We start from the raw sequence: 114712 nt of genomic DNA on the forward strand, positions 1-114712 counted from the left end.
TCATCCAGACTGACGCGGCGATCAACAAGGGCAACTCGGGCGGTCCATTGTTCAATATGGACGGTGAAGTAATCGGCGTGAATTCAGCCATCTACTCGCCCACCGGAGGGTCCGTTGGTCTGGGGTTTGCTGTGACGTCTAACATCGTCGAACATATCGCTGCCGACCTGCGCGATGATGGTCAGGTCAGCCGTGGCTGGCTGGGCGTATCGATCCAAAATGTCAGCCCCGAACTGGCCGCCGCACTGGGTATCGACAATTCGACTGGTGCGCTGGTCTCGGACGTTGTCACTGGCAGCCCGGCCGAGGGTGTTCTGCAACAAGGTGATGTCATCCTGACGTTCAATGATGAGGTCGTGGACTCTAGCAGCGATCTGCCAATCCTTGTTGGCACGACCAAAGTGGGTACGGACAGCGTCCTGACAGTTTTGCGTGATGGAACTGAGCAACAGCTTGAGCTGACAATTGGCCAACATCAAAGCGCGTCGGCCCAAATCGACAAGTCGGTGGACGAAACCATTTCCGGCACCAGTTTGGGTGTGACTGTTGCGCCGCTGACCGATACGAAACGCGCCGAAATGGGCGTGGGTCAGAATATCGACGGTGTGATCGTTACCGACCTGAAGCCTGACAGCCCGGCAGCCAAAGCCGGTCTGCAGCGGGGCGATGTGATCGTGAAGCTGGGCGGTCAAGAGACCGCGACGCCGGATGCGCTGATAGCTGCGCTGGACAGCGAAAAGACTGACCCTGCGCTTGTTTTGATCAACCGCGGTGGAAACCAGATCTTTGTTGCAGTGGAAATCGCCTAACCTAACTCACGCGCGCGCCACGTGATGGGGAAATCTGGCGGGCGCCTCCTCGGCGGTTTGAATTGTCCGCAAACCGCTGGGACTGCCGGGTGCACAGCTCTGCACCCGGCAGATTATTTAGCCAAACCATGTGCTTTACCCCAATTTTGTGGTTAAATCCCGGTAGAAAGGAACTCGGATCATGAGCCGTCGCCTGCTGATCGTCGAAGATGACGAAGACACCCGGGACTTCATCGCCAAAGGGTTTGGCGAAGAGGGCTATGTCGTAGAAGCGGCCGAGGATGGCCGTGAGGGCCTTTACCACGCCACCGATGGCGGATTTGACGCAGTGGTTCTGGATCGGATGCTACCGGAGTTGGATGGGCTATCCCTCATCAAATCAATGCGCGCAGCGGGTGTGAAGACGCCAGTTCTGATGTTAACCGCGATGAGCGCCGTCGACGAGCGCGTCAAAGGCCTGCGTGCCGGGGCGGACGATTACCTGGTCAAGCCGTTTTCCTTTCAGGAACTACACGCCCGGATCGAGGCTCTGCTACGCCGACCGCAAGAGGCCGAGGAAGGCAAGTCTTTGACTTGCCGCGATCTTGAGATGGATCTGCTGACCCGTAAGGTTACACGCAACGGACGCGAGATCACCCTTACCCCGCGCGAGTTCCAAATTCTTGAGTTTTTCCTGCGCCGGAAAAACCGTGTGGTGTCCCGCACGATGTTATTGGAAGGTGTCTGGGATTATCATTTCGACCCGCACACCAATGTGGTCGATGTCCATATCTCCAAGCTGCGCCGTCAACTGGACGAAGGTGATGAGCCACCGCTGATTGAAACCGTCCGGGGCGCCGGCTACATGATATCTGATGGATAACATAAGGCTTTCCTTCAACAATTCCCGAACACGTCTTGTGCTGGCCAGCATGGTTCTCAGCACGTTGCTGACGGCTGCTGTGCTGGCATTGGTATACGTGACAGCAAACCGCAGTATCGAGGGTGAGACCCGCTCGGTTGTTTCCGCTGAGCTGACCGGTCTTGCGGATGAGTACGAACGCCGGGGATTGATCGGGTTGATAGGGGCAATAGAACGCCGCATTCCAACAGCTTCTGATCGGGATGCATTGTATCTGCTGACCGACCGGTTCGGTGTCACTCTGGCTGGAAACCTCAAGCAATGGCCAGAAAATATCACCGCCGGCAGTGGTTGGGTGAACCTTGAACTACGCCGGGCCGACAATGATCAACTTGTGCCCATCTCAGCGGCTTCAATCCGCCTGCCCCGCGGCGAGCGACTTCTGGTGGGCCGTGACGCGTTGGCACGGCAACAGTTTGATCGTGTTTTGTTGCGGTCGGTCGGAATGGCACTTGGGATAGCCCTGGTGCTGAGCGTTCTGACCGGCTGGCTGTTCACCCGCCTGGTCTTTTCCCGACTGTCTGATATCGCCAGCACGGCTGAGAATATCGTCTCGGGCGATCTATCCCGGCGAATGTCCTTGCGGGGCACCGGCGATGAGTTCGATCAGGTCGCCGGGACGCTCAACACCATGCTGGACCGGATCGAGGAACTGGTCAGCAATCTGCGCACCACATCGAATTCTATCGCGCACGATCTTCGATCACCCCTGTCGCGCTTGAAACAACGGGTGGAAACCCTGTCTGATCCTTCCAAAACGGATCATGAGCGCGAGATTGATATCGCGCGGGCTAGTAACGAGATCGACCATGTGCTGCGCGTACTAGGCCAATTGACCGAAATCTCTCGGGCAGAGGCCGGTGTGGGCCGCGAGCAATTCGAACAGGTAAACCTGCAGCAATTGGTGGCGGATGTGGTTGAGCTTTATGATCCCGTCGCTGCGGATCAGTGTATCAAGCTTGAGGTAACAGGCTCGGCGGCACCCATTCCCGGGCACCGTCCGCTGCTGTCCCAAGCGCTATCGAACCTGTTGGAGAACGCACTGCGCTATGCGCCGCAGGGCACGACAGTAACGATCAACCTGTCAGAGGACGCCCCCTACACCACCCTCAGCGTCCGCGACCAAGGTCCAGGTGTCCCGCAAGAGGATCTGTCGCGCCTGCAAATGCCGTTTGTCACGCTGGACCCAGCACGATCCGAGCGAAATGCGGGGCTGGGACTGGCGCTGGTCGCCGCAATCTCGCACATGCACGGCGGTGTCTTTGAGGCCCACAACTGTGATCCGGGGCTTGAGGCATCAATTAAACTGGCGCGGAAACCCTAGGTCGGCACGCCATTGATTGCCATCGTCTTGTTTTTATAGCGTTTGTCCGAGGTCACATCAGTGCCGAACCAATCTGGTGGAATATAACCTATTGCCTCACCCTCGGTCTGAAATTCCACCTCAACCAGTTGCAGCGGGGCAAGCTCACCCAGGAACACGTCCAGCTCAAACACACGCCCATCCGGCAGTTGTCCGGTGTACCGTTCCTTTTCGACCCGACGACCATCCGTCTCGGGCCAGAAGGTTTCGAATTGCTCGGCTGATATCTCGGCCTCGCGCTCGACCCGCACAAGCGCGCCACTGCCTTTGAGGGTCAGAAAAAACTTGTCGTTCTTCTGTCGCAATCGCAGCTCAGTGGAATCGTCGGGTGCCGTCAAATACCCCTGACGTACCACGGCCCTTTCTGCACTGCTTAGGTCTGGCAGCTTTTCGACCAGAAACTTGCGTTCAATTTCGGTGCTCATTTGCTTGAAATCACTCCATTTCCAATTCGTCGAACAACGCTTGATAAGCCGTGCTCGCGACGCTGCGGCCAGCAAAAATAGGAACAGGAGCACGGTTCTGCCCCATGCGTTCGATATCCGCGGCAAATGGGATTTCAGTCTGCAGGAACCGTTTTTTGTAGGCTGTGCGCATCTTTTCCATCGTCTCAAGATGTAGGCTCTTGCGCCGCTGCACCATTGAGAAAAAAGCCTTTAACTTTTTCTTAGGTAGCTTGTGTTCTTCAAAGAAGTTGACCAACTGCTCAAGCGACCGCTCTGATAAGGTGGTCGGGATGACAGGTACAACAATCTGATCCGAAGCTTTGAAAACATTCTCGGACAGGGTCGAGAAATTTGGCGGGCAGTCCAAAATAATCACGTCATAGTCGCTGCCAGCGGTGGTCAGCGCCTTTTTCAGTCGCGACCGCTTGTTCCTCATCCTGGAGAGGAACACATCAAAATCCCGAAATGTCAGGTTTGCGGGCAGCACATCCAAGCCTTCAAAATCACTGGCGCGGATCGACTTTGTGAAACGATCCACATCTTCGAAGAAACGCGCGTCTGTAAGTTTTTTCGAGGGTTTCACCCGAAAATAGAACCCCGCCGCCCCTTGCGGATCAAGGTCGCACAACAGCACCGTGTACCCCGCCTGCGCATATGCATACGCCAGGTTCACCGAAGCTGCGGTCTTACCCACACCACCCTTGTTGCTGTAGCAGGCAATGATCTTCACGCCTCAATCCTCCTTATGGTGAAACAGGGTTCGGAACAGGTTCTGGATATCCGGGCTGTCGAAACGTTGAAAATTGGCGACCACACGCTCGCGCTCGGCCCGCTGACGCTGGTTTAGGACAGCGATCAGACCTCCGACAGCCATGGCAAGTTGCGCATTCGCCCGTCCTTGCGCATTGCTCTGGGCCGAGACGAATTCAACCAAGGCTTCTTGCTGAACCGAATAGTCATTAAACAGCCCCAGATTATCCTGAAGTTTTTTCAACGGCTTGATGAGCGTTTTGAAATCACCCTTGTCGAAAAGAGGGGCAAAGAACTCCATCAGATAGCGTAGCTTTTTGCAGGCGATCCGCAGGTCATGCACGTTTTCATCCGGCGTTTCCGGAGTGATGCCGCGCGCCCGTTTGCATAGCTTGCGATAGCGTTTCCAGATCAGCGCACAAGCATAGTCATAGGCACCGCGATCTGCATTGGGACCGGGCTCCAACCCCTTGGTGTCCGCAAAGAGCACCAAAAGATCCTTCATCTGCCTGTCGTAGTCCGCACTACGAAAACGTCGGGACAATTCGACAAGTGCTCGGGTGCGCTCTTTCGCGAACTGCGCGAACATGACCTCAACACCAACGTGAAGATTGGAAGGTATAAGGTTGAAGTATAGTTCTTTTTCCAAAAGATAGACATCCAGGTCGCGAGCCCGTCCGGTAGAGGACATCAGATCCGCGAACTCCTGCTTCAAGACGGCTGTCTGTTCAGGTGAAAACACCCCTTTGAACAAGCTCACGACCGATCGAACACGCCGCAGCGAGACGCGATAGTCATGTAAAAATTCCGTGTCGATATCTGCGACCACGCCAGCCTCATTCTGGCGTGCCACGGTCAGAAAAGTGTGGATAATATCTGCTGCCACCTCGATCGATGGCTCTTGTGTGCTTAGCTTGATCTTGGGTTTTGCACTATAGCGAACAACATCGGGAAACAGATGCTGAAGCAACGGCTCAATACCTTCCACCGTGCCAGCCATATTCCCCAGTGCTGCACATACTGTCCGAAAGGCGCGATCATATCCGCGCATCGGATGAACATTCAGAATGGTCGCCTGTCCCTGCTTTGTGGTCAACGAGAGAACACGGCCGCGAACTTGTGTTTTTTGCAGCTTATCCAGAACGGCAAACCTACTGACTTCCATGGTCCCTGAGCCCATGCTCATCATCGCGCACAGCTTTGGAAATTTTTTCAGCGCCGCGCGAACCGGACCATCGGGCAAATCCTGTACGAATTGTCCCTTGCCGCTGCAGTCCTGAACCACATCATCTTGATCTCGTTGCAGCAATTGCAGCATGCCGTTGGATTCGATCAACATTCGACCATCCGCTCGGAGCGACTGATCGTGACAATCCAACACTTCAAACGATTGCGCAGCCTTTGGTGTTTCGAATTCGGGGGTCAATCCATCAAGCGCTTTTGAAAACCAATCCAGATCGAACGTCCCCGAAATGGCAAAGAAACCGCGTGTCTCTGCCATCACGAACGACCTTCTTTCGGTGAATCAGGGCAGTCGATCAAAAATGCCTCGATGATATTACAGGCGCTGTTACCTTCTTCAGTCGTGAGGATCGTAAAGGCTTTAAGTGTCCTCAAAGCCGTATTCCTTTTACACCTGTCTGATTTACTAACAGCTTCTTTGTTCTCGGACATTGGCGACCCTTTGACAGCATGGCGTCATGAAACCGTGTTGCTGATTGTCTGGCAAGGTTTATACCCAACACTCGCCGCATCAGGTCGACAGCCTAAGAACGCCGGCTTACAAGTTAGGCATGTCCGATCCCGTCTCTTCTATCCGCAATCTTGGCCCTGCATTCGAGCAAGCCTGCACACACGCCGGTATTCGCACCGCTCAGCAGCTGCGGGATCTGGGCCCTGACGAGGCCTATGCCCGGTTGTTGCGGTTTGGAACTCGACCTCATTTCATTGGTTATTATGTGCTGGTCATGGGGCTGCAGGGTCGCCCGTGGAACGATTGCAAGGGCGACGAGAAGAAAGCCCTTCGGCAACGGTTCGATGCCATTAAAACCAGCGTTACCGCGATGCCTGAAACCCAGATGATCTCGGACCTGGACGCCATCGGCGTTCGGGTGTCTGCCGATGACCTCAAGCCGGTATAAAAAAGGCCGCACCCGACACCGGGAGCGGCCTAAAAAATTTGATCTTATGGCGGATTAGCCGACCAGTTCGATGCCCGAGAAGAAGTAGGCGATCTCAACAGCTGCGGTTTCCGGAGCGTCGGAACCGTGGACCGAGTTTTCGCCAACCGACTCGGCGAATTCGGCGCGGATGGTGCCGGGGGCTGCGTCTGCGGGGTTGGTTGCGCCCATGACTTCGCGGTTCTTTGCAATGGCGCCTTCGCCTTCCAGAACCTGAACAACAACCGGAGCCGACGACATGAATTCGCACAGTTCGTCATAGAACGGACGCTCGGCATGCACGTCATAGAACTTGCCTGCCTGAGCTTTGGTCATGTGGATGCGCTTTTGCGCAACGATGCGCAGGCCAGCTTCTTCGAACTTGGCGTTGATCTTGCCAGTCAGGTTGCGGCGGGTTGCATCGGGTTTGATGATCGAGAATGTGCGTTCCAGTGCCATGTCGGCCTCTCCTTAACATAAGGCGCGGGTTCGCGCCGAAATCCATCGCGCGCCGCCTAGCACGGTCTGTGCCCCAAGAAAAGTGGAATGATGGACAGGTGCACCACAGAAAACCGGATTGTGTCCGGCAGTGGCTCGCACAGGCCAAGGCAATGTTGAACCTGACCGGCTCAGCCGAGGCAAAGTAGGCTCAAGCCGAGCACGGATCAGGCGTGAACGTAACACTCAAAAAGATGCTGTTAAATCGGCTTAGAATTAAACATGCTGAGCCGCTAGCGGCGTCCGAAATGCTCTGTTATGAGCGGCACATGCTACGGATCGAAGACATCACCTATGCGGTCGAAGGCCGCCCCCTGTTTGACGGCGCCAGCGCCACCATTCCTGACGGCCACAAGGTCGGTTTGGTGGGGCGCAATGGCACCGGGAAAACAACCCTGTTCCGACTGATCCGGGGCGAGCTGGCGCTGGAATCAGGCAACATCGTTTTGCCGAAACGCGCGCGGATCGGGGGCGTGGCGCAAGAAGTTCCCTCCTCCGACGTGTCGCTTATCAATACGGTGTTGGCGGCCGACACCGAGCGTAGCGCGCTAATGTCTGAGGCTGAAGGCGCCGAGGATCCAGCGCGGATTGCCGAGATCCAAACCCGTCTGGCCGATATCGATGCTTGGTCGGCCGAGGCGCGTGCGGCCTCGATCCTCAAGGGCTTGGGGTTTGACGATCAGGACCAGCTGCGCCCGTGTTCGGATTTCTCGGGCGGTTGGCGGATGCGTGTGGCTTTGGCGGCGGTGCTGTTTTCCCAGCCCGATTTGTTGCTGTTGGACGAACCGACCAACTATCTGGACCTCGAAGGCGCGTTGTGGCTGGAAAGCTATCTGGCCAAGTATCCGCACACGGTGATCATCATTTCGCACGACCGCGGGCTGCTGAACCGCGCGGTGGGGTCGATCCTGCATCTGGAAGACCGCAAGCTGACCTATTACGCGGTGCCTTACGACAAATTTGCTGAGCGCCGCGCCGAGCGGCTGGCACAGGCGGAATCGGAAAACGCCAAGGCCAAGGCCCGCATCGCCCACCTGCAAAGTTTTGTGGACCGGTTCCGCGCAAAAGCCTCGAAAGCTGTTCAAGCCCAGTCTCGCCTGAAGATGATTGAGCGCATCCAATTGGTGTCAACTCCGCAAGAGGCCGCTTTGCGAGCGTTCAGTTTCCCCGAACCCGAGGAACTTTCCCCTCCGATCATCCATCTCGAAGGTGGTATCACCGGGTATGGCGAGACCGAAGTACTGCGTCGTCTCAACCTGCGCATAGATCAGGATGACCGCATCGCGCTGCTGGGGAAGAACGGACAGGGGAAGTCAACCCTGTCCAAGCTGCTGTCCGACCGCCTGCCCCTGATGGCGGGCAAGATGACCCGCAGCAACAAACTGCGCATCGGTTATTTCGCTCAGCATCAGGTGGACGAACTTCATGTGGACGAAACGCCACTGGATCACCTGCGCCGCCTGCGTCCAGATGAGGCGCCGGGCAAATGGCGCTCACGGCTGGCCGGTTTCGGTTTAAACGCGGATCAGGCGGAAACTTTGGTCGGGCGTCTTTCGGGCGGACAAAAGGCCCGCCTATCTCTGCTGATCGCCACGATCGACGCACCGCATATGCTGATCCTTGACGAACCGACCAACCACTTGGACATCGAAAGCCGCGAGGCGTTGGTCGAAGCTCTGACCGCCTATACCGGCGCTGTGGTTCTGGTCAGCCACGACATGCACCTATTGTCGCTGGTTGCAGACCGGCTGTGGCTGGTCTCGGACGGGACGGTCAAACCCTTTGACGGAGACCTTGAGACATATCGCAACCTGCTGTTGGCCCGTGACAAACCGATCAAGGAAAAACCTCAGGTGGCGAAGCCCAAACGCCCTTCGCGCGAGGCGGTGCTGGCCCTGCGCGCCGATCTGCGCAAATGCGAAGATCGGATCGAAAAGCTGACAGACATGCACGAAAAGCTTTCGGCCAAACTGGCGGACCCGGCCCTGTATGAAGACGACAAGATCAACGATCTGGAAACCTGGAACCGCAAGTTCGCCGAAGTGGTCGAAGCCATGCAAAAGGCTGAGTCGCTTTGGGTCGCGGCCGCTGAACGTTTGGAACAGGCGGAAACCGCATGACCGATCCTGTCGTTGAAACCCATGCAATGATCGCGGGTATGCGCCCCGAGATTCAGCCCGGAGAATTTGCGTTCGTCGCCTGGCCCGATGACAAGCCCTGGCCCGAAGGTACGCGCGCCAGCTGCGTTGAGGCGGAGGGGATGTCTCTTATCGTCCCGATCAATAGCGCACCAAAGGATGCGGTCGCCATGCGCTGCATAACATTGCAGGTTCATTCCTCACTGGAAGGCGTGGGGTTGACTGCCGCCGTATCCGGGGCGTTGGCGCAGGCGGGTATTCCTGCAAACATGGTCGCGGGCTATCACCATGACCACGTATACATTCCTTCAGGCCTGTCAGACGACGCCCTGAATATTCTGCAAGGTCTGCAACGGAGCAGCAAATAGCCATGGACAGTGCATTCCTGATAACCGCGTTCACAACGCTATTCGTGGTCCTCGACCCACCCGCGCAGACGCCGATCTTTGTTGCGCTGACCCAAGGCATGGACTGGGCCACGCGCCGCTCTATCGCGATCCGGGCCTGCCTGACCGCAGGTGTCATTCTGGCCATGTTCGCCGCCTTCGGAGAAGCCCTTTTGGGGTTCGTTGGCATCTCGATGGAGGCGTTTCGGGTCGCTGGTGGCGTTCTGCTGTTCCTGACTGCACTCGACATGCTTTTCGAACGCCGCACCAAGCGGCGTGAAAACAGTGCCGAGGAAGAAGAGCACCCCGATCCGTCGGTCTTTCCGCTGGGCATCCCTCTGATCGCTGGTCCCGGCTCAATTGCGACCATGATCCTGCTGGCCGGTCAACAGCCCGGTATTCAGGGTCTGGCCGTGGTCATCGGTGTCATGCTGGTCGTATTGGCGATGGTGTTTGTGATGTATCTGACATCTGGCGCAGTGGCGCGCATTCTGGGCAAGACCGGGTTGAACGTGCTGACCCGGTTGCTGGGTATGCTGCTGGCGGCGCTATCCGTTCAGTTCATTTTGGACGGACTCAAGGCCTTTGGTTTTGCATCGTAAGTTCCCATATACCTTAATGTAATCGCAGCAAGGTGTAAGGCATGGACGGCGACAGCATTGGACGTTTGGTATATCTGGTCGTGCTTGGTCTGGCCGTTGTGGCGTGGTTTATCTCGCACAACCGCCAATCGCTGAACAAAACCATGCAACAGGCGATGGCCTGGGTCTTTATCTTTGTCGGTGCCATCGCTGTGGTCGGGCTTTGGGAGGATATACGCTCGACCGTGGGCCCTTCCCCGCAAATGACTGTGACCGGCGAAACAATCGAAGTGCCCCGCTCTTATGACGGTCACTATTACCTGCCTGTCCTGGTGAACGGAGAGCCGATCACTTTCCTCGTCGATACCGGCGCCAGCCAGATCGTTCTGAGCGAACAAGACGCCAGGCGCATTGGCATCGACCCCGACCAGCTGAACTACCTCGGTCGCGCCTCAACCGCGAACGGAGAGGTCCGTACCGCGCCCGTCCGGCTGGACAGTCTTGAGCTTGGGCCGATCACCGACAGCGGCGTTGCGGCCTGGGTTAACGAAGGCGATTTGCGCCAGTCGCTGCTGGGCATGGATTACCTGCACCGGTTCTCGAATATTCAGTTCACGGATGGCCGCCTGATCCTGTCTCGGTAACAGGTCTGCGGCTGCATTTCCGAATTGAGAACAAAATGAGAACATGTTAATCTGGCAGCATGTCTACACACCTTCTTGGCCGCAAACCCGCGCGCGCCGCGCCGGGGGTCACACTTCACGATGGCATCACCTTGCAACTGGGCCGCGTGCACGAAGCCTGCGGCCCCGCCCGGCGCAGCTTTGCTATGTGGCTGGCCGGTCAGACGCAGGGGCCGGTGCTGTGGATTTCGCCCGCATGGGAACCAGGCCAGTTGAACCCCGACGGGATGATGCCCTTTGCCGACCCGGCCCGGTTCATCTTCGTCCGCCCCACCCGCGCCGAGGATCTGCTGTGGTGCATGGAGGAAGCACTGCGCAGCGGGGCCATCCCGTTAATCTTCGGCGACCTGCCCGGCGCGCCGGGGCTGACGCCGGTGCGGCGCATGCATCTGGCCGCCGAACAGGGGCGCGCGATGGGGCGGGCTCCGCTGGGAGTGTTGCTGACCCCCGGTGAGGGCGGCGCGCAGGGGGTCGAGACGCGCTGGCACATGGCCGCAACCCATCAAGGCGAGGCCCGCCGCTGGACCCTGACCCGCCGCCGCGCCCGCGCCCTGCCCCCGGTCAGTTGGCAAGCCATCCAAACCAAATCACGTGCCGGTCTGAACCTGACCCGAACCGAGGCCGAAGATGCTTTGGTGTGACACCTCACAAAGTTAAGAAATCTTGTGATTGGCAAAATCCGGCCTCCCACCCTAGCATTTCCGCATGAACCAACCGATCCACGACAGCCGAAATTCCTGGCTTCGCCTGTTGATCGCGCGCGCCACTACCATAAAGGCGAATGCGGACGGATAGGCCATGACCGGCTTCGCACTGCAGAAGATATGGTTGCGACAGGCGATTAGCTGTCAGGGCAAGACGGAGGCTCTGGGTGAATCTGCTGCGCTTAGACCGGTCCCAGAGTTGTTGGAAAAACAGGTGATCAAAATCGTTATGACATTGCTGAACCAGTCGACCTGCCGCAGGTCAGAGGGGATTGCATGACCCAGCTGACCCGACGCACACTGCTGGCTGGTCTGGCAACCCTGCCCCTAACCCCTGCAGCCCACGCTGCAATTGCCCCTTATAAACTGGTACTTCAAAACACGTCGGTCGGTTTTACCTTTGATCTGTCGGGGTTGACCCAATCCGGAACAATGCCAATCCAGACCACGGATATTCAGATTGACGTTCGTGACCTGACAAAAAGCCGCGTAGCCGTCACCCTAAACGCCGCCGAAGCCCGAACCAAATTGCCGTTTGCCCGAAGCGCGATGCTGGGCGTGGGGGTCCTGGATGTCGAAAATTATCCGACAATTCACTTTGCATCGACCAAAGTGGAACTCGGGGAAGGCGGGCGGCTCTCGCGCGGCGCGAAAATCACCGGAGACCTGACCCTGCGCGACGTGACACGTCCGATCGCCTTTCAAGCCGACCTCTTCCGCCCACCCGGCAGCGCGCCTGAAAACCTTGATATGCTCTCAATTCGCCTGACTGGCGGACTGAACCGCCATGATTTCGGCGCATCCGGTTATGCCGATCTGGTGCAGGACACCGTCGGACTGGACATTCGAGCCGAGATCAAACGGGTCACATAGACAAAAAACGACGCCTCAGAGTCGATTAGGTGCGCGCATTCAGGCCCCATTATGGCTAGCTGGCCTTATCATGAGAACGATAATTTCTTTTGCCGCCCTTTTTCTTTCTGTGATTCTGCTGCAGCTTTCCACGGGCGGCGTCGGACCGCTGGATGCCATCTCGGGACTGACACTGGATTTCACGACCGAACAGATCGGCCTCCTTGGTTCGGCGCACTTTATCGGCTTCTTTGTTGGATGCTGGTGGACACCGCGCCTGATGGGCAGCGTCGGTCACTCTCGCGCATTTGCTGTCTGCACCGCTTTGGGTGCGATGGGGTTGCTGGGGCACACGCTAACCGACAACCCCTACATCTGGGCGGCCCTGAGAATCGCGTCAGGCACTTGCGTTGCCGGATCCTATACAGTGATCGAAGCATGGCTGAACGCCAAAGTCACAAACGAAACTCGCGGGCGCGCAATGGGCACCTATCGCGTTGCGGATATGGGCGCCTCGCTGTGTGCACAGCTGATCATCGCTGTGCTGCCACCCGCCTCGTATGTGTCATACAATCTGTTGGCCATTCTGTGTTGTGCCGCCCTGCTGCCCCTGACCTTGACGAAAGCCACACAGCCCGAAACACCCGACGCCCCACGTCTGCGGCCCAAGCTGGCATGGCGCAGCTCGCCTTTGGCGGTGGCAGGCGTGATTATTGCGGCGCTGAGTTCCGCGTCCTTCCGCATGGTTGGCCCTATTTACGGGCAAGAGGTCGGACTGGGCGTGGATCAGATCGCATTCTTCCTTGCCTCATTCGTTCTCGGCGGTGCACTGGCGCAATACCCGTTGGGCTGGTTGGCAGACAAATATGACCGCCGCTGGGTGCTGATCTGGCTGTCCGCCGCCGCCGTGCTTAGCTGCGGCGTCACGATGGCCGCCAGTGGAACCGGCACTCTGGGTGTTATGCTGGCTGCCGGATTCTTTGGCCTGACCACCTTTCCGATCTTTTCGCTGTCGTCAGCGCATGCAAACGATTTTGTCACGACCGAGGAGCGGGTCGAACTGTCTGCCGCGTTAATGTTCTGGTACGCGCTGGGTGCGATTGCCTCTCCCTACATCTCATCTACGTTGATCGAAGCATTCGGCCCTGGAGCGCTGTTCGCCTATGTGGCCACTGGGCATATTGGTCTGATCCTGTTCGGCTTAGCTCGGATGCGCTCGCGCCCAACACCCGAAGAGCGGACAAACTACGTTTATGCACCGCGCACATCCTTCACCATCGGGCGTCTGCTAAAACGGTCTCGGGAGGAATAAAGACTCTATTCTAACGGTGGAGATGACGGGATCATTTCGTCCAGAATTGCGCCCGCCTCATACCCCAACAGGTCTACTTCCATCCGAGCGGGGTCACCGAAGGCCCAAGCTCCGACGTGACGCTGCATTCGCTCGTAACCGACGAAATCCGCCATCGCCTGGTTCCCATGCGCGTTTTCAGCAAACATCACCTGTCCCGCAGCAACCTTCTGCGGCATCACTCGCTCCAAGTAAAGCTCAACCACATTGACCCCCGTCACGTTCGACCCGCCATGATGGACGACATACATGTTGTCCCAAACATCTTGACTCACTGCGGCACGCGCATCTGAGACAGCCTTGTGCAAAGCGCCAAGTTCCGCACGCGCAGCATCTCGCATATTTGCCGCCCAAGCCGGTCGCATGTCGTTTATCACCTTCGACACTTCCTCGGACGTAAGGGTTCCGCGGTTAACGGCATCGAGTGTAAAAGCGCGCGCGGTTTCAAGCATCTGCCGTTGTCTAGATTTTGTGTCTTCGGGCAGATCAAGGTGCCCGACCGAGTTCAGCAATGTGTCTATCGCCTTTGCGATGTTCTCAAAGTCCTCTTTCCAACGCGCATTCTCGGTGTCCTCATCAGGCCACGGAGTGACTGCCCCTATGATCCCCAAAAGAACGTGTGAAGTTGACTTGAAGATCAGGTAATTCGGCGCGTCGCGTGGAAATGTGACCTCTCCGTCCTTTGTCATGACCGTTACATCGCGTGCGATGACCATGACGGGCCGGGTCTGCGCGGTCAGAACATCCTGACCGCGCCGGAATATCGAGAGCATCGTCTTGTCAAAGGTATCAATGGCCTTCATGGCTTCGCTTTGATCCGCCGATACAATGGTTGGCGAAAAAAGCATGATGACCGAAGCGGCCAAGACCGAACGAACGAAAGGCATCAAGTAAAACTTTAGCATAATTCCCCCCGTGAAATTGTATGCAGAAGCATAATACACGGCCCGAGAATTTCGCGAAGGCACCCTTTGTTCGTGATTATAAGGCTTCAAGCAAGAAACCGGGGTTTTGCTAGCCGCTTACATAAGGTAGACGGGCGCGCAGTTAGTTACGTGGAAACGCAAAATGGCTCGAATTCTCATTACCTCGGCGATCCCTTACATCAACGGGATCAAGCACCTCGGCAACCTCATCGGCTCGCAATTGCCCGCCGATCTGTACGCACGCTATCAGCGTGGCCGGGGGAACGAGGTTATGTATCTGTGCGCCACGGATGAGCACGGCACCCCTGCGGAACTGGCGGCTGCCAAAGCTGGCAAACCAGTGGCCGAGTATTGCGCCGGCATGTATGCGGTTCAGGCGGATATTGCGAAACGGTTCGGGCTCAGCTTTGATCACTTTGGCCGCTCGTCCAGCGAACAGAACCGAAACCTGACCCAGCATTTTGCGGGCAAACTGGATGAAGCCGGACTAATCCGCGAAGTCAGTGAGAAACAGGTTTATTCCAACGCAGACAAGCGGTTCCTACCCGACCGTTATATCGAGGGCACCTGCCCCAATTGCGGTTACGACCGCGCGCGCGGCGACCAGTGTGAGAACTGCACCAAGCAGCTGGACCCGACCGATCTGATCGAGCCGCGTTCTGCCATTTCCGGCTCCACCGATCTTGAGATACGCGAGACCAAGCACCTGTATCTGCGCCAGTCCGCAATGAAAGATCAGCTAGATGCGTGGATCGACAGCAAGACGGATTGGCCGATCCTGACTACCTCGATTGCAAAGAAATGGTTGCATGATGGTGACGGTCTGCAGGATCGCGGCATTACCCGTGATCTGGACTGGGGTGTACCGGTCAAGAAAGGTGATCAGGACTGGCCGGGGATGGAAGGCAAGGTCTTCTACGTCTGGTTCGACGCGCCGATTGAATACATCGCCTGCGCCAAGGAATGGGCGGACGCCAACGGCAAATCGGATGCCGATTGGGAGCGCTGGTGGCGCACTGACAAAGGCGCCGATGACGTGCGCTATGTGCAGTTCATGGGCAAGGACAACGTTCCGTTCCATACGCTGTCCTTCCCGGCAACCATCCTAGGTTCGGGCGAACCGTGGAAGATGGTCGACCACCTGAAGTCGTTCAACTACTTGAACTATGATGGTGGCCAGTTCTCGACCTCTCAAGGTCGTGGAGTGTTCATGGATCAGGCGCTTGAAATTCTGCCCGCCGACTACTGGCGCTGGTGGTTGTTGAGCCATGCGCCGGAAAGCAGCGACAGTGAGTTTACATGGGAAAACTTCCAGCAATCGGTGAACAAAGACCTCGCCGACGTTCTGGGGAACTTTGTCAGCCGTATCACCAAGTTCTGCCGCTCGAAATTCGGTGAGGCCGTTCCAGAGGGCGGCACCTATGGCGAGCGCGAGCAAGCCCTGATCGAGGAACTTACCCGCCGTGTCCGCGCCTATGAAGGGCATATGGAGTCAATGGAGGTCCGCAAGTCAGCGCAGGAACTGCGCGCGATCTGGGTCGCCGGCAACGAATACCTTCAGGCCGCCGCACCTTGGTCCACTTTCAAGGAAGACCCCGAACAGGCCGCTGCACAGGTGCGTCTAGGCCTGAACCTGATCCGCCTCTATGCCGTGCTCAGTGCGCCGTTTATCCCCGAAACCTCGGCCCGGATGCTGAGTGCGATGAATACGCTGGACACCCGTTGGCCAGATGACGTCGCAGCGGCGCTGGACGCTCTGCCCGCCGGGCATGAGTTTTCGGTGCCAGAAGTGTTGTTCGCAAAAATTACCGACGAACAGCGCGAAGACTGGCAAACCCGGTTCGCTGGCACGCGCGATTGATCTGTTGGAAAATTAGAATTGAGAAACGGGGGTCACATGACCCCCGTTTTCGTTTCTCAAACAAAATACATAAACACTTCGGCCTAAGTTAGCCCAGCAACAAAAAAATATCCGCGGCCCTTGACCTACAGTCACACTCAATATGCTTGAGATAAAATCTCAAAACGGCCATCCTGATCCAGAATTCAGTCGACTCGTTGGAGCAGACAGCCTGCCCTGACGAAAAATCTTACGTTTTAACGAGGCGCCCGCCATGTCCCTTGCATTGAAGAACTTTCACTCTCGTTTCGGCGGCGCGTCCCGAGCCTTTGCCGCTCTGGTTGGAATAAGCATGGCGCAAACCGCCTTCGCCCAAGATCAAAGCGACGCCCCACCACCCAAAGTGTCGATTGCAGCAGCCTACACGCAGGAAATCACCGAAGAAGCCGTATTCATCGGCCGCGCCGAAGCCCTTGACAAAGCAGATATCATAGCCCGCGTCAGCGGGTTTTTGGAAAGTCAGAACGTGGAAGACGGTGCGCTGGTCAAAGAGGGAGACCTGCTGTTCACCATCGAGCCTGACCTCTATCAGGCGACACTTGAAGCCCGAAATGCGGATCTTGACCGGGCAGAAGCCAATCTTGAGTTGGCCAAGGTCGATCTTGCCCGGAAGGAAGAGCTTTACAAACGTGACGCCACTCCAGAGTCAGAACGCGATATTGCGCGTGCCAACGAACTGGTGGCCGAAGCAGAGGTCAAAGCTGCAAAAGCTGCGATTCAGCAAGCCGAGCTTGATTTGAGCTATACCAAGATCCACGCGCCGTTCGATGGCCGCATCGGGCGGGTGGCGATCAGCGTCGGTGATGTGGTCGGGCCAAACAACCCCCCGCTGGTAAATATCGTCAGTGAAGCCCCGATCTATGTGAATTTTTCCATCAACGAGAAGCAATTTACAACGGTTCTTGAAACAGTTGGCGAGAACGCTTCATCCCTTGCGGAAAGCAACAAGAGTCCGAACGTGCACGTCACGCTGCCGAACGGAAGTAAACTGGATGAAACCGGTAAAATCGTGTTTGTCGACAATCGGATCGACCCTCTCACCGGCGCGATTTCGATGCGGGCAGAATTCGACAACGCCCAACGGCTAATCGTCGACGGTGCATTTCTAAGCGTGCAAATTGAAGCCCTACAACCCACACTTGAGGTTTTGGTCCCCCAGGCCGCGCTGCAACGTGATCAGCGGGGTGAATTTGTGCTGGTTGTCAACGACAAGCAGATGGTGGAACAGCGTTACATAACCACCGGTAACAACGAAGGCACGGCAGTAATCGTCAAGGATGGTCTGCGCGAAGGAGAAAGCGTCATCGTCGAGGGCTTGCAAAGGGTTCGGCCCGGCGTCGCTGTTGACGCTGTCGTGGCGTCCGAGCAGCCGGGAGAGTAACAGATGTTCTCAGCCCTGTTCATCAGCCGGCCAAAGCTGGCGCTTGTTATTTCGCTTGTCCTGACAATCATGGGCGGCATCGGCTATCTGGTTCTGCCGGTAGCGCAGTTCCCGGACATCACGCCACCCGTCGTAAGTGTGTCAACGACATATACCGGCGCCAATGCCGAAACTGTGGAAAACACCGTCGCCGCCCCGATCGAGGCGCAGGTGAATGGTGTGGACGATATGATCTATATGACGTCCACGTCGTCTGACAACGGATCGTATTCTCTGAATATCACATTCGAGGTCGGCACCGACCCGGATATCGCCTCGGTGAACGTTCAGAACCGGGTGGCGCAGGCCATGTCCTCTCTGCCGTCCGAAGTTACGTCTTCGGGTGTGGTTACGCAAAAAGCGTCGACAAACATGCTGCTGCTGGTGACGCTGACCTCGCCCAACGGCACCTATGACAGTGTGTTTCTGTCGAACTATGCCTCGATCAACCTGAAAGACGCGCTGGCGCGGGTTCAGGGCGTGGGTAAAGCTGACGTTCTGACCAATCTGGAATACGCCATGCGGATCTGGATGGATCCGGATCAGATGGCCGCTTTGTCCATCACTCCGGGCGATGTGATCAACGCCATCCGCGAACAAAACATCGAAGTATCGGCAGGTTCGATCGGTGCGCCCCCGGTACCCGAGGGGCAGACGTTTCAGTACACGATCAAGACCAAGGGCCGTTTGACCTCGGCCGAGGAATTCGGTGACATCGTTATTCGCACGGGTGACGCTGGATCAATCGTGCGGGTCAAAGATATCGCGCGGGTGGAACTGGGCGCGCAATATTACGCAGCCTCGGGTTACTTCGACAGCGTTCCTGCAACAGTTATCGGCATCTATCAGGCCCCCGGAGCGAACGCTTTGGCGGTATCTGAACGTGTCGAAGCCGAGCTTCAGCGACTGTCCCGTTCCTTCCCCACCGATGTGGAGTATCAGGTTCCCTTTAACACCACGGACTTTGTGGAACAGTCACTGAACGACGTGGTTTCGACCCTGATCCTGACCTTCACTCTGGTGATCTCGGTTGTGTTTGTTTTCCTGGGCAGTTGGCGTGCGACAATCATTCCAGCGGTTGCGATCCCGGTCTCACTAATCGGGACATTTGCCTTCCTGCTTTTGTTCGGCATGTCGCTGAACACGATCTCTCTGTTCGCTTTGGTTCTGGCCATCGGGATCGTGGTGGACGACGCGATTGTTGTGGTCGAAAACGTAGAACGGATCATCGCGGATGAGGGGCTGCCCCCTGCCGAAGCAACCCGCAAAGCCATGGGGCAGATCACTGGCCCGGTGATTGCAACGACGCTGGTGCTGCTGGCCGTGTTCGTGCCGGTGACGTTTATGCCCGGCATCTCAGGGCGGCTTTATTCGCAATTCGCTGTGACCATCTCGACCGCCGTGGTGATTTCCTCGATCAACGCTTTGACCTTGTCCCCAGCCTTGTGCGGGTTGGTTCTGCAAGCGCGCTCGGGTCCCCCCAAGGGGCTGTTGGCGGTGTTTGAAAGATTTATCGGCACCATTCGGGGCGGCTATGTCGCGATTGTGCGCAGGTTGCTGATACTTCCGGTCATTGGCCTTGGCGTCATCGCGGCACTGGCAATGGGCACCGGGACAATCATGTCCAATACATCCAGTGGCTTTTTGCCGCTTGAAGACAATGGATATTTGTTCGTCGACATTCAGCTTCCGGACGCGGCTACGCTGGAACGCACCGAGGTCGTCTCGTCCCGTGTCGACGATCAAATTCAGGAAATCCCCGGCGTATCGAGCACGGTTCTGATCAACGGCTTCTCGCTTCTGAACGGCACCACCACAAATGGCGCGGCGATCTTTGTGAACCTCGAAAATTGGGATGATCGTCAGGAAGATGACCTGAGTGCAGACGCCATTTTGAAAAAGGTTTTGGCCATCGCCAATGGCGAATCCGCCGCCTCGATCGTGGCCTTCAACCCACCACCCATTCAGGGCCTGGGTATGTCGGCTGGTGTCGAGATGGAGGTGCAGCAAACCGGGGGCGGCTCGCCACAGGATCTGGCCTCGGCCGTGGGGTCGCTGGTTTATTCGGCGAACCAACGACCCGAGATTGGACAGGCCTATACGACCTTCCGCGCAAACGTACCGCAGCTTTTCGTCGATCTTGACCGCGAGAAGGCCAAGACACTGCAAGTGTCCGTGGCCGAAGTGTTCCAGACCATGCAGGCGCAGTTGGGCTCGTACTACGTGAACGACTTCAACCTGTTCGGGCGGGTCTATCGGGTCATGATCCAGGCAGATGGCAGCTATCGCGACAATGTCGAGGATATCTCAAACCTCTATGTCCGCTCGCAAGAGGGCGAGATGGTGCCGCTGGGAACCCTGGTCGACGTGGAAAACGTGCTGGGCCCGGTTCTGTTGAAACGGCATAACCTATTCCGTTCGGCAACCGTGACAGCGGTACCCGCACCTGGGTTGTCCAGTGGCGATGCGATCAATGTAATGACTGAGGAATCAGCTACTGCCCTACCCCCGGGATACGCGTTTGAATGGACCGGGACAGCGCAGCAACAGCTTGCTTCAGGCAGTCTTGTGATCGTCATCCTCGGATTGGCAATCTTGTTCGGTTACTTGTTCCTGGTCGGTCAGTATGAGAGCTGGACGATGCCAGTCTCGATCCTGCTCTCGGTGATCGTTGCCCTCTTCGGGGCGGTAGCAGCCGTCGCTATCGTAGGCAGTGACATCAACCTCTATACGCAGATTGGGATGATCATGCTCGTGGGGCTAGCGTCAAAGAACGGCATCCTTATCGTCGAATTTGCCATGGAGCAGCGGGCCAATGGCTTGTCGATCAAGGACGCCGCTGCTGAGGCTGCCTATCAGCGTTTCCGTGCGGTGATGATGACTGCCCTGTCCTTCCTGTTGGGTGTTGTACCGCTGCTGGCGGCCAACGGCGCGGGCGCGGCCAGCCAAAAGGCCATCGGTGTCGCGGTCTTTGGCGGGATGCTGGCAGCCACGCTGGTCGGCGTCATACTGGTGCCGGTGCTTTATGCGCTGATGCAAAGCCTCAGGGAATGGATCAAGGGCACCAAAAACGATCCCGGACCATCCGAAGAAACCGCCTAAATCAACAAAGCCCCGCCAGAACGGCGGGGCTTTGCTCTAAGCGGCAGCCTGTACGCTGCGTTGATCCATCCATTCCTCTATCCGAGCGATCTGATCAGCGCTCAAACGAAGGCCCAACTTGTTGCGACGCCAGACGGCATCTTCGGCTGTGCGCGCAAACTCCTTGTCCATCAGCCACTCTAATTCTCGTGCGGTTATCGTGGCACCGAAGTCCTCACCCAATTCTTCAGCGGCAGAAACTTCGCCCAAAATTGTCCGTGCCTCTGTGCCATAGGCCCGAACGAGGCGTTCAGCCCATAACCAATCAAGAAATGCATAATCGGCCTCCAACCCGGCGACCAGATCCTGAACCCCATCGACCGGGAAGTCACCGCCGGGCAAGGCAACGCCCGCCGTCCAAGGTCCGGGCAAATTCGGGAAATGCTCGGCAACCTTCTCCAGAGCACTTTCTGCAAGCCTTCGGTATGTTGTGATTTTTCCGCCAAACACATTCAGAACTGGCGCGCCACCATGTGCGTCCACTTTCAACGTATAATCCCTTGTCGCAGCAGTCGCACTGTTGGCCCCGTCGTCGTAAAGAGGGCGAACGCCGGAATAAGTCCAGACGATGTCATCGCGCGTAACAGGCTTTTGGAAATACTTCGTCGCAAAGGCACAGAGATAATTCTGCTCGGCCTCGGTACAGACCGGAGCAACGTCGGGTTCCGGGTGATCCTGATCCGTGGTGCCGATCAGCGTGTAGTCCCGCTCATAGGGAATAGCGAAGATGATGCGTCCATCTTCACCCTGAAAAAAGTAGCACTTGTCATGGTCGAACAACCTGTGGGTTACGATATGGCTGCCACGAACCAGGCGGACGCCCTCGCGCGAATTCACGTGGATCTTTGACTGGATGATGTCGCCAACCCACGGGCCACCGGCATTGATCAGCATTCTGGCCTTGATCACGCGGGTTGAATCGCTGGCACGATCACGGATCGTCACCTCCCACAGGTCATCCACTCGTTCCGCCGACAGAACCTCGGTACGAACCAGTATTTCAGCACCACGAGCCTCAGCATCGCGGGCATTGAGAACAACCAGCCGAGAATCCTCGATCCAGCAATCAGAGTACTCATAGGCAGTCTCGAACTTGTCCTGTAGTGGCCGCCCCTCGGGCGCTGTTTTCAGGTTCAACGACGACGTACCAGGCAGGATTTTTCGTCCGCCCAGATGGTCGTACATGAACAGTCCCAGGCGGATCAGCCAGGTTGGGCGACGCCCTTTCATCCAAGGCATGACCGTACTCAGCAAACGCGATGTCGGCGTTTCTGCATCAAACCGCATATCCGCGTGATACGGCAGTACAAAACGCATTGGCCAGCTGATATGCGGCATCGCCCGCAACAGGGTTTCGCGTTCTATCAAGGCCTCGCGCACTAGGCGAAACTCGAAATACTCCAGATAGCGCAGCCCCCCATGGAACAGTTTGGTCGAGGCTGAGGAGGTCGCCGAAGCCAAATCATTCATCTCGGCCAAAGTCACCGAAAGCCCGCGCCCCGCCGCATCACGCGCGATACCGCATCCATTGATCCCGCCGCCGATGATGAAGAGGTCCGAGACCTGCCCGTTTTTCTGTTCCATTTCGGATGATTCCCCACTGTGGAAAACGCATGCTCATTAACCGCAGTCACCCGCGTTTCGTCAACTTTGATTTTCGTTTATGTTCGATTTGCCGCATTTAGTCTAATTTTTTGGAGCATAGCCTGGCTTAATGTTGCAAAAATCAATAATTAGAACAAAAACGAACAAACCCAAGTTGGAGCAAACAGTGTCCCTTTCTTTTCGCCAGTCAGACATTCTGAACATCGCCAAGCAGGATGGCCGCGTAATGGTCGAAGATTTGGCCGCGCGGTTTGATGTGACCGTCCAAACCATTCGGCGTGATCTGTCTGACCTCGCGGACATGGGAAAACTGGACCGTGTTCATGGCGGTGCCGTGTTGCGCTCGGGCGTTTCGAACATAGGATACGAAGACCGCCGGGCCCTGAATGCAGATGCTAAGGCCCGCATTGCGCAACTCTGCGCACAGGGCATCCCGGACGGAGCATCGGTGTTTCTGAACATAGGCACCTCGACCGAGGCTGTCGCCCGCCAGCTGCTGGACCACAAAGACCTGATGGTGGTGACCAACAACATGAACGTCGCCAATATCCTGGTCGACAACCCGAACTGTCAGATCGTTGTTGCGGGCGGTGTGCTTCGCCGCTCGGACGGCGGATTGGTTGGCAACCTGACGATCTCGACAATCGAACAGTTCAAGTTCGACTATGCAATCATAGGCTGCTCAGCCATGGATGTTTCGGGCGACCTGCTGGATTTCGACTTTCAGGAGGTACGGGTCAGTCAAACCATTATCACCCAAGCTCGCCAGACCTGCCTTGTTGCCGACCACTCCAAGTTTCAACGCACTGCACCGGCGAAGATCGCGTCGCTGGCCGACGTCGATATTTTCTACACCGATCAGGCATTGCCTGAAGAGTTAAGTGCGCAATGCGCTAAGTGGCAAACACAACTGAAATTGTGCAGCTGACGTCCATCAGTTCTCTTTAAAAGGGAGCCCAAATCGCAAGTTCTTGCCAGATACGTCTCGGCCTGACACACTCGCCCTATTGCGATCGTCGCACGGGACGGGAGGTCCGGGCCATGATAGCGCTTTTATTTGCGTTACTTACAGTCACCATGGGGCTGAATTATTTCAATCTGAGAACCGCAGCCAATGCGCTGTTCTTTATCACGCTGGCGTTGAGCGTCTATTGGCTGAAATTTCATGCCACCAGCCAGCTAACGATTCAGCTGTAGAAAGGGCCGGGATGACACCAGAACTTTCACGCACCCTGAATGCGCTTGGCATGCTGGCCGTCAGCTTGGTATTGTTGCTGGCCTATATCTATCAGCTGACACTCGGCGAACTGCCCTGCCCATTGTGCTTATTGCAAAGGGTCGGATTTGTGGCCGTCGGCGTAGGGCTCGGACTGAACCTGTTATACGGCGCGCGACCGCAGCACTATGCCATTATGCTTCTTGCCGCGCTATTTGGCGGCAGCGTCGCCGTGCGCCAGATTCTGCTGCACATCGTGCCGGGAACCGGCCATTATGGCTCGCCCGTTCTGGGGCTTCACTATTATACGTGGGCTGCGATATGCTTTTTCCTGATCCTTCTGGGCACGGCTTTTATGCTGCTGTTCGATCGGCAGTACGACACAGACACCCAACAACCACGCTTTGGCGGCAGCGTTCTAGCCAAAAGCGCGTTTTTCGTCATGTTGGGCCTCGCGGCGTTGAATGCGATTTCGACCCTGCTGGAATGCGGGCCGGGAATATGCGCGGACCCGCCAACGAACTACAAATTGATTGACGAACTGCGCACCAACGACTGAGGATGGAGTAACCTTCCCACAAGGAGGCACGAGCATGGGATTACTGGGGCAGCCGCTAGACTACTATGACTATCTGACATTCGTGGCGCTGATCTTGCTGCTGGCGGCGGTGATGGGGCTGTTTATTTTCATCATGGGCCTGCCCGGACGGATCGCAATCAAGCGCAACCATCCTCATGCAGAATCCGTCAAGATCATGGGGTGGATGGGTTTTCTGGCCATCGTTCCATGGGTGCACGCCTTTATCTGGGCTTTCCATGACAGCGCCACCGTGGATATCCGCCGCATGCCTGACGATGAACGCGACGCGGTTCGCAAGGAAATCAAACGGTTGGGCGGCACTCTAACCGACGAATATCGCGACCCGCTTGATCCCGACGAGACACAGAAAAGCTAAGGCCAAAGGAAGTCACAAAATATGTTTGTCGCCCTCGGCATTACGCTGTTCTACATTATATTCGTCTGGTTCATTTTCTTCAAAATGCAGTGGCTGAAGTTCAACATCGCCTGGGGCATCGTGTCTTTTTGGGTCGGCGCCCACCTTCTGTTGATCTTTCTGGTCGCGCTTCGGTTCTTTCAACCCTTCTCCATCGACAGCCATGTTGTTCGCTCGACCATACAAATCGTACCGCGACTGACCCAACCGACCGTCTTGACCGAGGTTCTTGTCGAGCCGAATACCGAGGTCAAAAAGGGCGATGCGCTCTATCGCTTTGAGGATACCGTGTTCGCCCTTGAGGTTCAGGAAGCCAAAGCGCAGTTGGTTGCGGCCCAACAAAATGCCAAGATCCTTGAACAGGACGTCATCGTGGCATCCGAAGCCGTCGAGCGTGCGAATGCGCAACTGGCCTATGCGCTGACTCAGCAGAAGCGGTACGAAAACCTCGTGCCCGCTGGCGGCGCGCGTCAGGATGAGCTGGACCGTTGGAACGAACAGGTCACCGAAGATCAGGCCCAAATCAAAGAGGCCGAAGCCAATTTGGAAAAGGCGCAACTGGCGCTGGATTCCCAGATCGACGGGGTGAACACAGGCATCCTTCAGGCACAGGCGCAGTTGGAAAAGGCGCAGTATTTCCTTGATAACACGACGATTTACGCGCCCGAAGACGGCATGATCGTCTCGCAACAGGCCCGTCCGGGGTTAGTTGTGGGTGAGATCCGGCTCGGTGCAATTGCCAGTTTTGTCACCAAGGACAACCCTTATATTCTGGCGACCTATCGCCAGCAGAACCTGAAGTTCGTCGAACCCGGCCAAGAGGTTGAGGTGGCGCTAGACCTCTATCCCGGTGAAATCCTCTCCGGCAAGGTCGAAGCCATCTGGTGGGCCACCCGCCAGGGTCAGTACCTGCCATCGGGCCGCCTGCCCGGCTTTGAGCTGCCGAAGCTACCCGGCCGCATTGCGGTGCAAATTTCCGTCGACGTTCCTGAAAATCACACCTTCCCCGCCGGTGGCCATGCCGCTGTGGCGATCTACACCGGCCAAGGCAAAAGCTTTGAGTTTCTGCGGCGCATCAATATCCGCCTTTACTCTTTCGCCAACTTCATCCGACCACTGGATATCTGAGGACACATGACATGACCCGGGCCAGACTTCACCGCAGACTGATCGGCACTGCCCTGTGCGTGGCACTGATGGTAGGTTGCGCGCCCGTTGGCCCAGATTTCGTGAGCCCGAACTCTCCGATCGTGAAACAGTGGATCGAAGTGAACAGCCCCACCGCAGGGCAAAGTGGCCTTACGTCCCGCAGCGCTCCGGTTGTGAAATGGTGGGAGACGTTCAATGATCCCACCCTGAATAAGCTGATCGCAGAGGCGTACGCTCAGAACCTCGACCTTCAAGTGGCAGGTGCCCGCGTTCTGCAAGCCCGCGCGCAGCTGGGGATTGCCTTCGGTGAGCTATACCCGCAATCGCAGGCCATTGGCGGATCGATCGAACGGCGGCAGATCAGTGAAAATCTAGGGCCGATTTCGGATATCAATCGGATCATCCCTTTGGATACCGAGTTTTCAACCTCGCAAGTTGGGTTTGACGCACAATGGGAGTTGGACGTCTGGGGCCAACAACGTCGCGGAGTTCAGGCAGCGCGGTCCAATCTGGCGTTGCAGGTGGCGAACTACGACGACGCCCTGGTGACGCTGACTGGGGATGTGGCAGCGCTGTACGTTAACATCCGCGCGCTACAGGAATCTCTGACCGTCGCGCGCGAAAACATCCGACTGCAACAAGAATCCGCCGAACTGACCGAACTGCGCTTTAACAACGGCGTGACAACCGAACTGGACGTGCAGGAATCCACCGCCCTACTGAACAACACCAAGGCGCTGGTACCCGAACTTGAAAGCGACCTGCAACAAACCAAGAATGCGCTGGCCGTTTTGCTGGGGACAACGCCATCTAGGATGACCAACCTGCTAGGCAATTCGGGGCGTATTCCGTCGGCCCGCTCCAACGTGGCCGTGGGCGTCCCTGCCGAACTACTGCGCCGCCGCCCAGATGTGCGCGCAGCTGAACTGGCGGCGGCCACTCAGTCGGCTCAGGTGGGCATTGCAATGGCTGACCTCTACCCGCAGTTCATTCTGTCCGGCTCCATTGGCCTTCAGGCATCGGGTGGTCGAGACCTGTTTTCATCGGCCAGTACGACCGGTCTGGCCAATGCGGGTGTCGTCTGGAATGTGCTGAACTATGGCCGGATCAAGAACAACGTGCGCGCGCAGGACGCAGCCTATCAGGCGCTAATCGCCAACTACCAGAACACTGTTCTGACCGCCTATTCCGAAGTGGAAAGTGCGATGGTCGCCTATGCCCAATCGCGCAAGCAGGTAGGATTCTATGAAAAAAGTGTCGCCGCATCGCGCAAGGCCGCCGACATTGCAGTGGATCAGTACCGCGACGGTATTGCCGATTATTCCCGCATACTGAACACGCAAACTGCTTTGCTGAGTTCTCAGGCCAACCTGATTGAGGCGCGTCAACAGGTCTCCAGCAATCTGGTCGCGGTTTACAAGGGTCTTGGGGGTGGTTGGCAGATTCGTCAGAACCAAGAGTTCCTGCCGCAAACCGTATTGGCGGAAATGGCCTATCGCACCGATTGGGGCGACTTGTTGCAAGAGACCCCTACCCGCGCCAGCTTGAACTGATCGCTATTTCGTCAGCCCGCGCAAACCGCCAGACACCAGCACATTTACTTCGTACAAAATCCGGGGCGCCGCTAGTCCACCGGGGCTCGCCAGATAGTTCGGGCTCCATTCCGGGTCGAATTTCTGCTTGAAAGAACGCAGCCCTTCGAAGTGATAGAACTGCTCGCCATGCTCATAGACAAACCCGCCCACCCGGTTCCAGAATGAAGCTAACTGACGGTTCTCGATACCCGAAAACGGTGCCGCACCCAATGAGAACCAGTGGAATCCCTGTTCTGACCCCCAAGACATCATCTCAGCAAATAGCGCATCCATGACAAAGCTGGGGCTGTCGGGTTCATAGCGCATCAGATCCAGCGAAAGTTCGGACTTATTCCCACCCTGAAACAGGTTGGCAAAGGCAACAATTTTCCCGGTATCGCCATTTCTCAGAACAGCATGGTCAAAGTATGAGAGATATTCATTGTCGAACCCGCCAAGGGCAAAGCCCTTTTCCTCTCCGGCCTTGTTTTCCAGCCAGTCATCCGAAACTTTGCGCAACTCAGGCAAAAGCGGGGCCAGTTCCTCTTTCGGAATGATCTCAAAGACATAACCCTCACGTTCAGCCCGATTCTTCGCCTGCCGGAATCGTTTGCGTGATTTACCATCCAGCGAGAAATCTTTCAGCGGCACGCGCGCAACCTCACCAATTTTTAGAATGGACAGGCCAAGGTCCAGAAAGGTTGGTAGGTACTTCGTAGAGACACTGTAGAACGCGCAAAGCTTGCCTTCTCGGTCCGCCATCTCGCGTAGTTGCCAGATCAATTGTTGGCCGGTCTTTTCATCGCCCACCGGTTCACCCTTGCTGATCAATGCGTTTCCCGTGTCGGCATAAGCCAAAAACGCACTTTGATCCGGTGCGATCAGGAACTGCTTGTCCCCGGTCAACGAAATCTGCGCCTCGGTATCTTCGCTTGCCAGCGCAAGACGTTCGACAACCGGTGGGATTTCGGTGCGCATAGGTTGGGGTATTTCACGCCCGAACAAAGAATTTACTGCGACCACGCCAAGAATAACCGCAACCACGAGGCTGGAACGCAGGAACCGCGAAGCATCGCCGTTCCATGCGAACTCCCACCAAAGGGCGTTCTGGTATTCGACGTGGGAATAGGCAAACAACCCGATCCAGAAGATAACGGCCAGCAAGGCGATTACGCTGACCAGCCACGGAATGTTCAGGCGAAAGATCGAGGCCCCGCTGACGCGGTAAAAGGCCCCCCGAAACGTGGCAAGAATGGCGATGGAGGCCAACATTCCGATCGCTTCATGTGTGTCCAAACCCTTGGTCAGAGAGGCGACAAACCCGGCCACCATCAGCAACATCGCCACAATCCACGCTCGGTAAAGTTTTCGAAATAACCCCCGAGAAACCAAGATCAGCATCACGCCAACGATGCTGCCTGCCAAGTGCGAAGCCTCGACGAAGGACAACGGCAGAAAGTCCCGCAACGCGCCCAGGCTCTGGCTGCTGGACGGTAACGCCCCTGAAACCAGCAAGATGATCCCGGCCACGGCGGTCACGCCTGCCGCCACCATCGGAACAATAGGACGGATCGCGCGATACACCCACGTGGCCGCGCCGCTGATATGATGGCGGTGCGTCAGAGCCGAGGCGACGGCTATAGACAAGCTGGCGATGACAAAGGGCAAAAATGTGTAGACCAGGCGGTACAATAACAAGGCCGCAATAACATCGGACCGGCCTGATGCGCCTAGCCCCGCAATCAGCGTCGCCTCAAATGCGCCAATCCCACCCGGAGAATGACTGAGGATACCAACCGCAATGGCACCGATATAGATCGTGAAGAAAAAAGGGTACCCAACACCAAGGTCTGCGGGCATCAGCGTATATAGGACCATCGAAGCCCCAAACAGGTCTCCGATTGCGGCCAGGGTAAGCATGCCCGCCAGTTTCCCACCCGGCAAGTTGAACCCGACCCCACCATAGGCCAGCTTGCGCCCACCCTTCGCAAGCCAGATGAACAATACCACCAGCCCAGCCAGCAGCGACAGCCCGATTACGGTTTCGGTGGTATCACTGATCGGCAGGATATTCGAGATTCCATCCGGGTGCAGGGTGAACAAAACGCCAAGCAAAAGCACCAGACCGGACCAGAACGCGATCCACGACGTTGCAATGACCCCGGCCACCCTGCTCAGGTCCAGCCCAAGCGAGGCATAGATGCGATACCGTATCGCCGTTCCCGTGATGTAGGAAAAGCCAAGGCAGTTCGACACTGCGTAGCCACTGGCCCCTGCCATCCCGGCCACGGTCAAAGGCACCTCTCCCTTCGCCACGCTTTGGACGGCGAGCACATCGTACATAGACAGGGAGAAAAAGCTGAAACAGGTCCAACACAGGGCTACGAACATCAGCTTCCAAGACGTATTCGCAACATCCGTTTGAACATCGCCCCATTTCACGTGCTGAGATAGCTCGTGCAGCACAACCAGCGCAATCAGCGTGACCAGGATTGGAACCGCAATCCGCACGAATGGCTTTTCCAGAAAACCACTAATCCTTCCAGCAAGACGCACAGCCCAAAGCTCTTTGTCAGTCTCCAGCGTGGTCATGGTTTCCCCCTGCTCTGAGGCACTGCAACGATCCCGCGCGCGGATGGGCGACGCAGGGCAACTCTTGCACAATTTCCTTGAACCTCAAAGCACTACGAGGGGTCAGACTCGCCCTTTGCGCGTAGACAGCAGCAGATTGGTCTCGGACCGTGTGATCCCCTCCATCCGGCGTATCTGGAACAATACATCATCAAGCTCGGCAAGCGTCTCAGTACCGATCTCGGCAATCAGATCCCAACTGCCGTTGGTCGTATGCACCGCACGCACCTGCTGAAGGGCAGCGATTCTGGCTAACGTTCGTTCCGTTCCGCGACCCTCAATCTCAAGCATCATCAGGCCGCGAACCGGGCTTTCCGCGACATCCCGCCGGGTCAGGACAGTAAAGCCCACGATCTCACCTGATTGCTTCAACCGCTGCAGCCGACTACGCACGGTGGTTCGTGTCACCCCCAGAGTTTCCGCCAACTCTGACAACGAGGCCCGCGCATCACGATGCAATGCGTTCAGCAGCCTACTATCCAATTCGTCCATATGTTCTTCTCATTACGAATTTCAGAGTTCCATTTTGAACATTTTGCTCTCTTCTCGCAAGCCATGATGACATCATAAATAACCACATGGAAAACAAACATGTTATATTGATCGGTGCCCCTATGGACGCGGGCAAACGTCGGCAGGGCTGCCGAATGGGGCCTGATGCGTATCGGGTTGCAGGTTTGGATCAGGCCTTGTCGGATTTGGGATACCGCGTGAGCGACCTTGGCGATATTCGTCCGGATCAGACGGATGTCCCCCCACACGAACACCTGTATTCCCTGCCCGAATGCATCGGCTGGACCAGTGCTCTCAGCCGTGCAGCGCAGGACACTGCCCCACAGGGCTTGCCGATTTTCATGGGCGGCGACCATGCGCTGTCGATGGGTACCGTTACGGGCATGGCTGCTCATGCCGAACAGATCAGACGCCCCTTATTTGTGCTCTGGTTGGATGCCCATAGCGACTTTCACACGCCCCACAGCACCGACAGCGGAAATTTGCACGGTACACCCGTTGCCTATTTCACCGGCCAGCCCAGCTTTGATGACTTCCCGCCTGTGTCCGTCCCGGTTCCAACAGACCGCGTCGGTATGATCGGCTTGCGCTCGGTCGACCCGGCAGAACGCGCGCGGCTTGAGCAAGACCACGCCATGCTGGCCGACATGCGCAGCATCGACGAGCACGGTATCAAAGCTCCTCTGATCGCATTCCTTGATCGTGTGCGGGACGCTGGCGGCATCTTGCACGTCTCACTGGATGTCGATTTCCTAGACCCCTCCGTCGCCCCGGCTGTTGGCACCACCGTCCCCGGGGGTGCGACCGAACGCGAGGCCCATCTGGTCATGGAGTTACTTCACGAAAGCGGTCTCGTTTGTTCGTTGGATCTGGTTGAATTGAATCCGTTTCTGGACGAACGCGGCCGAACCGCAAAACTGATGGTCGATCTGGCCGCCTCATTACTAGGCCGCCGCATCTTCGACCGTCCAACCCGGAGCTTCTGATGCAATCCCTACAAGCTCCTTCGGCCATCGTGATGATCCGGCCCCATGCATTTGCCTCAAACCCCGAAACACGCGATGACAACGCGTTCCAAACATTGGCAAACCGCTCGGCTGAGGCAACATCTGCCAAAGCGCGCGACGAACACGACGGGGCAGTTGCCTTGCTGCGTGAAGCTGGCGTTAAGGTTCACGTCTTTGATGATCATGGTGAGCGAGACACGCCCGATAGTGTTTTCCCGAACAATTGGTTCTCGACCCATCCCGGTGGGCACGTCGCGATTTACCCGATGTTTGTGCCATCACGTGGGCGCGAACGCCGCGCGGATGTCATCGAGATGCTCAAACAAGAGTACCGCGTTCAAGACGTGATCGACTATTCCGGGCTTGAGCAGGACAAGCTTGCGCTGGAAGGCACCGGAGCGATGGTCCTGGATCACGTTGGCCGCGTTGCCTATGCGGTCAAATCCAACCGCGCCGATCCCGTCCTACTCGAACGCTTCTGCACTCACTTCAACTATGAACCCATCGTGTTTGAGGCACAGGATGCCGAAGGACGTGACGTTTATCATACCAATGTTTTAATGGGCATTGGCACTAAGTACGCACTGATCTGTCTGGACATGATTACAGACCCCGAACGGCGCGCGACTGTGAAAACTAGGTTGGAAGAATCCGGTCGCACGGTCATTGACCTAACGCACGAACAGATCGCCGAATTTGCAGGCAACGCTATAGAACTTAGCGGTCAAGACGGTCTGCTACTGGCCCTGTCCAGCCGGGCGCTTGCGGCCCTGACCCCGGAACAAATCGCCACGATCGAGGCCAGCGCAACGCCGCTGCCGCTTTCGGTTCCCACAATTGAAACTGCCGGTGGATCCGTGCGCTGCATGATTGCAGGCATCCACCTGTCCCGCCGATAGGAGACCCCGATGCAACCTTCTGACAAGGCACTTGTGCCATTTGTATCCGTCGATAACATGATGCGCTTGGTGCATCACATCGGGCTTGAGCGGATGATCTCGCAGATCGCAGCCCAGATCGAAGCCGACTTCAAACGCTGGGAAAGCTTCGATAAAACGCCCCGTATCCCGGCCCATTCCCCACATGGCGTGATTGAACTGATGCCCACATCAGACGGCGAAGCCTATGGCTTCAAATACGTCAACGGCCACCCTAAGAACACGTCCGAGGGATTGCAGACAGTCACCGCTTTTGGCCTGCTAGCTGACGTCTACACCGGATATCCAACCCTGCTTACCGAAATGACAATGCTGACCGCACTGCGCACAGCCGCAACCTCAGCTTTGGTGGGCAGCTATCTGGCACCCAAGTCATCCTCGGTGATGGCCATGATCGGCAACGGCGCCCAGTCGGAATTCCAATGCCTTGCCTTCAAGGCAATGTGCGGCATCACGACCGTGCGCCTATACGACACCGACCCCAACGCCACCAAAAAATGCGCCGCCAACCTGCAAGGCAAAGGTTTGTCGGTTGTAGCTTGCAAAACCGCTGAAGAGGCCATCGAAGGCGCACATATTATCACCACTTGCACGGCCGACAAAAAATACGCCACGATCCTGACCGACAACATGATCGGCCCGGGCGTGCACATCAACGCCATCGGCGGCGATTGCCCCGGCAAGACCGAGCTGCACCGTGATATCCTATTGCGATCGGACATTTTCGTTGAATATCCGGAACAGACGAGGATCGAGGGCGAGATACAGGCACTGGACGATAACCACCCGGTGACTGAGATGTGGCAGGTCATGACTGGCCAGGCAGAAGGCCGTCGCGACGATCGGCAGATCACCCTGTTCGACAGCGTAGGTTTTGCAATCGAGGATTTCTCAGCCCTGCGCTATGTCAAATCGGCCATAGAAGGTACCAAGTTTTTTGAACCCCTCGACATGCTGGCTGACCCGGATGATCCGCGTGACTTGTACGGAATGTTGATGCGAGCCGGGTAACGTCCGGACAGAGGGGGCTCTGCCCCCGCCGCCTTCGGCGTCTCCCCCAGGATACTTGCAGCCAGATGAAGTTGGGATCCGGTTCTTCATCTGGCCAAAAATATCTCGGAGCGCGAGGCAGAGCCTCGCAAAATACTCCTGCTCACCCAGCAAGCGACGGCAAATAGAGCACAATGGCAGGGAACGCCACAAGCAGCGCAATGGTGACGGCATCCGCAATAAAAAACGGAGTGACACCTTTAAAGACGTCCTGAACGCTCAAATCCGGGCGTACGCCCGCGACTACGAAACAGTTCAGTCCGATGGGCGGTGTTATCAAACAGAACTCGGCCATCTTCACCACGAGAATACCGAACCAAATTGCACACATCGGGCCAGACATGCCGAATGCGCTGTCAGCTGCGCTGACTAATTCACCACCATTCAGTGCCATTACGGCTGGATAGACCACCGGCAGCGTCAGCAACAGCATACCGATGGCATCCATAAACATGCCCAGTACCGCATAAGCCAGCAGAATGCAGATCAGGATCAGCATCGGTGACATTTCCAGCGACGTAATCCAGTCGGAAAACGCACCCGGCAGATCGGCAAAGCCGAGAAAGCGCACATAAATCAGCACGCCCCAAATGATCGAAAAAATCATTGCGGTCAGTTTGGCGGTCTCAAGCAGCGCGGATTTCAACTCGGTCCAGCGCATGCCGTGGAACAGGGCAAAACAGAAGACAATAAAAGCGCCGATAGCGCCGCCTTCGGTCGGCGTGCCCCATGCTTTTTCACCAAACGGGTTGTAGACAAAACAGATGATGATCAGGATCACGGCCACGATCGGAAAAGCGCCCGGTAGCGACGCAAAGCGTTGTTTCCAGGTGTAGCCCGTGACCGGGGGGCCGACGGTTTTGAAGAAAACGGCGATGCCGACAATCAGCACCCCATAGACGACCGCGGAAAACGCACCCGGAATGAAACCGGCCAGCAACAATTTTCCGACGTCCTGTTCGACGATGATGGCATAGATCACAAGGATCGCCGATGGCGGAATCAACGAGGCCAGCGTCCCTCCGGCAGCAACCACACCTGCAGCGAACTGCTTGTTATAGCCGACCTTCAGCATCTCGGGGATGGCGATCCGGGCGAACACCGCCGATGTGGCAACCGATGCGCCAGACACTGCCGCAAATCCCGCAGTTGCAAACACGGTCGACACCGCCAGCCCGCCCGGCACCCAAGCCACCCAGCGTTTGGCAGCCTCGAACAAGGCTCGGGTCAGGCCCGCGTAGTAGGCCAGGTATCCGATCAGAATGAAGGTCGGGATCAGGCTGAGCGTATGAGCCGCCACTTTGGAATGCGGCACCTGCCCGGCCGTCTTCACCGCGACCGTCAATGCTTTGCCAAAGCGGTCGGGCTCATATCCGAACTTGGCCCAGAAAATCCAGATCAGGCCCACCAGCCCGGCAAGACCTGCCGCGAAGGCCACGCGCATGCCCGTGACAACCAGAACCAGCAGACCGCCCGTGACCCACAGGCCAATATCTATCGAGTCCATGGCTAGTCCTGCCCTTCGAATTGCTCGGCCTCAGCCGCTGCCTGGGCCGCCGCATCCTGAATCAGAGGCACTGCAACCGGATGTTCTAACCCCAGTACGAAGGCGCGACCGTAGCCCCAGACTTGCAATACCAACCGTACACACAGAACCGAAAACGCGACCGGAGCCAACAGTTTGGCGGGCCACAAAGGAATACCAATGTCGATTGAACTGTCGCGGCTCCATAGTGGCGCACCAAAGTCGAAGGACCGGTCGAAATGTGACCAACTCCCCCACACCAGCGCCAGCATCAGAACCAGGATCAGGATCACCGAAATCATTTCGAATAGCCATAACGCCCGCCCGTGAAGACGTGCGATTACGATGTCCATACGAATGTGCCCACCCTGTCGTTGCACAAAGGAAACGCCAAGAAAGGCAATCAATGGCATGGCCTGTTCAATCCAGTCGACGTAACCGGGCAAAGGTGCGTTAATTGCATTGCGCCCGCTGACCGAGACGACAGCAAGCACCATCAAGCCAAATACGGCCAGACCGCTGATCAATGCCAGAAACTGCTCCAACTTTAAAAGTTGACGATCCAGCCGACTAAGTCGGCTGCCGTCTTCAAGCACCGTGGCCTGTCCTGCCATTACGGTGATCCCCTGTTTTTTGGATTGGTGTTCGGGTGCCCGGTCAGGCACCCGATTAAGGCGATTAGTTGCCGCCGCGCTGCTGCTTCAGCGTCGTCTGGACCAGATCGTAGAGGTCCTGCGCTGGAAGGCCCTGAGCGGTCATGTCAGCAATCCACTTTTCGCGGATCGGATCAGCAGCTTTGACGCGGAACTCTTCAATCACGGCGTCGTCAATTTCAACTTTCTGGACACCCTTCTCTGCCAGAACGCTATCCCACTGCTCCAGCAATCCACCATAGTTGGCGAGGTAGTGATCAATCGCTTCGTCAATCGAACTGTTCAGTGCCTCACGATGCTCGGCAGGCAGAGCTTCATATGCTTCGATGTTCACAACAACCGGACAATTGACCGTGCCGGGGTTCAGGTTCGCAGTCCACCAATCGGCCTCGTTGATCGTGCCGAAGGACAGGTGCGCGTGCTGGGCAAAAGCGACCGTGTCGACAACACCCGACTCCATGGCATTGAACGCCTCGGTTGCGGGAACAGAGGTCGGAACACCACCGACCGCCTCGAAAGCCTGCCCGAGACCTCCGGTGGCACGGACGCGCATTCCGTCGAACTCGGCCAATTCATCACGCGGTTCGCCCGTGCCAACGATATTATATTGCGGCATGGGCGAAGTCATGATGATGCGTGCATTCCACTGCGCCATCTCATCTTTGACCGCCGGATGATCATAGACAGCATGGCTGACAGCGACCTCTTCGTCCAATGTGTTCACGCCCAGAAACGGCAGTTCAAGCACGGTGATCGCGCGGTTCTTATCACGGTGATAGCCCGCGCAGAACTGAGCCATCTCGAAGGCGCCGATTTCGATCCCGTCCAGATTTTCGCGCGGCTTGGACAACCCGCCATAGCTGACATTGATGGTGAACTCGCCATTGGTTTTTTCACTAACCAATTCTGCCAGCTTCTCAACATGCTCGGTAAAGGCGCGTCGCTTGCCCCAGACCGAAGCATTCCACTCAGTTGCGGCAGCCTCGGACACGAATGCAACCGTCAAGGCGGCGACGGCTGCGCCACTCAACATCTTATTCATCATGATTTCTCCCTATTGTGCGCTTCTTGAACAAGCGCTTGCGATCAAAGCTAGCGCCAACATTTGGATGTGCCAACCCCGGACGGGCTTACCCCGCCACAACAGCCAGCGCTAACAACTAAAAGATGAATTCTGAATGCAGGATATTGAGGCGGGCAGCCACTTACATGCACACAAGACGTGTTACAGATTACTTCTTGTTTTTACTTACTTTATTTTACTGTATAGATATTTTTTTACAGTTTTACACTCTAAGGTAAAATTTCTTTACAAACTAATCCAAAGATATCGGTAATTTATTTCATTGTTTTCAGTTCTCCCTATTATCAGCCTTGGGGAGGAAGCGGGTCGACATCGCCCGTTCCGCGGGCAAAAGTCGGCCCAGTGAAATGAAGTCCAGAGGGAGGAGCCTCAGAATGACAACCGCTGCCCAGGCAGATGCTAACGTTTATCCGCCATCCGCCGAAACCGTTGCGCGCGCCCATGTCGATGCCGACAAATACAACGAGATGTACCAGGCTTCGATCAATGACCCCGATGCATTCTGGGGCGAGCAAGGCAAGCGCGTCGACTGGATCAAGCCTTTCACCCAGGTCAAGGACGTAAGCTATGAATTCGGCAAGGTTGGGATCAACTGGTATGCCGACGGTACATTAAATGTGTCAGCCAACTGCCTGGATCGCCACCTGAAAACACGTGGCGACCAAACCGCTATCATCTGGGAGCCGGATGATCCGAATGACGAAGCGCAGCACATTACTTATGCCGAGTTGCACCGCCGCACCTGCCGCATGGCGAACATTCTGGAATCGCTGGGCGTGCGCAAAGGTGATCGTGTAGTCATTTACCTGCCGATGATCCCCGAGGCGGCTTATGCTATGCTGGCCTGCGCCCGGATCGGAGCTATTCATTCTATCGTATTTGCAGGCTTCTCACCCGACGCATTGGCGGCACGGGTCAACGGTTGTGATGCCAAAGTCATCATCACCGCGGATGAGGCCCCGCGCGGTGGCCGCAAGACACCACTGAAATCCAACGCGGATGCAGCACTTTTGCACTGCAAGGACAGCGTGAAATGTCTGGTGGTCAAGCGCACCGGTGGTCAGACCACATGGATCGACGGGCGCGACTACGACTACAATGAAATGGCTCTGGAAGCGGATGACTATTGCGCGCCCGCCGAGATGAACGCCGAAGATCCTTTGTTCATTCTTTATACCTCCGGTTCGACCGGACAGCCCAAGGGTGTTGTGCATACAACCGGCGGCTATCTGGTTTATGCTGCTATGACGCATGAAATCACCTTCGATTACCACGAAGGTGATGTGTACTGGTGTACCGCAGATGTGGGTTGGGTCACCGGTCACAGCTATATCGTTTATGGCCCGCTGGCCAACGGCGCGACCACGCTGATGTTCGAAGGTGTACCGACCTACCCCGACGCCTCGCGCTTCTGGCAGGTTTGCGAAAAACACAAGGTCAACCAGTTCTACACCGCTCCAACAGCGATCCGCGCCCTGATGGGTCAGGGCAATGAGTTCGTCGAGAACTGCGATCTGAGTGATCTGCGTACACTGGGCACCGTGGGTGAACCGATCAATCCCGAGGCCTGGACCTGGTACAATGACGTTGTTGGCAAGGGCAAATGCCCCATCGTTGACACCTGGTGGCAGACTGAAACAGGCGGTCATTTGATGACCCCCCTGCCCGGGGCCCATGCGATGAAACCCGGCTCGGCTATGAAGCCATTCTTCGGTATCGAGCCCGTGGTTCTTGACCCGCAGTCCGGTGTTGAAATCAACGGCAATGGCGTCGAGGGCGTTCTGTGCATCAAGGACAGCTGGCCCGGCCAAATGCGCACTGTCTGGGGTGACCATGAGCGGTTCGAAAAGACCTATTTCTCAGACTATAAGGGTTACTACTTTACCGGTGACGGTTGCCGTCGTGACGAAGACGGTGATTACTGGATTACCGGCCGTGTGGATGACGTGATCAACGTTTCGGGCCACCGCATGGGTACCGCCGAAGTGGAAAGCGCACTGGTCGCGCATGCCGCAGTTGCTGAGGCCGCTGTGGTTGGTTATCCCCATGAAATCAAAGGACAAGGCATCTATTGCTATGTCACTTTGATGAACGATCGCGAGCCTTCGGATGATCTGGTGAAAGAGCTGCGCACCTGGGTACGGACTGAGATCGGCCCGATCGCATCGCCAGACGTCATTCAGTGGGCGCCCGGCCTACCCAAGACCCGATCGGGCAAGATCATGCGCCGCATCCTGCGCAAGATTGCCGAGAACGATTATGGCTCGCTGGGTGACACTTCGACCCTTGCCGATCCGTCGGTCGTCGAAGATCTGATCGAAAACCGTGCGAACAAGTGAGGGTATGATGGACGCTGCCACGACCATTTCTCCTGCCGTTCTGATCCTTCTCGGCCCTCCGGGCGCCGGGAAGGGCACACAGGCTCGGATGCTGGAAGACAAATTCGGGCTGGTTCAGCTCAGCACCGGTGACCTTCTGCGCGAAGCGGTTGCCGCCGGGACCGAAGCCGGCAAAGCCGCCAAAGCCGTGATGGAAGCTGGCGATCTTGTCAGTGATGAGATCGTCATCGCCATCCTGCGCGACCGCATGGCCCAGCCGGATTGCGCCAAGGGTGTCATCTTGGACGGGTTCCCACGCACCACCGTGCAGGCCGAAGCGTTGGATGGTTTGCTGTCGGAAAACAACCAAAAGATCAACGCGGCGATCAGCCTTGAGGTCGAAGACGCGGAAATGGTGATCCGCATATCGGGTCGCTACACCTGTGCCGGGTGCGGCGAAGGTTACCACGACACGTTCAAGCAACCCGTCGAAGACGGCAAATGCGACAAGTGCGGCCACACCGAATTCAAGCGGCGCGCAGACGACAACGCGGAGACCGTAGCCTCGCGCCTGAGCGCTTACCATGCGCAGACCGCGCCGCTGATTACATATTACGACGGCCAAGGCGTGCTCAAGTGCACCAACGCCATGGGCAAGATCGAAGACATCGCCAGCGATCTGGAAAGCATCGTCGGCAATGCGATGAGTTAAGGGGAGGAGATAAGCCGCAAGGCTTTGATCCCAAATAGAATACTTCAAAGGAACCGCCTTGGCGGACCCGAGAAGTTTTGCCTGACGTTACGGAGCGTTTGGTACATTCGAGAAGCGGCCCAACGCACTGGAGGAGTTGGGCAACGGGCCGCCCAACGAGGAAGTGAAGGAGGAACCCGCAATGGCGGATCAATCAACAAACTCCGCGCAGACTGCCGAGGCCGATAAGGGCTATTGGCAGGCCAACCTGCGTCTCATCTACATCAGCCTCGCGATCTGGGCGCTGGTGTCTTTTGGATTCGGCATCCTGCTGCGTCCGTTGCTATCGGGCATTGCCGTAGGCGGTACCGATCTGGGCTTTTGGTTCGCTCAGCAGGGATCGATCCTGGTCTTTCTGGTGCTGATCTTCAACTACGCCTGGCGCATGAACAAGCTGGACGCCGAACACGGCGTGGATGAGGAGTAAACCCAATGGACCAGTTTACCATCAACCTGCTGTTTGTCGGCGCGTCCTTTGCGCTGTACATCGGCATTGCGATCTGGGCCCGTGCGGGTTCCACATCGGAATTCTACGCCGCCGGTCGCGGCGTTCATCCGGTCACCAACGGTATGGCGACAGCGGCGGACTGGATGTCCGCGGCCTCGTTCATCTCGATGGCGGGTCTGATCGCCTTTACCGGCTATGACAACTCGACCTTCCTGATGGGTTGGACCGGTGGCTACGTGCTGCTGGCTCTGCTGCTTGCGCCCTACCTGCGCAAGTTCGGCAAGTACACCGTCTCGGAATTCATCGGCGACCGTTTCTACAGCCAGACCGCACGTGTCGTTGCGGTGATCTGTCTGATCGTCGCGTCGGTGACTTACGTGATCGGTCAGATGACCGGCGTGGGCGTGGCCTTTGGCCGTTTCCTTGAGGTGTCGAACACATCCGGTCTGCTGATCGGTGCCTGTGTCGTGTTTGCCTACGCGGTGTTTGGCGGGATGAAAGGCGTGACCTACACTCAGGTCGCTCAGTACTGCGTGCTGATCACAGCCTACACTATCCCGGCCATCTTCATCTCGTTGCAGCTGACCGGTACACCCGTTCCGGCGCTGGGTCTGTTTGGCGACACCGCAAGTGGTGAGCCGCTGCTGACCAAGCTGGACGCGATCGTGACCGAGCTGGGCTTTGCCGAGTACACGGCGCACCACTCGAACACGCTGAACATGGTGCTGTTCACGCTGTCGCTGATGATCGGTACAGCCGGTCTGCCGCACGTGATCATGCGCTTCTTCACCGTGCCGAAAGTGTCTGACGCTCGTTGGTCCGCTGGCTGGACGCTGGTCTTCATCGCTCTGCTGTATCTGACCGCCCCTGCGGTTGGCGCAATGGCGCGTCTGAACATCACCGACATGATGTGGCCCAACGGTGGCATCGAGGGCGGCGCTGTCTCGGTCGAAGCAATCGATACCGATCCGCGCTATGACTGGATGCAGACATGGCAGAAGACCGGTCTGCTGGACTGGGAAGACAAGAACGGCGACGGCAAGATTCAGTACTACAATGACAAGTCTGAATCGATGCAGGCAATCGCGGAAGAAAAAGGCTGGGTTGGCAACGAGCTGACAAAGTTCAACCGTGACATCCTGGTTCTGGCCAACCCCGAGATTGCCAACCTGCCGGGTTGGGTGATCGGTCTGGTCGCTGCCGGTGGTCTTGCGGCTGCTCTGTCAACCGCTGCGGGCCTGTTGCTGGCGATCTCGTCAGCGGTGTCCCACGACTTGATCAAGGGCGCGATCAATCCGCAGATCTCAGAAAAAGGTGAGCTTCTGTCGGCGCGGGTCGCAATGGCCGTTGCCATCGTGGTCGCAACCTACCTGGGTCTGAACCCACCGGGCTTTGCGGCGCAAACGGTTGCATTGGCCTTCGGTCTGGCGGCTGCCTCGATCTTCCCGGCGCTGATGATGGGGATCTTCTCGACCCGCATCAACAACACCGGCGCGGTCTGCGGTATGCTGGCCGGTCTGACCGTGACCCTGATCTACATCTTCCTGCACAAGGGCTGGCTGTTCATTCCGGGCACCAACTCGTTCACCGATGCTGACCCGCTTCTGGGTCCGATCAAGTCGACCTCGTTCGGCGCCATCGGTGCCATGGTCAACTTCGGTGTGGCATATGTCGTCGCCGGCATGACCAAAGAGACTCCGCAGGAGATCGTGGAATTGGTCGAAAGCGTTCGCATTCCCCGTGGCGCGGGCGCAGCTCAGAATAAATGAGCATGATGCGGCATGTGGGTAACCTCCATGTGTCGCGTCTTTTGACCGACGACTCCCGCCCGGCATATCACCGGGCGGGATTTTTCAACCAGAAACACAGGATTATCTGATGCCTTTGTCCCATGACCAGATCACCCGGTTTCTGAAATCCGTACACCCTTATGATGCCCTTCCGCCTGACACGCTGGACGATCTGGCCAATCAGATCGAGGTGTGGGAAGTCGAGGAAGGGTCGCCCGTATACGAGCTAGGCACCACCCTGCCCGGCATTTTCGTGGTCTATGAAGGTCAGGTAGAGATCACGGATGAAAACGGTGCTGTCGTCTCGCATCTTGGCCTGCGCAATTCCTTTGGTGAGCGCGGACTGCTGAAAGACGGCAAGGCCGCGACGCATGCACACGCACACACGCCATCCGTTCTGATGGTTCTGCCCCCCAACGTGGTGCGCAAGCTGATTGACGACCACGACGTCGTTGCAAAATTCTTTGATCGAACACGAGGAGAGCGCACGAGCCCGCAAAGCCTCGCCACCAGTTCGATTGACACCCTCATGGCCCGTAGCCCAGCTGTCTGCCCACCTTCGATGCCAGTGCGCGAAGCAGCTCAAATGATGCGAGACCGCCACATCTCGTCGCTTTGCATTAGCGAGGGTGACAAGCTGTTGGGCATCGCCACATTGAGAGATATTTCCGGAAAATACGTGGCGGATGGGTTGCCAGAAAGCACCCCTATTTCGACGATAATGACGCCTGATCCGATCACCTTATCGCCCTCCGACATTGGCTCGGACGTATTGCACGTGATGATGGAGCGTGGAATTGGTCACATCCCGATCTCAGAAGGCGGCAAGCTGGTCGGCATCGTCACTCAGACCGACTTGACCCACTATCAAGCCGTAAACTCTGCCGAGTTGGTACGCCGCATAGCCCATGCCGATTCAGCCGACGAAATGGCGTTGGTCACGGCGGAGATTCCACAACTTCTGGTGCAACTGGTCGCAGGTGGCAACCGACACGAGATTGTCACCCGTCTGATCACGGATATCGCCGACACTGCCACCCGCCGCCTGTTGGCGCTGGCCGAAAAGAAACTTGGGCCACCGCCCGTGCCATATCTATGGCTGGCCTGCGGCTCTCAGGGGAGGCAGGAACAAACCGGCGTGTCGGATCAGGACAATTGCCTGATGCTGGATGACAGTGTGACCGAGGGCGACATGGCTTATTTCGCCAAGCTTGCGAAATTCGTCTCGGACGGGCTGGATACCTGCGGGTATTTCTATTGTCCGGGCGACATGATGGCGACCAATCCGCAGTGGTGTCAGCCCGTACGCGTGTGGCGAGAATATTTCAACGGCTGGATCGCAAAACCGAACCCCGAGGCGCAAATGCTCGCCTCGGTCATGTTCGACTTGCGCCCTATCGGCGGCACGTTTGATTTATTTGCTGATCTACAGGCCGACACCCTGGCGGCTGCGAATGCGAATTCGATCTTTGTTGCGCATATGATTTCTAATTCGCTGAAACACACGCCGCCTCTGGGTCTGCTACGTGGTTTTGCCACCATTCGTTCGGGCGAGCACCGCAACACACTGGACCTTAAGCATAATGGCGTGGTGCCCGTGGTGGATCTGGCCCGCGTTTACAGCCTGCAGGGACAATTGACCGAAGCCAACACACGCGCCCGTCTAAAAGCAGCCGAAGCGGCAAATGTTCTCAGCTCGTCCGGTGCTCGGGATTTGCTGGACGCCTATGACCTGATCGCGGAAACTCGGCTGGAGCATCAGGTAAGGCTGGTCAAATCCGAAGAAAAGCCCGACAACTACCTTCCACCGTCCGCCTTGTCGGACTTTGAACGAAGCCATCTACGCGACGCTTTTGTCGTCGTGAAAACAATGCAGTCGGCGGTGGGGCACGGTAAAGGTATGCTGGGCTAGGCAAAGAATTTAACGGGCGCGCACGTCCGAAATGCGGAGAATTAAATGTTTCTGGAACTGATTGGCACAATCTTTGCAGGCTTTGCGTTCGCTGGTGTTGTGATGGTGCTGAATAAATTGACAGGCGGCCGCCTGCCCCGCTGGACAGCCCCGGTGGCGGCTGGATTGGGCATGATCGGGATGACCATCGCAAGCGAGTATTCCTGGTACGACCGCACAGTTGAAACGCTTCCTGAAGGGATGGAAATCGTGCAGGAAGTCGAAAGCAAGGCCATTTATCGCCCCTGGACCTACGCAGTACCATTTGTGAACCGCTTTGCCGCAATAGATACCGCCTCGGTTCGAACCAATGAACAGGTGCCCGAACAACGGCTGGTGGAGATGTACTTCTTTGGCCGTTGGTCTCCGATTTCGAAACTTCCGATTGCCGTTGACTGCGCCGCAAACAAACGCGCCAGCCTGGCCGACGGTGCCGAGTTCGGAGATGATGGTCAATTGCTGAATGCCGATTGGCTAAACGTCAACGCCCAAGACCCGATTATCGAGGCCACCTGCGGAGTATGACATGCTGACCCGGCTGAGCCTGCGCGTACGTATCTTTCTGTTCTTCTGCCTTTTGGCTGTAGGTGCATTGGCCGTTAGCTCAATTGCTCTCTGGATCAGTTTTCTACGCGTCTCCGATCCTGAACTCGTAAATGCCTTTATTATGGCTGAGATCATCATGGGCTTTGGGTTCATCGCCTTGATCATCGCTGTGTGGCTGCTGTTTGATGACAACGTGGCCAAGCCGATCGAACGGCTTTCGGCGCAGTTGCGCGCACGCGCGCATGCAGGCGTCAGTACGGATGTCGACATGCAAGCGGCCCGTTATTTAGGCGATCTTGCCCCTGCTGCCGCAGGTTTGGCTGATCAGCTTTCGGGCAAAACCTTGGATGTTGCCGAAGCCGTCGCCGCAGAAACCGCTCATCTGTCCGCAGAAAAACAAAGACTGACTGCACTGCTAACCGAAATCCCTGTCGCGATGGTGCTGGCCGGTCCGACCCACAAGATTGTGCTCTATGATGGCCAAGCCGCCGGGGTTCTGGCTCAGATTGCGCACCCCCGTTTGAACGCCTCGCTTTTCGAGTACCTGCAACCCAACGCATTGCAGCAAGCTTATGAAAAGCTATCAAAATCAGGATTGGAAGTCGCCTGTACCCTGACCAGCATCGACGGTGCGCAGACCTACTCTGCCCGGATGAAACCTTTGGGGGATGCTCCGGGTTATCTGCTGGTCTTTGACGAAAGTGCGGCCAATATCTCGCCCGAGGCGGCCCGGCCCCTGGTCTATGATTTTGACCTATTGAACAGCGCGTCCGGGGGGCAGTTCGAAACCCTTGCTCTGCAGGACCTGTGCTTTGTTGTGTTTGACACCGAAACCACAGGATTGCTGCCTCATAAGGATGAGATCGTCCAGATCGGCGCGGTTCGTGTGGTAAACGGGCGCATCGTTGACGGCGAGCGGCTGGACATGCTTGTCAATCCCGGCATACCGATACCTCCAGCCTCGACCAAAGTGCATAAGGTCAGCGATCACATGGTTCAGGGGGCCCCGGATATTGCCGAGGCCGGGCGGACATTTCACCAATTCGCACGAGACGCGGTGATCGTGGCGCATAATGCTCCGTTCGACATGGCCTTTTTGCGTCGCCATGCCAAGCGTATGGATGTTGACTGGGATCACCCCATTCTTGATACGGTCTTGCTTTCGGCCGTTCTGTTCGGTGCCAGCGACAAGCACACGCTGGATGCCCTGTGTGATCGGCTGGACATCACAATCCCGCACGAGCTGCGTCATACCGCCCTTGGCGATGCAGTCGCAACGGCGCAGGCACTGGTCAAGATGCTTCCTATGCTGCAGGCCCGAGGCATGACAACATTTGGCGCGGTCATCGAGGCCACCCGCCAGCACGGCCGCCTGTTGGAAGACCTGAACTAAGCGTTAAAATGTTCATGCAAGACACAGCTTTTCATGGACAATCCCTGCAAGCCGTGGCACCTGATGCAGGCCACTGCATGAGCGGACAATGACAGAAAAAACCTTCACACCTACCCCGGATCAAAGCTCTGCCTTTCGTGAGGCGTTGGGTTGCTTTGGCACTGGTGTAACTGTCATTACAACCAACACCGGAAACGGGCCACGCGCGATCACCGTGAATTCATTTTCGTCAGTGTCGCTGAACCCGCCACTGGTTTTGTGGTGCCTTGCCAAGGACTCTTACCGATTCAATTCGTTCAATGCTTGCAAGCACTATTCCATCCATGTGATGGCCGAAGAACAACAAGAGCAAGCGCTGAAGTTCGCCCGCGACGGCTTGGATTTTTCACACGCCGACTGGAAGCCGGACCACAAGGGGCGTCCACAACTGGCAAATTGCCTCGCCCGGTTCGACTGTCAGCTTCACGCCAAACACGAAGCGGGGGATCACCTTATCCTTGTTGGTGAGGTCGAGAATGTGATGCATCGCACCGGCAATGGCCTGATTTTTAAGCGCGGGCAATTCGGCGGGTTCGCGGACCTGCTTTAATCATCCAGCGAGCCGTGAACGGCCAGCGCTTCAAGCTGTGTCTCTTGCGGCGTGATAATGCGGAAAGCTTCGTGCACACCGGTTTCTGACAACTCGCGGGCCACCGTCAGCAAGGTATTGGGCGCGTGTTCGTCACACAGTTCAGCCATATGCGCGATTTCGGCCTGCGCAACGCCCAATGCGGCCTCAACCGATGGAGCGCCATAGAGTTGCACGAAATGTTCAGCCAGATTTTGCGTGACCTGATCCAGTTCGGCCTGTTCGATTTGCGTAACGGCGACGAATGTCACACGCCCAAAGGTTTCGACACCTAGCCAGCCGTTCGCGAAAGCCTGTCGCGCCTTGCCTTCCAAATCGGCCCGCCCCCAATTCGAAAACTCGAACCCACCAGAGATGCACCACTCGCCGGTCCGGGCTGGGGAATGAAACACGTTCTTATCGCTTTCATCAAAATGGATTGCGCGGGCCAGTTTCATCATCCGTTCTCCAACAATTCCGTCAGTGGGCGCAGCCGTGTGTCCGAACCATCGCGGATCAGCATTCCGAACCGTTCGTCCGCACCCAAAAATACGCCTGTCTCGCAGGGTTCTCCGACACCGCGCAGCAGGCCCATCCATTCGCCGTGTAAAGGTGCGTTGCCGTCTTCCTGCCAACGATTGAGCCAGGTCAGCATGTGCCGTGACCAGCTTTCAACCAATTGCACCGCCGACACATCAGCACAGCCTTCATCATAGAGCGCTGTGACATCCGGCGTTTTTCCCGGATCATCCCCGGTTTGCAGAAGCGCCAGCTCCCACCCAACAACGAGCCAGTCCGGCTCCTCGTCCGGGCGGGCGGTCGATGATGCAGCATGAAACATCCCACATTTGGCGCCGTTCACGCAGATCAACCCCTCCCAACCCAGATGTACGGCGACCTCGGGTGGTGCCAACGCGCCCAGCGCGTTCTGGAACCCAACAGCACACAAGGGCAGCATCGCCATGGCGTCCTGCAAGGGAACCTCGGGCGCAAAGATTATGGCCACCCGCAGACGGTCAGCCTGAATGTTATAAACCACTGTTCCCGCGTCGCAGCCCAGCGCGGCCATGGCCTGAGCGCGCTCGAACGGGTCCTCCCCACCCTGCACCGGGTGGCCCGACAGCAAGGGGGGAAAGACAGGTTGGCTCATGCCTTGCCCTTGGCGATCATGTCACGGGCAATCTTGCGGAACGCCTCGGCCTGTGGGCTGTCCGGTTTGCTGACAACGATGGGGGCGCCACCATCAGCCGCCACGCGAATGTCCAGATGCAGCGGGATTTCCCCCAGCAACGGAACGCCCAGCGCCTCGGCCTCGGACGCGACACCGCCATGGCCGAACACATGTTCCTCATGCCCGCAGTTGGAACAGATATGGGTGGACATGTTCTCGATCATACCAACGATTGGCGTCTTAAGCTGGTTGAACATATCGATCCCCTTGCGGGCGTCGATCAGGGCCACGTCCTGCGGTGTTGAAACAACGATGGCGCCATCCACCTTGAACTTCTGGCTTAACGTCAGCTGCACGTCACCAGTGCCGGGCGGCAAGTCAACGATCAGCACATCCAAAGCACCCCACTGTACCTGGCTCATCATCTGTTGCAACGCGCCCATCAGCATTGGACCGCGCCACACAACCGCCTGCCCTTCGTTGGTCATCAGCCCCATAGACATCATGGTGACACCGTGATTGCGGAGCGGCAAAATCGTCTTGCCGTCAGGGCTGGCCGGACGGCCCGAAACGCCTAGCATCCGGGGCTGTGACGGGCCATAGACATCCGCATCCAGCAGACCTACACGCCGACCCTCAGCCGCCAGTGCACAGGCGAGGTTGGCTGAAACAGTGGATTTCCCCACGCCACCCTTACCCGAGGCAACGGCAATGATCCGATCCACACCCGGCACCGCCTGCGGGCCGGTTTGCGACGGCTTGGGCTTAGGCTTCAGATCTGGTGGGGCCTTTTCCGAATGCGCGGTCATCATGGCCGAAACACTTCCCACGCCCTCGACCAGTTGCGCTGCTTTCTCGGCGGCGGCGCGTACCGGCTCCATGCGCTCGGCCTGCTTGGGGTCAATCTCCAACACAAAGCGTACAGTATCGCCTTCGACGTTCAACGCACGGACCACGCCTGCGCTGACGATATCCTGACCGGAAACAGGATCGGTGATCTTTTTCAGGTTTGCCAGTACGGCGTCACGAACACTCATGCCTTTGCCCCTGTAGCCTGTACAACCATGTGGTTGAGTTTCATTGCATGTGTCTCCGTCTCATTCAGTTCATTTGACGCAATTGCGACCACACCGTTAGGTTTGGCCATGCGCTTTGTCCTCTTGTGCCTGAGCCTGACGCTCTCTGCCAGCCCCTCTTGGTCGCAAGAGGCGTTGGGGCTTGCCGCCCCGGCCGAGGTTTCCGACTCTGGTCTGTTGCAACATATCCTTCCGCGCTTCTCTCTCAAGACCGGGATACGCGTTATTGCGGATGATGCGGGCGATTTAGTGTTGGAAACTGCACCACCCGGCGATCCTGTCTTCGCCCGCGAAGGTGTGATCTATCACTTGCGGATCGAAGATGACGCCAAACACGAACGATTCCGCGACTGGCTGTTGTCCGACGTAGGCAAGAACACGGTCGAAAGTTTTGTTCCGCAACAAGGCGCCCCCTTCTCTGCCAGCTTTGAGGTCGCAGCAACACAGGAAGAGATCGTGATCGACGGCGACGCGGCCATAGGCGAGGAGCTGTCAATGACTCATTGCGGACGCTGCCACGTTATCGGGCCACAGAACCGGATGAACGGGCTGGGTTCTACCCCGTCTTTTGCGGTGCTGCGCGCGATGTCCGACTGGTCGGAACGGTTCGAGGCATTTTTTGCGCTCAATCCTCATCCGGCCTTCACGCAGATTGACGGGCTTACACCACCTTTCGCTCCGGAACGCCCCTCGCCCATTCACCCGGTCGAGATCACTCTGGAAGAGTTCGAAGCAATCCTGGCTTTCGTCTCGATCATCAAAGCAGCCGACCTTGGCGCTCCGCTACAACTTCAGTGATCCTTTCGCTTTGAGAAGTAATCGTCGGTCGTGACGACCTTGGGTTTCGGATTGGACTGGAACGGGTTGTCCTGCTGCTGAAACTGCGCGTTGACGCGACAATTGTCACACATCTGGATCATCCGCGCCTTGTCCGAGGTGGCAAACATCGGATGTGTGCCCGAAAGCTTTTCCATAATCCGCTCAACCGTGGATTTCACACCGAACAAGGCCCCGCACTCCACGCAGGCAAAGGGCTCTTCTTCGTTCAACACCTGCTGAGACAAAGCCGCGTCGCTCAGGTCCAACTGCGGTACCAGTGTAATCGCATTCTCGGGACAGATGCCTTTGCAAAGACCACATTGCAAGCAGGCGTCCTGCTGAAAGTTCAACTGCGGTTTATCCGGGTTGTCTATTAAAGCACCTGAGGGACACAGCGACACACAGCTGAGGCACAATGTGCAGGCGTCTGTGTTTACCGCAATGGCTCCGTAGGGCGCATTCTCGGGCAATGGCATTGGCGCTTCGGCCTGCGGGTTCAGCGCCTGCGCCGACAGCCGGGTGATTTGCCTGCGGTTGCCCAACGGCAGAACCGGATCGGCCAATGGCGGTGGCACGTCCTGCTCATAGAGTAGGTCGGCCATCGCATCAGGGTCGGCCTCGTCAATCAATCCAAGGCCATCTGCCCCGGCAATAGCCTGGGCCAGCTCCAATTCACGATCCAACGCATCGCGTTCGGTGGTCGGAGCCAGCAGCACATCGACACGCGCGAACCCGTGGGCTAGTGCTGCCAGCATCTCAGCATGCCCAAAGCCCGAGATCACTTGCAGTTCTAACGGGATCACGTCAGCTGGAAGGCCCCGTCCGAAACGGGCGGCCAGCCGGATCATCTCGGTGCCATGGCTATCATGAACCAGAAGCCGGGGCGCCTCGCCTCCGGCTCGCCGAAATGTGCGGGCCAAAACGTGCATCCGCGACAACAGCGCGGAAATCGGCGGGTCTTCGTATGTAATGGCGGTTGAAGGGCACACCGCCGCACATTCCCCGCATCCAGCGCAGACCATCGGGTCAATGGACACATGCTCACCCGCCGGGGTGATTGCGCCGGTCGGACAGATATCCAGACAGTTCGTGCAGGCGACCTGCTCGGCACGGGAATGAGCGCAGAGCGTTTCCTCCATTCGTACGTAAAGCGGTTTTTCGAATGTACCGACCAGTTGAACCGCCTCAAAAGCCAAACGTTCCAACGCAATCGTATCCTTGGGGTCGGCACGCAGATACCCTTCTCGCTTGGCCGGGGCCTGTACAAAAGGCGTGCCACCGGTCAGGTCAATGACGATATCGCAAGAGGATTGCGCACCATCGCGCGGCCCCGTCCACGTAAAGTCGCCCCGGCCGCCCGGTTTCATCTGCTGCAAAGCATCAAATCGCAAAGAAAATCCGCCAAGCGCGCCGGTCAGTGACCGAATTCGCCCGCGCACAACATCAAATGCCCGCGAAATGGGCTGAGCATCATCAGTGACCAACACAGTTACAGCCAATGCTTCAGACAGGCGTGCCGCCAGATCAAAGGCAACCTTACCCGAACCGACAATAAAACAGGTGCCTTCACTGAAAACATCGACGCTGGGCGTAATCGGTTGGGGTAACAACGCCTCGGCGGCCAAGGCGGCCATCTTTGGCGCGGCATCGCTGCCCTGCTCGGACCAGCCAGCACGGTCGCGCAGGTCTACAAATCCGGGTGCGTCGATATTCAGCTCTTCCGCAAGAGCCTGGAACACATCCTGTTCCTGACCACAGGCAATCACCGTGTCGCCACCCTTCATCAGTGATGCCGCAGTTTCCAACTCGGAGGTACACAGCGCCGAGTGCACCTTGGAACATGCTGCATCGCATGCGGACGCGATTTTCTCGGCGTCCAGATCCTGCGTTCCCGCGCAGCTGCACAGCAGTATTTTTGTGCCCATGGCCTCCCCTCCCGAACATCTTCCCTGTTTCAGGTTCAGCTTAGAGCGCGTTTGAAAAGTGGCAATCCCCGGCGGTCAAGCATGCTGCGAAACCCGCTGTTGATCCGACCTGCTGACGTAAACATTTAGTGATCGCGCAATCGTCAGACAATTGAGGCTTGGCACAAAGCAATTTTGTGTACCATAGTAGACTAAGATGAAGGCAGGGGAGAGCCTTCCGGGGAGGATTAAGTGGCCAAGGCCGCAAGCCAGATTGAAATGCCAGTCGGCGTCGTCGTGCGCAAAACACCCGGTGTAACTCGCTGGGCGAAGTGGAACTGGCGCGCCGTTGCTGTTTTGCCCGGTGCCGGGCCAGCGGATTGGCTGGAACTGCGCCGTGAAGGCGAGGCCGTGGAATACCACGCGGCCACCCTCCCCTTGACCCTCTGGGCAGATGAAACCGAGGCCTACATGGTCAATCTGTCAGACGGTCAGCCCTCGATCTATCTTGTTCTGCGCGACGCGCTGGATGGAGAAAGACCGATGGATGCAGTGCTGGTCACCGCGTCCCCGTTCGAAGGGCAGGATTACGCAGATACCGGAGAAGAGATTGTTGAGAAAATCCCGATGACTGAAGGCCTGATTGCCTGGGTTCGGGATTTCGCTCTGGAACATCACCGCGATGAGGTTTTCGTCAAACGCCGTCGCGATAAGAAGCGCACCGATCTTGTCGAGGATGGCAAGGGAGATGCGCGCATCCGGCAGGACTCGGACGTCTACCGCGCCCCACGGAGGATCGTGCAGTGACCCAGACCCGCGATTTCTGGTCCCGCCGCAAGGCCGCTGTTGAGGCCGAGGCCGAAGCTGAGGTTATCGCGGCCGAGGAACGAGCCATTGCAGCGCAGCATGCCGAGCTGGAAGAAAAAAGCGACGCCGAAATACTGGCCGAATTCAATCTGCCCGATCCCGATCAGTTGCAGGCCGGAGATGACGTCTCGGGTTTCATGGCCAAGGCCGTGCCCGACCGTCTGCGCCGCCGCGCCCTACGTCGATTGTGGCGGTTGAACCCGGTGTTGGCCAATGTCGATGGGCTGGTCGATTACGGCGAGGATTATACCGATGCGGCTTGCGTGATCGAGAACATCCCCACCGCCTACCAAGTTGGCAAAGGCATGCTGGCGCATATCGAAGCCTTGGCTGCCGAAGCTGACGAGCCCCCTTCCGAAGATGAACCCGAAGAACCTGATATCGAATTGGAACCGGAATTGGATGAGAACCCAGTGCCCCAGCCGGTTTTGGTTGCTGAAGCGGAAGAGCCGGAAGAAGTCGACCTGCCCCCTGCCCCGCGTCGCATGAAATTCAAATTTGAAGGATGACCGCATGACCGCAGACAACGCGCACAATCTGGATATCTCGGCCGAGGATCGCCTGCGCGCGGATTTCTACAACTTCCTTGGGCTGCTTTTGTCAGCTCCACCGGATCAGATGCTGCTGGATCAGGTCGCAGGTCTGACAGGGGACGAAACAGATTTGGGTCAGGCCATTCAGGCCATGGCGCGGGTGGCAAAGGTTACTAAACCTGCTGCGGCGGAACGCGAATTCAATGCTCTGTTCATCGGGTTGGGTCGGGGTGAGTTGCTGCCTTACGCCAGCTTCTACCTGACTGGGTTCCTGAACGAGAAACCACTGGCTCAGCTACGCAACGACATGGCCGCGCGCGGCATCACGCGAGCGCAGAACGTGTACGAGCCCGAAGACAATATAGCCTCGTTGATGGAGATGATGGCGGGCATGATCGTCGGCCGTTTTGGCGCACCTGCGTCTCTGGAAGATCAAAAGGCATTCTGGAACAAACATATCGGCCCCTGGGCTACGCATTTTTATTCGGATTTGGAAGCCGCAGAAAACTCGGTTCTCTATGCCTCGGTCGGCACTGCCGGTCGGGTGTTCATGGAGATTGAGCGTGAGGCCTTCCGGATGACGGCGGTGTGATCCGCCATACCTCGCCAGCGCCCGAATTGGCGCTAGATCGCAAATGGGAAAGGAGGAGCCCATGAGCAAGACCAAGGAAGAAGGCGCCACGCGCCGCGACTTCCTCAAATTGGCCGGAACCGCAGCGCCTGCTGCCGTTGCCGCTGCCAGCCTAAGCGGACAAGCCGAAGCAGCCGAGCTGCCAACGGACGAAACCCGCATGCAGGACACAGCGCATACCCGCGCTTACCTGGACAGCGCGCGCTTCTAAGCCGCCTCGACTGCGCCCGGTTCACCAATCGGACGATGTCACTTACCCGACGGACGGTTGCGATTGGCCCTGATGTCGGCATCAGCAGTACCAAGCCAGCCATGGCTTACATGGCGAGCAAGGGAGGAAACCAATGCTAAGGAAAAAGACCAACGGGGTTGCGAGACGCCCCCAGCGGACAAGTATCCTGTCCCAAGTCGGCGAGAAAACCGTCGATCGCCGCGCGTTTCTGCGTGGATCGGGCCTGACGATCGGCGGCCTCGCCGCGATCAGCGCCACGGGTGGAACCGTGACGCCAGCCAGCGCCCAAACAGCGGCCAACACAGCCGTTGAGAATATCAAATCCATATGCACCCATTGTTCGGTCGGCTGTACAGTCGTGGCCGAAGTACAGAACGGCGTCTGGATCGGGCAGGAACCCGGTTGGGACAGCCCGTTCAATCTGGGTGCACACTGCGCCAAGGGGGCCTCGGTCCGCGAACATGCCCATGGCGAGCGCCGCCTCAAGTATCCGATGAAAAAGGAAGGCGGCGAGTGGAAGCGCATCAGCTGGGAAGAGGCGATCAACGAGATCGGCGACGGCATGATGAACATCCGCGCCGAATCCGGGCCAGACAGCGTGTACTGGCTGGGCTCGGCCAAGCACAATAACGAACAGGCCTACCTGTTCCGCAAGTTCGCCGCCTATTGGGGCACGAACAACGTGGACCATCAGGCCCGTATCTGCCACTCAACCACTGTTGCGGGTGTTGCGAATACTTGGGGCTACGGCGCCATGACCAATTCGTACAACGACATCCATAACTCTCGGGCCATCTTCATCATCGGCGGCAACCCAGCCGAGGCGCACCCCGTCTCGCTGTTGCATGTTTTGCGCGCAAAAGAGCAGAACAACGCACCGCTGATTGTCTGCGACCCGCGCTTTACGCGCACCGCCGCGCATGCGGATGAATATGTCCGCTTCCGCCCCGGCACAGACGTTGCTCTGATCTGGGGTATCCTGTGGCATATCTTCGACAACGGTTGGGAGGACAAAGAGTTCATCCGCACCCGTGTCTGGGGCATGGACCAAATCCGTGAAGAAGTTGCCAAGTGGAACCCGGAAGAGGTCGAGCGTGTTACCGGCACCCCCGGTTCGCAGCTGAAGCGCGTGGCGCGCACCATGGCCAATAACCGTCCTGGTACGGTGATCTGGTGCATGGGCGGTACGCAGCACACCAACGGTAACAACAACACCCGTGCCTACTGCGTGCTGCAGCTTGCACTTGGCAACATGGGAACCTCGGGTGGTGGCACCAACATCTTCCGCGGCCACGACAACGTGCAGGGCGCGACGGACCTTGGTGTTCTGTCCCACACTCTGCCCGGTTACTACGGATTGTCGAACGGTGCTTGGGGTCACTGGTCCCGCGTTTGGGGCGAGGATGTCGATTGGCTGAAAGGTCAGTTCGCTACGATCAAGGACAAGGAAGGCAAGGACAAGCCGCTGATGAATGAGCGCGGCATCCCGGTTTCCCGCTGGATCGACGGTGTACTGGAAGACCCGGCAAACATGGATCAGGACAACAACGTCCGCGCCATGGTTCTGTGGGGTCACGCTCCGAACTCGCAAACGCGTGGACCGGAAATGAAGACGGCGATGGAGAAGCTGGATATGCTGGTCGTGATCGACCCGTACCCCACAGTTTCCGCCGTTTTGCATGACCGCACCGATGGCGTCTATCTGTTGCCCGCCTGTACGCAGTTCGAAACCCGCGGCTCGGTCACTGCGTCGAACCGGTCGCTGCAGTGGCGCGACAAGGTGGTAGAACCGCTGTTCGAAAGCCTGCCGGACGAGGTCATCATGGCCAAGTTCGCCAACAAGTTCGGCTGGGCGGATCGGTTCTTCCGCAATATCGAAATGGAAGACCCCGAAACCCCGAATGTTGAAAGCATCACGCGTGAGTTCAACTCGGGCCTCTGGACCATCGGCTATACCGGTCAGTCGCCTGAACGTCTGAAAAGCCATATGGCCAACCAACACACGTTCGACAGAACCACGCTGCAAGCCATTGGTGGCCCGAACGACGGCGAGTATTATGGTCTGCCCTGGCCCTGCTGGGGAACGCCGGAAATGGGTCATACGGGGACACCAAACCTCTATGACATGTCCAAACCGGTCGCCGAAGGCGGCCTGACCTTCCGCGCCCGTTTCGGAGTGGAACGTGACGGCGACAACCTGCTGGCCGAAGGGGTCTACAGCGTCGGATCGGAAATTCAGGATGGATACCCTGAATTCACGATGCAAATGCTGATGGACCTTGGCTGGGACGGAGATCTAACGGCCGAGGAACGCGCGGCTATTGACGCCGTTGCGGGGCCAGAGACCAACTGGAAAACCGACCTTTCGGGCGGCATCCAGCGGATTGCGATCAAGCATGGCTGTGCGCCCTTCGGGAACGCCAAAGCCCGCGCGGTCGTCTGGACCTTCCCGGATCCGATCCCACTGCATCGCGAACCGCTCTACACGAACCGGCGCGATCTGGTGGAGGACTATCCGACCTACGAGGACCGGCAGGCCTATCGCCTTCCGACCCTTTATGCTTCGATCCAGAAGAACGACTTTTCAAAGGATTACCCGATAATCCTCACGTCAGGTCGTCTGGTCGAATATGAAGGCGGCGGCGAGGAAACCCGGTCGAACCCTTGGCTGGCTGAGCTACAGCAGGACATGTTCGTCGAGATCAACCCACGCGATGCTAACAACCTTGGCATTCGTGACGGGCAACAGGTCTGGGTCGAAGGTCCCGAAGGTGGCAAGGTCAAGGTTATGGCGATGCTGACCAACAGGGTCGGTGCCGGCGTGGCCTTCATGCCATTCCACTTTGGCGGCCATTTCCAGGGCGAGGACCTCAGGGCGAAATACCCTGCAGGCGCCGACCCCTACGTGCTGGGAGAAAGTTCCAATACCGCTCAGACCTATGGCTACGATTCAGTAACCCAGATGCAGGAGACCAAAGCGACTCTCTGCAAAATCTCAGCAGCGTAAGGAGGACGACAATGGCTAGAGCAAAGTTTCTCTGCGACGCTGAACGCTGCATCGAGTGCAACGCCTGCGTCACCGCGTGCAAGAATGAGCACGAGGTCCCATGGGGCATCAACCGCCGTAGGGTGGTGACGATCAATGATGGGGACCCGGGTGAACGCTCGATCTCGGTGGCCTGCATGCATTGCTCGGATGCGCCTTGCATGGCGGTGTGCCCGGTCGACTGCTTCTATCAGAACGAAGAAGGGGTCGTCCTGCACTCCAAGGACCTGTGCATCGGCTGCGGCTATTGCTTCTACGCGTGCCCGTTCGGCGCGCCCCAATACCCGCAGGCGGGCAACTTCGGATCGCGCGGCAAGATGGACAAATGTACCTTCTGCGCCGGTGGTCCCGAGGAAACGCACTCGACCGCAGAGTTCGCCAAATATGGTCGCAATCGGATCGCCGAGGGCAAGCTGCCCATCTGCGCCGAAATGTGTTCTACCAAGGCCCTGCTCGCTGGAGACGGCGATGTGGTCTCGGCCATCTACCGCGAGCGCGTCGTCGCGCGCGGCTTCGGCTCGGGCGCATGGGGTTGGGGCACGGCCTACGACCAGAAGGACGGCTGATCCGTCTGCAGGAAAATCAGGTGACCCGCTTAGGTGGGTCGCCTGTTTTGGAATTTTGACTGAGGTTCAGATGTTCCGCTTACTCATCGCATTCCTGTTCGCACTGGGTGTCGCTGGTGCCGCCGGTGCGCAATCGACCGAGACAGAAGTTATAGTCGACGAACGCGCGCAAACCGGCGGTGCGACGACGCTTGAGGACATTCTCGCTCGGCAACGTGGCGAAAAGGTCGATAACAGCTATCGCTCGGGCAATACCGGCCAAGGCAATGCCGAAGGGCTGCTGGGCCAGTTGGGAACGCGCGGTGTGGCCTCTGACAGCGATGTCTACCGCGCAATTCGCTATGGCTCGGCGGATACCACTGTATCCTCCAAGGGGCCTGCAGCGGGTGTCCTGATACAAGTTGGTGGCATGTGGTGGTTGAACTTCCGCACCGGGCCGCTGCGTGAATACGGCACCTATGTCGTGGGCGGAATGCTGGTCATTATCGTGCTGTTCTTTCTGTTCCGCGGGAAAATCCGCATCGAAGGAGAAAAAACCGGCCGCACGGTGACCCGCTTTAATAACTTCGAACGCTTCGGCCATTGGTTATTTGCGGGTTCCTTCCTGGTACTCGGGATAACGGGTCTGCTGACCCTTTATGGTCGTGACTTCCTGATCCCGATCTTTGGAAAAGAGGAATTCGCGAGCATCGCGCAGAGCTGCAAATGGCTGCACAACAATGTCGCATGGGCCTTCATGCTGGGGCTGATCATCGTCACCGTCAACTGGATTGCCCATAACATTCCCAACAAGATCGACCTGAAATGGCTAGCCGCCGGCGGTGGTCTGTTCACCAAAGGCAGCCACCCCCCTGCCAAGAAATTCAATGCGGGTCAAAAGGTGATTTTCTGGGCCTGTATCCTGTTGGGCGTCTCAATCAGCCTTTCGGGCCTGTCTCTGCTGTTCCCGTTCGAACTGCCGATGTTTGCTAAGACCTATTCGGTTGCGAATGCTACCGGCATTCCACAGCTGCTGGGTTTGAACCTGCCGACGCAAATGTCGCCGCAGGAAGAGATGCAGTATGCGCAGATCTGGCACGTGATGGTGGCCTATGTGTTTATCGCCATCATCATCGCTCATATTTATCTCGGATCAGTCGGCATGGAAGGTGCTTTCAATGCCATGGGCTCCGGCGAGGTTGAAGAGCAATGGGCACGCGAACATCATTCGCTGTGGCTGGAAGAGGTACAGGAAAAAGAGGCCAGAAAGTCAGCGGCTTCCCCTGCAGAATAGATGCGCTGGCTTGCCGTTGTCTTCGCTTTGTTTCCCCTGCCCGCTTTGGCCGAGTTCTTCACGCTCAAAGGCCACGGCGGGCCGATCATGGGGATCGCCACCGCGCCGGATGGGCGGATTGCGACGGCCAGCTTTGACAATTCCGTAGGGCTTTGGTCTGACCGTAGGCCAGAATGGCTGGAGGGGCACGAAGCTGCTGTCAACTCCGTCGCCTTTAATGGGCGCGCAATCTATTCGGCCGGGGATGATTTTACCCTGCGCCGGTGGCCGGGTGGTGAGGTTGTCGGTCGACACAAAGGTAAGATCGTTGGGCTGGCAACGTCGAAAACCCGTGTTGCGACGGCCAGTTGGGACGGCACTATTGGGATTTGGCCCGAGGATGGTTTGCCCAAGCAAACGCTGATGGTCGGCAGTGGTGTGAATGCGGTTGTCTTTTCGCCAGATGGATCAACGCTCTACTCGGCTGGTATGGATGGAGCTCTGCGGGTTTGGGATGTGTCCAGCGGGCAAGAAACCCTGCGCCTGATCGAACACGGATTTGCTATCAACGAGCTTGTTCTGAATGCCAAAGACAACTGGATCGCGTATGGTGCCGTGGACGGTGTGACCCGCATTCTTGATCTGACTACCGGAGAAGAACGCGACTTTACCCTAGGCCGCCGCCCCATTCTGGCGCTGACCCTTAGTCCTGATCGCCGCCTTTTAGCTGTAGGCGATGGTGAGGGCTACATCATGGTTATCGATACGCTTGAATGGCGCATTGCGCAGGATTTCCGCGCCACCTTGCGCGGCCCCGTGTGGGCGCTGGCCTTTTCTGTGGATGGACAGAACATACATGCAGGCGGCATTGATAAAGCGATGTATAGCTGGCCAGTCGCAGGTTTGGATAAACAAGAACAAATGGCCTCCGACGAACCTTCTTTCCTGAAAAACCCGGATGAAATGAGCAACGGAGAACGCCAGTTCACCCGTAAATGCTCGATCTGTCACAGTCTGACGCCCGACAGTCAGCGGCGCGCTGGCCCCACCCTGCATGGTATCTTCGGGCGCACGGCAGGTACGCTGCCGGGATATTTCTACTCGGACACGTTGCAAGACTCTGATATCGTTTGGAATGACAAAACGATAAATGCCCTTTTCGACGAAGGACCAGACCACTACATTCCGGGGTCAAAGATGCCGATGCAGCGGATCACGCAGGCCCAGGACCGGGAAGATCTGATCGATTTTCTGCGTCAGGCAACAACATCCCGGAACTGAGCCGGAGGAAATATATGAATGCTTTTCTTGCTGCAGTTGCTGCCATGGCGGTAATCGCCTTTTCCGCACCGATCGCCCTTGAGACGATGGGCTACAGCGCCGCCGCCTCAACGTCTGGCTCAGCTGTTCGCCTCGACTAGATGTCCAACTATCTAACTACAAAAGAACTGGCCGAGCTTTTGCGCATCGGCGAACGTAAGGCGTACGATCTGGCATCCTCGGGTGAAATCCCATGCGTGCGTGCAATGGGTAAATTGCTATTCCCAAAGGCTGAAATTATTGCCTGGCTGAATGCCTCTCGCTCGGGCCCGCAGGTGGCCGAACCGCCCCTGCCCCCGATTGTCGCCGGCAGCCACGACCCCTTGCTGGATTGGGCCCTTCGCGAAAGCGGTTCGGGATTAGCGACCTATTACGACGGTTCGTTCGATGGGCTGACTCGCCTGAAAGATCGCAACGCGCAGGCCGCCGCACTGCATATTCACGAAGACGACGGTTTTAACACGCAATCCCTGCGCGACCATTTGGGCGAAGCTCCGGTCGTTCTATACGAAGTCGCGAAACGGCAACGCGGCTTGCTTTTGGCGCCCAAAACCACAGACATCTCCGGATTTTCTGACTTGAGAGGGCGGCGCGTTGTCCTGCGTCAGGACAGTGCCGCAAGCCAGCATCTATTCGACGCCCAGCTCGAAGCCCACGGTTTGACCCGAGATGATCTGGACCCGCTGCCCACTTGCGCGCGCACCGAGGAAGAGCTGGCGATTGCCCTGCACGACAACAAAGCCGAAGTTGGGTTCGGGTTGGGTGCGTTGGCGGGCCTATACAATCTAGGCTTTGCCCCCACACATTCCGAACGCCTGGATCTGGCCATCTGGCGGCGCGCCTATTTCGACGAACCTATGTTGAAGCTATTGAGCTTTGTGCAATCGGAACGCTTTAGCATCCGCGCTGCAGAGTTCGGCGGCTATGACCTGTCCGGTCTGGGCACGATCCACCACAACGGAGCAAGTGGCTGATACGCTATTTTGCGTTCGGAAAGAACAACTGCTCTCCGTCCAGTCTGTAAGACGCGATGGCTGCCTGCCCGTTTGGGCTGGTAAGCCAGTCGATAAACCGCTGCCCGGCGGCTGCCCGGACACGAGGGTGCTTTTCAGGGTTCACAAGGATGACCCCGTATTGATTGAACAGACGCGGGTCACCTTCGACCAGAACTTCAAGGTTGCCTTTGTTTCCAAAGGATTGCCACGTGGCACGGTCGGTCAGTGCATAGGCTCCCATACCGCTGGCCACATTCAGCGTCGCACCCATGCCCGAGCCGGTTTCGCGGTACCACGCCCCCGATGCCGCCGTCGGGTCGGCGCCAGACTCGCCCCAAAGGCGCATTTCGGCCTTGTGAGTGCCACTGTCATCACCACGCGAAGCAAAGGGAGCTTCGGCATTGGCCACGGCAGTCAGGGCAGCGACAATATCTTTGCCTCCCTTCACCTTCGCCGGATCGGCTTTCGGTCCGACCAGAACAAAGTCGTTATACATCACGTCAAACCGCTCGACGCCCCAGCCGTCTTCCACGAATTTCTCCTCGGCCGGTTTGGAGTGGACCAGCAACACGTCGCCATCCCCATTTATCGCATTGCGGATCGCCTGACCCGTACCAACGGCAACGATACGCACGTCGATGCCCGTTTCAGCCTCAAAACCCGGCAAGATGTAATCCAGAAGGCCCGAGTTCTGGGTCGAAGTCGTCGACTGGACTACGATGAATGGCTCTTCTGCGTTGGCCAGCCCTGCCGTCAGACCAACGGCAATCAAGGCTGCCCGAATGATATCCCGGATCATTTAGATCTCCGTTTTTGATTAAGTAACCAACCCACCTGCCAAATAACGGCGTGCAGCGTCGCTTTCGGGGGCGTTCAAGACCTGTTTCGCCGCCCCGTGTTCAACCACATGACCGCCCTGCATCATCACGATATCGGCAGCCAACCGCCGGGCCTGTCCGACGTCATGGGTCACCATTACGATACGTACGCCTCTGGTTGAGGCAAGCAGGATCATCCGTTCAATCATCTGCGTTGCGCTGGGATCAAGCGCACTGGTGGGCTCGTCCAAAAACAGCGTTTCGGGATCCAGAGCCAGAGCGCGCAGAATAGCCAACCGTTGCGCCTCCCCCCCTGAAAGCGAGCGTGCGGATTGCCGCGCTTTACCGTCCAGCCCACCCTCAGCGAGCAATTCCTCTATGCGGGATTTCCGTAAACTACGAGGCAGCCCCCGACGTTTTAGTACAAAGTCCAGATTGGCCGCGACCGAGCGACGCAACAGCACAGGCTGTTGAAACACCATCCCCTGACGCGCTTTGTGATCCGCATTTAGGATCACACCATCTTGCCTGATTTGCCCACGGTCAGGCACGATCAACCCGTGCAGACAGCGCAACAACAGGCTTTTGCCCGACCCGTTCGGCCCAAGGATCAGAGTCGGCCCCGGCCCGTCCAGCGACAGGTGCTGTACATCCAGCAATGCCTTGCCTTTGCGGGTGATCCGCACTCGGTCGACCGATAGACAGCTAGCCATTTCATGGACCAGATCACGCATGGCGCAACCCCTCCTGCTCGGCCCGCAGGCTGAGCGTGCTGACCATGGCGTTCACCGCCACGGCGATGCCGATCAGGATGGCCCCCAGCGCCAAGGCCAGCGCCAGATTACCCTTAGACGTCTCAAGCGCGATGGTCGTCGTCATGACCCGCGTCACGTGATTGATATTACCGCCGACGATGATCACCGCGCCGACCTCGGCAATTGCACGCCCAAATCCGGCCAGCAATGCCGTCACCAATGCCAACCGCGCGTCCCACAGCAGCACAGGCACCGAGGCCAGCCGCGACACACCCAAAGAACGCAATTGCTCAGAATACTCTTCAGCCAGCATTTCGACCACTTGCCGGGTCAAAGCAGCAACAATAGGTGTGACCAGAACCACCTGTGCAATGATCATGGCGGTCGGCGTATAGAGCAGCTCAAGAACTCCCAGTGGCCCCGAGCGCGACAACATCAGGTAGACCAACAAGCCGACCACGACCGGAGGAAACCCCATCAGAGCGTTCATGAATACGATCAGTATCCGCCGCCCAGGGAACCGTGCAACCGCCAAAGCAGCGCCAACCGGCATGCCAATAAAGGCTGAAATCAATACAGCAAACACGGAAACTTTCAGGGACAACAGCACGATCGCCCACAGCTCAGCATCCCCGTTGAGGATCAGAGCCAGCGCAGAGCTGAATTCTGATGCAAATCCCTGCATTTTATTCCATCAGTTCGACATATCGTATGAAATGCGGTAAATTTCAAAGTAATACTAGAGCATCTGCCCACCAAGTACAGACACGTTTCCGACATCTCCAAAACGAAACGCGGCCCCGATTGGGACCGCGTCACTTTTCACCGGAATTAGGCTTAATTCAGAGCCGCATCGGTAATCTGATGGGTCCATGCACCTTCGGGTTCTTTTGTGATTGCAGGGTTTTCCGCGGAAACTGCCGAGAGAAGTGTTTTCACAGTTTGCTCGTAATCAGCCGGGTCTAGCGATCCGTCTGACCCTTCGATCAACTTTGCAACCTCGCCCATCATATAGACCTGATGATCAAGCTCTTGCGCTCCGGTTTCATCAAACTCCAGAACGATTTCGGCGGCTTCTTCCTGATTTTCGGCAGCGTATTTCCAACCTTTCATCGAAGCGCGTACAAATCGCTCCATCTTGTCTACGAAAGCAGGGTCGTCCAGGTTTTCCTCCATGACGTACAGCCCGTCTTCGAGCATGCCGAAACCCATTTGCAGATAGTTAAAAGTCACCAGTTCTTCTGGCGAGATCCCAGCCTGCAGGATTTGGCGGTACTCGTTGTAGGTCATGGTCGAGATACAATCAGCCTGCCCTTGGATCAGCGGGTCCGCTGAAAACGCCTGTTTCAGGACAGTGACACCGTTATCATCCGCGCCATCCGTTTCAATTCCAAGAGATGCCATCCAGGCGTAGAATGGATACTCATTTCCGAAGAACCAGACGCCCATCGTCCGCCCGGGAAAGTCTTCGGGGGATTCAACTCCGGTGGATTTGAGGCAATTGACCTGCAAGCCTCCGGTTTTGAAGGGCTGCGCAATATTAACCAGCGGAACACCACGTTCACGCGCTGCCAACCCGGCAGCCATCCAAGTTGTTATGACGTCGGCTCCACCGCCTGCGATGACTTGCTCCGGAGCGATATCTGGCCCGCCAGGCTTGATCGTTACGTCAAGCCCCTCTTCGTCATAGAATCCCTTTTCCTCTGCCACGAAGTAACCCGCGAACTGCGCCTGCCCGACCCATTTCAATTGAAGCGTTACCTCATCTGCCGCCAATGCAGAACTGGCGACCAGACTAAAGGCGGCAATCGCCCCGCTGAGTAGCTTGTTCATCTTCATATCTCCTAGTTGCTGTTGGTGCCCCTTTTTCGGGGTCTGTTGAATTCTGTCGTTATCCGCGTTGTGACGGGTGCCAGAAGGTCACCGCTTTTTCGATCATGGCAACCCCTCCGTAGAACGCTGTCCCGGCCAGCGCAGCCACAACAATCTCGGCCCAGACCATATCCAGCGATAATTGGCCCACGCTGGTTGAAATGCGAAAGCCCATCCCCACGATAGGCGAACCAAAGAACTCGGCCACGATAGCGCCGATCAACGCCAGAGTGGTAGAAATCTTTAGCCCGTTGAAAATAAACGGCATCGCGGCTGGCAGGCGGAGTTTAAGGAAGCTTTGCCAATAGGTCGCCGCATAGGTCTCCATCAGGTCACGCTGCATGGCTGTGGCCTCTCGCAACCCCGCGACGGTGTTCACCAACATTGGAAAGAACACCATCACCACAACCACTGCCGCCTTGGAATGCCAGTCGAACCCGAACCACATCACCAGAATGGGGGCCGTTCCCACAATCGGCAGTGCCGCTACGAAGTTTCCGACGGGCAGCAGCCCAAGGCGCAGGAAATCCCATCGATCCACGGCAATCGCCATCAGGAAGGCCGAGCCGCAACCGATGATATAACCGCTCAGCGCGCCCTTGATGATGGTTTGCACAAAATCCGCCCACAAGGTTGGCAGACTGTCAGCAAAGCGCACCGCGATCACCGAGGGCGCAGGCAGGATGACCAAAGGAACTTCTAGGCCGCGCACAACCAGCTCCCAAATGCCGATCACCGTCAGGCCAAAGATCAGCGGTGCCAGGAACCGAACCATTCGCGTATCTGCATAGGGACCACTGGCCAGGCGACTGTTCAGCCACCACCCCAACAGCCAGACGCCGATCGCTCCAAGAACAGGTATCATTGCGCCATCCCCATCCGTTTCAGAACCGTCCGCTCAATCAGACCCAGCAACCCGACCAGACAGGCTGCCAGAATAGCCGCGGCAAACAAGGCCGACCAAATTTGCACTGTCTGACCGTAGTAGCTCCCCGCCAAAAGGCGCGCGCCCAACCCAGCAACGGCCCCGGTTGGCAGTTCTCCGACAATCGCCCCCACCAGCGAAGCCGCAATACCGATTTTTAACGAGGTGAACAGGTATGGCATCGAAGCGGGCAGACGCAGCTTCCAAAATCCCTGCGACCGGCTGGCATTATAAGTTCGCAACAGGTCCAACTGCATCGCATCCGGGCTGCGCAACCCTTTGACCATGCCGACCACAACAGGGAAAAAGCTGAGATAGGCTGAGATAATCGCCTTGGGGATGATCCCCTGAATGCCAACTGAATACAGCACGACGATAATCATCGGCGCCAGCGCAATGATCGGGATTGTCTGGCTGACAATGGCCCACGGCATGACCGAAAGATCCATCACCCTGCTGTGCACGATCCCAACAGCCAGCAAAATGCCCAGCCCTGTACCGATTGCAAAGCCCAACATCGTCGCGCTCAACGTCACCCATCCATGATAGATCAGCGATCGCTTCGAGGTGATCTTCTTCTGAACTGTCGTCTCCCACATCTCGATGGCGACCTGATGCGGCGCTGGCAGTCGGGGTCTGTCCTGTTCCCACGTGGCCGGGATGGCGAAGCTGTTGTTCAGCGCCAAACCAAACTCGGACATATCCCGCCGGTCCTTTGCTAAAGGTGGCAGTACCTCGGCTCCGGCGCGCTCCTGTTCCGTCAGCACACCCTTGATATTCATTGGAATACATGCCGCGTACCAAAAGACCATGATTACCGCGAGGACGGTCAGAACGGCCCAGAATGCTTTGAAACCGTCATTCATCATCCGCATGCCCCGCACGCAAACCCTCGCGCACGCGATGGGCGACTTCAATGAACTCCGGTGTATCGCGAATGTCGAGCGGTCGCTCCTTCGGCAGAGGACTTTCGATTACATCCGTAATTCGCCCCGGCCGCGGGCTCATGACCACGATTTTGGTACTGAGATAAACCGCCTCGGGGATCGAGTGTGTCACGAACCCAATGGTCTTTTCCGTGCGCGCCCACAGCGCCAGAAGCTGTTCATTCAAGTGATCGCGCACAATCTCATCCAGCGCGCCAAACGGCTCGTCCATCAGAAGGATGTCCGCATCAAAGGCCAGCGCGCGCGCTATACTGGCCCGCTGCTGCATACCACCCGACAATTGCCAGGGAAATTTCCCACCAAATCCTTCTAGATCAACGAGTTCCAAAACGTTCTTCACACGCTCATTCTGTTCGGACCCGGAATACCCCATGATCTCGAGCGGCAGCTTGATGTTCTTGGCAATGGTGCGCCATGGATACAGGCCCGCCGCCTGAAACACGTAACCATAGGCCCGGTTCCGACGCGCTTCATCCGGGGTCATGCCGTTGACGGTCAATGCTCCTCCGGTTGGCGTTTCCAATGCTGCGATACAACGCAGAAACGTGGTCTTGCCACATCCCGAGGGGCCAATGAAGCTGACGAAATCACCCTTGTCGATTGTCAGGTTCACGTCCTTAAGGGCGTGGATCGGGCCGTCATTGGTTTGGAAGGTGAGATCCAGATGCCTTGCCTCAATTACGGGCGGGGTCGTGCTTTCAGTATTCATTCCACTGCCTTGAAAATATTTATCTTTGGGCAGCCTTTGCGACGGCCCTCGCGCATCAAACACCCGTCGCCGGAATGCCCGTCCGCTCAACTGGTCGCGGCGCAGTCAACTCTTTCCAAGTGCTCAGCGCTTTGTTCACATGACCATTGGGTTCGCGTGCCACAAACTCACCATGCCCTTCCTGTGTACGAATTTCTCCGTCATGCACAGCCACCTGTCCACGAGTCAGCGTAAACCGCGGCAGACCTTTTACCTCTTTTCCCTCAAACACATTGTAATCGATTGAAGATTGCTGCGTCTCAGCGCTGATCGTCTTGGTCTTTTCCGGATCCCAAACAACGATATCCGCGTCTGCCCCAACAAGGATTGCACCTTTTTTCGGATAGCAATTCAAAATCTTAGAGATGTTTGTTGATGTAACAGCCACGAACTCGTTTGGCGTCAGGCGTCCAGTATTGACCCCATGTGTCCACAGCATCGGCATCCGGTCCTCAAGTCCGCCAGTGCCGTTCGGAATCTTGGTAAAATCGCCCACGCCAAATCGCTTCTGCTCGGTAGTAAACGCACAATGATCCGTTGCAACAACACTCAGCGTGCCAGAGTGCAGGCCATTCCACAAACTGTCCTGATGCTGCTTGTTCCGGAACGGAGGGCTCATGACGCGCCGCGCGGCATGGTCCCAATCCTGATGGAAATACTCGCTCTCATCCAGCGTCAGATGCTGGATCAACGGCTCTCCCCAAACTCGTTTTCCATTCATCTTGGCGCGCCGAATAGCCTCATGCGCCTCTTCACAGGACGTATGCACCACATAGAGCGGCACCCCCGCCATGTCCGCGATCATAATGGCGCGGTTAGTTGCCTCACCTTCCACCTGCGGAGGGCGGGAATAGGCGTGCGCTTCCGGGCCGGTATTGCCTTCGGCCAACAACTTCGCGCTCAGCTCAGCCACGACGTCGCCGTTTTCGGCATGAACCATTGCAATCCCACCCAGCTCGGCCAGGCGCTTGAACGAGGCGAATAACTCATCATCATTCACCATCAGCGCGCCCTTATAAGCCATGAAGTGCTTGAACGTATTGATCCCGCGCGTCTCGATCACCGTTTTGATGTCGTCAAAAACCTGCTCCCCCCACCAAGTCACCGCCATGTGGAACGAATAATCACAATTCGCGCGCGTCGATTTATTGTCCCAGCGCTTCAACGCATCCAACAGGCTTTCACCAGGATTCGGCAACGCAAAATCCACCACCATCGTGGTGCCACCGGCCAGGGCCGCCCGCGTTCCGCTTTCAAAATCATCGCTGGAGTAGGTCCCCATGAACGGCATCTCCAGATGCGTATGCGGATCGATCCCGCCCGGCATCACGTAACAGCCGGTCGCGTCAAGCTCCTCGTCACCTTTCAAATCCATCCCGATCTCGGTGATAACTCCATCTTCGACAAGGACATCTGCCTTGTAAGAAAGATCAGCGGTGACGACGGTCCCGTTCTTGATAACAGTGCTCATTTTAATCTCCCTGATGCGGTCTGCGCCGCTTGCTTCATCTGGCCAAAAATATCCCGGGGGAGTCGCCCGGCGGGCGACGGGGGCAGAGCCCCCTACTCCACGATCTCAGCTGTCTCGACGACCGCATGAAACAGAACATCCGCCCCGGCCGCAGCCCAATCTTTGCTGATTTCCTCAGCCTCGTTATGGCTCAACCCGTCCACGCAAGGGCACATCACCATTGCAGTCGGTGCGACACGGTTGATCCAGCACGCATCATGCCCCGCGCCCGAGATGATATCCGTGTGGGAATAACCCAACCGTTCCGCCGCATCCCGAACAGCCGCAACGCAGCCCTCATCAAATTTCACAGGATCAAAGCCGCCCACCTTCTCGAATTCGACCTCAAGACCCATTTCGTTGACGATATCCTCGGCGGCCACACGCAGGCGGTTTTCCATATCCGTGATCACGTCCAATTCCGGCGAGCGGAGATCCACCGTAAACACCACCTTACCCGGAATCACGTTGCGCGAGTTTGGATAGACATCGATATGCCCCGCAGCCCCCACGGCATGGGGAGCGTGGGACCATGCGATCTCATCCACCTTCTCAAGAATACGCGCCATCGCCAGCCCCGCATTCTTACGCATCGGCATCGGGGTCGAACCGGTATGCGCGTCCTTGCCAGTCACAGTGACCTGCGTCCAGCTTAAGCCCTGCCCATGGGTGACGACACCGATATCCTTCCCCTCGGCCTCCAGAATCGGCCCCTGTTCGATGTGCAGTTCAAAGAACGCATGCATTTTGCGCGCGCCGACCTCTTCCTCACCCCGCCATCCGATGCGCTGCAACTCATCTCCGAATTTCTTGCCTTCGGCATCCTCTCGATCATAGGCCCAATCTTGCGTGTGCATTCCCGCAAAGACGCCCGAAGACAGCATCGCAGGCGCATAGCGCGTACCTTCCTCATTGGTCCAATTGGTCGTCACGATAGGATGTTTGGTCTTGATCCCCAGATCATTGAGCGTTCGGATGATTTCCACCCCACCCAACACACCCAGCACGCCGTCGTATTTGCCGCCCGTCGGCTGCGTATCCAGATGCGATCCGACATAAACCGGCAATGCCTCGGGGTCAGTCCCTTCACGACGGGCAAACATATTGCCCATCTGATCCAACCCCATCGTGCAACCAGCGTCTTCGCACCACTTCTGAAACAGCGCACGTCCTTCGGCGTCTTCATCGGTCAGGGTCTGGCGGTTATTACCCCCTGCCACGCCAGGGCCAATTTTGGCCATCTCCATAAGACTGTCCCATAGCCTATCGCCATTGATCCTGAGATTCTGCGCCGGAGCTGCCATCTGTATTCCCCTGTAGCTTGCGATTTGGCTCGCTTTTGGTGTCTTGATTTGACCATCTGGTCAAACTCACGCTATCACGGGTTCGAGATCAGTCAAGAAATTGCATGGCGCCGCCGGAATTTTCGGCATAATTGGCCCCCGCATAGCGAAAAAAAGAGACGCGCTGGAAACATGCCCAAGGATCGTGCCCCGACCCGAATTCAGAAAAAGAATCGTGCTGCGATTCTCGAAGCAGCGCTGAACGTGTTTTCCGCGCATGGATTTCGCGGTGCGACCGTGGATCAAATTGCAACCGAAGCCGGGCTGAGCAAACCCAACCTGCTGTATTACTTTCCATCAAAAGAGGCGATTCACACCGCCCTCCTCTCGGGCTTGTTGGAAACATGGCTGGCCCCGCTGCACGACTTGGATGCGGATGGCGACCCATTGGAAGAAATCCTCTCCTATATCCATCGCAAATTGCAGATGAGCCGCGAACTACCACGTGAAAGCCGCCTGTTTGCCAATGAATTGGTTCAGGGCGCGCCCCGCATTCACAATGCTTTGTCGAATGACCTCAAGGCGCTGGTCGACGAGAAAACCGCTATCCTGACAGAGTGGATGGATCAGGGCAAAATCGCGCGCCTGCATCCTTACCACCTGATCTTCTCGATCTGGGCCCTGACGCAACACTACGCCGATTTCGATGTGCAGGTGCGCGCTATTCTGGGAGACGAAGATCCGTTCGAGGGGGCCGAACCGTTCATCGACACGCTGTATCGCAAATTGCTGACACCATAGAAAAAGGGGCCGTTGAACGGCCCCTTCTTGTTTGTAACAGCCAAAATTATTCGGCAGCTTTTGCCATCGGATTGTTCGGATGCGTCGTCCAGTTGGCATAATCAGGCTGCACCTCCAAACCGGTACGCGGATCAATCTCTCCGGCTGGCATTGGTTCCATCGAGATACACCCATCAACCGGGCAGACATCCACACATAAGTTACAGGCGACGCATTCGTCATCCATAACCTCGAACACGCGATCATCCGACATCGAGATCGCTTGGTGGCTGGTATCCTCGCACGCCGCATAGCAGCGGCCGCATTTGATGCACTGATCTTGATCGATCTTGGCCTTGGCTACGTAGTTCAAGTTCAAATATTGCCAATCGGTCACGTTCGGAACGGCCATGCCGACGATTTCCGAAACGTCCTGGTAGCCTTTTTCGTCCATCCACTTGGACAGGCCAGCCGTCAGTTCATCAATGATCTTGAACCCATAGGTCATGGCCGCTGTGCAGACTTGCACGGTGCCACAGCCCAACGCCATGAACTCTGCCGCATCGCGCCATGTGGTTACGCCACCGATGCCGGATATCGGCAGTCCATGAGTGGCCTGCGCCCGCGAAATCTCGGACACCATCGACAGCGCGATCGGCTTCACCGCCGGACCACAATAGCCGCCATGGCTACCCTTGCCATCAATCGAAGGCTCGGGGCTGAACGTGTCCAGATTGACACTAGTGATCGAGTTGATCGTGTTGATCAGTGACACCGCATCCGCGCCACCATTTTTCGCCGCAGCTGCAGGTTTGCGAATATCAGTGATGTTCGGTGTGAGCTTCACGATGACCGGACGGTCATAGTATTGTTTGCACCAGCGTGTGACCATCTCGATGTATTCCGGCACCTGCCCCACGGCAGACCCCATGCCGCGTTCGCTCATTCCGTGCGGGCAACCAAAGTTCAGTTCGATCCCATCTGCGCCAGTCTCAGCCACACGCGGCAGGATGGCCTTCCACGCCTCTTCCTCGCATGGCACCATGATCGAGGCGATCAGAGCGCGGTCCGGATAGTCGGCCTTGACCCGCGCCATTTCTTCAAGGTTCACCTCAAGTGGGCGGTCGGTGATCAGTTCGATATTGTTCAAGCCCAGCAGTCGGCGATCCGCGCCATAGATCGCGCCATACCGAGGCCCGTTCACGTTCACGACCGGAGGCCCCTCGGACCCCAACGTTTTCCATACGACACCGCCCCATCCGGCCTCAAATGCGCGGCGTACATTGTATTCCTTGTCAGTCGGCGGCGCCGAGGCCAGCCAATACGGGTTCGGGCTTTCGATGCCCAGAAAGTTTGTCTTCAAATCAGCCATTTATCCGGCCTCCCTGATGCAGATCAGCATCTTCATCTTTTCCCAAATACTCACAGCGCAACTTCACCGTTACGCGGTCAGGCTTGCGTGGATGTCCATCGCGGCATCACGACCCTCAGCCACGGCAGTCACAGTCAAGTCTTCTCCACCCGCCGCACAGTCACCCCCGGCCCAGACGCCGTCTATCGAGGTGCGTCCTGCCCCTGTCACAGCGATCTTGTTACCAGCCAGCGCCAAACCGTCCGGTGCACCCTCCAGCGTCTGACCAATCGCCTTGAGAACCTGATCCGCAGCCAAACGGATCGTTTCTCCTGTGCCTGTCAGTTGACCATCCTGACTGGAAGTATACTCCAATTCGATCTCTACCGCCGCCCCGTTTCCGTGCACGGCGACCGGCTGCACATTGGTCATGATCTTGACGCCATGCGATGCGGCCAGGTCTTGTTCGTATTTACTGGCCCCCATGGCATCACGGCCACGGCGATAGGCGATAGTGACATGTTCAGCGCCCAGCAGACTGGACTTCACCGCCGCGTCCACTGCGGTCATGCCGCCACCGATAACAACCACGTTGCGCCCCACCGGCAAGCTTGCAAGATCAGAAGCCTGACGCACATCCGAGATGAAATCGACGGCAAACCGAACGCCGTCCTTCTCTGCCCCTTGCGCCCGCAGAGCGTTCACTCCGGCCAATCCAATGGAAAGGAATACCGCGTCGTAGTTTTCAACCAGACCGTCCAGCGAGATGCCCTCGCCCAGAACCGAGCCCGACTCGATGGTGATGCCACCGATCTTAAGCAACCACTCCACCTCAGCCTGCGCAAAGTCATTGGTCGATTTGTAAGCAGCGATACCATATTCATTCAGGCCGCCCGGTTTTGGCTTGCTTTCATGAATCACGACATCATGACCCAGCATCGCTAACCTATGTGCACAAGCGAGACCTGCTGGCCCTGCCCCCACTACAGCGATGGTTTTGCCGGTTAGTGCGGCCCGCGCAAACGGATGATCACCCGATGCCATCACGCTGTCCGTCGCATAACGCTGCAGTCGGCCAATCTCAACCGGAGCCCCCTCGGCGGTTTCACGCACACAGGCCTCTTCGCACAGTGTTTCGGTCGGGCAAACCCGGGCGCACATGCCGCCCAAGATATTCTGCGCCAGAATGGTCTCGCCTGCGGCTTCGGGTTGTCCGGCCTGAATCTGGCGCATGAACAGCGGAATATCGATATCCGTCGGACAAGCCGTCACACATGGCGCGTCATAGCAGAAATAGCACCGATCTGCGGCCACAGCGGCCTCATGTGCGGCCAATGGTGGATGCAGATCAGTAAAATTCGAGGTCAGTTCATCGCTGGAAAGCCGCCCGGAAACAATGCCGGGGGCCATCTGGCCCTGTGCCATCGCTCTACTCCCTGTAGATATGTTTGTTATGATCTCAGCTTGCCACAATTAAATTTTTTATCAATTGGTAAAATTTATAAAATCACCAAAAACTCGAAAAACCCGGTCTTTTTGGCCAAACTCCAACTAAAACCGCCTGTTTTTCTGGCAATACGAGGCCCCAGCTTACACAGACAACCGCGCGCAAGCCTCAATTTGCTTGCATTTCACACGATTGCGAAGCTTCCACGTATCTGGTTTTGACGGGCAATGCTGCGTGCTGTAGGTCGAAGATAACCCGAGCAGCGCCGGTCAGCGGCCACGAAACCGAAAGTCATCCGATGCAGGCCAGCACCCCAAAATTCAACATCGTCATCATCGGGCAAAACAACCGATTACAGTACGAAGCGCTTTTGTTTGCAGCCTCTCTGCGCCATAGTTCGCCGAATTTCACGGGCCGGTTGTTTGTTACCGTACCGCAGCCCGGCCCGCGATGGCAGCAAGACCCAAGCATCCAAAATGAAGACGTTCTTAAAGCTTTGCGGCAGTTGGATGCCGAAATACTGCCTTTTGACAATCACGTCTTTGGTCAAAGCTATCCCTATGGGAACAAGATAGAAGCACTACTGGCCCTGCCCGAAGGTGAACCCTTTGTATTCTTCGACAGTGATACATTGATCACCGGAGATCTGACGTCTGTACCCTTCGATTTCAGCCACCCCGGCGCTTCGCAGAACGTCGAAGGCACGTGGCCAAAGCCAACGCTTTATGGCCCCGGCTTTGATGGCATTTGGAACGCCCTGTACCGTCGCTTTGATCTGGATTTCGAAAGCTCGCAGGATACCAGTCAGCCAATGGATTACTGGCGACGCTATCTGTATTTCAACGCGGGCTATTTCTTTTATTCCTGCCCGCGGCGGTTCGGAGAGCGGTTTCTGGACTATGCCCGCACGATTCGGGATGAAGATATCCCGGAACTGGCCGGGCAGAACCTTGATCCCTGGTTGGATCAGGCAGCGTTGCCCTTGGTCGTGCACTCCTTCGGCGGGGGGCGCGATGCCCTGCCCGCTGGGCTGCTGGACGGTTCCGTTAGTTGTCACTACCGCCTGTTTCCGCTGCTTTATGCCCGTGAAAGCGACCATGTGATTGAGGTTTTGGAAACCGTGGCGGCCCCCAACCGGGTCAAAAAAGTGCTCAAGGGCTATGACCCGATCAAAAAGTTGGTTCTACAACGAAAGGGCCACAAGATCCGGGCGCTGTTCGACCGGGAAAACCTGCCACAACGAGAGCAGGCAATTCGCAATACGATCAGGAACAACGGCCTGTGGATGCGCTGACTGGGTTGTTGTGCGAAGGCCTGCAATCGCCTAGAGATTCTGCAACACACATTCCAACAGGAGATTTTAAGGATGTCTGACGGCCCTACCTACGGTTTTGACACACTGCAAATTCACGCGGGCGCACGGCCTGACCCGGCAACAGGGGCGCGTCAGACTCCGATTTACCAAACAACGGCTTATGTATTCCGCGACGCTGATCACGCGGCTGCCCTGTTCAACCTGCAAGAGGTGGGCTTTATCTATTCCCGCCTGACCAACCCGACCGTGGCTGTTCTGCAGGAACGCATCGCCACGCTGGAAGGTGGCGTTGGCGCGGTATGCTGTTCCTCGGGGCACGCGGCGCAGATCATGGCGTTGTTCCCGCTGATGGGGCCGGGATGCAACGTGGTCGCTTCCACGCGTCTTTATGGCGGCACTGTTACGCAGTTCAGCCAGACCATCAAACGTTTCGGCTGGTCGGCCAAGTTCGTCGACACCGACGATCTGGACGCTGTCAAAGACGCAATTGACGAGAACACCCGCGCAGTGTTCTGCGAGTCCATCGCCAACCCCGGCGGCTATGTCACCGATATCCGCGCGCTGGCAGATGTGGCCGACGCAGCGGGCATTCCACTGATCGTGGACAACACCTCGGCCACTCCGTACCTGTGCCGCCCGATTGAACACGGCGCGACTCTGGTGGTGCATTCGACAACCAAGTATCTGACCGGAAACGGCACAGTCACTGGTGGCTGCATCGTGGATTCGGGCAAGTTCGACTGGTCGGCGAATGACAAGTTCCCCTCGCTCAGCGAACCGGAACAGGCCTATCACGGTCTGAAGTTTCACGAAACGTTCGGCCCACTGGCATTTACCTTCCACGGAATCGCAATCGGCCTGCGCGATCTGGGCATGACCATGAATCCGCAAGCGGCGCATTACACCCTGATGGGGATCGAAACCCTGTCCCTGCGGATGGAACGCCACGTAGAGAACGCTCAGAAGATCGCCGCCTGGCTCGAAGCCGATGACCGCGTGGAATATGTCACGTATGCTGGCCTACCCTCTTCGCCGTATCATGACCGGGTCAAAGCGCAGTACAAGAAGGGTGCCGGGGCGCTATTCACCTTTGCAGTCAAGGGTGGGTATGACGCCTGCATCAAGCTGGTCAATGCGCTGGAAATCTTTAGCCATGTGGCCAATCTGGGCGATGCGCGGTCGTTGATTATTCACTCAGCCTCGACCACTCACCGCCAACTGACACCCGAACAGCAAGAGGCTGCAGGGGCCGGACCGGGTGTCGTTCGAGTGTCCATCGGCATCGAAGACGCTGACGATCTGATTGCCGATCTGGATCAGGCGCTGGCCAAAGCTACGGCTTGAATGATGAGCGGACACGACACCAACGACCTAGGCCAACCCATCGGCCAGCCGGTTTCGGGCGATTTTCCACGCCCGACACCGCCGTACACTCCGATGAACGGCCAATATTGTTCCGTCGTACCGCTGGACATTAATCGGCACGCGCCCGGTCTTTACCGGGCCTTCGCCAATGACACGGACGGTCGCAACTGGACTTATCTGCCCTATGGACCGTTTGACAGTGAGCAGGATTTTGTTGACTGGACCCGCACGACCTGTATCGACGCCGATCCGATGTTCCACACCGTGTTGAATAGAAATGACACGCCTGTTGGCATGGCCTCGTTTCTGCGGATTGAACCAGCGGCGGGCGTGGTCGAAGTTGGCCATATCCACTTTTCACCCTTGCTGCAGCGCAGTCCGAAATCAACCGAGACCATGTTCCTGATGATGCGCCGTGTGTTCGACGAGTTGGGATATCGCAGATACGAATGGAAATGTGATGCACTAAATGCCCCATCCTGCCGCGCGGCTGAGCGCTTGGGCTTTACCTTCGAGGGCATTTTCCGTCAGGCGACCCATTACAAAGGCCGCAATCGGGATACGGCGTGGTACTCGATCCTCGACACCGAGTGGCCCCGTATTCGCACCGCGTTCGAGGCTTGGTTGTCTCCGGACAATTTTGATCAGGCGGGCCAGCAACGCGAACCGCTGAAAGCCCGTGCTGAGGGTTAGTCGGAAATCCCGAATTCCATAGAGACATTGACCGAGACTGATACTTCGCCACCAGCTACGGGGACGCCACCACCTTCAGCCATGGCCATGGCACGCATCTGCGGCGCAGGGCGGACGCCACCTACCAGTTCGCTGATTTGCTGAACTTCACCCAAAGAAACGTTGGCCGCCTGCGCCAGTTGCTCGGCTTTTGCGGTCGCCTCGGCCACGGCCTTGGCACGCGCCTGCGCCTGTAGTGGTGCAGGATCCTGCACGCCAAAGCTCAGCCCCCCAAAATTGTTGGCCCCGTCATGAATAACTGCATCCATGATCGTTCCAAGTTGCGTCAGGTCACGAACGCGGACCTGAACATTGTTGGAGGCGACAAAGCCGGAAATCTCGGGCCGTTCGCCGCTTGAATTGTTGCGCCCGGACCAGACCGGAGACAGCGACAGATCGCGGGTCTGAACGTCCCGGGCTTCGATCCCCATGTCGTCCAATCGTTTCAGAATCTGCGCAACCGCATCGGATGTCGCCTGCATCGCAGTTGACGCTTGCGGATCTTCATTCGTCACCCCCAATGTTATGGTTGCCATGTCAGGCGCGGCCTGAACAGTGCCGACGGCATCCACCGTGATGCGACGTTCTTCCGCATGGGCCAAACCTGCTGCGGTCACGGCCATCAATGCGACCAGAAAAGCGATTTTCTTCAAGGTCTTCCCTCCAAATTCCTCATAATCAACATGGGGACAGCACGGCCCGTTGAACAAGGGGAAGCTTTTGCTTTTTCTTTCCCTCGGCGGGTTCCTGCTTTAATGTCAGCCTGCGGACGAGAAGTCGTTTGCATTGATGCTGACAATTATGGTTCCACGGGAATATGAAACCCGCCTTTGCGCTGTCTTTTTCTTCAACCGCAATATCTGTGCACCACCAATCGGATGACGATTGGTTCTGTATTGGTGAGGTTGCTCTGGACGCGCCAGACTTGAACGCGCAGTTGCACGCGTTGCGGGACAAAGCCTTTGCCTTGGAAAACAATCTAAGCTGCAAACTCATGCTTCCAACTGATCAGGTTCGCTTCGTGTCGACAGAGGCAGACGGGCAAACCTCCGAGGAAAGCACGCGTCAGATGCAAGCTGCGCTGGCTGAATCCACACCCTATTCGATTGATGAGCTGGTCTTTGACACAGCAACCGTCGGCACCACTATCTATTTGGCCGCCGTCACAAAACAAACATTGGACGAGGCGCGTGATTTTGCATCAGAGCACGGTTTCGTTCCGGTTCAGTTCGCCGCCGAATCCGAGCCTGAAGATTTCCCGACCGAAGCGCTGTTTCTGGCACCTGAAGGTCCGGTAAGCCCAAGTGAAACCTCCCTCGAGACAGATGCAAACGAGGCGACCGATCCGACGCCGACGGCCCACCCCATTGCGGATATGACGCCCCCAGAGGCGTTCCGGTCGGCACCAGAAGCTGGCGCTCGCGCCAAAGCGTCCACAGATTTGCCTGCAAAACGTTACGCTATCCCGGCAGCAGTTGCTTTTACCGTCGCAGTGGTATTGGGCGTCTGGGTGCTGAGCGGATCGGATGACGCTGACCAGTCGATCCCACAAACAGCACAAACCGACGACAAACCTCTGGCGGAGGATACCCAGCCAGATATCGTTGCAGAGGTCTTGAGCGAAATCGAAGAGCCTCCCCTAGAAACCACCGAAGTAGACGCTGAAGCCGCCTCATCCGAGCCTAGCCTGCCAGATTCCACCGAGGCGCCTCAGCCTGAACTGTCACCCACGGATGCCGCGATCCTTGAGGCGTTAAACGTCGCACCGACAATTGTCCAAGAGGTCACTCGCGACCCGGAACCACAGGGCCTTCCACCTCAAACCGGCATTTCCGTTTCAGTCCCTGCGCCACTGGCAGCCCCGGCACTTCACAGTGAGGAAGAGCCCTATCTGGCCTCCGTCGACAACTCCAACTTATCCAATGATGCCATTGCCTTGCCCCCGGTCGAAAGCTTTGACACCGACGCCCCCTTTGAACAGGTCGCGCCGCCCGGCGTTGCGGGCACCCGGTTTGAACTGGATGATCGTGGTCTGGTCACACCCAGCATTGAAGGTACACCGAATCCGTCAGGGGTTACTATTTACCTTGGCCGGCCATCAAAAGTACCGCCTGAACCGCCTGTACGTTTCGAACAGGAACCTGAACCTGAAGGCACCTCGGACAGGTTGGCCGAGCTGCGCCCGAAACCGCGCCCTAGCAACCTGATTGAGCGTTTCGAGCGGCAGCAATTGGGCGGTCGTACGCTTGAGGAGCTTGCTGTTCTACGCCCCAAGAAGCGCCCCGAATCGCTGCAGCAAAAAGTAATCGACTACACTCCAACCGCTCTTGCCGTCGTCCGCGTACCACGCCCAAAACCGCGCCCTGCGGGGTTGGCACCATCCTCGGGAACCCAAACTGCCAACCTGGGCTCAACGGCTGCCATTGTTCAGGACGAGGCTGGGTCGTTCCAGCCCAAGGCTGTTGCACCCAAAATCCCATCTACCGCATCCGTCGCACGGCAAGCGACGATCGACAATGCGCTGAACTTGCGCAAACTGAACCTGATCGGAGTCTACGGCACGCCTGCCAATCGCCGGGCCCTGGTGCGCTTGCCCAGCGGCCGATACAAAAAGCTGAAAGTCGGCGACAGGCTGGATGGCGGTAAGGTAATCGCGATTGGCGATACTGAGCTGCGCTATCAGAAAAAAGGTCGGAACGTGACGCTGAAAATGCCGCGCGGGTGAAGGTTTGGGCGGGTTACCCCGCCCAAATTGGTTTAAGTTACGAAATCAAGCCGCTGAAATCTCGCCATTTTCAATCTGCTCTCGCTCAATGGATTCGAACAGAGCTTGAAAGTTCCCCTCACCGAATCCGTCATCGCCTTTGCGCTGGATGAACTCGAAAAATATCGGTCCGATCACGGTTTTTGAGAAGATCTGCAAAAGGATCCGAGTCTCACCACCGTCCAGAACGCCTTCGCCGTCGATCAGAATGCCGTGTTTCATCATCCGGTCCAGCGGTTCTTCGTGATCCGCAACACGGTCTTTGGACATATCGTAATATGCCTTGTTCGGGCCAGGCATGAACTTCAGTCCCTTTTCGGCAATCGCATCGGTCGAGGCATAGATGTCTTCACTGCCCACCGCGATATGCTGAATCCCCTCGCCCTTGTACTTGTTGAGGTAGGATACGATCTGCCCGGTTTCACCCCGATCCTCGTTGATCGGAATACGAATACGTCCGCAAGGCGATGTCAGGGCACGGCTGTATAGGCCGGTGTATTTGCCCTGAATATCGAAAAACCGGATCTCGCGGAAGTTGAACAGCTGTTCGTAGAACTTGAACCATTTGTCCATATTCCCGCGATAGACGTTATGCGTCAGGTGATCGAGGTAATAGAACCCATCACCGCGCGGCTTGGATTTTGAAGTCCAGGTGAACTTATGGTTGTAGGGTGAAGTGTCATGGTATTGGTCGATGAAATAGATCAACGATCCACCAATCCCCTTGATCGCCGGCACATCCATCACCTTATCCGCCGTATCATAGGGTTCGGCACCTTTGGCCACTGCATGTTCATAAGCTTTCTGCGCGTCCACTACACGCCACCCCATTGCGGGGGCACATGGGCCGTGTTCATCCACAAAACGGGCAGCAAAGCTTTTGGAATCCGCGTTGAGAATATAAGTCACGTCGCCCTGCTGCCAAAGTTCGACTGCAGGTTTGTTCGTGTGATGAGCAACCTTTTCGAACCCCATCTTGGAGAAAAGATCGCGCAATTCCTGCGGGTCAGGATGTGCAAATTCTACGAACTCAAACCCGTCAGTGCCGACAGGGTTTTCCTTGCTGATGGTGGATTTCGGGGCGTTATGAGGGAAAGGGCCCATGGCGCTTCTCCTTGAAACAGGAATTTCTTTGCTGATTCTAAAATATGCCTTATCTTGCGCTGTTTCTGCGCATAGTATCCGTGTAAACTCAGTGTGTGTGCGCTGAATCCGCATCATTTGACCAATTTATGGAGAAAATCCGCATATGCTGGATTCCATCGACATGCGCTTACTGTCTGCGCTGCAGGTTGATGCCCATCTGACGGCGCATCAACTTGGCGACTTGCTGAACCTGTCAGCCAGCCAGGCCGGACGGCGGCGGCAACGGCTCGAGGCTGAGGGCTACATCACCGGCTATGCCGCCAGACTGGACCCGCTGAAACTCGGGCTACATGTACAAGGATTCGTTCAGGTTCATCTGGGCACCCATGGCCCCGAACAATCCGAGAGTTTCGCGCGGATGGTGGACACCCGCCCCGAAATCACCAGCGCCTGGACGATGACCGGAGAGGCAGATTATCTGCTGCACGTTTATTGTGATGACCTTGCAGCGCTCAATCGCTTGCTTCATCAGGTGATACTGCCGCATCCTGCGGTGGCACGGGTTCAAAGCCAGATCGTGATGGACCAACTGAAACGCGACGCCCCATTGCCCACCTGACCTGACTGAAAGGACCAACATGGACGACTTCCTCTACCAGGCTTCGATCTATCTGGCTGCTGCCGTGATCGCCGTGCCGTTATCGGCCCGTCTGGGGTTGGGATCCGTGCTGGGGTATCTGGCCGCCGGCATCGTTATCGGTCCCGTGTTCGGCCTTGTCGGAGCCGAAACGGAAAGCCTTCAGCACGTGGCCGAATTTGGCGTGGTCATGATGTTGTTCCTTATCGGTCTGGAATTAGAGCCGCGCGCCCTGTGGGATATGCGAGACAGGCTTTTGGGGCTGGGTGGATTGCAGGTCGGCTTGTCCACCGCAGCCATCGCCTGTGTCGCCATGTATGCCAACCACCCGTGGTCGGTTGCCTTGGCTGTCGGACTTACGTTGTCTCTCTCTTCAACAGCGATTGTGCTTCAGACCCTGTCCGAGAAAGGTTTGATGCAGACCAATGGCGGCAGAGCCACATTTTCGGTGCTGCTGACGCAGGATATTGCCGTCATCCCCATTCTGGCCCTGCTGCCCCTACTGGCTTTACCGGCTATACCCCATATCAACCAAGACGGGTCTATCGACCGCGGCGTCAAAGACCTGCATGACACCGCGCATCACAGCCTTTCCCTGGTCGAAGGACTGCCAGGATGGGCCGTTACACTTGTCACCATCGGCGCCATTGCGTTTGTCATACTTGCGGGCGTGTACCTGACCCGCCCTCTATTCCGCTTTATTCACGCCACCCGCCTGCGCGAGATGTACACTGCGCTGGCCCTGATGATCGTTGTCGGAATTTCCTTCCTGATGACACTGGTTGGCCTCTCGCCTGCTCTGGGCGCATTTCTGGCAGGTGTGGTTTTGGCAAGTTCAGAATTTCGGCACGAAATGGAAAGTGACCTTGAACCCTTCAAGGGTCTGTTTCTGGGTCTGTTCTTCATTACCGTTGGTGCAGGAATCGACGTAGCCTATTTCTTCAATGACCCGTTGGAGCTGTTTGGGCTGGCGCTTCTTGTGATACTGACCAAGGGGGCCATTCTTTTCTTGGTCGGACGTGCCTTCAAGCTTCGTGGGCGGGATCACTGGCTGTTCACTCTCGGCCTTGCACAGGCGGGGGAGTTTGGCTTTGTCCTGCTGGCCTTTTCCACGCAGCAAAACGTCATCCCTCCTGATCTTTCGCAGAAATTGCTGATGATCATTGCCCTGACCATGTTGATCACACCACTGTTGTTCATCATCTACGACCTACTATCCCGGCGGATCGGTGAAGGAACACCGCAACAGGAACCAGACGAGATTGATGAAAAAGGCCCGGTGATCATCGCTGGAATCGGGCGGTTTGGGCAGATCGTAAATCGGTTGGTCCGCGCCAGCGGCTTTAAGACGGTTGTTCTGGACCATGACATTGAAACCGTTCAGCTCATGCGTCGTTTTGGGGTCAAAGGGTTTCTGGGTGATCCCACGCGGCCTGAATTGCTGCGCGCAGCGGGGCTGGAAAAAGCGGCCGTTCTGGTCGCAGCAATGGACGACCGAAAGACTGTAACACGTCTGGTAAGCTATGCACGACGCCAGCGTCCGGATCTTCACATCATCGCACGCGCCCATGACCGCACCCACGTGTACGAGCTGTATCAGGCTGGCGCCAACGATATTGTGCGCGAGATGTTCGACAGCTCACTTCGGGCCGGTCGTTATGTGCTCGAGAATGTCGGCCTTAGCGAATATGAGGCCGCGCAGGCCGAGCAAACCTTTTATCATCACGACCGCGAGTCGATCCGCGATCTGGCCGAGCTTTGGATCCCGGGTACACCAACGGCAGAGAACAAGAAATACATCGAACGTGCCCAGCAATTCGAAAAACAGCTGGAAACCGAGCTGCTGGAACTGGCTGAAAAACACGATCAGAAATCAGCCTGATCCGAATACTCGGATCAGGCCAACTATGTTATCCGTCTGAAACTCCTGCCTCAGCAAAGGTAGCCATGCCCGAATGGCAGGCCACCGCACTTTTCAGGATATTGATGGCCAACGCGCCGCCGGACCCTTCACCCAGTCGCAGACCAAGGTTTAACAGGGGTTGCTTGCCAAGTTTTTCCAGCACAGCGCCATGGGCGCCCTCGGCGCTTTGATGTCCTGCAACGGCATGATCCAGCGCCCCGGAAGAAACATCCGCCAGACAGGCTGCTGCGGCTGAGCAGATGAAACCGTCCAGAATAACTGGAATGCGCAGAACGCGAGCCGCTGCGATAGCTCCGGCCATGGCCGCAATTTCGCGCCCACCGAGGCAACGTAGAATATCCAACCCATCGCCGGCATTCGCATGCAAAGCAACGCCTTCAGTCACCACGCGGGTTTTGTTGGCCAGACCAGCATCATCAACCCCGGTTCCCCGCCCAGTCCAATCTGCCGCGTCTCCGCCGAACAGAGCGCAAGCGATAGCAGCGGCTGGGGTGGTGTTGCCGATACCCATCTCGCCGACCACCAGTAGATCGGCATCCGGGTCAACAGCATTCCAACCGGTGCGCAAGGCAGACAGTAACTCGGCTTCGGTCATGGCTGGCTCGGTCGTGAAGTCAGCCGTTGGGCGGTCCAACTCCAACGCATGCACATCCATTGTCGCGCCTGCGGCTTTGGCCAATTGGTTGATCGCAGCCCCGCCATGTTCAAAATTCATCACCATTTGCACGGTTACTTCTGGCGGAAAGGCAGACACACCTTGCGCCGTGACGCCGTGGTTCCCGGCAAACACAATGACCTGCGGGGCGGCAATCTGCGGGCGGGCATCCCCACGCCAGCCAGCATACCAAATTGCCAGATCCTCTAGCCGCCCCAACGCGCCAGGCGGTTTGGTCAACTGGCCATTACGGTCAGCGGCCTCTTGCAGTGCAGTTTCGTCCAGGCCCGGGGCTCGGGTCAGAGCATCACGGAAAGTTTTCAGATCAATAAGTTCGGGCAGCATCTAAAGCCTCGTTGCATCAGAGTGGTCCTGTGTGTTTAACCGAAGCGTCCAAACCAACAAGACCCTGAAAGGCGCAGGAGTGCATAAAAACGACACCAACCTGTTTTCCGCATGGGATATTCCTTTGGCGCTGGTCCTGCTGACCCGCCTACCCATGCCGCGCCTGCCCGAGAAAACCTTTGCCCGGCAGGCAGATGCCGCATGGGCCTTTCCCGTTGTCGGGCTGATCGTCGGCGCATTGGCTTGCGTGGTCGGCTGGGTTGCAATGGCGCTTACCCTTCCCGCAATAGTCAGCGCGGTTGTCGTAATTGCGGTTCTTGTCATGACCACGGGTGCCATGCACGAAGATGGATTGGCCGACACTGTGGATGGGCTTTGGGGAGGTTTTGACCGAGAGCGGCGGTTGGAAATCATGAAAGACAGCCATATCGGTACCTATGGGGTTTTGGCGCTGATATTCTCGCAGCTCGCGCGGATCACCCTGATCTCGGCCCTGCTGATCAGCGAAGCTTACGCTGCGATTCTTGCCGCCTGCATCCTGTCTCGTGCGTTCATGCCGGTTTTGATGACGACCTTACCGAATGCAAGGTCCAGCGGCCTGAGCCATTCGGTCGGAGGGCCACGTGCTGTGACAACAATCACGGGTCTCGGGCTGGCTCTGATTTTCGCCCTGTTTTTGATGGGTGTCAGCGCCTTGTGGCCCACTGCCGTTGCCGCACTGATCGCCGCGGGACTAGCCGCCACGGCACGAGCCAAAATTGGCGGCCAGACTGGTGACATTCTGGGCGCAACCCAACAAGTGACCGAGCTTGCGTTTCTGGCAATAGCAGTTGCCGCGCTTTAAGATGTACCGCCGGTCTCGATCCTCAGAGTTCCTCCGCAGTGCTTACAATGCACAGCGTCAGGGTCATGACGGTAAAGGCCGCAGCTTGGGCATTTATGGCGCACTTTCTGAGGCATGAATATCGCCTGCGCCAGACGCACGAACAGGGCCACCCCAACAACCATAATGAACACCGAAAATAGTTTGCCGCCCGGCGTGGCCAGGGTGATATCCCCAAACCCGGTTGTCGTCAGTGTCGCCATGGTGAAATAGAGCGCGTCGATATAAGCGTGCTGGCTATCCTCAGGGATGAAAAACACCAAAACCGCCGTCGAGGTTGCGAATACAAACACCAGCAAGTTGATGGCCGCGATGACTGCGTCTTCGTGCGTTCGGAAAAACTGACTGTCACGCCTCAGATCCCGAAGCAGGTGATAGGAATGGATCAGCCTCAAGGCGCGCAAAATCCGAACGAACGCCAAATTTCCGGGCAAAAAAGGTTCAAGCAACAATGAGATGATCACGACAATATCGGCCAGCGTGTAGATTTTGCGTAGAAGCCTCCAACGGTCCTTCGCAATCCACAGCCGCGCCAGAAAATCCAACAGAATGATAAAACCGACAGCCAAACTGGCAAAGGTAAGTCCCGGTCCGTGAGGCATATTTGCCGTCGACACGAAAAATACTATCGAGACCGCGTCAAACAAGATCAGGCAATATCGGAACCAGACCGAAACCGGCTCATGCGCGATGTATAGAAACTTAACGGTTTGCTTCAGTCTATCCATGTATCCGCCTCTGGTTGTTGAGAAATTAGCGGCAAAAGCAGATTTCACCAAGACCAGACACGAAAAAGGCCGCTCCCAGCAGGAGCGGCCTGAACTTCAGTTTTCCGAGCTTTTAAGCGGCGCGCGAGGTCAGAACCTCATCTACTTGCTTCGCAGCCGAAACTTCACCGGCACCGGACACAGCAGCCACTTCGCGTGTCAGGCGTTCAAGTGCGGCTTCGTACAGCTGACGTTCGGAATAGCTCTGCTCGCGCTGGTCGTCGGTGCGGTGCAGGTCACGAACAACTTCGGCAATCGAGATCAGATCGCCCGAGTTGATCTTCTGTTCATATTCCTGCGCCCGGCGCGACCACATGGCGCGTTTCACCTTGGCCTTGCCTTTCAGCGTTTTCATCGCTTGGCTGATAACGTCAGGCGAGCTGAGCGAGCGCAGGCCGGATTCAGTGACCTTGTTGGTCGGAACGCGCAGAGTCATCTTGTCTTTTTCAAATGAGATGACGAACAGCTCAAGCGAATATCCCGCGACTTCTTGTTCTTCGATCGAGATTATCTGACCCACGCCATGCGCGGGGTAAACAACGTAGTCGTTGGGGCGGAACTCAAGCTTTTTCGACTTAGACATACAGGTTCATCCTTAATTACAGAGCGAGACACGGACGACAAAATACCCAAGCCGGAGCCGCGTTCGGCCCCGTCAGGCGGTCATTTTGTCACTAAATCAGAACTCCAAAGCTATCATACTTACGGAGCACATCCCCATCTCATTCATCATTCTGCTTACAAGTGTATCACAAATTTACGACGCCCGAAAGGTCACGCCCATTGCCAGTCGTGAATCCTTATATTTTTCAAGACGCTAAATCCCGCTTCTACACCTGAACCGACGAGTTCAGAGAGCGAATCGCTTAGCCACCTTCGCCGGGCGCTTCTGAGAAATACTTCTCCATTTTGCCCTCTTCGCCGTCGCGTTCCTCTGCCTCGGGCAGCGGATCTTTCTTGGTTACGATCACCGGCCACTGTTCCGAGAACTTCCGGTTGAATTCGACCCACTGGTCCATTCCCGGCTCAGTATCGGGGCGGATGGCATCAGCAGGGCATTCGGGTTCGCACACACCGCAATCGATGCATTCATCGGGATGAATGACCAACGTATTCTCACCTTCATAGAAACAATCCACCGGACAGACTTCGACGCAGTCGGTGTATTTGCAGGCGATGCAGTTTTCGGTGACGACATAGGTCATGGTCGGAATCCCATTTACGGTTTGGGCGTCTAGCTAATCCAGTATTATACCGTCTTCAAGAGCGGATCAGCCCTTGCAGGTGCGAGAAAGATCAAGCGCGCGCCGATCTTTCTTTGTCGGACGACCTTTTCCCTCAAAACCGGGGTTCTTAAGGGACGCTTCCTGCTTTTCCGTCATATCGAAGTACAGCGTTTGCGCCTCGGGGGCCGGACCGCGGCGCTCACCCAGCTTTTCGATGCGCACAACCCGCACAATACACGCCTGCGGGAAGGTCAAAACGTCCCCGGGCGCCACGGCTTGCGCTGGTTTCAGCACCCGGTTTCCGTTCAGCCGTACATGGCCGCCGCTGACCAGTTTTGCGGCCAGGCTGCGGGTCTTGAAGAACCGCGCCTGCCACAACCATTTGTCGATCCGCAGCTTGGCCTCAGCCATCGACGATCAGTTACCGTCCTTCAAACCCATCAGCGCAGCTGCAAACGGGTTATCGGGATCGATAGCCTTTTCCTTTTTCGGAGGCCGCGATGAGAAGGACTTGGCACCTTGCGGCTTACCCCCCTTCTTACCCTGCGGTTTGCCGCGTCCATCCTGAGGCTTGCCGCGCGGTTTGCCCTTACCCTGCCCTTGCCGCGGTTCACGGCGAGGGCCACGGTTGGCCTGACGCTGACGACCCCAGGTAAAGGTGTAAAACACTTCGATTTCGGGTTCATCCGCTGCCGGAGCCTCGGCTGCCGCCTCGGTGCTTTCGGTGGCCTCGGCTGACGCCTCGGCAGATGTGGCGACCTCTTCGGTAGCCGCCTCGGGCGCCGGGGTTTCTTCGGCCGCTGATTGCTCAATCGCTTCGGCGGTCGGTTGCTCTGCCGGGGCAGGCTTCACCTTTTCACGCTCACCGCGCTCGGCGTTGTAGCCCAGCCCCTTCATCAGATCTGCAAACTGTTCTAGCGTCATGCCGGTGATCGACAACATGTCGGGCTTGGCTTCAAACCCGCCACGGCTGTCTTCGGCACGAAGCATATCGGCCAGACGTTCCAGCATGTCGATCCGGATCGAACGCTCGCCCGCATCGCGGTAGCCGCACATCGTATCGTAGCCCTCGGGCGCGTCTTTAGCGATAGGTACGGTGACCAGCCCCGGAGGCGGCGCTTCGGGGAACTCCTGCAGCCCATTGGCCAGCGCCCAAAGAACCAGACGCAGGCGCGTGGGTGCAGGTTTCAGCAGTAACGGCATGAAGATGGTAAATTGGCCGAACCGGATGCCGTGCTTGCGCAGGGCACCACGGGCGTCCTGATCCAGATCCTTGACCTCTTGCGCGACGCCTGAACGCGGCAGCACGCCCAGCGCTTCGACCATGCGGAAGGCAAAACCTTTGGCCAAACCGGTCAGTTCTTCGTCGCGCGACAGGTTCAGCAGCGGCTCGAACAGCGCGGCGACCTTGCGGTCGATAAAGTGCTGCAGACGGCGCTGCACTTTCTGTTCGACATCCGGCCCTGCGGCCTCATCCACAAAAACCTCGACCATCGGCTTAAGCGGTTCTGCCCCGGCAACCAGTTTGCCGACGGCGTATTCGCCCCACATCAGACCACCCTGATCGGTAAAATCAATCTCGGTATCGGGCGCATTATAGAAGCGGTCGGCACGCAGATGGAATTGCGGCGCGAGTGCTTGCAGGGATGCCGATTTCAGAGCTTTCGCCTCGGTCCCTTGCGCGCTTTTGTCCGGACTAAACCGGAACCCTTCCAGACGACCGACGAATTCGCCTTCGACGGTCACTTCACCCTTGTCATTTACTTCGGCCAAAAGGGCCTCCTTCTGTTTGAGCCGGCGCAGCAACACAGATGTGCGCCGGTCCACAAATCTTTGCGTCAGTCGGTCATGTAATGCGTCCGACAGCCTGTCTTCTACAGTGCGCGTTTCGTCACGCCAATGCGATTCGTCACGGACCCAGCCGTTTCGTTGCGCAACATATGTCCAAGTGCGAATATATGCCAATCTTTTGGACAACGCATCAATGTCTCCGTCGGTTCTGTCGATCCGGCGGATTTGCCGCGCCATAAAGTCATCGGGGATCGAACCGCACTCATGCAAGTGGCCATAGATCACTTCGAGCAAGCTGGCGTGTTCTGCGTGGCTGATACCTCGAAAATCGGGGATTCGGCACACATCCCACAGCAAACGGATGGATTGCGGATCGCTGGCACGGGCTGCAACCTCGGTCTCTTGCGACAGCGATTTTAACACATTCAGGTCGTCGGCGGGCCGTGCCTTGATCAAATGCTCGTCATTCGGGCTGACCTCAAGCGAGTGGATCAGCGCGTCGATGGAACCAAACCGCAAAGCAGCACTCCGCCAGTTCAGCTTTTTCATCGGCGTGAAACGGCTGTCCATGATTGCCTGTGCGACGCCTTCATCAAGCGGCGGGGCTTCGCCGGTCACACCGAAGGTGCCGTCGGACATGCCGCGCCCTGCTCGACCAGCAATCTGAGCCAGCTCGTTGGGCGCAAGCGGGCGCATCCGGCGGCCGTCAAACTTGCTGAGGGAGGAGAACGCCACGTGGTTCACATCCAGGTTTAGCCCCATCCCAATGGCGTCCGTGGCCACTAGGTAATCCACCTCACCATTTTGATAGAGTTCAACCTGTGCGTTTCGCGTGCGTGGGCTGAGCGCGCCCATGACCACAGCCGCCCCTCCCTTTTGACGACGCAGCAGTTCCGCAATCGCATAGACGCTATCGACCGAGAACCCGACGATGGCGCTGCGCGGTGGCATGCGGCTGATCTTCTTGGACCCCGCATAGACCAGTTGAGACATGCGCTCACGCCGGACAAACTGCGCCTCGGGCACCAGAGCAGCGATAGGGCCACGCATCGTGTCGGATCCAAGAAACAGCGTCTCATTGGTGCCACGTGCCCGCAGTAGACGATCGGTAAAGACGTGGCCCCGTTCAGGGTCGGCACAGAGTTGGACTTCGTCGATGGCTACAAAATCAGCGCCCATGCCCTCGGGCATCGCTTCAACCGTGCAGACCCAATATTGAGTACGAGGCGGCACAATGCGCTCCTCGCCCGTGACCAATGCCACAACGGACGGGCCGCGAATGGCGACGATCTTGTCATAGACCTCGCGCGCCAGCAGACGCAGCGGCAGACCGATCACTCCGGTCCGATATCCCAGCATCCGCTCAATCGCGTAATGGGTTTTACCTGTGTTTGTTGGGCCCAGAACGGCCACTATTCGGGATGACCCGCTCACCTTTGCCCCCTGCCCCTGTTCGTCAGAGGGCCGAGCCCTCGACCTGAGGCTTCAGTCGATTCACCGCATTGGTTACTTCTTCATGATGAGGATGTATAGCCAGCGCTCTCTCATAGGCCTCAAGCGCCTTGTCGGGCTGTTCGATGATCTCGAAAATCAGTCCCAGTCCGAAAATGGCCTCATAATTATTTGGGTTTAGCGCAAGCGCATGCTCCAGATCGGCGGCTGCCATGCCAAACCGATCCATCCCGAAAAATGCCGAGGCCCGCATGTGCCACCCTTCGGCAAAGCCGGGCGCGTGGTCTGTCAGAGCCGTCAGGTGTTCTATGGCGGTCACAGTATCCCCGACATCCAACGCCTCGCGCCCACGTTCCAGCAAAAGGTCAGCCGAAGCGGAACCCGACTGCGACCACAAAGCTTTGAGCTGACGATCAATACCAACCGCCTGTTCCGGCGTGGATTGTACCAGCTGTTGCAAAAGCTCGGCCTCATCCTTCGAATCCGCCTGCTGCGCCAAAGAACTGGCGGAAAACATGATCGTGACAAAAAGTGCCGCGACGATACCTTTGAGATTGGTTGTTGCAATGCCCATAACAATGTTCAGTGTAGCGTTGCGACCGGCGATGTCCATTCACGGCGCAGAAACAATATGAGGAACACCATGAGCGACATTCTCGAAAAGGCGGCAGCCGCGCTGAACGACAAACTTTCTGGCGGCGACTTCGACGCTTCTGCCAAGTTTGCCATCTCGGATCTGGGCGCAATTATTCTGGACGCGAATGGCGCCCGTGTCAGTGATGACGATGCAGACGTCACCCTGACTGCAGATGCCGACACGTTCGAGCAGATCCTCAACGGCGACCTGAACCCGACCGGTGCGTTCATGTCCGGTAAGTTGAGCGTTGACGGTGACATGGGTATCGCCATGAAGCTCGCCTCGGTGCTGGCCTGATGGAGCTTTCGCCGGCCCCTTTTTACGAAGGCGTGGCCGGCGGCCCCGCTGGCGGAGCAGCCCATTGGCTGACGACTGCTGATAACACTCGTATTCGCGTCGGCCACTGGTGCCCTAAGGGCGATACGAATGGCACGGTGATGATGTTCCCCGGCCGAACGGAGTATATCGAAAAATACGGCGACGCTGCGCGTGAATTTGTTGATCGTGGATTTGCGTTTCTAGCCGTCGACTGGCGTGGTCAGGGGTTGGCGGATCGCCTGCTGGATGACCCCCGCGTCGGGCATGTAGATCAGTTCACCGACTATCAACAAGATGTGCATTCCACACTGGAGCTTGCGACAGAATTGGGCTTGCCAAAGCCGTGGTATGTGATCGGCCATTCGATGGGTGGCGCGATCGGCCTGCGCGCAGTGCTAGAGCGTGATTGCTTTACGGCTTGCGCCTTTACCGGCCCGATGTGGGGAATCTTTTTCACGCCCCTGATGAAACCACTCAGCCGGTTGACCGCCTATTGGGGGCCCCGGCTTGGGCTGGGGGAAAAGAAGCCTCCGACGACCTCACTGGAAAGCTATGTGGTTTCACAGCCGTTCGAGGGCAACATGCTGACCCGCGATCCGGCAATGTACCAGATGATGAAAGATCAACTGGCGGCGCATCCTGAAATGGCGCTTGGTGCGCCCTCAACCATCTGGCTGCGTGAAGCACTGGATGAATGCGCCTGGTTGATGGAGCAAACGGCTCCGGCAACACCTTGCCTTACCTTCCTGGGCACACACGAACAAATCGTCGACCGCAAGGCGATCCGCGACCGGATGGCAAACTGGCCCAGCGGCACCTTGGTCGAAATCCCCGACGGAGAGCATGAAGTGCTAATGGAGGCACCAGATGTGCGTACGCCCGTCTTCGACCAACTGTCAGCACATTTCCTGAACGCGCAATCCGGCGCGACAAACGGGACGGAATAATCCGGCTAAAGAAAACCTCATGCAAAGGCGGCTTGTGATCCAGGCCGCCCACGCCTAGATGTTTGCCAAAGCAGATATTCCGAGGTGATCCATGCGCGACCTTCCCTATCCCGTCCGTGACGCAAACGCAGCCGGAGGAACCGGCGATCTTGGCAACCTGCCGGAATGGGATTTGACCGACCTGTACAGCTCGGAAGAAGCGCCGGAACTGGATCGCGATCTGGAATGGCTTGAGGGCGAATGCGCCGCCTTTGCCGCCGATTACGAAGGCAAACTGGCCGATCTGGATGCCGAAAGCCTGCTGAACTGCGTTCAGCGAAACGAAAAAATCAACTCGATCGCCGGTCGCATCATGTCTTTCGCGGGCCTGCGCTATTACCAACTGACCACTGACGCAGAGCGCGCTAAATTCCTGTCGGATATGCAGGAAAAGATCACCGTTTTCACCACTCCGCTGGTATTCTTCACGCTGGAGATCAACCGCATAGACGATGACGCGCTAAAGGCACATTTCGATACGAATGCCGATCTGGCCCGTTACGAGCCGGTTTTCCGCCGCATCCGCGCGATGAAACCCTATCAGTTGTCTGATGAGTTGGAGAAATTCCTGCACGATCTCGGTGTTGTCGGCGACGCTTGGGAACGCCTGTTCGACGAAACCATCGCCGGTCTTACATTTACTGTCGACGGTGAAGAACTGAATATCGAAGGCACTCTGAACCTGCTGACGGAACAGAACCGCTCTAAGCGCGAGGCAGCGTCTCGCGAATTGGCAAGCGTGTTTCAGGACAACATCAAAACCTTCGCCCGCGTTCACAACACGCAGGCCAAGGAGAAGGAAATCATCGACCGCTGGCGCAAGATGCCGACGGCCCAGACTGGTCGGCATCTGTCAAATGACGTCGAACCCGAGGTCGTCGAAGCCCTGCGTGAGGCAGTAGTGGCCGCCTATCCAAAGCTTAGCCACCGCTACTATGAACTGAAGCGAAAATGGCTCGGTCTGGACGTCATGCAGGTCTGGGACCGCAATGCGCCCTTGCCGATGGAAGACACCCGTATCGTCGGCTGGAATGAAGCCGAGAAGACGGTAATGGAGGCTTATAATGCATTTGATCCCCGCATGGGTGAAATCGCGTCACCCTTTTTCTCGAAGGGATGGATCGACGCGGCAGTGAAACCGGGCAAGGCTCCGGGCGCATTCGCGCACCCGACCGTGACCGAGGTTCATCCGTATGTGATGCTCAACTATCTGGGCAAGCCGCGTGACGTGATGACACTGGCGCATGAGCTGGGCCATGGCGTGCATCAGGTGCTGGCTGCAGATCAGGGTGAGATGCTCTCGTCGACGCCCCTGACACTGGCCGAAACCGCATCAGTTTTTGGCGAAATGCTGACCTTCCGCAAGATGCTGGATCAGGCCGAAACGCCGGAACAGCGCAAGGTTCTGCTGGCCGGTAAGGTCGAAGACATGATCAACACCGTTGTCCGGCAAATCGCCTTCTATGACTTCGAATGCAAGCTGCACGCGGCCCGCCGCGAAGGTGAACTGACCCCTGACGATATCAACGCGCTGTGGATGAGTGTTCAGGCGGAAAGCCTTGGCCCGGCATTCGAATTCATGGAGGGTTACGAGACCTTCTGGGCCTATATCCCGCACTTCGTCCATTCACCCTTCTACGTCTACGCCTATGCCTTCGGCGACGGTTTGGTAAACGCATTGTATTCCGTTTACGAAAGCGGTGCCGAGGGTTTCGAGGACAAGTACTTTGAAATGCTGCGCGCCGGAGGGTCCAAGCATCACAAAGAACTGCTGGCCCCGTTTGGCTTGGACGCCAGTGATCCAAAATTCTGGGACAAAGGTCTGTCGATGATCTCAGGTTTCATCGACGAACTGGAAGCTATGGAAGGCTGATCACTTCTGGCTTTTGGTCGTCAGGAACACAGCAGCCACGATCAACGCGCCCCCAAGGGCTGCAATCGGCGTGATTGCGGCCCCAAGAAACAGCGCCGAGTTGATGAACGTGAACACGACCGAGGCGGCGAACATCAAGGTCGCCGTCAGGGTCGAAACCCGCGCGGCGGCCTCGTACCACAGGTAATAGGCCAGCGCGGTTGGAAGCACCCCAAGCAGGAATAAGAAAACAACGTCATTGACCGTTGGCACCTGCAGCGAAAGCGCGGCCAGTGGCAGCAACAGCACGCCTGCGCACATGAATATCCCGAATAGGAAATTCAAACGCTCTGCAGTCGATTCCGAATTGCGCATCGCACGGCTGCTAGAAATCAGGAAAACTGCCCAGCTTAGACCGGCACCAATTTCAAGCAAATCACCGAATAAGGGTTCTCCACCCCCTTGGAAATCCTGATAAACCGTTAGAAAAACACCAATAATTGCAAGTGCCGTGGCCAGCACATCCGTGCGTGTGACGGGTGTATCGGCAAAGAAGTACAAAAACACCAGCACAAAGAAAGGTGCTGTGTTTTCAAGAACCATAGCGTTGGCTGCACCGGTATGTTCCAACCCAATATGGAATAGAATGTAATTGACGACCGTCGACAAAACCGCCAGCCGAAAGTTCCAATCGCTCAGTTGGATAGATACCGACACCCGCATTACGCGCAGCATGCAATAGATGGCCAGTGCCGCAATAAACAGGCGCGTCACTGCAATCTGCAACCCGCCCAGATCGCTGGTGAGATAGCGCACAATGACGCTGTGCGTACCCCAAAGGAAAGCTGCCAAAAACCCGAGCACCAGACCATTTTTCAACAGATTGGCTTTGGGCATCAAACTGCCCGCCTACTTTAACTGACTGTCTTTGGAGCCGCGCCTATTGATCCCTGCCCGTGCCTTAAAAGTTCCATCGCGATCCTGTTGGCAGTCCAGGCACAATTTGACCCCCGGCAAAGCCATACGCCGCTTCTCAGGGATAGGCTCTTCACATTCGGCGCAATGGGTCAGGCTTTCCCCGACTGGTCGCTTTTGCGCCTGCATCCGGGCCAGTTCATCCGAAATGGACGCTTCGATCTGTTCGCTCACCGCGCCATCGCGTGCCCAGCCACCTGCCATGGGTCTCCTCCTAATCAGGTGACAGCCAGACTAGATCAGCCAGACCGCACGTGGCAAGTCAGAGGGGCACAGCGCCCGCAAACACCTTGTCGATCATGTCTTGCGTTCCGCGCGAAAACTCCAGCGGACACGGGTAATCCACGCCTTCACGCACCGTCCGGCAAAATGCCTCGACCTGCAGCCTATAGTGGTCGTCTCCGGGAAAACGCGTGATTTGTACTTCAAGTCCGGGGCGATGCAGTTCTACACGCGCTTCGCCGAAGACCCGAGCGTTGAACGGAGCAGTCAGGCGGATAACGCCACCTTCGCCGTGAAACACCATTTCCTGATGTGGATGCATCCGGATCGAAACATAACTGGAATAGGTAAACCCCGGAAACTGCGCGCGAATCTCGGTAAAGGCGTCAATGCCATCTTCCCATCGGATCGCGGATTGCACTTCAATCGGTTCCTGCCCGGTCGCAAATCGCGCGCCACCGATGACATAAACACCGATGTCGCGCAGCCCACCGCCACCTGTTTCGGCACGGTTGCGGATATTCGTCGTATCAGCCCGATTGTCAAAGCTGAAGGCCCCGGTCACATGCACCAATTTGCCAATGGCACCATCCGCAATCAGTTTCCGCACAAATTGCCACTGCGGATGATGTACGATCATATACGCCTCTGCCGCCAGCAGCCCCGTCTGATCACGCTTTTGGATCAGGGTAGTGAACTCGGGCGCGCTCATCGTCATGGGCTTTTCGCATAGCACATGTTTCCCGGCCTCAAGCGCCCTGAGACTCCATTCCACATGCAGGTGATTGGGCAACGGGATGTAGACAGCCTCGATCAGCGGGTCAGCCAACAACGCGTCATAGTCGGCGTAAACCTTCAAGTTGGGGCAAAAAGCCTGAAACGTTTCGGCTTTGGCCGCACTTGAAGTCGCCAGACCCGTCAGTTGCGCGCCTTCGGCGGCGTGAATTGCGGGGGCCATATATTGGCGCGCGAACTTTGCAGCACCCAATACGCCCCATTGAACGGGTTTGTGCATATTCTTCTCCGGCATAAGTACTCAACAGCGAATCTGTCTGTTATCGCTAACATCGCATCTCTATCAGATGAACGACATTAAGTCAGACGTTTCTCGGGATCGAACCCTCGTAATCTGCATCCCACATTGAAGCTGAACGCAACAATGTGATCAAGCGCTGCCCGTAGAAACAAAAAAGCCCGCCGAAACGACGGGCTTTTCTAAATGTTTGAGCAATCCTCAGCCGGCGCTCAGCATGCCTTTTTCACGCGCCAGTTCGCGCATTTTCTTCTGCAGTTTTTCGAACGCGCGGACCTCGATCTGACGAATGCGTTCACGGCTGACATTGTACTGCGTGCTCAGTTCTTCCAGCGTAACAGGCTGATCCATTAACCGGCGCTGAGTCAGGATGTCCTTTTCCCGATCATTCAGAACGTCCAAAGCAGCGGCCAGAAGCTCACGCCGGGCGTCCAGCTCATCGCGGGCCTCGTAATCGCCCGCCTGATCCGCGTCTTCGTCCTCAAGCCAGTCCTGCCACTGCATCGTGCCCTCGCCTTCGGACCCGACGGTCGCGTTCAGCGAGGCATCACCGCCGGACATACGGCGGTTCATGCTGATGACTTCTTCCTCGGTCACACCCAGATCTTCGGCAATCTGCTTGACGTTCTCGGGGCGCAGGTCGCCTTCTTCCAGCGCACCGATACGAGCCTTGGCTTTGCGCAGATTGAAGAACAGCTTTTTCTGCGCCGACGTAGTGCCCAGTTTGACCATGGACCACGACCGCAGAACATACTCCTGGATCGAGGCGCGAATCCACCACATCGCATAAGTTGCCAACCGGAAACCTTTTTCCGGGTCGAACTTTTTGACGGCCTGCATTAGCCCCACATTGGCCTCGGAAATCACCTCGGCCTGTGGCAAACCATAGCCGCGATAGCCCATCGCGATCTTGGCCGCCAATCGCAGATGCGAGGTGACCATTTTATGAGCCGCTTCAGTGTCTTGTTCCTCGACCCAGCGCTTGGCCAGCATGTACTCTTCTTCCGGTTCCAGCAGCGGAAACTTACGAATTTCCTGCATATAGCGGTTCAGTCCGCCTTCCGGCGTCGGCGCGGGGAGATTTGCGTAATTTGCCATGTTTCATGTCCCTCCGACAAATGTTTACGTCGTTAACATGGATATGGGAGGTCATCCCAACCCGTTCAAGAGGTACCGTTAACAGTTTGGGATTAACGACAGATAAAGGAAACCTAAGAAAGTGTTATTCACGTAACTTTGCGCATTATGTCAGCGGCGCGCGCAGCTGATCAATGAGATTCTGCATGTCTTTGGGCAACTCAGCCTCAAACCGCAGATTTTCGCCAGTCACTGGATGTTCAAAGCCCAAAACAGCGGCGTGAAGCGCCTGCCGAGGGAAGGCGCGGACCGCCTCGGCAGCAGCGGCGCTGAACGCCTTGGCGGCCAATTTGCGCTTGCCCCCATAGACCGGATCACCCACCAAACCATGCCCAGCATGTGCCATATGAACGCGTATCTGATGTGTGCGCCCGGTCTCTAACCAACATTCGATCAACGCCAACCCTGCCGGAGAACCAAATGTCTCGACCAATCGAGCGCGCGTCACGGCATGGCGTCCACCGTGGAACAGAACTGCCTGCCTTTGCCGATCGGTCTTGTGGCGCGCCAGTTGTGTGGTCAGGCGCATAATATTGCCGGGCTCGAAGCTGACCCCTTTCACGCCGCGCAAACGCGGATCATTGGCATCGGGCACACCGTAGCAAATCGCGCGATAGTACCGTTCAACCGTGTGCGCCTCGAACTGCGCGGCAAGCCCGTGATGCGCTGCGTCCGATTTGGCTACCACCAGCAGGCCGCTGGTTTCCTTGTCGATGCGATGAACGATGCCTGGGCGCTTTACTCCACCCACGCCGGACAGATCGTCACCGCAGTGATGCAGCAAAGCGTTCACCAGCGTCCCGTTTGGAGACCCCGGCGCAGGATGCACTACCATTCCAGCAGGCTTGTTGACGACGATCAGGTCGGCATCCTCGAAGACCACCTCCAACGGAATATCCTCGGGACCGATATGGCTGTCCTCGGCCTCGGCCACGGTGATAGACACCGAGTTTCCTTCGGCAACTTTGGCTTTGGGGTCGCGCGCCTCAGAGCCATTGACCAGTACGGCGCCCTCATCGATCAATTTGGCCAGTCGCGTGCGCGACAGGTTTTCCTCGGCTGGCACATCCCGCGAAAGCGCCTTATCAAGGCGTGGCGGCGGATCGGCCGCGATCTGAAATTCAATCTGACGGGTGCCCATGACTGTCCCTTCCGAACCCCAAGAACCGCAGGAAACGCCACAGCTTCGTCTGCTGCGGAGGATGGTCATGTTACTGACCGCGGTGATGATTGGCGGGGTTCTAGTGACATTCGCACTGATTGTCATCCGCTTAACGGACAGAACCCCCACCCTGCCTGATCAGGTCGAACTGCCCGACGGCGCAAAGGCACAGGCCGTGACCATCGGCAGCAACTGGTACGCGGTGGTGACGGATGACAATCGTATTCTGATCTTTGACAAGACAACTGGCCGCCAACGTCAGGAAATCAATATCGAACCCTGACGGCTAGTTTTCCAATGCCATGCGAAACACGATTTCCGAGGCTTGGCGCAAAGCGTCGTATTCCTCAGGCGTGTCTCGGCGGAATTTCTGATCGGTTTCATTCAGCTCAACCGGGTGAAACAACTGAGGTCGGTCAGGGAAGAATTCCCTCTGAAAAGCAACATCTTCCTTGGCAAGACATTCATCCAGCCAAACCCGTTCTTCCGGTTCCAGAACATCGTACTTCCTGACCATCACCGGGTGATCAACCACGCGCCGCCGCAACTGTCTGCTTTCTTTGCGCCCTATAGCGCGCGAAACGATCCCGAAAGCTTCGCTGGCAGCACGCGACTGCGATGGGTTCGAAGGCCGATCGACCACCCCGCCGGAAGGCAGCGACACGCCAATGCGCGACATGAAATCATCGACAATGTGCCCTTCCACCATCTGCGACCGGTCATAGAGCAGCGGCACAACCGTGACACCTGAAAAGGCCTGCCGGATTTGATCCAATTTAGCTGCATAGGACAGAATAGCCGGATTTTCCTTGATCTTCGCCAGCCTGTCTTGGACATATTCAGATGCACCGCTCCACAGCCGCCCGTTCTTGGCGCGCTGCTTGTAATCAGCCTCGAAAAAGTCTGAATATCGGCGGCAATAAAAGGTAATCCTCAACTCGCGCGATGGGATCTCGGCAAAAACTTGCGCCAGCTTTGTAAGATCACAGGTATAGAACATTTCCGAAGAAACCAGGCAGGTCTGATCCTGATGGGCCTCATACTCTTCAGCCATCAACACGCGAAACGCATCCATCGGCTCATTGCTCTGGTTCATGTGAAAAGCGATGAGGTTGTGGCTGATGGTGGGGCGTCCGCCACTTTCCAGACGGCGGCGACCTGCCTCCATATAGTGCAAGCCAACTTCCGCAAGCGGATCTTTGTTCTGACGCACATAGCCCTGCAACGCAGTCGAGCCGGTCTTGGGCATACCCATATGCAGCCAAAGCATCAGATGCCTCCTATTTCAGATTTGACCACGCTCATGCCTGCTGACTGGCCGCAAATTCCGCCGTCATCTGTTGCATCAGCTCCTGCATTTCGGGTTGTTCACGAAGTTCAGCAATCCTCTGCCGGTGCAGGTCGCAGGTCATATGGTGCAACCGGGCTGTTTCGGCGTCTGACAGCATCTCGTAGTAATACTCGCGCTTGCGGTTAAGAACCGCATCGATCGACCCATCTTCTTCGGCGTTGTGGTTCATCATGTTCCAGTAATCCATGCCGAGGCTTTCACCCAAGTGATGAGCCCGCCCACGCATTTTCTTGACCAGATAACTTTCGCAGGATTTCAGGGCGTAATGGTTGATCTGTACAAGATCATAACCGACGGAATCCCGCGCTGATCGCCAACTGCTGGTAAAGTACCGTTCTGGCATTAATTGACCCGAACCGTTGTACCAATGGCACTCTGCCATTGTCTCGACAGTCGGGCGCTTCGGCCTGTGCACGCCCAACGTTCCCCAAAGCTCGCGTTGAAACATGGTCTTGAAGCCCCAGGCCTGTGGCGGGCGAAAGATTCTAAGTGGTGCCGCGTGCCGGAATTGATCCGACAAGAACCGGTCTTCATATCGGACAACACCCGCGTTTCCGAACAAGCGCCACGTCATCGAGATCATTTTCGCGTCCGGCACAGCTTCGGTCAGTGCCCGCAGAGTATGATCGCCGGTTTTGACGTTGATATGCTCATCTGCGTCAATCACGATTACCCAGTCCTGCGGCCGCGCGACCTCCATCTTCAGGAATTTCTTGTAGGCACGCTTTTGCGGGCTGCTCTGGCGGCGCGAATTATTGTCGACATGGATTAGGATACCCTGGTCACTCAGCCGTTGCAGCAATGCGTCGGTGCCGTCAGAACAGTCATTGGTCATCACGACCATCTGGTCGATACCAATTGCCCGGTTATGCGCCACCCACTCAAGCACAAAGGGGCCCTCATTTTTCATCGGGGTCACGCTGATGTAACGGGGGTCCTGATCAGACACGTTCTAACCTCATGCTGTGCCGATTATTTTTCCGGCGTCCGAAACGTCACGGCATTGCTCGGACCGCACCACAGGACTACTGGCCCTTGCCTCAAAGGGCAATCCACAGTCATTTCGAACGCTCGCGTCATTTTCATTCCGTACGCGCCAATTGGTTTGCGAAGCGCTTATACGGCGGAAATAGATCGCGCGCCTTTTGCAAATAAGGCCTTGCCTTTCCTTTGTCTCCCCGTCGCAAGTAAATTTGCCCGGCCTCACCCTGAATGGCGGGCGTGCTCTCATCTAAGTCCGCAGCCTGAAAAATCTGGTTCTGCCCTTGCTCGACTGCATTGTTTCTTTCCAGAAACTTTCCCATAGCGTAAACTAGAAACGGGTTGCCTGGGTCACAGGCCAAAGCCTCGGCCATCGCCATCCGCGCGCGTGACAGATCCCCATCCGCCTCATACAAATTGGACAGCCGCTTATGAAAAAGAGGGGATTCCGGCCATGCAGAGACAATCTTTCGCGTGATATCAATCCCCTGCGAAAGGCAGGATGCATCCAAGCGCCAGTTCACCATTGCCTGAGCAGAAGTCACCCCCGGATCATCGTCCTCAATACTTATCAGGTTGCGGATGTTTTCCTGCAGCCCTTCTAAACGGGAGCGATCATCAAATAATCTGCGGGCCTTTTGATCCAAGGACAAATCAGACCAATCCATCAGAACAAAGTCAAAATTGCACGGCTGCCGGACCAACACTTTGTGCTGCACCAGATACAGGCTGTTGAAAGGGGGAAAGCGACGTCGGCGCAGCTCTCGCTGCAGACGCCAGTCCGTTGGCGGGAAAAGCCGTGCAGATACCTGATCACGGTACAGCATGCGCGAGCCAAGAACAACGACATCCGGGCGCAGTGGCTTTGCCCAAAAGGCGCGCGCCAAGTATCGGCTGGCCGACCAGCGTTTCTTTTGAGCCCCCAAACTGGCGGCCCGGACGGCTAACAGAACGGCATAATCCTCGGGCCAAAGATCGGGATTCTCCAACCCTATCTTCGCCAATCCTTCGCTTTCTTTCCACTTTGAAAGGTAAAAGCAGTTCAATGCCTGCAACAGCGGCATAAACGCATTATCTGCCTTTTCCTGCAGGATCGGCTGGGCCAATTCATAGGCTTGCTCAATCTGATCCTGCGCACACAAGTATTGAGCGGCCTTGGCATAGATATGCGCCGCTTCAGAGACATTTAGGAAAGCCCCTGGCCCTTTTGCTACACGATCAATCACGCGGTCATTTGCCGATGAAATCTCATGTTCAGTCAGGACATCCTTGAAAACCAATCTTTGCCGCCCTGAAATCCGCGCGGCCGCCATTGAAAAAGCCGAAATAAATGGCGCGATCACATGATCGGCCCGTGACATCGTGAAAAGCTCAAGAAAGTCGCGTTGCGCGCGTGTCATGCCAGAAACATCCGCAATATCCGACATCTGCAGCAAGTGAGGGTATCGTTGCTGAAAACTGGCGATCAGTTCGGGCTGATCGGAAAACATGATGGCCGTTTGCCCGGTGGTTTTATCCAGATGGGCCTCGTACAGTTCCTCGGGCTCGATTTTGGCGGGCCAGGTCGTGTGTTTCCATGGCAACCCGTTCAAGATGTCGCCGCGCCGGATGTGATAGGCCGACACCCCTTGCCCAGACAACTTAGCGTCCGCACGACCCATAATGGCGCGAATTTCGCTGGTGAACCCAATCTGATGAATGAAATCCCTGTATCTCGGCCGGATTGCCTCGATATCTTCCCAGGGGAAGGCCAAAACCTCGAACCCTTCCTCAACCAGAACCGAGCGTCCCGATTTCAGATGCGCAAGCAGACGGTCCGGCGATTGATCGCCCTGAAACGCCCAGATCGGCAACGCTGTCTTATTTAACTTCTCAAACTCTTTGCCATTGAGGAAATGCGCATCCATCCAGCCCTGATCAAACAGTTCCTGCGGGTGATCCAGTTCCGGTGCATCCGATCCCTGCGGGAACCAGTTCACTTTGTAGGTTGTGCCAAAATCCTCGGCCAGACGAATGCAGGTCAGCATCATCAACAGACGCGCGCCCATGCGGTCCTTGCGTTGACCGATGAACACACCCTTTGCCGACGTCATGAGGCCCCCTCGGTCATCGCGGCACGACGCAACACACGAAAACGTCGGCGAGCCTGCTGTACCAGTTGAGGGTGACGTTCCTCTGCCTGCGCCTCAATCGCGCGCATGACCATTGGCAAGCGACGCCGGGCGCGCATCATTCTATAAAACTCATCCGGCTCGAGTGACCCGTTCATCGCTTTTTGCATAACCGGCTTTAGAATATCGAGCTTTCTCAACATCGGCGCTGCAAAATGGTTCGAAAACCAAGTTTTCAGCAAGACCACATTCTCGCCCTGTAGCCGGGTGACTTGTCGCCGGTCGAGGTCAAAGAACGGGTCGTAAAACACGTAAGCCCTACCCGCCTGCTTTACCGTCTGCGCGGCGTCGCTAAATGGCAGATCCCAGTCCTGCACCTGGCCAAAACGGTATCGGGTCTCCCAAGGCACCAGGCGTTCATCAAGCGTGGTCTGCGGGTTGAATGCGACCACATTCGCACCGGGCATCAGTTCAGAAAAGGCCAGTGCGCCAAAGCCGCCCATCGAAGCGCCTGCAAAGACAACCTGTTCAAACCGTTCGAAAAAACCTTCGGCTGCACGGTTCTTGAAATACGAGATGATCTCAGGGTCGCGGTACCACGCCTTGGTGCGTGCAAAGACCCCCATATGAGACCAGCCTTCATCGCGGAAGAATTTCCACCCCCACGGCTCACGTGCAAAGGACAGGTCATTGGCGTTGGCGATATTGTCAAAGCTGACAACCAACTGCGACGCCGAGCGTTGGTGGAACAGCACTGAATGCCGCTCAAGCTTTTGCAGGAAGCCTGCCCCATCCCCGCCGGGATAAAGTTCCACAAACCAAGGCGGTGCTGGGTCGGTCAGAATACGCTCATACCCCGTCTTGCGATCGGGGTGTTCGGGTTGGAGCTGCTCTTTCGAAAGGTCGTCTGCCATGATTATCAGATGAGATTATCCGCCAGCCACATCCGAAAATCCACCCAATCCGGCCGCATCTTGATCTCGGCGATCTTGGCCCGGTGCCAATCGCAGGCTTGCGCGTGCAGTTTGTCTAGTTTCGGATCAGCCTTCAGCTCGGCCAACAAGGGCGCTGCCCGCTGCGCCATCGGCCGAATTGATTGATCATTTTCCTTATTGGCGTTCATGTCTTGCCAGTAGGACTGCCCCTGATCCACCTTGATATGATTGGTCCGCCCACGGTCTCGCTTGATCAGAAAACCATCCAGCGACCGAACAGAATAATGGTGCAATCGCCCGAGAGAATGGTCGAACTCCCGCCAGGCACGCCACCCTACTTTTTCAGCCGGGAAAAGCTTGCCCCCGGCATCGGACCATGCGACCTCGCTCTCTTTACCTTCGTCGATCCCTTTTGGGCGGTGGGGCCCAAACCGTGTGAACTTTCCATTGTTGCGGAACAGCGTCTTCAAACCGTAGGCCCGCCCTGAATGATAGGGAAATTCCTGATCACCCATCGCAAAAGCCTCAGTCACGGGTTTGTCTTCAAAACTGATATTTCCGGAACTGCCAAACAGCTTCCAAGCGAAAGAGATCGCGTCCACTTGCTGACCCGCACGGCGCTCGACCTCATCAATCAACGTACCAAAGCTGTTGTCACCATGGCGAATGTTCCAGAATTCATCCACATCCAGACACAATAGCCAATCGGCCTCTTTCACCTTGGGCTGTCGCCGGGCGCGGCGCAGCATCTGATGCTGGGGATTGCCGCCTTCCTTCACCTCGTTCGAGACATGGGTGGCCAACCCCAGTTCCTGCAATCTGAAGGCGATCTCATCCGTGCCGTCTTCACAATCGTTGGTGAAGATCACAAAATGATCGATCCCAAGCGTCTTATGAAACGCGACCCACTCAAGCATGTAGGGGCCTTCGTTCTTCATTGTGGTGAATACGGTAATGGCCTGAGACATCAACACTTCCCGACTAACGTTGCCTCTCGTCATACACAACACGACGAGCATGGGCGAGACAGGAAATCGTGAGATTAGCAATCCAGCGTAAACTGGTGCAAATCACCCCATGCCAAGGCGGGTCCAAAGCCCTGCAACCCTCCTGTCCAGAGGTTTCCAAAAACCATGACAAGTTGCTGAAAATCGCCTAGGAATAAGAGTTACGCTCTCGACAAAAGGAACCAGGTGACCGCGTGGAACAACTAACATTCACCTACGAAATGGGCGTCGTCTGCGCGCTGCTGGCCTTCACCATATTTCTCTTCGTGTCGGAAATCGTCAGAATTGACCTCTCGGCCATTATTGTCCTCGTTCTGATTGGCCTGCTGAGTTATTTGCCAGGCCTGGGCAATCTGGCAGATGTCCCGCATCTATTTGACGGGTTCGCTTCGAATGCCGTGATTTCGATCATAGCGGTGATGATCGTCGGGGCCGGTCTGGACAAGACCGGCATCATGAACAAAGTCGCTGCAGTCATCTTGAAATATGGCGGAACGGCTGAAAACCGGGTGCTGCCGATCATTTCAGGAACCGTGGGTGTTATCTCGTCCTTCATGCAGAACGTGGGCGCGGCTGCCCTGTTTCTACCAGTCGTCAGCCGTATATCCTCACGATCAGGAATCCCGCTGTCACGCCTGCTGATGCCGATGGGGTTCTGTGCCATCCTCGGCGGGACGATGACAATGGTCGGGTCATCGCCGTTGATCCTGCTGAATGATTTGGTTCTGACGGCCAATGAAGGCTTGCCAGCCGATCAGAAAATGCAGCCCTTTGGATTGTTCTCGGTCACACCGATTGGGGTTGCGCTGATCCTGACCGGCATCGCTTATTTCCTGCTACTTGGGCGCTGGGTTCTGCCGGGCGATGCGGGCTCGGAAAGCACCGGAACCGGCCAAGGAACACAGGAATATCTTCAGCGTGTTTATGGCCTGAAGGCGGATGTTTTTGAGGTGGTGGTCCCGGCGGACAGCCCGTTGGTCGGCCATATTCTAGCGGATATTAACCATGAAGATCACCTTTACATCATTTCGACCTTCTATCGCGGCAAGACCTCGATGGTGCAGGTTCTGACAGCCGAAATCGCGGCCCCGTGCCGACTTGCGATTGTTGGTAGCCGCTGGGTGGTTGAGCAGTTCGCAGAGAAATACGGGCTGACGGTCCTTCCCGATCTGGACATTTTTGTCGAGGAGTTTGCACCGACCAACGCAGGTGTTGCCGAAGTCGTTGTGACGCCGGATAGTAAACTGATCGGAAAATGCCCACGCGAGCTGTTGTTCCGCAAGACCTATGGGATGTCTCTTCTGGCAATCCATCGGGGTGAAGAAACACTCAGCCATGTCGAGACCGAGGATCACGAATCCACCCAGATCGGTCTTGAGAAATTTCAGGCGGGCGACATGCTGGTCGCCCATACCCGTTGGGACAACCTGATGCGGATCAAGCGGGATCCTGATTTTGTCGTAGTGACCTCGGATTTCCCTCAGGACGAGCTACGTCCGCAAAAGGTAGGTTGGGCGCTTGCTTTCTTTACCATTTCGCTATCCATGATCCTGTTCACGGATATCCGCCTGTCGCTTTGCCTGCTTACTGGGGCCGCCGGGATGATGCTGTCTAAGGTGCTGAGCGTTGATGAGGCGTATCGTGCCGTCGGATGGAATACGGTCTTTCTGTTGGCCTGCCTAATTCCATTGGGTCAGGCCGTTCAGAACACCGGAACTGCAGCCTGGATCGCGCAACAGATCATGATCATTCTGGACGGCTGGCCGATCTGGTCGTTGCAGGCCGGGGTAGCCATTCTGGCCACCGCCTTTTCGCTTGTAATGTCGAATGTTGGGGCGACGGTTCTCTTGGTTCCTCTGGCGGTTTCCATCGCGGTAGCGGCTGGCGCAAACCCGGCGCTTTTCGCGCTGACCGTTGCAATTTCAACCTCGAACAGTTTCATCATTCCCACCCACCAAGTGAACGCACTGATTATGGGGCCTGCGGGTTACAAGGTGACTGATTTCGTCCGTTCAGGCGGGGTGATGACGTTTCTCTTTCTCATCGTTTCGCTTGTCATGCTCAACCTGCTGTTCTGAGCGGTTTTGGGATGGCCAAGTGATACCCGCCTCTTGATCACACGGAGTACACGCGGCGCATAACCAAGGGCGTCAGATACATTGGTATCTGGTATGCTCCGATAAACACCATGATCGGGGCGGTAACCTCGGGTGGCAAAGCCACAAAGAACAGCGCGATGTTGCGGTTTCCTGCAATCAGAGACACGGCAGTCGCCTGAGCCGGAGCCAAGCGTCTGCGCGTCAGCTGCAAGGTAGCGGCCTGCGCACCGAAATTTACCAGACAGGCGAACGCGATCCAGAAAGCGGCAAGCCACGGATCACTCAGCGCCGCATTGCTGACCGACGGCATCAAGCCAATGACAAAGACAGCCAACGTAATTGTTGCAGCCCCTTCAAGCTGCATTAGCGTTCTAGCAGAAGGATTGCACAAGGCTGTTCGGCGTAGTCCGACAGCAACAACAGTAACACCCGAGATCGTAAGGAACAGGCTAAATGCAGCCTTCAGGACCGCCCCAAGGTCACCAAGTTCGGGTATCAACCAAAAGATTGGCAGAGCAGTCAAAGGCAACAAAGCCGTCCCGACGACAACAAGGCGCATGGCGTGCTCAGCGGGGTACCCCATCATCATGCAAAGATTCGGACTGCCCGATATCGAAGGCGCTGCAGTCATGATCAGCAGGGCCAGAATGACCGCTGTTCCCGTCCACCCGCCGACAATTCCAACGAAGATTATGACCAACGGCGTAAGAACCTGAAACCCGATTACCGCCGCCATGACCTGACGCAGATCGGCCAGCGAGCCCAGAATGGCCGCTGGCTCCATCCGCAGAATGGTGACGAACAGCAAAAGGACCACAAGCGGTGCCAACAATGGCCGCATAGGCTCGGCCAGTGAAGGTAGCAACAGCCCCATTGCCAGTCCGGAGACCAACACATAAGGGCCGTTGCGCGCCGCCCAGAGCAGCGGATTCACTGAGCTGCCCTACCCGCCCGGACTCTGACGCAGGTTCTCGGGCAACCAGGTTGCAAGATCAGGGAACCAGATCAGGATGAACACCATCAACACCATGATCAGGAACATCGGAATTGCCGCACGAGCGATGTAACTCATCTCATGGTTCGTCATCCCCTGCATAACGAAAAGGTTGAAGCCAATTGGCGGTGTGATCTGCGCCATTTCAACGACAACCACGATGAAGATGCCAAACCAGATCAGATCAATCCCGGCGTCGCGGATCATCGGTTCGACCACAGCCATAGTCAGCACGACCGAAGAGATGCCGTCGAGGAAGCAGCCAAGAATGATATAAAACACCAGCAGCACCATCAGCAGCTCGAACCGCGTCAATTCCCATCCGGCAATAAGGTCGGCCAGACCGCGAGGAAGGCCCGTGAAGCCCATTGAAAGGGACAGGAATGCTGCCCCCGCCAGGATCAAAGCAATCATCGCGCTGGTCCGGGTGGCCCCCATCAAGCTTTCGGTAAAGGTTTTCCAGTTCAGAGACCCCTGCCCTGCAGCCAACAGCAGCCCACCAATCACGCCGAATGCGGCAGCCTCGGTCGCGGTGGCATAGCCCAGATACATTGACCCGATCACCACTGTAATCAGTAAGATGACGGGCAACAGAAACCGAGAGTTCCTGAGCTTTTCTGAGAAGGTCAGTTTGCCTTCGTTGTCGGGGTTCCAGTCTTTACCAAGCTTCGAGTAAATCGCGACATAGCCCATGAACATTGCGGCCAGCACAAGGCCGGGCAAGATGCCTGCGAAGAACAGCTTGGTAATCGATTCATTGATGGTCACGCCATAGACGATCAACGTCAGCGAAGGCGGTATCATCAGGCCAAGCGTCGCCGCCCCGGTCAGGGTGCCTATGATCATGCGTTCGGGGTAGTTGCGTTTGCGCAATTCCGGGATCGACATCTTACCAACCGTTGTCAGCGTGGCGGCGGACGAACCCGAAACGGCAGCAAAAACCGTGCATCCTACAATGTTCGTATGCACCAGCCCCCCGGGCAGCGGCGCCATCCACGGGGAGAGGCCTTTGAACATATCCTCGGATAATCGCGTTCGATAAAGAATCTCTCCCATCCAGATGAACATCGGCAAAGCCGTCAGGGTCCAGGACGAAGAGGCCGACCAGATCGTGGTGATCATTACGTCGCCGACGGGGCGGGTTGTGAACAGTTCCATACCAACCCAGGCGACGCCCATCAGAGCCAGTCCGACCCAAACGCCAGTGCCCAGCAGAGTAAAGAGAACAAAGAGGAAGAGGATAATGACTGATAGGTTTTCCATGCTCTTACTCTCCGTGGCTCTGGTCGGCCAAATCGCGGACAATCCGGTGATCGCCTTTAAACAGGACATGGATCAGGTGATCGGTCAGAGCGACGGCAAGGATCACTGCTCCGACCAACATGGCAGATTGCGGGATCCACAGGGCGGTTTTGTCTTGCCCTTGGCTGACGTCATTAAACTTCCAGCTCCAGTAGACGAAGCGATAGGCATACCAGCAGAAATACCACATGACGGCAGTGCCAATGGCAAAGCACCAGATTTCAATAATACGTCTGACACCATCGGGAACCGCATTTAGCAAGATCGAAACGCGGATATGACTGCCCCGGTTCAGGGCATTGGCAAAGGCCAGAAATGATGCGGCTGCCATCGCGTATCCCGCATAATCAGGCGCGCCGGGAAAGACTTCACCAGTCCAGCGGGCCAGCATCTGCACGACGATCAACAAAAGAATGGCAATCAGGCTCAGCGCCGCCAAAACCCCTGCTGCCTGATAGATGAAATCCAATACGGACCGAAGCCCTCGCAATACCGCCATACCGTCCCCGTTTGTTATGATTGGATTGGCAATGGGCGGCGGAACATCCGCCGCCCTCACGCGCAGTTACTGCGACGAGTTGAATGCATCGACGATGGCCTTGCCCTCGTCTCCGGCGGCTTCCAGCCATTCATTGGTCATGGTGACACCGATTTCTTTCAGCTCATTTGTCATCTGCTCGGAAGCAGGACCAACATTCATGCCGCCATCGCGAAGGCCTTGCAGGGTGAAGCCCGTGTATTCCTTGGCGCGCCAGTTACCGGCATATTCCGCCAGTTCCGCGCAGGCCTTGATGACATTCTTGTTGGCGTCAGACACGCCGGACCAGACATCAGAATTCACCATCACGTAGTTACGGGGTAACCAAGCATCAACTTCATAGAAATGGCTCAGGCTTTCCCAGACCTTGCGGTCATAGCCAGTCGAACCCGACGACACCATCGATTCCGCGACACCAGTAGCAAAAGCCTGACTGATTTCTGCCGCTTCAATGGTCACCGGCAGCATTCCCGTCAGCTCGGCCAAACGCGACGTGGCATTGTTATACGAGCGGAATTTGATGCCCTTCATATCGGCAACCGAGTTTACCTCGTTCTTAAAGTACAACCCCTGCGGCGGCCACGGAACAGCGTAAAGCAACGTCAGGTTCTGTTCGGCCAATAGATTTTCGATCGATGGCTTGGCGGCCTGCCAAAGCTTCTCGCTGTCGTCGAATGAGGTGGCGAGGAACGGGATTGAGTCAAACCCGAACAGCGCGTGTTCATTCTGGTGACCCGACAGCAGACGCTCACCGATTGGGGCCTGACCTGTCTGGATCGCGCGCTTGATGTCGGCACCTTTGAACAATGAGCCTGAAGGGTGCGTCACAATCTCGATCTCACCGCCAGTGCCAGTGGTTACGCATTTAGCAAATTCCGCCCCCGTGTGTGAGTGGAAATTCGACGCCGAATAAGCCATCGGCATGTCCCATTTCTCGGCCAGAGCGGGCGCGGCAGTTGCAGCGGTCAATGCGGTTGCTGTAAGAAGGTTGGTCAGTTTTTTCATTGTCTTCTCCCAATTGAGTTTTAGATCGCCGATTTCCTCTACCGGCTTGTTTTCATGTTGCGAAACGTGAAGGCGCGTAGACGCTCATATCCGTATTCGGGGTTCTGCCCATGATCATCTGCGCCAAAAAGCGTCCTGTTTTAGGCCCACCTGTCAGGCCGATGTGATGGTGACCAAAGCCCATATACGCCCCGTCGATCCCCGGAACATCGCCTATGATCGGGATCGAGTCAGCCGGAGCAGGCCTGTGCCCCATCCATTCCACTTCCTCCTTCCATGTCACGCCCGGAAAAGCCGCCCGGGCATTCTTGCGCATCAATTCAAACGGTGCGCGCGAGGGCGGAGCATCCAGCCCGCCAAATTCCACAATCCCTGCTAAACGTATCCGCCCGTCCATGGGCGTTGCAACAAACTTGCCCGAAGCCACCATAACCGGGCTGCGCGGCATCGCAGAAGGGTCCACCAATTCAAGATGATAGCCACGTTCGCTTTCAAGAGGAACAGAAACACCCAACCGTTCGGCCAAGGGCCCGGACCAGACGCCTGCCGTCACGATGGCCGTGTCGCACGGGATAGTTTCACCATCCGCACGCACGCCGATCACACGACCATTTTCGCGTGCGACGTCTTCGACGCTGGCATGAATGATCCGGCCCCCGTTAGCTTCGACATGCGCGGCCAGATCTTTTACATACTGCCCGGGATCAGTGATATGGCCATGGTCCGACAATTTGGCGGCGAAACCGATATCCTTACTGAACACCGGGTCGTAATCGTGAAACTCCTTGCCCTCCAACTCTTCCCACTTAAAGCCGTGCCTGCGTCGGATGCCCCATCCAAATGCATCTTCGTCGAAATGCGCCCGGTCATTGTAGAGAAACAGATAGTCGGACGGCACGATCCACTTTTCAGCCTTCGTGCCAGCCGCCAAAGCTTTGTGATCGTTTAGACTGTCGCCAACGATTGGAGAAAGGGCCGCTGCAATTCGCGCAACATCCTTGGCGTTGGCGTGGCTTAGATATTGCCTCAACCATGGGATCAGCTTTGGCAAATACCCCCACTTCAGGAACAAAGGCTGCGACGGGCTCAGCAACATTTTCGGCGCTTTGCCCATCAGGCCCGGAACCGTCACCGGTACGATCGAACATGAGGCCAGAACACCGCCATTGCCATGTGACGTTCCTTCGCCCGGACCGGTCTTGTCGATCAGGATGACGTCATGACCATCCCGCTGCAGCCAGACAGCCGCAGATACCCCAACGATACCGGCGCCGATGATGGCTATGGTTTTCTTGTCGCTCATGCTGCCACCGCCTTGGCCACAGCATGATGGTTCAGCTTCGCCACATCTGGTCTGCCGCCCAAACCGGGACCTGTGGGAACGACAACACTGCCGTCGCGAATTTGGAATGACTCCTCGAGAATGTCTTCTTTGAGGAAATAGGACGCCTGATAAAACTCACATCCAAGCGTGATCTCAGGCGATGAGGCGATCATGTGGGTTCCTGCGAGATGGGCCAGACCAGTCTCGAACATGTCGCCACCATAAGCCGTCAGGCCATGCGCCGCTGCAATGCGGGCGACTGTTTGCCCACGCGACAGACCTCCTGACTTCATGATCTTCACCGACACGCCATCGCATATCCCCTCACGCGCGGCGCGCTCCATATCTTCGGGACCAAAGACACTTTCATCAGCCAAAAGCGGAACGTCGATCATCTGCCGCAGCTTTGCCATCATACCAAAATGATGCGCACGCACTGGCTGTTCGATGAAATCCGGTTTGAACTGGGCAACGTCCCGCACCTGGGCTGGGGCGTCTTCGATACTAAGGCCTTGGTTATAGTCCACCCGCACCGAGAATTCGGGATAGTTCTGCGCTATGTGTTCCAACCTCATAATGTCGAACGCATGATCCCTGAACCCGGTCTTGAGCTTGACGATCCGAACGCCATCCTCCTGCAAACGGGTCAGTAGCTCGATATCCTGTGCATAATCCGGGTTCGCGATCGAGCAACTAAGCGGAATAGTTTCCCGGCACTTGCCGCCCAGAAGAGACCAGACCGGAACCCCACTCACCCGGCCCGTAAGATCCAGCAGAGCGGTTTCCAGAGCTGCCTTGGCTTCGGTACAATGGGCCACGGCATAGGCCGCTTGGGCCATAATCGCCGCGCGATCACCGATTCTTGCACCCATAACAAGCGGGCGCAGATAGCGATCCAGCGCGGCATAGGTGGCTTCTGGCGTTCCGGTGAACACAGACCAGGGTGACGCTTCTCCGAACCCCTCTGAACCGCCTTCAGCCGTAAGCCGCAGGACGACGACCTCGCAGGCTCCCTCAACAGAACCGATTCCATGATCCCGCCGCGACGTGACCGGCAGCTTCAGGTGCCACAGGTCAAATCCTATGATTTTTTGGTCCAGATCGCTCATTTCGCCCTCTATCGACGAAAGCAAGCCTGCCTTGACCAACATATCATTTCAAATACTATATCTTTGAGAGTTCATCATAAAAAATGATACATACGCAATGTCCCTACGATTTCGCCAACTTCAAGCCTTTCACGCCATTATGGAGACCGGAACCGTGACCGGGGCGGCCTCGGTTCTTGGCATTTCACAACCGGGGATCAGTAACCTTCTGGCGCAGTTGGAACGCGAGGCTCGGCTGCCGCTTTTTGAACGAAACAAGGGCCGTCTGTTGCCTACACCAGAGGCTGAGTTGCTTTACCGCGAGGTCGATACCGTCGTGCGCGGGCTGGATCATGTCGCGCAGGCTGTGACCGACCTGCAGAACAAACATCCCGGTCAGTTGCAGGTCGCCTCCCCTCATATGCTCTCGTTCGGCTTTATGCCGCGCGAGATTGCGCGCTTTGCCGAGAGCCGCCCGAACTTGTCAGTCAGCTTTCAGTCGCAGTATTCCTCGAAGATTCAGGAATGGGTGATCTCTGGCCTGTTTGAGATCGGAATTGTTGAAATGCCCATACTGCATGACACGTTAAACTATCAGGTATTTCAATTCGAAACGTTGGCGACTTTCCCCGAAGACAGCCCACTTGCAAAGCATGACGTTCTGACCCCTGAAATACTGGAAGGCGAACCCTTTATCGTCATGGGACCCGAGCACCAGACTCACCGCAGGACCCGCGATATTTTCCAGAGCTCTGGGTGCACATGGCGCACTCAAATCCACACGCACTTGTCCGAAAACCTGTTAAGTTTCGTCAAACAGGGCATGGGCGTGGCGATGATCGATCCGTTTACTGTCACCTTTGACGAAGAGAGCGGGTATCAAACCCGCCCGTTCCGACCCGCCGTGATGCTGGAGCTTGCAATCATCACGGCCAAGGGCCGCCCCCTGTCAACTATCGCACAGGAATTTCTGGCCCAATTGACCCCTTCAATCTCTGCCTACGCCACCCATTCCGAAACCGGTGCTGCAGCCTCGTGAAGTTGCTGCGAGTGGATATCGACCAATGTGGGGCCGTCATGTTCGATGGCCTGTTTTAGAACCTTGGTCAGGTC

109 protein-coding genes (2 of these 109 cut by a window edge) are annotated in these 114712 nt (G+C 56.9%); 57 read left to right on the forward strand and 52 right to left on the reverse strand.

Translation table 11 applies throughout. The annotated features are described in order from the left end of the window. The 3 genes from GOW93_RS01970 to GOW93_RS01980 all read left to right on the forward strand — a co-directional run. Positions 1–809, forward strand: the 3' portion of a protein-coding gene (locus tag GOW93_RS01970) for a Do family serine endopeptidase (protein ID WP_170381384.1). Its footprint begins 628 nt before the window's first position; the window shows 809 of its 1437 coding nt (coding positions 629–1437); the start codon falls outside the window, past its left edge; it ends in the stop codon at positions 807–809. A gap of 181 nt (positions 810–990) precedes the next feature. Beyond that, positions 991–1671, forward strand: coding sequence for a response regulator transcription factor (locus tag GOW93_RS01975; RefSeq protein WP_170381385.1), 681 nt, complete (start codon positions 991–993; stop codon positions 1669–1671). Continuing rightward, positions 1664–3034: a sensor histidine kinase gene (locus tag GOW93_RS01980; RefSeq protein WP_170381386.1), complete on the forward strand. Its 1371-nt coding sequence runs from the start codon at positions 1664–1666 to the stop codon at positions 3032–3034. Before GOW93_RS01975 ends, GOW93_RS01980 begins: the two co-directional genes overlap by 8 nt. Here GOW93_RS01980 and GOW93_RS01985 read toward each other — a convergent pair. From GOW93_RS01985 to GOW93_RS01995, 3 genes are read right to left on the reverse strand one after another with little or no spacing between them, the layout of a single operon-like run. Then, positions 3031–3498: a CYTH domain-containing protein gene (locus GOW93_RS01985; RefSeq protein WP_170381387.1), complete on the reverse strand. Its 468-nt coding sequence runs from the start codon at positions 3496–3498 to the stop codon at positions 3031–3033. The two genes, GOW93_RS01980 and GOW93_RS01985, sit on opposite strands and share 4 nt — an antisense overlap. A 10-nt stretch (positions 3499–3508) precedes the next feature. Continuing rightward, complete coding sequence (locus tag GOW93_RS01990; protein WP_170381388.1) at positions 3509–4249, reverse strand: ParA family protein; 741 nt, start codon at positions 4247–4249, stop codon at positions 3509–3511. Between the two features lie 3 nt (positions 4250–4252). Beyond that, complete coding sequence (locus tag GOW93_RS01995; protein WP_170381389.1) at positions 4253–5770, reverse strand: CHAD domain-containing protein; 1518 nt, start codon at positions 5768–5770, stop codon at positions 4253–4255. 292 nt (positions 5771–6062) lie between these two features. Here GOW93_RS01995 and GOW93_RS02000 point away from each other — a divergent pair, with 292 nt between their 5' ends. Continuing rightward, positions 6063–6410 (forward strand): TfoX/Sxy family DNA transformation protein, encoded by a 348-nt coding sequence (locus GOW93_RS02000; RefSeq protein WP_170381390.1) that lies wholly within the window; start codon positions 6063–6065, stop codon positions 6408–6410. Between the two features lie 54 nt (positions 6411–6464). Here GOW93_RS02000 and ndk read toward each other — a convergent pair whose 3' ends face one another. Continuing rightward, entirely contained in the window at positions 6465–6887 is a 423-nt protein-coding gene (gene ndk, locus GOW93_RS02005; protein WP_008757405.1) for a nucleoside-diphosphate kinase, read from the reverse strand. A 308-nt stretch (positions 6888–7195) separates the two neighbouring features. Here ndk and GOW93_RS02010 point away from each other — a divergent pair, with 308 nt between their 5' ends. From GOW93_RS02010 to GOW93_RS02045, 8 genes are all read left to right on the forward strand, one after another. Next, the gene (locus GOW93_RS02010) at positions 7196–9046 is read left to right on the forward strand and encodes an ABC-F family ATP-binding cassette domain-containing protein (protein ID WP_170381391.1); all 1851 of its coding nucleotides are present in this window, start codon (positions 7196–7198) and stop codon (positions 9044–9046) included. Further along, positions 9043–9432: an ACT domain-containing protein gene (locus GOW93_RS02015; RefSeq protein WP_170381392.1), complete on the forward strand. Its 390-nt coding sequence runs from the start codon at positions 9043–9045 to the stop codon at positions 9430–9432. The genes GOW93_RS02010 and GOW93_RS02015 overlap by 4 nt, the downstream gene beginning before the upstream one ends. A 2-nt stretch (positions 9433–9434) precedes the next feature. Further along, positions 9435–10052 (forward strand): MarC family protein, encoded by a 618-nt coding sequence (locus GOW93_RS02020; protein WP_170381393.1) that lies wholly within the window; start codon positions 9435–9437, stop codon positions 10050–10052. A 41-nt stretch (positions 10053–10093) separates the two neighbouring features. Then, positions 10094–10675, forward strand: a complete 582-nt coding sequence (locus GOW93_RS02025) for a retropepsin-like aspartic protease family protein (RefSeq protein ID WP_170381394.1) — start codon at positions 10094–10096, stop codon at positions 10673–10675. Between the two features lie 59 nt (positions 10676–10734). Beyond that, entirely contained in the window at positions 10735–11355 is a 621-nt protein-coding gene (locus GOW93_RS02030) for an ImuA family protein (protein WP_170381395.1), read from the forward strand. 157 nt (positions 11356–11512) lie between these two features. After that, positions 11513–11698: a hypothetical protein gene (locus GOW93_RS02035; RefSeq protein WP_170381396.1), complete on the forward strand. Its 186-nt coding sequence runs from the start codon at positions 11513–11515 to the stop codon at positions 11696–11698. After that, positions 11695–12291: a YceI family protein gene (locus GOW93_RS02040; RefSeq protein ID WP_170381397.1), complete on the forward strand. Its 597-nt coding sequence runs from the start codon at positions 11695–11697 to the stop codon at positions 12289–12291. Before GOW93_RS02035 ends, GOW93_RS02040 begins: the two co-directional genes overlap by 4 nt. Positions 12292–12361: 70 nt before the next feature. Further along, positions 12362–13582: an MFS transporter gene (locus GOW93_RS02045; RefSeq protein WP_170381398.1), complete on the forward strand. Its 1221-nt coding sequence runs from the start codon at positions 12362–12364 to the stop codon at positions 13580–13582. A 5-nt stretch (positions 13583–13587) separates the two neighbouring features. On the opposite strand, the gene GOW93_RS02050 is transcribed toward GOW93_RS02045, so the two are convergent. After that, positions 13588–14526, reverse strand: a complete 939-nt coding sequence (locus tag GOW93_RS02050; protein WP_170381399.1) for a hypothetical protein — start codon at positions 14524–14526, stop codon at positions 13588–13590. Positions 14527–14689: 163 nt separating this feature from the next. Here GOW93_RS02050 and metG point away from each other — a divergent pair, with 163 nt between their 5' ends. The 3 genes from metG (at position 14690) to GOW93_RS02065 (ending at position 20969) form a co-directional block, all read left to right on the forward strand. Then, entirely contained in the window at positions 14690–16408 is a 1719-nt protein-coding gene (gene metG / locus GOW93_RS02055; RefSeq protein WP_170381400.1) for a methionine--tRNA ligase, read from the forward strand. A gap of 253 nt (positions 16409–16661) precedes the next feature. Then, a complete protein-coding gene (locus tag GOW93_RS02060) occupies positions 16662–17828 on the forward strand; it encodes an efflux RND transporter periplasmic adaptor subunit (RefSeq protein ID WP_170381401.1) in 1167 nt (388 codons plus the stop codon). A 3-nt stretch (positions 17829–17831) separates the two neighbouring features. Further along, a complete protein-coding gene (locus GOW93_RS02065) occupies positions 17832–20969 on the forward strand; it encodes an efflux RND transporter permease subunit (protein WP_170381402.1) in 3138 nt (1045 codons plus the stop codon). 36 nt (positions 20970–21005) lie between these two features. Here the strand turns inward: GOW93_RS02065 and glpD are convergent, their stop codons facing one another. Then, positions 21006–22592, reverse strand: a complete 1587-nt coding sequence (glpD, locus tag GOW93_RS02070; RefSeq protein ID WP_170381403.1) for a glycerol-3-phosphate dehydrogenase — start codon at positions 22590–22592, stop codon at positions 21006–21008. A 187-nt stretch (positions 22593–22779) separates the two neighbouring features. On the opposite strand from glpD, the gene GOW93_RS02075 reads away from it, so the two are divergent. From GOW93_RS02075 to GOW93_RS02100, 6 genes are all read left to right on the forward strand, one after another. Beyond that, a complete protein-coding gene (locus tag GOW93_RS02075; protein WP_170381404.1) occupies positions 22780–23541 on the forward strand; it encodes a DeoR/GlpR family DNA-binding transcription regulator in 762 nt (253 codons plus the stop codon). A gap of 113 nt (positions 23542–23654) precedes the next feature. Next, the gene (locus tag GOW93_RS02080) at positions 23655–23810 is read left to right on the forward strand and encodes a DUF5993 family protein (RefSeq protein WP_170381405.1); all 156 of its coding nucleotides are present in this window, start codon (positions 23655–23657) and stop codon (positions 23808–23810) included. Between the two features lie 11 nt (positions 23811–23821). After that, entirely contained in the window at positions 23822–24388 is a 567-nt protein-coding gene (locus tag GOW93_RS02085) for a disulfide bond formation protein B (protein ID WP_170381406.1), read from the forward strand. A 34-nt stretch (positions 24389–24422) separates the two neighbouring features. Beyond that, positions 24423–24785 carry a DUF3302 domain-containing protein gene (locus tag GOW93_RS02090; RefSeq protein ID WP_170381407.1) on the forward strand — a complete coding sequence of 121 codons (363 nt, stop codon included), beginning with the start codon at positions 24423–24425 and terminating at the stop codon, positions 24783–24785. Between the two features lie 21 nt (positions 24786–24806). Beyond that, positions 24807–25952, forward strand: a complete 1146-nt coding sequence (locus GOW93_RS02095; RefSeq protein ID WP_170381408.1) for an HlyD family secretion protein — start codon at positions 24807–24809, stop codon at positions 25950–25952. A gap of 11 nt (positions 25953–25963) precedes the next feature. Further along, positions 25964–27526: an efflux transporter outer membrane subunit gene (locus GOW93_RS02100; RefSeq protein WP_170381409.1), complete on the forward strand. Its 1563-nt coding sequence runs from the start codon at positions 25964–25966 to the stop codon at positions 27524–27526. A gap of 3 nt (positions 27527–27529) precedes the next feature. On the opposite strand, the gene mprF is transcribed toward GOW93_RS02100, so the two are convergent. Beyond that, positions 27530–30139, reverse strand: a complete 2610-nt coding sequence (gene mprF, locus GOW93_RS02105; protein ID WP_170381410.1) for a bifunctional lysylphosphatidylglycerol flippase/synthetase MprF — start codon at positions 30137–30139, stop codon at positions 27530–27532. A 102-nt stretch (positions 30140–30241) separates the two neighbouring features. Further along, the gene (locus GOW93_RS02110; RefSeq protein ID WP_170381411.1) at positions 30242–30670 is read right to left on the reverse strand and encodes an Lrp/AsnC family transcriptional regulator; all 429 of its coding nucleotides are present in this window, start codon (positions 30668–30670) and stop codon (positions 30242–30244) included. An 86-nt stretch (positions 30671–30756) separates the two neighbouring features. On the opposite strand from GOW93_RS02110, the gene rocF reads away from it, so the two are divergent. From rocF to GOW93_RS02125, 3 genes are read left to right on the forward strand one after another with little or no spacing between them, the layout of a single operon-like run. Beyond that, positions 30757–31677: an arginase gene (gene rocF, locus GOW93_RS02115; protein WP_170381412.1), complete on the forward strand. Its 921-nt coding sequence runs from the start codon at positions 30757–30759 to the stop codon at positions 31675–31677. Beyond that, positions 31677–32597 carry a citrulline utilization hydrolase CtlX gene (ctlX, locus tag GOW93_RS02120; protein ID WP_170381413.1) on the forward strand — a complete coding sequence of 307 codons (921 nt, stop codon included), beginning with the start codon at positions 31677–31679 and terminating at the stop codon, positions 32595–32597. Before rocF ends, ctlX begins: the two co-directional genes overlap by 1 nt. A 9-nt stretch (positions 32598–32606) precedes the next feature. After that, the gene (locus tag GOW93_RS02125; RefSeq protein WP_170381414.1) at positions 32607–33647 is read left to right on the forward strand and encodes an ornithine cyclodeaminase; all 1041 of its coding nucleotides are present in this window, start codon (positions 32607–32609) and stop codon (positions 33645–33647) included. 142 nt (positions 33648–33789) lie between these two features. Here GOW93_RS02125 and GOW93_RS02130 read toward each other — a convergent pair whose 3' ends face one another. The 3 genes from GOW93_RS02130 to dctP all read right to left on the reverse strand — a co-directional run bounded on the left by GOW93_RS02130 (position 33790) and on the right by dctP (position 36906). Continuing rightward, the gene (locus tag GOW93_RS02130; protein WP_170381415.1) at positions 33790–35193 is read right to left on the reverse strand and encodes a TRAP transporter large permease; all 1404 of its coding nucleotides are present in this window, start codon (positions 35191–35193) and stop codon (positions 33790–33792) included. A gap of 2 nt (positions 35194–35195) precedes the next feature. Beyond that, the gene (locus tag GOW93_RS02135) at positions 35196–35825 is read right to left on the reverse strand and encodes a TRAP transporter small permease subunit (protein WP_170381416.1); all 630 of its coding nucleotides are present in this window, start codon (positions 35823–35825) and stop codon (positions 35196–35198) included. A 64-nt stretch (positions 35826–35889) separates the two neighbouring features. Next, complete coding sequence (gene dctP, locus GOW93_RS02140) at positions 35890–36906, reverse strand: TRAP transporter substrate-binding protein DctP (RefSeq protein ID WP_170381780.1); 1017 nt, start codon at positions 36904–36906, stop codon at positions 35890–35892. A gap of 416 nt (positions 36907–37322) precedes the next feature. Between dctP and acs the strand changes: the two genes are divergently transcribed. The 8 genes from acs to GOW93_RS02180 all read left to right on the forward strand — a co-directional run bounded on the left by acs (position 37323) and on the right by GOW93_RS02180 (position 46734). Next, a complete protein-coding gene (acs, locus tag GOW93_RS02145; protein ID WP_170381417.1) occupies positions 37323–39287 on the forward strand; it encodes an acetate--CoA ligase in 1965 nt (654 codons plus the stop codon). Between the two features lie 7 nt (positions 39288–39294). Beyond that, entirely contained in the window at positions 39295–39978 is a 684-nt protein-coding gene (locus GOW93_RS02150; protein ID WP_170381782.1) for an adenylate kinase, read from the forward strand. 181 nt (positions 39979–40159) lie between these two features. Further along, positions 40160–40444, forward strand: coding sequence for a DUF4212 domain-containing protein (locus GOW93_RS02155; RefSeq protein ID WP_170381418.1), 285 nt, complete (start codon positions 40160–40162; stop codon positions 40442–40444). A gap of 5 nt (positions 40445–40449) precedes the next feature. Then, the gene (locus tag GOW93_RS02160) at positions 40450–42234 is read left to right on the forward strand and encodes a sodium:solute symporter family protein (RefSeq protein ID WP_170381419.1); all 1785 of its coding nucleotides are present in this window, start codon (positions 40450–40452) and stop codon (positions 42232–42234) included. A 109-nt stretch (positions 42235–42343) separates the two neighbouring features. After that, a complete protein-coding gene (locus tag GOW93_RS02165) occupies positions 42344–44167 on the forward strand; it encodes a DUF294 nucleotidyltransferase-like domain-containing protein (RefSeq protein WP_170381420.1) in 1824 nt (607 codons plus the stop codon). A 45-nt stretch (positions 44168–44212) separates the two neighbouring features. After that, positions 44213–44731, forward strand: a complete 519-nt coding sequence (locus GOW93_RS02170) for a hypothetical protein (protein ID WP_170381421.1) — start codon at positions 44213–44215, stop codon at positions 44729–44731. Between the two features lies 1 nt (position 44732). Continuing rightward, entirely contained in the window at positions 44733–46145 is a 1413-nt protein-coding gene (locus tag GOW93_RS02175) for a 3'-5' exonuclease (protein WP_170381422.1), read from the forward strand. 88 nt (positions 46146–46233) lie between these two features. Next, positions 46234–46734 carry a flavin reductase family protein gene (locus tag GOW93_RS02180; protein WP_170381423.1) on the forward strand — a complete coding sequence of 167 codons (501 nt, stop codon included), beginning with the start codon at positions 46234–46236 and terminating at the stop codon, positions 46732–46734. Here GOW93_RS02180 and GOW93_RS02185 read toward each other — a convergent pair. Genes GOW93_RS02185 through GOW93_RS02195 form a run of 3 tightly spaced genes read right to left on the reverse strand, consistent with a single transcriptional unit; the run spans position 46731 to position 48960 of the window. Then, positions 46731–47210 carry a DUF6505 family protein gene (locus tag GOW93_RS02185; protein ID WP_170381784.1) on the reverse strand — a complete coding sequence of 160 codons (480 nt, stop codon included), beginning with the start codon at positions 47208–47210 and terminating at the stop codon, positions 46731–46733. The two genes, GOW93_RS02180 and GOW93_RS02185, sit on opposite strands and share 4 nt — an antisense overlap. Continuing rightward, positions 47210–47902 carry a biotin/lipoate--protein ligase family protein gene (locus GOW93_RS02190; protein ID WP_170381424.1) on the reverse strand — a complete coding sequence of 231 codons (693 nt, stop codon included), beginning with the start codon at positions 47900–47902 and terminating at the stop codon, positions 47210–47212. Before GOW93_RS02190 ends, GOW93_RS02185 begins: the two co-directional genes overlap by 1 nt. Next, a complete protein-coding gene (locus GOW93_RS02195) occupies positions 47899–48960 on the reverse strand; it encodes an Mrp/NBP35 family ATP-binding protein (protein ID WP_170381425.1) in 1062 nt (353 codons plus the stop codon). Before GOW93_RS02195 ends, GOW93_RS02190 begins: the two co-directional genes overlap by 4 nt. 108 nt (positions 48961–49068) lie before the next feature. Between GOW93_RS02195 and GOW93_RS02200 the strand changes: the two genes are divergently transcribed. Further along, positions 49069–49797, forward strand: coding sequence for a c-type cytochrome (locus GOW93_RS02200; RefSeq protein WP_170381426.1), 729 nt, complete (start codon positions 49069–49071; stop codon positions 49795–49797). On the opposite strand, the gene GOW93_RS02205 is transcribed toward GOW93_RS02200, so the two are convergent. Continuing rightward, a complete protein-coding gene (locus GOW93_RS02205; protein WP_170381427.1) occupies positions 49791–51743 on the reverse strand; it encodes a 4Fe-4S binding protein in 1953 nt (650 codons plus the stop codon). The two genes, GOW93_RS02200 and GOW93_RS02205, sit on opposite strands and share 7 nt — an antisense overlap. A 231-nt stretch (positions 51744–51974) precedes the next feature. Between GOW93_RS02205 and GOW93_RS02210 the strand changes: the two genes are divergently transcribed. The 10 genes from GOW93_RS02210 (at position 51975) to GOW93_RS02250 (ending at position 61143) form a co-directional block, all read left to right on the forward strand. Then, a complete protein-coding gene (locus tag GOW93_RS02210) occupies positions 51975–52529 on the forward strand; it encodes a DUF3305 domain-containing protein (RefSeq protein WP_170381428.1) in 555 nt (184 codons plus the stop codon). Then, positions 52526–53098 (forward strand): DUF3306 domain-containing protein, encoded by a 573-nt coding sequence (locus tag GOW93_RS02215; RefSeq protein WP_170381429.1) that lies wholly within the window; start codon positions 52526–52528, stop codon positions 53096–53098. Before GOW93_RS02210 ends, GOW93_RS02215 begins: the two co-directional genes overlap by 4 nt. 4 nt (positions 53099–53102) lie before the next feature. Next, positions 53103–53714, forward strand: a complete 612-nt coding sequence (locus GOW93_RS02220) for a TorD/DmsD family molecular chaperone (RefSeq protein WP_170381430.1) — start codon at positions 53103–53105, stop codon at positions 53712–53714. A 61-nt stretch (positions 53715–53775) separates the two neighbouring features. Then, positions 53776–53964: a ubiquinol-cytochrome c reductase iron-sulfur subunit N-terminal domain-containing protein gene (locus tag GOW93_RS02225; protein ID WP_142634359.1), complete on the forward strand. Its 189-nt coding sequence runs from the start codon at positions 53776–53778 to the stop codon at positions 53962–53964. 133 nt (positions 53965–54097) lie between these two features. After that, complete coding sequence (locus GOW93_RS02230; protein WP_170381431.1) at positions 54098–56992, forward strand: formate dehydrogenase subunit alpha; 2895 nt, start codon at positions 54098–54100, stop codon at positions 56990–56992. Between the two features lie 11 nt (positions 56993–57003). Beyond that, entirely contained in the window at positions 57004–57597 is a 594-nt protein-coding gene (gene fdh3B / locus GOW93_RS02235; protein WP_085821701.1) for a formate dehydrogenase FDH3 subunit beta, read from the forward strand. A 70-nt stretch (positions 57598–57667) separates the two neighbouring features. Next, positions 57668–58870: a formate dehydrogenase subunit gamma gene (locus GOW93_RS02240; RefSeq protein WP_170381432.1), complete on the forward strand. Its 1203-nt coding sequence runs from the start codon at positions 57668–57670 to the stop codon at positions 58868–58870. Further along, positions 58871–60130, forward strand: a complete 1260-nt coding sequence (locus GOW93_RS02245) for a c-type cytochrome (RefSeq protein WP_170381433.1) — start codon at positions 58871–58873, stop codon at positions 60128–60130. It abuts the gene before it with no gap. Positions 60131–60144: 14 nt separating this feature from the next. Then, a complete protein-coding gene (locus GOW93_RS20825) occupies positions 60145–60270 on the forward strand; it encodes a hypothetical protein (RefSeq protein WP_302476985.1) in 126 nt (41 codons plus the stop codon). Continuing rightward, a complete protein-coding gene (locus GOW93_RS02250) occupies positions 60271–61143 on the forward strand; it encodes a helix-turn-helix transcriptional regulator (RefSeq protein ID WP_170381434.1) in 873 nt (290 codons plus the stop codon). A gap of 4 nt (positions 61144–61147) precedes the next feature. On the opposite strand, the gene GOW93_RS02255 is transcribed toward GOW93_RS02250, so the two are convergent. The 9 genes from GOW93_RS02255 to GOW93_RS02295 all read right to left on the reverse strand — a co-directional run bounded on the left by GOW93_RS02255 (position 61148) and on the right by GOW93_RS02295 (position 70043). Further along, a complete protein-coding gene (locus GOW93_RS02255) occupies positions 61148–61963 on the reverse strand; it encodes an extracellular solute-binding protein (RefSeq protein ID WP_170381435.1) in 816 nt (271 codons plus the stop codon). A gap of 18 nt (positions 61964–61981) precedes the next feature. Beyond that, on the reverse strand, positions 61982–62716 hold the full coding sequence (locus GOW93_RS02260; protein WP_170381436.1) for an ATP-binding cassette domain-containing protein: 735 nt from the start codon (positions 62714–62716) through the stop codon (positions 61982–61984). Next, positions 62709–63422, reverse strand: coding sequence for an ABC transporter permease (locus tag GOW93_RS02265; RefSeq protein ID WP_170381437.1), 714 nt, complete (start codon positions 63420–63422; stop codon positions 62709–62711). Before GOW93_RS02265 ends, GOW93_RS02260 begins: the two co-directional genes overlap by 8 nt. A 152-nt stretch (positions 63423–63574) precedes the next feature. Next, positions 63575–64570 (reverse strand): ABC transporter substrate-binding protein, encoded by a 996-nt coding sequence (locus tag GOW93_RS02270; protein ID WP_170381438.1) that lies wholly within the window; start codon positions 64568–64570, stop codon positions 63575–63577. A gap of 58 nt (positions 64571–64628) precedes the next feature. Continuing rightward, positions 64629–65474, reverse strand: coding sequence for an ABC transporter permease (locus tag GOW93_RS02275; RefSeq protein WP_170381439.1), 846 nt, complete (start codon positions 65472–65474; stop codon positions 64629–64631). Continuing rightward, on the reverse strand, positions 65471–66400 hold the full coding sequence (locus GOW93_RS02280; RefSeq protein ID WP_170381786.1) for an ABC transporter permease: 930 nt from the start codon (positions 66398–66400) through the stop codon (positions 65471–65473). The genes GOW93_RS02275 and GOW93_RS02280 overlap by 4 nt, the downstream gene beginning before the upstream one ends. Next, complete coding sequence (locus tag GOW93_RS02285) at positions 66393–67190, reverse strand: ABC transporter ATP-binding protein (protein WP_170381440.1); 798 nt, start codon at positions 67188–67190, stop codon at positions 66393–66395. The genes GOW93_RS02280 and GOW93_RS02285 overlap by 8 nt, the downstream gene beginning before the upstream one ends. Before the next feature lie 55 nt (positions 67191–67245). Further along, positions 67246–68700, reverse strand: coding sequence for a dihydropyrimidinase (gene hydA / locus GOW93_RS02290; protein WP_170381441.1), 1455 nt, complete (start codon positions 68698–68700; stop codon positions 67246–67248). Positions 68701–68792: 92 nt separating this feature from the next. Beyond that, positions 68793–70043 carry a Zn-dependent hydrolase gene (locus tag GOW93_RS02295; protein ID WP_170381442.1) on the reverse strand — a complete coding sequence of 417 codons (1251 nt, stop codon included), beginning with the start codon at positions 70041–70043 and terminating at the stop codon, positions 68793–68795. Between the two features lie 171 nt (positions 70044–70214). Between GOW93_RS02295 and GOW93_RS02300 the strand changes: the two genes are divergently transcribed. Continuing rightward, on the forward strand, positions 70215–70823 hold the full coding sequence (locus GOW93_RS02300) for a TetR family transcriptional regulator C-terminal domain-containing protein (RefSeq protein ID WP_170381443.1): 609 nt from the start codon (positions 70215–70217) through the stop codon (positions 70821–70823). 46 nt (positions 70824–70869) lie between these two features. Here GOW93_RS02300 and preA read toward each other — a convergent pair whose 3' ends face one another. Then, positions 70870–72174: an NAD-dependent dihydropyrimidine dehydrogenase subunit PreA gene (preA, locus tag GOW93_RS02305; RefSeq protein ID WP_170381444.1), complete on the reverse strand. Its 1305-nt coding sequence runs from the start codon at positions 72172–72174 to the stop codon at positions 70870–70872. 69 nt (positions 72175–72243) lie between these two features. Beyond that, entirely contained in the window at positions 72244–73578 is a 1335-nt protein-coding gene (locus GOW93_RS02310) for an NAD(P)-dependent oxidoreductase (RefSeq protein WP_170381445.1), read from the reverse strand. 320 nt (positions 73579–73898) lie between these two features. Between GOW93_RS02310 and GOW93_RS02315 the strand changes: the two genes are divergently transcribed. The 3 genes from GOW93_RS02315 to GOW93_RS02325 all read left to right on the forward strand — a co-directional run bounded on the left by GOW93_RS02315 (position 73899) and on the right by GOW93_RS02325 (position 76973). After that, positions 73899–74894, forward strand: coding sequence for a hypothetical protein (locus GOW93_RS02315; protein ID WP_170381446.1), 996 nt, complete (start codon positions 73899–73901; stop codon positions 74892–74894). Positions 74895–74966: 72 nt separating this feature from the next. Beyond that, entirely contained in the window at positions 74967–76259 is a 1293-nt protein-coding gene (locus tag GOW93_RS02320) for an O-acetylhomoserine aminocarboxypropyltransferase/cysteine synthase family protein (RefSeq protein ID WP_170381447.1), read from the forward strand. A gap of 3 nt (positions 76260–76262) precedes the next feature. Further along, complete coding sequence (locus GOW93_RS02325) at positions 76263–76973, forward strand: GNAT family N-acetyltransferase (protein WP_170381448.1); 711 nt, start codon at positions 76263–76265, stop codon at positions 76971–76973. Here GOW93_RS02325 and GOW93_RS02330 read toward each other — a convergent pair. Further along, positions 76970–77665 (reverse strand): SIMPL domain-containing protein, encoded by a 696-nt coding sequence (locus GOW93_RS02330; RefSeq protein ID WP_170381449.1) that lies wholly within the window; start codon positions 77663–77665, stop codon positions 76970–76972. The genes GOW93_RS02325 and GOW93_RS02330 overlap by 4 nt on opposite strands. 164 nt (positions 77666–77829) lie before the next feature. Between GOW93_RS02330 and GOW93_RS02335 the strand changes: the two genes are divergently transcribed. Then, positions 77830–79737 (forward strand): hypothetical protein, encoded by a 1908-nt coding sequence (locus GOW93_RS02335; protein WP_170381450.1) that lies wholly within the window; start codon positions 77830–77832, stop codon positions 79735–79737. Positions 79738–79782: 45 nt separating this feature from the next. Here GOW93_RS02335 and hppD read toward each other — a convergent pair whose 3' ends face one another. Further along, positions 79783–80880, reverse strand: a complete 1098-nt coding sequence (gene hppD / locus GOW93_RS02340) for a 4-hydroxyphenylpyruvate dioxygenase (RefSeq protein WP_170381451.1) — start codon at positions 80878–80880, stop codon at positions 79783–79785. A 145-nt stretch (positions 80881–81025) separates the two neighbouring features. Between hppD and GOW93_RS02345 the strand changes: the two genes are divergently transcribed. Together GOW93_RS02345 and GOW93_RS02350 are read left to right on the forward strand one after the other, a co-directional pair. Further along, entirely contained in the window at positions 81026–81481 is a 456-nt protein-coding gene (locus GOW93_RS02345; protein ID WP_170381452.1) for an Lrp/AsnC family transcriptional regulator, read from the forward strand. Between the two features lie 19 nt (positions 81482–81500). After that, a complete protein-coding gene (locus GOW93_RS02350; RefSeq protein WP_170381453.1) occupies positions 81501–83381 on the forward strand; it encodes a monovalent cation:proton antiporter-2 (CPA2) family protein in 1881 nt (626 codons plus the stop codon). Positions 83382–83409: 28 nt separating this feature from the next. Here the strand turns inward: GOW93_RS02350 and cobT are convergent, their stop codons facing one another. Beyond that, positions 83410–84423: a nicotinate-nucleotide--dimethylbenzimidazole phosphoribosyltransferase gene (cobT, locus tag GOW93_RS02355; protein ID WP_170381454.1), complete on the reverse strand. Its 1014-nt coding sequence runs from the start codon at positions 84421–84423 to the stop codon at positions 83410–83412. A gap of 79 nt (positions 84424–84502) precedes the next feature. Here cobT and cobS point away from each other — a divergent pair, with 79 nt between their 5' ends. After that, entirely contained in the window at positions 84503–85267 is a 765-nt protein-coding gene (cobS, locus tag GOW93_RS02360; protein ID WP_170381455.1) for an adenosylcobinamide-GDP ribazoletransferase, read from the forward strand. On the opposite strand, the gene GOW93_RS02365 is transcribed toward cobS, so the two are convergent. The 6 genes from GOW93_RS02365 to GOW93_RS02390 all read right to left on the reverse strand — a co-directional run bounded on the left by GOW93_RS02365 (position 85264) and on the right by GOW93_RS02390 (position 91155). Continuing rightward, positions 85264–86034, reverse strand: coding sequence for an ion channel (locus tag GOW93_RS02365; protein WP_170381456.1), 771 nt, complete (start codon positions 86032–86034; stop codon positions 85264–85266). The two genes, cobS and GOW93_RS02365, sit on opposite strands and share 4 nt — an antisense overlap. 112 nt (positions 86035–86146) lie before the next feature. After that, on the reverse strand, positions 86147–86656 hold the full coding sequence (locus GOW93_RS02370) for a CarD family transcriptional regulator (protein WP_170381457.1): 510 nt from the start codon (positions 86654–86656) through the stop codon (positions 86147–86149). A gap of 283 nt (positions 86657–86939) precedes the next feature. Further along, positions 86940–87278: a ferredoxin FdxA gene (gene fdxA / locus GOW93_RS02375; protein WP_037307404.1), complete on the reverse strand. Its 339-nt coding sequence runs from the start codon at positions 87276–87278 to the stop codon at positions 86940–86942. Between the two features lie 66 nt (positions 87279–87344). After that, complete coding sequence (locus tag GOW93_RS02380) at positions 87345–87710, reverse strand: RNA-binding S4 domain-containing protein (protein ID WP_170381458.1); 366 nt, start codon at positions 87708–87710, stop codon at positions 87345–87347. Positions 87711–87716: 6 nt separating this feature from the next. Next, positions 87717–90524: a helicase-related protein gene (locus GOW93_RS02385; protein ID WP_170381459.1), complete on the reverse strand. Its 2808-nt coding sequence runs from the start codon at positions 90522–90524 to the stop codon at positions 87717–87719. Between the two features lie 22 nt (positions 90525–90546). Then, positions 90547–91155 carry a tetratricopeptide repeat protein gene (locus GOW93_RS02390; protein WP_170381460.1) on the reverse strand — a complete coding sequence of 203 codons (609 nt, stop codon included), beginning with the start codon at positions 91153–91155 and terminating at the stop codon, positions 90547–90549. A 30-nt stretch (positions 91156–91185) separates the two neighbouring features. Between GOW93_RS02390 and GOW93_RS02395 the strand changes: the two genes are divergently transcribed. The 3 genes from GOW93_RS02395 to GOW93_RS02405 all read left to right on the forward strand — a co-directional run bounded on the left by GOW93_RS02395 (position 91186) and on the right by GOW93_RS02405 (position 94356). Next, positions 91186–91476 carry an SCP2 sterol-binding domain-containing protein gene (locus GOW93_RS02395; protein WP_170381461.1) on the forward strand — a complete coding sequence of 97 codons (291 nt, stop codon included), beginning with the start codon at positions 91186–91188 and terminating at the stop codon, positions 91474–91476. Then, a complete protein-coding gene (locus GOW93_RS02400; RefSeq protein ID WP_170381462.1) occupies positions 91476–92444 on the forward strand; it encodes an alpha/beta fold hydrolase in 969 nt (322 codons plus the stop codon). The genes GOW93_RS02395 and GOW93_RS02400 overlap by 1 nt, the downstream gene beginning before the upstream one ends. A 91-nt stretch (positions 92445–92535) precedes the next feature. Next, entirely contained in the window at positions 92536–94356 is a 1821-nt protein-coding gene (locus GOW93_RS02405) for a M3 family oligoendopeptidase (RefSeq protein WP_170381463.1), read from the forward strand. Here the strand turns inward: GOW93_RS02405 and GOW93_RS02410 are convergent, their stop codons facing one another. The 5 genes from GOW93_RS02410 to GOW93_RS02430 all read right to left on the reverse strand — a co-directional run bounded on the left by GOW93_RS02410 (position 94357) and on the right by GOW93_RS02430 (position 98843). Further along, a complete protein-coding gene (locus tag GOW93_RS02410) occupies positions 94357–95232 on the reverse strand; it encodes a DMT family transporter (RefSeq protein ID WP_170381464.1) in 876 nt (291 codons plus the stop codon). It abuts the gene before it with no gap. 12 nt (positions 95233–95244) lie between these two features. Next, the gene (locus tag GOW93_RS02415) at positions 95245–95514 is read right to left on the reverse strand and encodes a DksA/TraR family C4-type zinc finger protein (RefSeq protein ID WP_170381465.1); all 270 of its coding nucleotides are present in this window, start codon (positions 95512–95514) and stop codon (positions 95245–95247) included. Between the two features lie 58 nt (positions 95515–95572). Then, positions 95573–96547 carry a Gfo/Idh/MocA family protein gene (locus GOW93_RS02420; protein WP_170381466.1) on the reverse strand — a complete coding sequence of 325 codons (975 nt, stop codon included), beginning with the start codon at positions 96545–96547 and terminating at the stop codon, positions 95573–95575. Positions 96548–96766: 219 nt separating this feature from the next. Further along, positions 96767–97663, reverse strand: a complete 897-nt coding sequence (gene rpoH / locus GOW93_RS02425) for an RNA polymerase sigma factor RpoH (RefSeq protein ID WP_170381467.1) — start codon at positions 97661–97663, stop codon at positions 96767–96769. Between the two features lie 145 nt (positions 97664–97808). Beyond that, a complete protein-coding gene (locus GOW93_RS02430; RefSeq protein ID WP_170381468.1) occupies positions 97809–98843 on the reverse strand; it encodes an RluA family pseudouridine synthase in 1035 nt (344 codons plus the stop codon). Here GOW93_RS02430 and GOW93_RS02435 point away from each other — a divergent pair. After that, positions 98842–99147: a DUF6476 family protein gene (locus tag GOW93_RS02435; RefSeq protein WP_170381469.1), complete on the forward strand. Its 306-nt coding sequence runs from the start codon at positions 98842–98844 to the stop codon at positions 99145–99147. The genes GOW93_RS02430 and GOW93_RS02435 overlap by 2 nt on opposite strands. A gap of 3 nt (positions 99148–99150) precedes the next feature. On the opposite strand, the gene GOW93_RS02440 is transcribed toward GOW93_RS02435, so the two are convergent. The 5 genes from GOW93_RS02440 to GOW93_RS02460 all read right to left on the reverse strand — a co-directional run bounded on the left by GOW93_RS02440 (position 99151) and on the right by GOW93_RS02460 (position 105210). Continuing rightward, entirely contained in the window at positions 99151–100134 is a 984-nt protein-coding gene (locus GOW93_RS02440) for a hypothetical protein (RefSeq protein WP_170381470.1), read from the reverse strand. A 31-nt stretch (positions 100135–100165) separates the two neighbouring features. Next, positions 100166–101164, reverse strand: coding sequence for a glycosyltransferase family 2 protein (locus GOW93_RS02445; protein ID WP_170381471.1), 999 nt, complete (start codon positions 101162–101164; stop codon positions 100166–100168). Between the two features lie 133 nt (positions 101165–101297). Continuing rightward, positions 101298–103289: a tetratricopeptide repeat protein gene (locus tag GOW93_RS02450; protein WP_170381472.1), complete on the reverse strand. Its 1992-nt coding sequence runs from the start codon at positions 103287–103289 to the stop codon at positions 101298–101300. Next, complete coding sequence (locus GOW93_RS02455; protein ID WP_170381473.1) at positions 103286–104221, reverse strand: hypothetical protein; 936 nt, start codon at positions 104219–104221, stop codon at positions 103286–103288. Before GOW93_RS02455 ends, GOW93_RS02450 begins: the two co-directional genes overlap by 4 nt. Before the next feature lie 5 nt (positions 104222–104226). Continuing rightward, positions 104227–105210, reverse strand: a complete 984-nt coding sequence (locus GOW93_RS02460) for a glycosyltransferase family 2 protein (protein ID WP_170381474.1) — start codon at positions 105208–105210, stop codon at positions 104227–104229. Between the two features lie 260 nt (positions 105211–105470). Here GOW93_RS02460 and GOW93_RS02465 point away from each other — a divergent pair, with 260 nt between their 5' ends. After that, positions 105471–107327 carry an SLC13 family permease gene (locus GOW93_RS02465; protein ID WP_170381788.1) on the forward strand — a complete coding sequence of 619 codons (1857 nt, stop codon included), beginning with the start codon at positions 105471–105473 and terminating at the stop codon, positions 107325–107327. 37 nt (positions 107328–107364) lie between these two features. Here GOW93_RS02465 and GOW93_RS02470 read toward each other — a convergent pair whose 3' ends face one another. From GOW93_RS02470 to GOW93_RS02495, 6 genes are all read right to left on the reverse strand, one after another. Continuing rightward, positions 107365–108282 carry a hypothetical protein gene (locus GOW93_RS02470; RefSeq protein ID WP_170381475.1) on the reverse strand — a complete coding sequence of 306 codons (918 nt, stop codon included), beginning with the start codon at positions 108280–108282 and terminating at the stop codon, positions 107365–107367. 9 nt (positions 108283–108291) lie between these two features. Then, on the reverse strand, positions 108292–109605 hold the full coding sequence (locus GOW93_RS02475; RefSeq protein ID WP_170381476.1) for a TRAP transporter large permease: 1314 nt from the start codon (positions 109603–109605) through the stop codon (positions 108292–108294). A 4-nt stretch (positions 109606–109609) separates the two neighbouring features. Then, on the reverse strand, positions 109610–110143 hold the full coding sequence (locus GOW93_RS02480; RefSeq protein WP_170381477.1) for a TRAP transporter small permease: 534 nt from the start codon (positions 110141–110143) through the stop codon (positions 109610–109612). A gap of 66 nt (positions 110144–110209) precedes the next feature. Further along, a complete protein-coding gene (locus GOW93_RS02485; protein WP_170381478.1) occupies positions 110210–111187 on the reverse strand; it encodes a TRAP transporter substrate-binding protein in 978 nt (325 codons plus the stop codon). Positions 111188–111239: 52 nt separating this feature from the next. After that, the gene (locus GOW93_RS02490) at positions 111240–112490 is read right to left on the reverse strand and encodes an NAD(P)/FAD-dependent oxidoreductase (RefSeq protein ID WP_170381479.1); all 1251 of its coding nucleotides are present in this window, start codon (positions 112488–112490) and stop codon (positions 111240–111242) included. Further along, positions 112487–113620 (reverse strand): enolase C-terminal domain-like protein, encoded by a 1134-nt coding sequence (locus GOW93_RS02495; protein WP_170381480.1) that lies wholly within the window; start codon positions 113618–113620, stop codon positions 112487–112489. Before GOW93_RS02495 ends, GOW93_RS02490 begins: the two co-directional genes overlap by 4 nt. Before the next feature lie 97 nt (positions 113621–113717). Between GOW93_RS02495 and GOW93_RS02500 the strand changes: the two genes are divergently transcribed. Further along, complete coding sequence (locus GOW93_RS02500; protein ID WP_170381481.1) at positions 113718–114638, forward strand: LysR family transcriptional regulator; 921 nt, start codon at positions 113718–113720, stop codon at positions 114636–114638. Here the strand turns inward: GOW93_RS02500 and GOW93_RS02505 are convergent. After that, positions 114599–114712 carry the end of a thiamine pyrophosphate-binding protein gene (locus GOW93_RS02505; protein WP_170381482.1) on the reverse strand. Its footprint extends 1581 nt past the window's final position, so only the last 114 of its 1695 coding nucleotides appear in the window; its start codon lies beyond the right edge, outside the window; its stop codon occupies positions 114599–114601. The two genes, GOW93_RS02500 and GOW93_RS02505, sit on opposite strands and share 40 nt — an antisense overlap.

The sequence above is a fragment of the Ruegeria atlantica genome (genome assembly GCF_013032455.1).
In the GTDB taxonomy this organism is placed as follows: Bacteria; Pseudomonadota; Alphaproteobacteria; order Rhodobacterales; family Rhodobacteraceae; genus Ruegeria; species Ruegeria atlantica_B.

Coding starts and splice junctions, on each gene's coding strand:
- GOW93_RS01975 (WP_170381385.1), top strand. CDS start 991: ATGAGCCGTCGCCTGCTGATCGTCGAAGATGACGAAGACACCCGGGAC.
- GOW93_RS01980 (WP_170381386.1), top strand. CDS start 1,664: ATGGATAACATAAGGCTTTCCTTCAACAATTCCCGAACACGTCTTGTG.
- GOW93_RS01985 (WP_170381387.1), bottom strand. CDS start 3,498: ATGAGCACCGAAATTGAACGCAAGTTTCTGGTCGAAAAGCTGCCAGAC.
- GOW93_RS01995 (WP_170381389.1), bottom strand. CDS start 5,770: ATGGCAGAGACACGCGGTTTCTTTGCCATTTCGGGGACGTTCGATCTG.
- GOW93_RS02000 (WP_170381390.1), top strand. CDS start 6,063: ATGTCCGATCCCGTCTCTTCTATCCGCAATCTTGGCCCTGCATTCGAG.
- ndk (WP_008757405.1), bottom strand. CDS start 6,887: ATGGCACTGGAACGCACATTCTCGATCATCAAACCCGATGCAACCCGC.
- GOW93_RS02010 (WP_170381391.1), top strand. CDS start 7,196: ATGCTACGGATCGAAGACATCACCTATGCGGTCGAAGGCCGCCCCCTG.
- GOW93_RS02015 (WP_170381392.1), top strand. CDS start 9,043: ATGACCGATCCTGTCGTTGAAACCCATGCAATGATCGCGGGTATGCGC.
- GOW93_RS02020 (WP_170381393.1), top strand. CDS start 9,435: ATGGACAGTGCATTCCTGATAACCGCGTTCACAACGCTATTCGTGGTC.
- GOW93_RS02025 (WP_170381394.1), top strand. CDS start 10,094: ATGGACGGCGACAGCATTGGACGTTTGGTATATCTGGTCGTGCTTGGT.
- GOW93_RS02030 (WP_170381395.1), top strand. CDS start 10,735: ATGTCTACACACCTTCTTGGCCGCAAACCCGCGCGCGCCGCGCCGGGG.
- GOW93_RS02035 (WP_170381396.1), top strand. CDS start 11,513: ATGACCGGCTTCGCACTGCAGAAGATATGGTTGCGACAGGCGATTAGC.
- GOW93_RS02040 (WP_170381397.1), top strand. CDS start 11,695: ATGACCCAGCTGACCCGACGCACACTGCTGGCTGGTCTGGCAACCCTG.
- GOW93_RS02045 (WP_170381398.1), top strand. CDS start 12,362: ATGAGAACGATAATTTCTTTTGCCGCCCTTTTTCTTTCTGTGATTCTG.
- GOW93_RS02050 (WP_170381399.1), bottom strand. CDS start 14,526: ATGCTAAAGTTTTACTTGATGCCTTTCGTTCGTTCGGTCTTGGCCGCT.
- metG (WP_170381400.1), top strand. CDS start 14,690: ATGGCTCGAATTCTCATTACCTCGGCGATCCCTTACATCAACGGGATC.
- GOW93_RS02060 (WP_170381401.1), top strand. CDS start 16,662: ATGTCCCTTGCATTGAAGAACTTTCACTCTCGTTTCGGCGGCGCGTCC.
- GOW93_RS02065 (WP_170381402.1), top strand. CDS start 17,832: ATGTTCTCAGCCCTGTTCATCAGCCGGCCAAAGCTGGCGCTTGTTATT.
- glpD (WP_170381403.1), bottom strand. CDS start 22,592: ATGGAACAGAAAAACGGGCAGGTCTCGGACCTCTTCATCATCGGCGGC.
- GOW93_RS02080 (WP_170381405.1), top strand. CDS start 23,655: ATGATAGCGCTTTTATTTGCGTTACTTACAGTCACCATGGGGCTGAAT.
- GOW93_RS02085 (WP_170381406.1), top strand. CDS start 23,822: ATGACACCAGAACTTTCACGCACCCTGAATGCGCTTGGCATGCTGGCC.
- GOW93_RS02090 (WP_170381407.1), top strand. CDS start 24,423: ATGGGATTACTGGGGCAGCCGCTAGACTACTATGACTATCTGACATTC.
- GOW93_RS02095 (WP_170381408.1), top strand. CDS start 24,807: ATGTTTGTCGCCCTCGGCATTACGCTGTTCTACATTATATTCGTCTGG.
- GOW93_RS02100 (WP_170381409.1), top strand. CDS start 25,964: ATGACCCGGGCCAGACTTCACCGCAGACTGATCGGCACTGCCCTGTGC.
- mprF (WP_170381410.1), bottom strand. CDS start 30,139: ATGACCACGCTGGAGACTGACAAAGAGCTTTGGGCTGTGCGTCTTGCT.
- GOW93_RS02110 (WP_170381411.1), bottom strand. CDS start 30,670: ATGGACGAATTGGATAGTAGGCTGCTGAACGCATTGCATCGTGATGCG.
- rocF (WP_170381412.1), top strand. CDS start 30,757: ATGGAAAACAAACATGTTATATTGATCGGTGCCCCTATGGACGCGGGC.
- ctlX (WP_170381413.1), top strand. CDS start 31,677: ATGCAATCCCTACAAGCTCCTTCGGCCATCGTGATGATCCGGCCCCAT.
- GOW93_RS02125 (WP_170381414.1), top strand. CDS start 32,607: ATGCAACCTTCTGACAAGGCACTTGTGCCATTTGTATCCGTCGATAAC.
- GOW93_RS02130 (WP_170381415.1), bottom strand. CDS start 35,193: ATGGACTCGATAGATATTGGCCTGTGGGTCACGGGCGGTCTGCTGGTT.
- GOW93_RS02135 (WP_170381416.1), bottom strand. CDS start 35,825: ATGGCAGGACAGGCCACGGTGCTTGAAGACGGCAGCCGACTTAGTCGG.
- dctP (WP_170381780.1), bottom strand. CDS start 36,906: ATGAATAAGATGTTGAGTGGCGCAGCCGTCGCCGCCTTGACGGTTGCA.
- acs (WP_170381417.1), top strand. CDS start 37,323: ATGACAACCGCTGCCCAGGCAGATGCTAACGTTTATCCGCCATCCGCC.
- GOW93_RS02150 (WP_170381782.1), top strand. CDS start 39,295: ATGGACGCTGCCACGACCATTTCTCCTGCCGTTCTGATCCTTCTCGGC.
- GOW93_RS02155 (WP_170381418.1), top strand. CDS start 40,160: ATGGCGGATCAATCAACAAACTCCGCGCAGACTGCCGAGGCCGATAAG.
- GOW93_RS02160 (WP_170381419.1), top strand. CDS start 40,450: ATGGACCAGTTTACCATCAACCTGCTGTTTGTCGGCGCGTCCTTTGCG.
- GOW93_RS02165 (WP_170381420.1), top strand. CDS start 42,344: ATGCCTTTGTCCCATGACCAGATCACCCGGTTTCTGAAATCCGTACAC.
- GOW93_RS02170 (WP_170381421.1), top strand. CDS start 44,213: ATGTTTCTGGAACTGATTGGCACAATCTTTGCAGGCTTTGCGTTCGCT.
- GOW93_RS02175 (WP_170381422.1), top strand. CDS start 44,733: ATGCTGACCCGGCTGAGCCTGCGCGTACGTATCTTTCTGTTCTTCTGC.
- GOW93_RS02180 (WP_170381423.1), top strand. CDS start 46,234: ATGACAGAAAAAACCTTCACACCTACCCCGGATCAAAGCTCTGCCTTT.
- GOW93_RS02185 (WP_170381784.1), bottom strand. CDS start 47,210: ATGAAACTGGCCCGCGCAATCCATTTTGATGAAAGCGATAAGAACGTG.
- GOW93_RS02190 (WP_170381424.1), bottom strand. CDS start 47,902: ATGAGCCAACCTGTCTTTCCCCCCTTGCTGTCGGGCCACCCGGTGCAG.
- GOW93_RS02195 (WP_170381425.1), bottom strand. CDS start 48,960: ATGAGTGTTCGTGACGCCGTACTGGCAAACCTGAAAAAGATCACCGAT.
- GOW93_RS02200 (WP_170381426.1), top strand. CDS start 49,069: ATGCGCTTTGTCCTCTTGTGCCTGAGCCTGACGCTCTCTGCCAGCCCC.
- GOW93_RS02205 (WP_170381427.1), bottom strand. CDS start 51,743: ATGGGCACAAAAATACTGCTGTGCAGCTGCGCGGGAACGCAGGATCTG.
- GOW93_RS02220 (WP_170381430.1), top strand. CDS start 53,103: ATGACCGCAGACAACGCGCACAATCTGGATATCTCGGCCGAGGATCGC.
- GOW93_RS02225 (WP_142634359.1), top strand. CDS start 53,776: ATGAGCAAGACCAAGGAAGAAGGCGCCACGCGCCGCGACTTCCTCAAA.
- GOW93_RS02230 (WP_170381431.1), top strand. CDS start 54,098: ATGCTAAGGAAAAAGACCAACGGGGTTGCGAGACGCCCCCAGCGGACA.
- fdh3B (WP_085821701.1), top strand. CDS start 57,004: ATGGCTAGAGCAAAGTTTCTCTGCGACGCTGAACGCTGCATCGAGTGC.
- GOW93_RS02240 (WP_170381432.1), top strand. CDS start 57,668: ATGTTCCGCTTACTCATCGCATTCCTGTTCGCACTGGGTGTCGCTGGT.
- GOW93_RS02245 (WP_170381433.1), top strand. CDS start 58,871: ATGCGCTGGCTTGCCGTTGTCTTCGCTTTGTTTCCCCTGCCCGCTTTG.
- GOW93_RS20825 (WP_302476985.1), top strand. CDS start 60,145: ATGAATGCTTTTCTTGCTGCAGTTGCTGCCATGGCGGTAATCGCCTTT.
- GOW93_RS02250 (WP_170381434.1), top strand. CDS start 60,271: ATGTCCAACTATCTAACTACAAAAGAACTGGCCGAGCTTTTGCGCATC.
- GOW93_RS02255 (WP_170381435.1), bottom strand. CDS start 61,963: ATGATCCGGGATATCATTCGGGCAGCCTTGATTGCCGTTGGTCTGACG.
- GOW93_RS02260 (WP_170381436.1), bottom strand. CDS start 62,716: ATGCGTGATCTGGTCCATGAAATGGCTAGCTGTCTATCGGTCGACCGA.
- GOW93_RS02265 (WP_170381437.1), bottom strand. CDS start 63,422: ATGCAGGGATTTGCATCAGAATTCAGCTCTGCGCTGGCTCTGATCCTC.
- GOW93_RS02270 (WP_170381438.1), bottom strand. CDS start 64,570: ATGAACAAGCTACTCAGCGGGGCGATTGCCGCCTTTAGTCTGGTCGCC.
- GOW93_RS02275 (WP_170381439.1), bottom strand. CDS start 65,474: ATGATACCTGTTCTTGGAGCGATCGGCGTCTGGCTGTTGGGGTGGTGG.
- GOW93_RS02280 (WP_170381786.1), bottom strand. CDS start 66,400: ATGAATGACGGTTTCAAAGCATTCTGGGCCGTTCTGACCGTCCTCGCG.
- GOW93_RS02285 (WP_170381440.1), bottom strand. CDS start 67,190: ATGAATACTGAAAGCACGACCCCGCCCGTAATTGAGGCAAGGCATCTG.
- hydA (WP_170381441.1), bottom strand. CDS start 68,700: ATGAGCACTGTTATCAAGAACGGGACCGTCGTCACCGCTGATCTTTCT.
- GOW93_RS02295 (WP_170381442.1), bottom strand. CDS start 70,043: ATGGCAGCTCCGGCGCAGAATCTCAGGATCAATGGCGATAGGCTATGG.
- GOW93_RS02300 (WP_170381443.1), top strand. CDS start 70,215: ATGCCCAAGGATCGTGCCCCGACCCGAATTCAGAAAAAGAATCGTGCT.
- preA (WP_170381444.1), bottom strand. CDS start 72,174: ATGGCTGATTTGAAGACAAACTTTCTGGGCATCGAAAGCCCGAACCCG.
- GOW93_RS02310 (WP_170381445.1), bottom strand. CDS start 73,578: ATGGCACAGGGCCAGATGGCCCCCGGCATTGTTTCCGGGCGGCTTTCC.
- GOW93_RS02315 (WP_170381446.1), top strand. CDS start 73,899: ATGCAGGCCAGCACCCCAAAATTCAACATCGTCATCATCGGGCAAAAC.
- GOW93_RS02320 (WP_170381447.1), top strand. CDS start 74,967: ATGTCTGACGGCCCTACCTACGGTTTTGACACACTGCAAATTCACGCG.
- GOW93_RS02325 (WP_170381448.1), top strand. CDS start 76,263: ATGAGCGGACACGACACCAACGACCTAGGCCAACCCATCGGCCAGCCG.
- GOW93_RS02335 (WP_170381450.1), top strand. CDS start 77,830: ATGAAACCCGCCTTTGCGCTGTCTTTTTCTTCAACCGCAATATCTGTG.
- hppD (WP_170381451.1), bottom strand. CDS start 80,880: ATGGGCCCTTTCCCTCATAACGCCCCGAAATCCACCATCAGCAAGGAA.
- GOW93_RS02345 (WP_170381452.1), top strand. CDS start 81,026: ATGCTGGATTCCATCGACATGCGCTTACTGTCTGCGCTGCAGGTTGAT.
- GOW93_RS02350 (WP_170381453.1), top strand. CDS start 81,501: ATGGACGACTTCCTCTACCAGGCTTCGATCTATCTGGCTGCTGCCGTG.
- cobT (WP_170381454.1), bottom strand. CDS start 84,423: ATGCTGCCCGAACTTATTGATCTGAAAACTTTCCGTGATGCTCTGACC.
- GOW93_RS02365 (WP_170381456.1), bottom strand. CDS start 86,034: ATGGATAGACTGAAGCAAACCGTTAAGTTTCTATACATCGCGCATGAG.
- GOW93_RS02370 (WP_170381457.1), bottom strand. CDS start 86,656: ATGTCTAAGTCGAAAAAGCTTGAGTTCCGCCCCAACGACTACGTTGTT.
- fdxA (WP_037307404.1), bottom strand. CDS start 87,278: ATGACCTATGTCGTCACCGAAAACTGCATCGCCTGCAAATACACCGAC.
- GOW93_RS02380 (WP_170381458.1), bottom strand. CDS start 87,710: ATGGCTGAGGCCAAGCTGCGGATCGACAAATGGTTGTGGCAGGCGCGG.
- GOW93_RS02390 (WP_170381460.1), bottom strand. CDS start 91,155: ATGGACATCGCCGGTCGCAACGCTACACTGAACATTGTTATGGGCATT.
- GOW93_RS02395 (WP_170381461.1), top strand. CDS start 91,186: ATGAGCGACATTCTCGAAAAGGCGGCAGCCGCGCTGAACGACAAACTT.
- GOW93_RS02400 (WP_170381462.1), top strand. CDS start 91,476: ATGGAGCTTTCGCCGGCCCCTTTTTACGAAGGCGTGGCCGGCGGCCCC.
- GOW93_RS02405 (WP_170381463.1), top strand. CDS start 92,536: ATGCGCGACCTTCCCTATCCCGTCCGTGACGCAAACGCAGCCGGAGGA.
- GOW93_RS02410 (WP_170381464.1), bottom strand. CDS start 95,232: ATGCCCAAAGCCAATCTGTTGAAAAATGGTCTGGTGCTCGGGTTTTTG.
- GOW93_RS02415 (WP_170381465.1), bottom strand. CDS start 95,514: ATGGCAGGTGGCTGGGCACGCGATGGCGCGGTGAGCGAACAGATCGAA.
- GOW93_RS02420 (WP_170381466.1), bottom strand. CDS start 96,547: ATGCACAAACCCGTTCAATGGGGCGTATTGGGTGCTGCAAAGTTCGCG.
- rpoH (WP_170381467.1), bottom strand. CDS start 97,663: ATGGCAAATTACGCAAATCTCCCCGCGCCGACGCCGGAAGGCGGACTG.
- GOW93_RS02435 (WP_170381469.1), top strand. CDS start 98,842: ATGACTGTCCCTTCCGAACCCCAAGAACCGCAGGAAACGCCACAGCTT.
- GOW93_RS02430 (WP_170381468.1), bottom strand. CDS start 98,843: ATGGGCACCCGTCAGATTGAATTTCAGATCGCGGCCGATCCGCCGCCA.
- GOW93_RS02440 (WP_170381470.1), bottom strand. CDS start 100,134: ATGCTTTGGCTGCATATGGGTATGCCCAAGACCGGCTCGACTGCGTTG.
- GOW93_RS02450 (WP_170381472.1), bottom strand. CDS start 103,289: ATGACGTCGGCAAAGGGTGTGTTCATCGGTCAACGCAAGGACCGCATG.
- GOW93_RS02455 (WP_170381473.1), bottom strand. CDS start 104,221: ATGGCAGACGACCTTTCGAAAGAGCAGCTCCAACCCGAACACCCCGAT.
- GOW93_RS02460 (WP_170381474.1), bottom strand. CDS start 105,210: ATGTCTCAGGCCATTACCGTATTCACCACAATGAAGAACGAAGGCCCC.
- GOW93_RS02465 (WP_170381788.1), top strand. CDS start 105,471: ATGGGCGTCGTCTGCGCGCTGCTGGCCTTCACCATATTTCTCTTCGTG.
- GOW93_RS02475 (WP_170381476.1), bottom strand. CDS start 109,605: ATGGAAAACCTATCAGTCATTATCCTCTTCCTCTTTGTTCTCTTTACT.
- GOW93_RS02480 (WP_170381477.1), bottom strand. CDS start 110,143: ATGGCGGTATTGCGAGGGCTTCGGTCCGTATTGGATTTCATCTATCAG.
- GOW93_RS02485 (WP_170381478.1), bottom strand. CDS start 111,187: ATGAAAAAACTGACCAACCTTCTTACAGCAACCGCATTGACCGCTGCA.
- GOW93_RS02490 (WP_170381479.1), bottom strand. CDS start 112,490: ATGAGCGACAAGAAAACCATAGCCATCATCGGCGCCGGTATCGTTGGG.
- GOW93_RS02495 (WP_170381480.1), bottom strand. CDS start 113,620: ATGAGCGATCTGGACCAAAAAATCATAGGATTTGACCTGTGGCACCTG.
- GOW93_RS02500 (WP_170381481.1), top strand. CDS start 113,718: ATGTCCCTACGATTTCGCCAACTTCAAGCCTTTCACGCCATTATGGAG.